Here is a 113,186-nt window from a genome sequence, read left to right as displayed (position 1 = left end):
GCGCGACGCAGCCGGCGGAGTGCGGCTTTGGCCGAGCGGAAGTAGGCGAGGTCGCCATGCGGCTTGGCCAGGTGCAGCGCGACGCCGTCGACGAAGCCACGCACCAGCGCGCGACGTCCGGCCCAGAGCAGTTCGGGGCCGACATTGAGGCCCTTTGCAAGTGTGAGCGCATGCTTCTCGCGCGCGAACAGATGGCGCGCCAATAGGAACGACCACCACGGGACCTCATCCAGCCGGCGCAGCACCGCGCCGACCTCGCCGGTCTCGGCAAGGAAGCGGCCGCGCTCGACGGTCGAGAACACGTCCCGCTTGAGCAACACGCCCTCGGTCCAGCGCGCCGAGAGCTCAGCAGCGTCGTCTTTCGGGAGATTCATCGATATCTCACGCGGCTGCGGCTATGCGCAAATGATCGGCGATCCAGCGATCGAGATCGGCAAGCGCCAATGCGCTCATCGCCTGCTTCTTGGCCACTGTCTTCTCGTTGCCGCGCAGGCGCGTGCCGTCTGGCTTCTTCGTCGGTGGGCTTGCAAGCGGCGGGAATAGGCCGAAATTGATGTTCATCGGCTGGAACGAGCGGGGGCCCGTCTCGATGGTCTCGATATGGCCACCGGTGATGTGGCCGAGCAAGGATCCGAGCGCGGTGGTGGCCGGCGGGCTCGCAAGACGTTCGCCGCGCGCATCGGCCGCGGCATAAAGGCCGGCGATCAGGCCGACGCTGGCGGATTCCACATAACCTTCGCAGCCCGTCATCTGACCGGCAAAGCGCAGCCGCGGCTGCGCGCGCAGGCGCAGCTGGCTGTCGAGCAGTTTTGGCGAATTGAGGAAGGTGTTGCGATGCAGTCCGCCGAGACGAGCGAACTCGGCTTTCTCGAGTCCGGGAATGGTGCGGAAGATGCGCTGTTGCTCGCCGTATTTCAGCTTCGTCTGGAAGCCGACGATGTTATAGAGCGTGCCGAGCTTGTTGTCCTGACGCAGCTGCACGATCGCGTAGGCCTTCGTGGTGGGATCGTGCGGATTAGTGAGGCCGACCGGCTTCATCGGGCCGTGGCGCAGCGTCTCGGGGCCACGCTCCGCCATCACTTCGATCGGCAGGCAGCCGTCGAAATAGGGCGTGTTGGTTTCCCACTCCTTGAACTCGGTCTTCTCGCCCGCGATCAGCGCGGCGACGAAGCTGTCATACTGCTCCTTGGTCATGGGGCAGTTGATGTAGTCGGCGCCATTGCCGCCCGGGCCTACTTTGTCGTAGCGCGACTGGAACCAGGCCACCGACATGTCGATTGACTCGCGGTGCACGATCGGCGCGATCGCGTCGAAGAAGGCGAGCGCGGTCTCGTCGGTGAGCTCGCGGATAGCATCGGCCAGCGGGGCGGAGGTGAGGGGGCCGGTCGCAACGATCACGTTGCTCCAGTCAGCCGGCGGCAGGCCTGCGATCTCGCCGCGAGCGATCTCAATGAGGGGATGGTCGTTCAGCGCCTTGGTAACTGCCGCAGAGAAGCCGTCGCGGTCGACCGCGAGCGCGCCGCCGGCGGGCACCTGGTTGGCATCGGCGGCGCGCATGATCAGCGAGTCGAGCCGCCGCATCTCGGCATGCAGCAGGCCGACCGCATTGTTGGCGGCGTCGTCCGAGCGGAACGAGTTGGAGCAGACCAACTCGGCAAGCCCGTCGGTTCGGTGCGCCTCGGTCATGCGGTCCGGCCGCATCTCGTGCAGCACTACTGGCACGCCAGTCTTGGCCACCTGCCAGGCGGCTTCGGAACCGGCAAGGCCGGCACCAATGACGTGCACGGTGTTGGATGAGGATCCTGTCATGGGGCGGACAGGTAGCGCTTTTCAGCCGTGAGTGGAATCGCCGAGATCGAGTTTTCGCCAGCAGAAACGACAACGCCCGCACGAGGCGGGCGCTATCGGTTCGTCCGGTGAGGGCTGAACGATATCAGCCCTGATACTGACCGGCGGCAACGCGCGGGATGTCCGAGCGATCGAGGCCGATGTCGGCCAGTTCGCGATCGCTGAGCTGGGACAGCTCGGCGACATTGCGCTGATAGTCCCGGAAAGCTTGGATCATGCGGATGAGCGAAAGCAGCATTGGTAGTCTCCTGTAGTTTGATTCAGCCCTTGCCCGGGCCTCATCGTTGAAATGAATATAGGTGAGAGTGGTGCAGTGCGAAAGTTCCGATGTTGCGATGCAGCTAAGCGGTGAGTGCATAGCGACGATAAGAGACGATTAACCGGTTAGCGACCCGGCTCAACAATCAGGCACGAGGAACTGCCATGTACGCAAATATCCGTGAAATCACGGATTTGTTGAGCTTTTTGCGAGCCGAACATCTCGGAAATAAATTGCATTTTGGGAGGCATAAATCGTCCGTGAGCCAGTTTGTAGCTCAAGCTGCGGCATGCATGATTCGCATGCACTGCTTCTCTTAGTAATGAATTTTGATTCATTCTGCTGGGAATGAATGCTGGAGATCTGGGGGCGAGAGAAGGGAACAAAGGGGGACTGGCAAGCCTCTAAGACATCCCGGACGCCGGGGACCGGTTGCCTCTCAACCGATTGAGGGGCTGTCACATGATGCGCTGCGCACACGCTGGGCGTGCATCTCGTGATTACAAAGTTGTAATGAAAAACAGAAATTTCGCATGCCGCTCTGCGTAGTGCGCAACATCACGCAATTCTCGCGGGGAATTCATTGCGGCATGTTGCCGCGTCGACGGCAAAGTCGTGTTGCGGATTCCGGCAATGTCGCCGGGTCTGGCCCAAGAACAAAAGAAGGAAAGTAACATCATGACGAAGTTACTCGGGGTTATCGCTATTGCTGTCATCGCGTTGGCCGTCACACCGGCTCAGGCCGCCAAACACGCCATGGGTGGCTGCAGCGCGGGCAATCTGGAGAAGACCGAGACCGCGATCGAGGCGATGCCAGACGGCGACGGCAAGGTGGTTGCCCAGAAGGAAATCGCCTCCGCTCAGGATTCGCTGCTCAACGGCAAAATGGGTGCGTGCGGCATGCACCTCAACAAGGCGATGAACGCCACCATGGGCAAGTAAAAGGGTAGGTCAACGCAATCCGGGAGAGGGCCGGTCGCCAGGCGATCGGCCCTACGCGTTCGATCTCTGCGCGTGTCTTAAGGGGCGTGTGCGAGCTGGGTGGCGAAATAAGCCACCGTCTTGGAATAGACCTCGCTCTTGTTCCATTGCTGGAGCACCGCGAAGTTCGGGCTGCCCGGCTGCCAGTCCTTGCCCTTCTGCCAGCCATAGCCGGCGAGAAAATTGGCGGTGGAAGCGAGCACGTCAGGGACGCTGTGCAGCAGGTCGCGCTTGCCGTTACCGTCGAAATCAACGGCGTATTTCATCCAGGATGACGGCATGAACTGGGTCTGGCCGAGCTCGCCCGCCCAGGCGCCTTTCATCTCGGCGGGCGTAAGATCGCCGCGCTGGACGATGCGCAGCGCATCCATCAGCTCACCGCGAAACTGCTCGGCACGCCGGCAATCATAGGCCAGCGTCGCAAGCGAGCGGATCGTCGCAAACTTGCCGGTGTTGACGCCGAAATCGGTTTCGAGCCCCCAGATCGCAACCAGGATCTCGCCCGGCACCCCGTAAGCCTGCTCGATGCGCGATAGCACCGATCCGTATTGCTTCATCATGTTGGAGCCGCGCGTCATCCGCGGCGGCACCATGCGGCCGGAAAATTCTGCAAAGGTCTGGCTGAAGACCTTTTGCGATTTGTCGCGGTTGAGCACGCTCTGGTCCAAGGTGACGCCGGCAAGCCCGGAGGTAATGGCCTGTTGCGAGATGCCCTTGGCCGCGGCCTCGGTTTTGAAGTCAGCGAGCCATGCATCGAAATTGCCCGAGCCGCAGGCGACCGCAGCCAATGCGGGCTCGACGGACAGGATTGAGGCTGAGAGGACGAGGGCTGCGAGAGCGAGACGAGAAATCGTCGGGGTCATCAGAGGTAATTGATTCCGTGAATGACATGACCGGCGGCGGAATGTCTGATGGAACAGCGGCCAAAGCAAGGCGTACGACGGTGGCCAATCCCGCCCGAGTCCGGACGGGATTGGCTATAACGAGATCGTCAGGTCGGCGCTCTATTCCCTATTCCGCCACGGGAACAGATTGGCGGGGAAATCCGCCGCCGGCTTGCGTGGACGATGGGGCGGAGGCGGCACCGGCCGCGCGCCGGGCTCCGAGACGATGGCCTTGCGATACAGGTGCCACGTGGCGTGGCCGAGCAGGGGAATCACGACCGCGAGCCCGAGGAACGCGGGAATGGTGCCGAGCGCCAGCAGCGCCGCGACGATCAGGCCCCAGGCAGCCATCGGCACCGGGTTTTTCGCGACCACGCGGAGCGAGGTGACCATCGCCTCCAGCGCGCCAGCATGGCGGTCGAGCATCAGCGGGAACGATACGGCGCTGATGCAGAGCGCGGCGAGCGCGAACAGAAAGCCCGTGCCGCAGCCGACCACGATCAGCCACCAGCCCTGCGATGTCGTCAGCACACGCGTGACGAAATCCGAGATTCCGGTCACGCCTTCGTACCCGAATGCCGCCACATAGATCGCCTGCGCCGTTGCGACCCAGGTCACGAACAACGCGAGCAACAACACGCCGAGACCGAGCATGGCTCCAAAAGAGGGCGAGCGCAGCACGTCCATGGCATCCCAGGCGCTGGCCTCTTCATGACGCTCCCGACGGCTCGAGAGCTCATAGAGGCCGAGGGCTGCGAACGGGCCGATCAGGGCGAAGCCCGCGGCGAGCGGAAACAGCAGCGGGAGGACCGAATAGCCCATCACCACACGGGCGAGCACGAGGCCCAGCACCGGATAGATCACGCAGAGAATGATGGCGTGGCTTGGAACTGCCTTGAAATCTTCCCAGCCGCGCCTGAGCGCGTCGCTCAGATCGGAGAGTTGGATGGTTCGGATTACCGGTCCAGCCGCGTCTGCGGTCTGGCCCATCGTGGGGACATTGCCCTGATATAAGGTGGCCATGGTCGGCTTGCTCCCTTGCCATGCGGCCGAACTGGGCGCCGACAACGGCGCAAGCGGCCGCTTTTTCTGAGTTTCGCGAGTCCAACCAGACGCGAATTCCGGATGGCATCGCGAGCTGAAACCAAAGCGTACGCCTATTTCCGAGTCCTGTCCCTCACGCTTGGGTGAGATTCAATGCCGCAGTGCAACCTCGATGACGTCATCCGGTCGTCATTTCGCCGCAGATAAGCTCATGCTGCTTGTGGGGCGCGCGCACAGTGCGGGCGCAATGCAGAAACTTCGTCTATAAGGGCCTACTCAGGCCTTCCAACTGGGATCCTTTTCGGGGAGCAGACATGAGTATTTTCGGGAAAATCATGGGCGCGATCTTCGGCAGCCATCCGGCTTCCGCTGCGTCCGCTGGCAGCGCGCCCGCCGGGGCCCCGCCGAGCGGGTCGACGCCAGCGTCTGCACCTGCCGCCGCGCCAGCGGCTACAGTGGACGTCGCCGCAATCGTCGACAAGGCGGCGGCCGCGCACAAGGGCGAGAAGCTGGAATGGCGCACCTCCATCGTCGACCTCATGAAGGCGCTTGACGTCGATTCGAGTCTCGCTGCGCGCAAGGATCTGGCCAAGGAGCTCGGCTACACCGGCGACATGAACGATTCTGCCAGCATGAATGTCTGGCTGCACAAGCAGGTGATGTCCAAGCTCGCTGCCAATGGCGGCAAGCTGCCGCCGGAAATCAAGCACTGATTCACAACCCGATGCCAGGGCCCGCGATGTCGCGGGCCCTTTGCATTCAGGCACGGAGATCAGCATCCTCCGGATGCCTGTCGAGATAGTCGACGACGAAACCGCAGCCCGCGATCACCTTCTTGCCGTCGCGGCGGATGATCTCGAGCGCGCCCTTGATGAGCTCGGACGCAATGCCGCGGCCGCGCAGCGCTCGCGGCGTCTCGGTGTGGGTGATGATGACGGCCGACGGCGTCAGCCGATAATTGGCGAAGGCGAGCTCGCTGCCGACATCGAGCTCGAAGCGGCTCTTGTCCTTGTTGTCGCGTACCAATGCCGCCATGCCAGATCCTTCCGAAGTCATGCTTGTTTCCTGATCTAGGTGACTGAACCCCCGCTTGCCAAGCCGCGACCAAGGGAGGCTGCCGCAGGGGAGATATCTGCAAAATGCGTGTTCTGGTTGGCCTGATCGCTTTCCTTACCCTGTTCGCTGTGGCAGCGCCGTCTCCGGCAGCTGCTGCGGGCGGTCCGGCCTGGGAAGCCTGCGTCGGGTTGACCAGCGCGCCGGATGAGCGGGTGAAGGCCTGCACGACCGTGATCGACACCAAGAGCGAGACTGGCCGCAGGCTGGCCGGCGCCTATTGCAACCGTGGGCACGGCCTAACTGAGCGGCGCGAGCTCGATGCCGCGCTGTCGGATCTCGACGAGGCGGTCAAGCTCGATCCGACCTACGCCTGTGCCTACAATAATCGCGGACGCGTCTACAGCTTCAAACGCGACTATGATCGTGCCATTGCCGAGTACGACCAGGCCATCAAGCTCGATCCGTCGCTGGCGATGGCCTACAGCAACCGCGGCGAGTCCCGTTACAACAAGGGCGATCTCGACGGCGCCATCGCCGATTTCGACGGGGCGATCAAGCGCAACCCCAGCTATGCCACCGCCTATGCCAATCGCGGTTACGTCTACGCCCGCAAGCACGATACGGCGCATGCCCTGGCGGACTTCAGCGTGCGGATCAAGCTCACGCCCGATCTGCTCGCCTATATCGACCGTGGCAACGTCTATCGCGACAGCGAGCAGCTCGACCGCGCTGCGGCCGATTACGGTGAGGCGATCCGCATCGCGCCGACGGATGCGCGTGGCTGGCGCAACCGCGGCATGATCCGGCTCTATCAGGGCGACAACAGCGGCGGCCTCGCCGACTACGACAAGGCGCTGCAATACGATCCCTCGGACGTGTTCTCATGGAATAACCGCGGACAGGCCAAGCTGCGGCTTGGCGACAAGCAGGGTGCGATCGCCGATTTCAGGAAAGCGCTAGAGTTGCAGCCCGGCCTTGCAACGGCGCGCCAGGCGCTCCAAAAGCTGGGCGCGCTGTAGCGCCGTGGAAGCCTCGCGTCCTGCGGTAAATCCAAATAATCCTCGAGGCCCCCTTGCAAGTTCCAAGGTGGTTCCCACGTCCTTCACAAGGACATACGCCCGAATGCGGCCGGCAGGGTCGCTGTACATTCGGTGTTATGATCGCCAGCCGCAGACGTATGCCTCTTTTTGAGGAGGATACGATGTCGGACTTTGGTTTCTTGAATACTCATCGCGCATGGGAAGACTGGTGCGGGATGCTGCTCGGCGCGCTGATCGTCGTGTCGCCGTGGTTTCCTCTCCGCGAGCAATCCATCGTCGGAAATGAGACGACGATCCTGAATGCGGTCGCAGTCGGCTTGGTCGTCTTCGGCATCAGCCAGCTCGAATATGTCGCACTGCAACGCTGGCAAGAGTTCGCGACGATCCTGGCCGGACTTTGGCTCATCGCCTCGCCTTATGCCCTCGGCTACTCCGATGCAGGCTTTCTCCGTATCTACCACACAAGTCTCGGCGGAGTGGTCGTGCTGCTTGGGATCCTCCAGCTGTGGCAGGACTGGGACATGAGTGACCAGGATCTGCTCAGACACGGGCAATAGCGGCAGATCGGCAGGCCCGCCGGGCGAAGCTCGGCGGGCCTGCGCCTTCACGATTTCACCAGATCCGCATAGTCCGGGTGCTTCTCGATCCAAGCCTTAACGAACGGACATTGCGGAATCAGCTTCCATCCGGCCGCGCGGACCTGGTCGAGCGCGCCTTGCACCAGCCTTGAGCCGATGCCTTTGCCGCCGAGCTCCTTCGGCACGTCGGTATGCTCGAATGTGATGACATCGCCGTCGAGCTTGTAATGCTCGGTCGCGAGGTGACCCTCCACCTCCAGTTCGTAGCGGTGATGGGCTCTGTTGTTGAACACGTCGCTCATGATGTCTCCGGTCAACTTTTCAGCGAGTCCGTCAGCATCTTGCGGATCGACCAAGCTTCTCCGTCGGAGGAGCCCTTGATGTCATCGATTTTCCAGCTGCCGGCCTCGCGCACGAAGTCGTAACGCAAGATCTGGTCGGCGGGTTTGCGGTCGTTGCGATGGCCTGTGATGGTCACCGCGAGCGTGGCCTTGTCGGCCTCCGTCTTCTCCGCGTCAATCTTGAACGACTTCACGTCGGGTTCCTGCGAGTTGGTGACGGGATCGAAGTCAACAGGTCCGACATCGCCCTTCGGCGTATGCGCATCCGCCCTGGCCCAGAGCCCGACCAGCGCCTTGGAGAGATATTTTGCTTTTGCGGCCTTGGTCTCGGTGACGAAGGCAGCGCCGCCATCACCTTTGCCTTTGGCTGCGCGCGTATAGATCGCGGTCAGGATGGTGGCGGGATCGGCCGGCGCGGGGCTCTGGGCGAGGGCAGGCGAGGCGGCTACGAGGAGAGAGCCGGCAATGAGGCTGCGGCGGGTAAGCATGGATTGTCCCCGGGATGATGGCACGCGATGAGGGCCGGAACGATCGATCAGCGCGGCATCTCAGTAGACCGGTGTAACGGCCATACGGTTCAATCGGTCGCCTTGGCGAGCCGCGAATCTTCCGGCTGTTGTTTCGGGCGGAGGCAGCCCTGGCAGATGACCAGCGAGCGATTGACCTTGGCGTCCTGCTCGGCCTCGATGCCGTCCTGGACCTGCCACCATTCCTTCGAATAGGGTTGGAGGCCGGCTTGGGCCCGGGCACGCTCGGATGCGGCGATGCGCGTCGCCGGCAACGGCTGGGCAGTGGCACGAGGCTGATTGGGGTCCTCGCCAGCGCCATCCCACGCGTAACGCGCAGGCTTGAATGCGGAGCCCGAGGTGAGGTCCGCTTGCGGAGCCGCGGCACATCCGGCGAGCGCCAGCGACAACAGGAAGACGGCAGACGCTTTGACCATGATGCGGCACTCTGTACGCGAGAACTGATGAAGGTTGCGCCGATCATGTTTAAATTTCCCTGAACGGTTGGGCCGGCGCCGGCGACAAACGCGCATGCGTTATCTCATCGTCCTGCTCGTTTTGTTCCCCATCGCCGCCGCGCGCGCGGACGATGCGAATCCGTTCAATCCCGCCGACTATCCGCCAGGCGTGCAGAAGGCGCTGCGCTACGTCAAAGAGGAGTGCGGGAGTCAGGGCGGCGGCGAGGTTGCGTTCGCGCCGGATACCGTGCGCAGGATCGACCTCACAGGCGACGGGCGTGATGACTACATCGTCGATTTCCGCGACACCAAATGCAGCGGGCGCGAGGGCACCTATTGCGGAACCGGCGGTTGCGTCATGAATATTCTGGTGACGCTGCCGGATGGCCGCGCGCGCCAGGTGTTTGACGGCTATGTCCGCAACTACACTGTCCTGGCGCCGCCGATGAAAGGCGGCGCAGCCCGCACCATCCGCTTCGATCTGCACGGCAGCTTCTGCGGTGGCTTTGGCGCGCAGGCTTGCGTCAAGCGGAAGGCGATCACGGCGAAGCCGTTCGAGTTCAGGACACCGTAGGGCAGGGGTGCGGATCGCGGCCTTGCAGGGGCGCGTCCGATGGCGATAAATGGGCTGCAATGAGCGGGCGGCTTGCGTGCCGTCCACCGCCGAAGAGGAAGCCCGATGCAGCCGCTCCGCATGTCCCGCCGCGTCATGAATCTCGCTTACATGCTGACCCAGAATGCGCGGAGGCATGGAGCGCGCGCCGGTTTCGTCTGGGGTGACAGATCCTGGACCTGGCGCGAGATCGATGCGCAGGTTTCGGCGCTCGCCGCTGCCCTCGCCGCACGCGGCGTGGTCAAGGGCGACCGTATCCTCGTCCATTCCAAAAATGGCGACGAGATGTTTTTCTCGATGTTTGCTGCATTCCGGCTCGGCGCGGTCTGGGTGCCCACCAATTTCCGGCTGATGCCGGACGAAGTAGCCTATCTCGCGCAGGCTTCGGGCGCGAAGGCGTTTCTCTGCCACGTCGATTTCCCTGAACACGCGGCGGCCGTGAACGGCGGCGCCCTGGAGTTCACCTGGAGCATCGACGGCAAGGGCACGTTCGGCGAGCGCTCGGTGGCCGAAGCGATCGCCTCGCAGGCGGGGCAGGTGGTCCAGAACATCGCCGTCGAGCACGATGATCCCTGCTGGTTCTTCTTCACCTCCGGCACTACGGGCCGTTCCAAAGCCGCAGTGCTGACGCATGGCCAGATGGGCTTTGTCGTCACCAACCATCTCGCCGATCTCACGCCCGGCGTGACGGAAGCCGATTCCTCGCTGGTGGTGGCGCCGCTGTCGCATGGTGCCGGCGTGCATCAGCTGGTGCAGACTGCGCGGGGCGTCTGCACGGTGCTGCTGCCGACCGAGAGATTCGACATCGACGAGGCGTTTCGGCTGATCGAAAAGCATCGCGTCGGCAATCTCTTCACCGTGCCGACGATCCTGAAGATGATGGTCGAGCATCCCGCGGTCGACAAATACGATCATTCCTCGCTGCGTCACGTCATCTATGCGGGTGCGCCGATGTATCGTGAGGACCAGAAGGCCGCATTGAGGAAGCTCGGCAAAGTCATCGTGCAGTATTTCGGTCTCGGCGAGGTCACCGGCAACATCACGGTGCTGCCGGCCGCGTTGCATGATCCCGAAGACGGGCCGCATGCGCGGATCGGCACTTGCGGCTTCGAGCGCACCGGCATGCAGGTCTCGATCCAGGACGACGAGGGCCGCGAGCTCGGCGCCAATCAGAGCGGCGAGATCTGCGTGATCGGGCCTGCGGTGCTTGCCGGCTACTACGACAATGCTGAAGCCAATGCGAAGGCGTTCCGTAACGGCTGGTTCCGCACCGGCGATCTCGGCCACATGGACGAGGAGGGCTTTGTCTACATCACCGGACGCGCCTCCGACATGTACATCTCCGGCGGCTCCAACATCTATCCGCGCGAGATCGAGGAGAAGATCCTGACGCATCCGTCGGTCGGCGAGGTCGCCGTGCTCGGCGTGCCCGATGCGACCTGGGGGGAGGTTGGCGTCGCGGTCTGCGTTGCACGAGAGGGTGCCAAGCCGGTCAGCGAAGCGGAGATGGCGGCATTCCTGTCGCCGAAAGTGCCGCGCTACAAGATGCCGAAGCGGTTCTACTTCTGGGAGGCGCTGCCGAAATCCGGATACGGCAAGGTACCCAAGCGCATGGTGCGTGACGAGCTCGAGGCGCGCGGGCTGCTCGAGCTCGACAGGAAGCAGGCGGGCTGAGCGCGGGGCATGCGGACCATCAAGCAGCCGGGGGCTCCCGCCACTGAACGGATCCAATGGGTGGAGGCAAGGGGGCGCGCGTTTTCGTTCACGCTTGACGCCGGCCTGCCGCTGCTCGAAGCCGCGCGTCGCGGTTTTGCGGCGGAAGGGTTTGCCGGCGGCGTGCTGAATTTCGGCCACGGCGCGCTCGGGCCGTTCGGCTATGTCATGCCGGCGCTGTCCAAGACCGGCGAGAATGCGGCGTTCTATAGCGAGACGTATCGTCCCGCAGGCGTGACGCGCACGAGGCTCGGCAGCATGACGTTGGGATCGCGCGACGGTGCGCCGTTCTTTCATTGCCACGGGCTGTGGACCGAGGCGGATGGCAAAGCGAGCGGTGGCCACATGCTGCCGGACGAGACTGTTATCGCCGAACCATTCGAGGTTCAGGCCTTCGGAATCGATGGCGCGATGTTCACGGCGGAGCCCGATCCCGAGACCAATTTCAAGCTGTTCGGGCCGGTGCCAGCGGCGCGCAACGGCGCACGCGCGACCAGCCGCGCCTTTGCGCTGCGGCTGCGGCCCAACCAGGACTTTGCCTTGTGTCTCGAAGCCTCCTGCCGCACGCATGGCATTGCGCGTGCCAAAATCCACGGCGGCGTCGGCTCGACGATCGGCGCGCGCTTCACCCATGGCGGCGTGACCGAGCCGTTTGCGACGGAGCTTGCGATCACTGCCGGGACGATCGCGCCTGCCACGTCCGGGGCGCTGGAAGCCGCGCTCGATGTCGCCCTGATCGATTACACCGGCGGGATCGCCGAGGGGCGTCTGATCCGCGGCGACAATCCCGTGCTGATGACCATGGAGCTGGTGCTGGAGGTCGTGGAGTAGCCTCGCTGGCGCTGGGGACCGCAAGATACCTCTTTGCAATGAGTCCGTCCCTGCTAGCGGCGCCCGAGATCGGTCTTGAATGGCGAGCATGAGTTCTCGTCCTCGCGGCACATCGCGCCCGAGCTCTGCGACAATGTTTGCCCACGAGAGTGCCGAGGGCGCAGGGAAGGCCGGGTGCCGACTGGCACCCACGGTCCACTGTGCGATGAGTTGCGCTACAAGAGGCTGCACAGCGGCATACAGGTGAAGCCAAACATCCGGCCTTCCCTGCGCAGTGGGTTGACGGCTTATGTCGCGCTCTCCCCGGGGAGCGATGCACTATTGCCCCCGTCGCCTTGCAGATGATTGATTGCGAAAACCCGGTCGGGCCACACGCATCCCCGCAAGACTTGGCGCACAGCCTTTCGGGCGCCAGGACCACACGATTTTGCCGTACGCGGATCGCACCGGTCGTTCGCGCGAGGCTCTCGCTCACGGTTGCCCGCCCTGCAAGACCCTTCGCGCCAATGCGGCCCGCGTCCACCACGTCCCATCCCGCGTGTCGTGACGATCGCGATAGCGCCCCTCGGCTTGGGCTGGGATGGTCGCAATATGCGATAATTCCGAATTCCAGTAAAGCGAACTATTTTCGCGCTGATACGTTGACCTTGCTCTGGCGTGTTTTGCCTGTCGGGCAACGCAAGGAATGGTGTGCACGACCAGCTATGACACCACATCAAACGCCCGCACGACCTCGTCGATGTGCTCAAATACAAAGTCCGGTCTCAGCGTCCGCAACGCCGCTGGCGCTGCATAGCCCCAGCACACCGCGCCGCAGGCAATTCCCACGGCGCGCGCCGCTTCGATGTCGCGCACCTCGTCACCGATCGAGATGACCCTATGCGGTTCGACGCCTGCGCGCCGGATGACGCGACGGAATCTTGCGGGCTTGCCGAACACCGAAGCCGCGCAGTCGAAGTGCGAGAACAGCGCGGCTGATGTCCCAAGCTTTTGTCGCGCATTGGCCTCACTGTCTGACGTCACCAGCGCGAGCTGTATGCCCTTGCCGGCCAGGGTCCGCAGCATCGCGTCAGCGCCCGCAAACAGCGAAATCTCCGCCGCCGCTTCGCCCTTCAACCGCCGCGCATGCCGCGCGATTGCCGGCAGCTTCCACACAGGCACTTCGAGGCGGCTGAGGATCTCCCGCGTCGAGGCATGTCGCAGCTCCTCGACATCCTCATCGGCGACGCGCCGAAAGCCGAAACGGTCGGCGACATCGTTGATGGTGCGCAGGAACCAGGGAAAGCTGTCGACGAGGGTGCCGTCGAGGTCGAAGATGGCAAGGGAGTAGGGCGCAGAAGAGCGGTCCTCGGACGCAGCTCGGTTCTTCACCACGTCTAGTCTTTCCACACGGTCTCCTCGGTCCAGCCAAGCTCCGCGAACTCGTCCGCTCGAAGCGGCGCTTCCCCTTCTGCGAAGAACTCATCGAGTTGCGGTGGCGCGACCGCGGTCTCGGCCAACATCGCGTGAGCCTGCCCGCGATGATGAATCTGATGCTGGAAGAGATGCATGAGGAGCCGGTCGCGACGCTCGGTCTGGACCCGCGTATGGCGATTGATCCGGACCGTACCGTCGAGAAGCTCAGGCGTGAGCGCATCGCAGATGGCGAGCAGACGCCGGTCCATGGCGGCCTGGGCAGGTTTCAGCTCGGATAACGATGGATTGGGTACCTCGTTTTCCCAGGCGCGTGGTCCGAGCCAGCCACCCTCGAGGGCATCGACGTAAAAGAGATCGATGACGTAGATGTGGTTCAGCGTGCGCTGCAGGCTTGGGAAGAACCCGGCTCGCCGCGCTTCGAAATCGGCCTGGCTCAGGCCGGCGCACGCGGTGAGCAGGCGATGGTTCGCCCAGGCATTGTTGTGGGCGAAGGCGCGATAGGTTTGCACAAGTCCAGCGGACATATCGGCACCAGTCTCACGAGATGAGCAGTGGCGGATCACGCTTTGCTAATCCGCCCGCGGCATCGGTCTACTCCGCCGCCTCGCTCGTGCTCCGTCGCTTCGGCTTGCGGGCCTTCTTCAGCACCGGCTCCAGGAACTTGCCGGTATAGCTCCGCTGCGCCTTGACGATGTCTTCCGGGGGGCCCCAGGCGACGATCTCGCCGCCGCCGTCGCCGCCTTCGGGACCGAGATCGATGACCCAGTCGGCGGTCTTGATGACTTCGAGATTGTGCTCGATCACGACGACCGTGTTGCCCTGCGCGACCAGCTCGTGCAGCACTTCCAGGAGCTTCTTGACGTCGTGGAAGTGCAGGCCGGTGGTCGGTTCGTCCAGGATGTAGAGCGTGCGACCGGTGGCTCGCTTGGACAGCTCTTTGGCGAGCTTGACGCGTTGGGCTTCGCCGCCCGACAAGGTCGTCGCCTGCTGGCCGACATGGATATAGTCGAGGCCGACGCGGTGAAGGGTCTGGAAGGTCTCGCGCACGCGCGGCACTGCCTTGAAGAACTCGGCCGCCTCCTCGACGGTCATGTCGAGCACGTCGGCGATGCTCTTGCCCTTGAACAGGACTTCCAGCGTCTCGCGATTGTAGCGCTTGCCCTTGCAGACGTCGCAGGTGACGTAGACGTCGGGCAGGAAGTGCATCTCGATCTTGATGACGCCGTCGCCCTGGCAGGCCTCGCAGCGGCCGCCCTTGACGTTGAAGGAGAAGCGGCCGGGCTCATAGCCGCGCGCCTTGGCTTCGGGCAGTCCGGCGAACCACTCACGGATCGGCGTGAAGGCGCCGGTGTAGGTCGCGGGATTGGAGCGCGGGGTGCGGCCGATCGGGGACTGGTCGATGTCGATGATCTTGTCGATATGCTCGAGGCCCTCGATGCGATCGTGCGGGGCGGCACCTTCGCTGGCATTGTTCAGCTTGCGGGCGATGGCCTTGTAGAGCGTGTCGATCAAGAGCGTCGACTTGCCGCCGCCCGAGACGCCGGTGACGCAGGTGAACAGGCCGAGCGGAATCTCCGCCGTGACGTTCTTGAGGTTATTGCCGCGCGCGTTAACCACCTTGATGGTGCGGCGATGGTTCGGTGGGCGCCGCTCCGGCACCTCGACCTCGAGCTCCCCGGTCAGGTACTTGCCGGTGAGCGATTTCGGGTTGCGCATGATCTCGGCGGGCGTGCCTTCGGCGACGATGTTGCCGCCATGCATGCCGGCGCCGGGGCCGATGTCGAGCACGTAATCGGCGAGGCGAATGGCGTCCTCGTCGTGCTCGACCACGACCACGGTGTTGCCGAGGTCGCGCAGCCGCTTGAGCGTGTCGAGCAGGCGTGCGTTGTCGCGCTGGTGCAGGCCGATCGAGGGCTCGTCCAGCACGTAGAGCACGCCCGTCAGGCCCGAGCCGATCTGCGAGGCCAAGCGGATGCGCTGGCTCTCGCCGCCGGACAGCGTGCCGGAGGAGCGGGAGAGGGTGAGATAGTTGAGGCCGACATCGAGCAGGAAGGTGAGGCGCTCACGGATCTCTTTCAGGATGCGCCCCGCGATCTCGTTCTGCTGCGCGTTCAGCGTTTCAGGCACGGTCTCGAACCACGCGCCGGCGCCCTTCACGGAGAGCTCGGAGATCTCGCCGATATGCTTTCCGCCGACCTTGACGCAGAGCGCCTCGGGCTTCAGCCGGAAACCGTTGCAGGCACCGCAGGGCACGTCGTGGAAATATTTTGCGAGTTCTTCGCGGGCCCACTCGCTCTCGGTCTCGCGATAGCGGCGGTTGATGTTGGTGATGACGCCTTCGAACGGCTTCTTGGTGTCGTAGGAGCGGACGCCGTCCTCATAGGAGAACTTGATCTCATCCTCGCCGGAGCCAAACAGGATCGCATTCTGCGTTTTCTTCGGCAGATCCTTCCACTTCGTGGTCAGCGTAAACTTGTAGTGCTTGCCGAGCGCGGTCAGCGTCTGCGTGTAATAGGGCGACGACGACTTTGCCCAGGGGGCGATCGCACCCTTGCCGATGGCGAGCTCCTTGTCGGGGATGACGAGGTCCTCGTCGACATGCTGCTCGACGCCGAGGCCGCCGCAGGCCGGGCACGCGCCGTAGGGGTTGTTGAACGAGAACAGGCGCGGCTCGATCTCGGGGATGGTGAAGCCGGAGACCGGACAGGCAAACTTCTCGGAGAACAGGATGCGCTCGGGCCCGCTCTTGTCGTGGATCTTTGCGGTCTTCTTTTTCTCCTCGACCGGCGCGGCCGCCGGTGCGTCGGCGAACTCGACCACCGCGAGACCCTCGGCGAGCTTCAGCGCGGTTTCGAAGCTTTCGGCGAGACGCTGACCGATGTCGGCGCGCACCACGATGCGGTCGACGACGACGTCGATGTCATGCGGGAATTTCTTGTCGAGCGTCGGCGCTTCCGCGAGCTCGTAGAAGGTGCCGTCGATCTTGACGCGCTGGAAGCCCTTCTTGAGCCATTCGGCGAGCTCCTTGCGGTACTCGCCCTTGCGGCCGCGCACGACGGGCGCGAGGAGATAGAGGCGGGTGCCCTCGGGCAGCGCAAGCACGCGGTCGACCATCTGCGAGACGGTCTGGCTTTCGATCGGAAGCCCGGTGGCCGGCGAATAGGGCACGCCGACGCGCGCCCAGAGCAGGCGCATGTAGTCGTAGATCTCGGTCACCGTGCCGACGGTGGAGCGCGGGTTCTTCGACGTCGTCTTCTGCTCGATCGAGATCGCCGGCGACAGGCCATCGATCTGGTCGACGTCGGGCTTCTGCATCATCTCCAGGAACTGGCGGGCATAGGCCGACAGCGATTCGACGTAGCGTCGCTGGCCCTCGGCGTAGATGGTGTCGAAAGCGAGCGAGGATTTGCCCGAGCCTGAGAGGCCGGTGAAGACCACGAGCTTGTCGCGGGGAATCTCGACGTCGATGTTCTTGAGGTTGTGCTCGCGCGCGCCGCGGATCGTAATTGCGCGCAGGCTGGAGGCCGCATTCTGTTGTTGGCGCTTCGCCTTGATCACTTCATCCATCCGCGTTGCCCTCAAGGAATCCCAAAGCTACGCGATCGCGCCAATGGACAGGCGCGCTTCGCCCGGAACCGGGACCGGCGCCAATGGGTATGTGAGCGAACGTAGGAAGAACGGAGACGGATTTCCAGTGGGACTTGCGAATCGTCAACGGATTGTTGTTGCGCTGGCGGGACTTGGCAGCAGGAGCGCGGAACTTGCGCGAGCGTGGCCCAAACAAAAAGGCCGGCGCGAAGCCGGCCTTTCGTGACGATGTCACGTCGGTAGCGACGATCAGTACTGAACTCAGTACTTGAGCTCAGTACTTGAGCTCAGTACTTGGCGACCACGGGGGCGCCGAAGTGATAGTTCACGCCGACCTGCACGGTGTGGAAGTTGAGCGTGCCGGACGCAGCGGGAGCGCCGATGTTACCGAAGTAGGTCTCGCTGCCGAGGCTGCGATAGAGGTATTCGCCCTTGACCGACCACTGCGGCGCGAAGAACGCTTCGACGCCAGCGCCGACGGTCCAGCCCGAGTGGAACTTGCTGTCGGACACGGTCACGCCGAGCGCGCTGCCGCTGATCTTGTTGTCGATCCAGGCGTAACCGCCGGTGCCGTAGAACAGCACGTTGTTGACGGCCCAGCCGATACGGCCGCGCACAGTGCCCATCGCGTCGGTCTTCGAGCTCGCGCTCACGAGACCAAAGCCGGGAACGCCCGCTGCGACGGAGGCGCTGACGTCAGCCCAAGCGGCGTCGGCCTCGAGGCCGAACACGACGTTGCCGGTCTGCCAGTTGTAGCCGGCGGTGCCGCCGACGAAGCCGCCCTTCATCTTCGGATCGGAATCGGCCTGCCAGGCGCCGCCACCGACGAGACCGAGATAGAAGCCGGTCCAGTTGTAGACCGAAGCCATGGCGACCGGGGCCTTCGTGTACGGGCGAGCCGCCAGGTCGGCAGCCGAAGCGGCGCCGGTCAGAGCGATCAGAGCGGCCGAAGCCAACAGAATCTTCTTCATATTGAACAAATCCCAGTCCCAGTTTCTATTTTGGGCTTCCGTGCGTCGGAAGCAGTATCGGACACCGTGGTCCAACTAACGCCGTGCTTACACCACTGAAGCTGCAAGTTGTGTCTCCCAAATGCCACAATGGTTGCAAAATGTCGCCGTCCTTGACCCCTTGTTCCGTCCGAGAATCCCGCCAGCAAAAAAGGCCGGCGCAAAGGCCGGCCTTCCTGCGAAGTCTGGAAGATCAAGTGCTACAGCATCAGTACTTGGCGATCACCGGGCCGCCCCAGCGGTAGTTCAAGCGCACGAGGCCCATATCGACATCCTGGCCAATGCGGTCGCTGCCGAAGGCGGCTCCGGCCGGCGTGGTCAGGCCGATCGTGCGGTGACCGAGGAACATGTGGTCATACTCGACGCCTACCGACCAGTTCGGCGCGAAGCCGAATTCGAGACCTGCACCAACGGCGCCACCCCAACGAGTCTCGCGGGCTGACGCCAGCAGGGTACCAGCACCCGGCGTACCTGAAGCCGCGAAGACGTCGTACTTGTCCCCGACGACAGCGCCGCCACCCTTCACGTAGAGCAGCACGCTATTCCAAGCGTAACCGACCTGCCCCGTGATCAGGCCAAAGGAGTCGATGCGCGAGCGGTTGCGGTCGCCGGTAATGAGTGCCGTGCCCGGGAAGGCGAGGCTGACGTTATCGCCCTGGAAATCAGCCCAGTTGCCCTGACCCTCGAGGCCGAACACCCAATTGGCCGATTGCCAGCGGTAGCCAATCTGTCCGCCGATCGTGCCGCCGGTGGCATTGTGGCAGCCTTCGGGAACGAGAGTGCCCGTGACCGGCGTCACGAAGTCCCAGCACTTGTGGGCCGATCCGCCGCCACCGTTGATGCCGATGTAGAAGCCGCTCCAGTCGTAGATGGCCGCGACCATCGGCGCCGGCGCCTTGGTGTAGGGACGCGCCGCAAGATCCGCTGCACTCGCGGGTGCAGACAAGCTCAACGCAACAATACCGATGGTGCCGAACAGAATTTTCTTCATTGCAGTCTCCCCAGTGTCGTCCGCTTCAGAGATCCCCGAGCGGTCAATCAGGCGCGACGCCCATATGAACTAATTCCAAGGCGAACCTAGCCCAATCGCAGGGTAGAGTCCGTCTCTCGAATGCAACACTCGTCGGGTAATCGAATTGGCGTAAGTTGATGAATGTTAAGTGCTTTCTCTGCTGGCTCGGTTCCAATTCATGGCGGCGTGCATAGCGGCCCGGGCACCTGCCTGCGGGTTTCGCCTCCTCCATTCTTTGAATGGAACAAATCTGGAACAAATGTCCGCGCGGTGCTATATGTGGGGATAACCGAGGGTGTGGCGGGCCGATCGGCACCTGTAAGCGTATAGGGTCGGCCCAACGGGCGGGAGCGCGGGCGCGCCCTTTCGAAATTCAGCGGCATTTGGAGCGGAGAGCGGCGATGGCGGGAAGCGTCAACAAAGTCATTCTGGTTGGAAATCTCGGCAAGGATCCCGAAATCCGCCGTACCCAGGACGGGCGGCCGATTGCGAATCTGAGCATTGCCACCTCCGAGACCTGGCGCGACAAGAACAGCGGCGAGCGCAAGGAGAAGACGGAGTGGCATCGCGTCGTGATCTTCAACGAAGGACTCTGCAAGGTCGCCGAGCAGTACCTGAAGAAGGGCGCGAAGGTTTACATCGAGGGCGCACTCCAGACCCGCAAATGGACCGACCAGAGCGGCGTGGAGAAGTACTCCACCGAGGTCGTGCTGCAGGGCTTCAACTCGACTCTGACGATGCTGGACGGCCGGGGCGGTGGCGGAGGCGGCAGCTTCGGCGACGAGCCGGGCGGCGATTTCGGCTCGTCCGGCCCGGTCAGCAGCGCACCGCGCCGTGCCGTGGCCGCTGGCGGCGGTGGCCGCAACAACGACATGGACGACGACATTCCGTTCTGAACTTCGCTCCGAGACTCGGCCTGCTCATGTAAAGCGGGAGAGTTTTTTGCCAACTGACGGGCTGGCCCGGTTTTTCCGGGTTGGCCCATGTGTCGTTTCGGGCCTTTGACGGCTGGCCGCACCGGCGATCCCGCTGCATGCCTTCGCGGCGATGGCGGCATTGTGCTCGGCCTCGTCCAGTTCGCTGCGCACAAGCGCACGCTACCCCACCTGACGGTCGGCTGGATCTGGGTGGTGCTGATGGCCGTGGTGGCGGCGTCGTCATTCTGCATCCACCGGATCCGCATGGTTGGGCCGTTTAGCCCGATCCACCTGCTGTCGATCCCCACGCTGGTGCTGCTGCCGCTCGCGGTCTGGCGCGCGCATACGCATCGTGTGGCCAATCACCGGCGGATCATGATCCTGCTGTTCACTGGTCTGGTGATCGCAGGGCTGCTCACGCTGGTGCCCGGACGCCTCATGCACCGGGTGATTTTTGCGGCGTAAAGGGCGGTTTCGCCCGGCTTGCTCGGGTCCTGCTCCGGACGGTAGCGGGGAGGGCGTAAGTCTCTGGAAAAACAGTCGGAAAAAGCGCTTTCCAGACCCCTGCAAGGGTGGTTATCAGGGCGTCGATGCGCTATATGATTCCCAGATAAAATTTCACCGGATTCCCCCTTGGCTGACGACGACAACAAGCCCGGCGACCAGCCGGCGCAACCCTCGGACATTCGCCCCGTCTCGATCTATGAGGAGATGAAGAAGTCCTATCTCGATTACGCCATGAGCGTGATCGTGTCGCGCGCGCTGCCCGATGCGCGCGATGGGTTGAAGCCGGTGCATCGCCGCATCCTCTACGCGATGAACAATCGCGGCGACACGCCGGACAAGAAGCACAAGAAGTCCGCCGGCGCCGTCGGTGAGGTCATGGGTAAGTACCATCCCCATGGCGACCAGGCGATCTACGATGCGTTGGTGCGCATGGCGCAGGACTTCTCGATGCGCGCGCCCCTGATCGACGGACAGGGCAATTTCGGATCGGTCGACGGCGATCCGCCTGCAGCGATGCGCTACACCGAGTCGCGCCTGACCAAGATCGCGCTCAAGCTGCTCGAGGACATCGACGACGACACGGTCGATTTCCAGGACAACTATGACGGTTCCGAGCGCGAGCCGGTGGTTCTACCGGCGCGGTTCCCGAACCTGCTGGTCAACGGCGCCGGCGGCATCGCCGTTGGCATGGCCACCAATATCCCGCCGCACAATCTCGGCGAGGTCATCGACGCCTGCGTGGCGTTGATCGACAATCCCTCGCTGACCATCGACGAGCTCAACAGCATCATTCCGGGTCCGGATTTCCCGACCGGCGGCATCATCCTCGGACGCCAGGGCATCCGCAGCGCCTATCATCTCGGCCGCGGCTCCATTGTGATGCGCGGCAAGGTCACTTTCGAGACCATCCGCAAGGAGCGTGAGGCGATCGTCATCACCGAGATCCCGTATCAGGTGAACAAGGCGACGATGGTCGAGCGCATCGCCGAGCTCTACAAGGAAAAGAAGATCGAGGGCATCTCGGATCTGCGCGACGAATCCGATCGCGACGGCTACCGTGTCGTCGTCGAGCTCAAGCGCGATGCCGTGCCCGACGTGGTGCTCAACCAGCTCTACAAGTTCACCCCGCTTCAGACGAGCTTCGGCGTCAACGCCGTCGCGCTCGACTCGGGTCGTCCGCAGACGATGAACCTGAAGGACATGCTGACGATCTTCGTCGGCTTCCGCGAGCAGGTCGTCACCCGCCGCACCAAGTACAAGCTGCGCAAGGCGCGCGAACGCGCGCACGAGCAGGTCGGCCTTGCCATTGCAGTCGCCAATATCGACGAGATCATCAAGGTCATCCGGCATTCGCCGACGCCGGCGGCCGCGCGCGAGACCCTGATGACGCGCGACTGGCCGGCCCGCGACGTCGAGGACATCATCACGCTGATCGACGATCCTCGCCATCGCATCAATGAGGATGGTACGATCCGTCTGTCGCTGGAGCAGGCGAGGGCGATCCTCGAGCTGCGCCTGGCACGCCTCACCGCGCTCGGCCGTGACGAGATCGGCGAGGAGCTGGCGAAGCTCGCCGGCGAGATCGAGGATTATCTGGCGATCCTTCGCTCGCGCGCCCGCATCCTCGACATCATCAAGACCGAGCTTGCCGAAGTGAAGGCCGAGTTCGCCACGCCGCGCAAGACCGTGATCATGGAGCAGGAAGGCGAGGTCGAGGACGAGGACCTGATCCAGCGCGAGGACATGGTCGTCACCGTCTCGCACGCCGGTTACGTCAAGCGCGTGCCGCTGTCGGCCTATCGCGCCCAGCGCCGCGGCGGCAAGGGCCGCTCCGGCATGCAGACCCGCGACGAGGATTTCGTCAGCCGCCTGTTCGTGGCCTCCACGCACACGCCGGTGCTGTTCTTCTCCTCACGTGGCCAGGTCTACAAGGAAAAGGTCTGGCGCCTGCCGATGGCCGCGCCAAACGCGCGCGGCAAGGCGATGATCAACATCCTGCCGTTGGAGCAGGGTGAGCGCATCACCACCATCATGCCCCTGCCCGAGGATGAATCGACCTGGGCGCAGTTAGATGTGATGTTCGCCACCACAGGTGGCAACGTCCGCCGCAACAAGCTGTCCGACTTCGTCGATGTCCGCCGCTCCGGCATCATCGCCATGAAGCTCGACGACGGCGAGGCGATCGTCGACGTGCAGATCTGTACCGAGCGCGACGACGTGCTGCTGACCGCCGCCGGCGGCCAGTGCATTCGCTTCCCGGTTCCCGACGTGCGCGTCTTCACCGGGCGCACGTCGATGGGCGTGCGCGGCATTGCGCTTGGCGAGGGCGACAAGGTGATCTCGCTGGCGATCCTGCGCCACGTCGAGACCACGTCCGATGAGCGTTCGGCGTACCTGAAGATGCGTCGGGCGGTCGCCGGCGAAGCCGCGGCCGAGGACGCCCCGGCGGACGCCGAGGCCGAGGAGACCTCTGGCAGCTTCCAGCTGCCGCAGGAGCGCTATGTCGAGATGTCGGCACAGGAGCAGGTCGTGCTGACCGTCTCCGTCAACGGCTATGGCAAGCGGACCTCGTCCTATGAGTATCGCACCACGGGCCGCGGCGGCAAAGGCATCGTCGCCATGAGCGTCAACAACCGCAACGGCAATTTGGTCGCATCCTTCCCGGTCGAGGACGCGGATCAAATCATGCTGGTGACCGACAAGGGCCAGCTGATCCGCTGCCCGGTCGAAGGCATCCGCATTGCCGGCCGCTCGACCCAGGGCGTGATCGTGTTCGACACTGCCGAGGACGAGCATGTCGTCTCGGTCGAGCACATCACGGAAGAGGCCGAGAACGGCAACGGCGCCAATGGCGAATAGCGAGAGGGCGGTCAGCGCCGTTGGCTGGCTGCCTCGGGCGTTGCCTTGGGCACAATGACGCTCAGATTGGTGACGGGCGTGAATTTCAACTCTGCTCCGGATTTAATCGCTAACCTGCTCATTCCCTGGCAAGGCAAAGTTACTTCGAGCTTTGCTGCTGCGCAGCTGCGCACCGCATCAAGGCAACGCGACAGAACCCCTCACGACAGCCGACGTCCCAACGAGCATATGGCGAAGCAATAGGCAGTGCGACCAGCTGCCAGCTTCTGGATTGCATTATCGTTCATGCATATCCTATAGTTGAGTTGCGTCGGAAAAGATGCGTGCATGCGCATCAATTCCAGGCGAGCTGACGCCTGAGCTCGCCGCTAGCACAGAATCTTCAGGATCGAAATCCGATGCTTGTCAGTATGACTGAAGAGGGGAACATCACCCTCGATATTAGATATGCGAGCAGCAATAACATCCTTGGGCGGCCGATATACAAACGTTCGGTAGCCTTGCTCGTGCCGGAAGCCCACCGACAGCTTTTGATCGCTGCCGAACGAGCCAAGGCGCTCGGTCTTGGCGTTACAGTGTACGACGCTTTCAGGCCACTCGAAGCCCAATGGATTTTCTGGGACGCGCTGGAGGACAAGACCTTCGTCGGCGATCCGCGACTCGGAGGCACACATCCTCGGGGTATTGCCGTCGATCTTACGCTTTCCGACTTGGTATCGGGGAAAGAGCTTGAGATGGGGACCGCTTTTGACGCGCTGACGTCGCTGTCCGGCCATCATGCCCTCGAAGGCTTGCCAGCCGATGCGATCCGCAATCGCGCAATTTTGCTCGGTATCATGACGGCGACTGGTTGGGCGCATTATGGCCCTGAATGGTGGCACTACAACCTTCCGAATATTCACGACTATGAACCGTTAGCTGCGGCGGACGTGCCCCAAGGCCCGATGTGAGTCGTAATCAACGTGCAATGCGCGAACCCCGAGCCGCTGCAGCGTGGACAAGTCGCTGAAGATCAACAATGAATCCTTCAACTCCTCGAACCTTCGTTCTTGTGCATGGCGCGGGACATGGCGGTTGGTCCTGGAAGCGTGTTCGACGACTGCTCGCTGCCAAGGGGCATGAGGTGTTCACGCCAACCCTTACAGGCGTCGGTGAACGTTCCCATCTATTGGATCGAGGCATCACCCTTCACACTCACGTTGACGATGTTGTGAATCTTTTCAAATGGGAAGACATTCGTGACGCCGTGTTGGTCGGACACTCCTATGCTGGTTGGGTCATCACGGGAGCAACGGAGCACATCGGCGAGCGTCTCGCCGGGATCGTCTACATCGACGCTTTCCTGCCGGAAGACGGCCAGCGACCCTATGACGTTTTGCCGGAGCCTCAACAGACCGCGATCGCGGCTGCAATGGATCGGGGTGACCTAGGGAGACCCGGCGCGACCAGCACGCTGCTGAGGATTCAAAAAGCTGAAGATGCTGCGTGGGTGGACCAAAAGATGACGCCGCATCCTCTAGCCGTCACGATGGATAGGTTAAAATTGACCGGAGCCGTAGAACGAGTTGGGAAGAAGCTGTTCGTTCGCACGCCGCAGTTTGCGAGCCCGGCATACGACGCCGCACTTGAACGATGCAAAAACACCGAGGGCTGGCGAACAATGGTCCTTCACAATTGTGGTCACGACCCACAAATCGACTGCCCCGAAGTGGTGAGTGACTTGCTGGAAGAGATGCTTTGAGAACCGGCCCACGCTCGGCAACGTCCTTTAGACGAAGTCTGCTCAGGGTCAATCGGGCGCTTCTGCTTTGATCCCAGAGATCTCGGCTCATGAAACGGACTCGGCAGGTCAGCCATTCAAAACATCATAGAAAGCTGCATATGGATATGTCCGAGTTTTCGTTCAGACGCGCTGATCGGAAGGATGCAAAGGCGGTCTTTGAGCTGACTAAATCATCAATCAACGGCCTTGCCGCCGCATCTTATTCTCCGGCCCAAATCCGGAATTGGATGGGTGACCGCACGCCGGAATTTTACGAGAAGCTGATCGAAAACGGACGAATGACAGTATGCCTGCGTGGTGGCGCCGTCGTCGCTTTTGTCGATAGCGAGCCGGGCGAGGTAACCCGCCTGTTCGTTTTGCCGGAGGTCGCCGGCTTCGGACTAGGTAGACGCCTGCTGGAGATCGGCGTCGCAGAAGCTCGGGCGGGTCACACCGGAGCGATTAGGCTTGAAGCGACGCTCAATGCCGAAGGATTTTACAAGAAATTTGGCTTTCGGACCGTAGGCCGAGGCCACTTCTCTCACGGGTTGGGCGGCGATCTTATCGAGATTATACACATGGAGCTATAAGCACGTGACCGGCCACCCACATTCGATCGGCCCAGCAAAGCGCGGAAGGCGCTACGACAAAGTGCCTGCCCACGATCTCGCCTTCGCCCGACTTGCAGCAATCGGGCCGAAGCTGTGCGGTCATGAGTCTGCGTCCTAAATCTCCAGCTCGGTGCCGAACTCCACGACCTGCTTGGTCGGCACGCCGAAGAATGCGGCGGAGCGTTCGGCGTTGCGCTGGAGGAAGGCGAACAGGCCTTCGCGCCAGACCCACATGCCCGGAATGTCCTCGCGCGGGATGATGGTCTCGCGGCCGACATAATAGGTGACGTCGGCGAGCTCGATGCCGGGCAGCTTGCCCTGGCGGCAGACGAGCCCCAATCCCTCGTAGATCGTGGGGTTCTGCATGAAGCCGTAGTGCAGGATGACGCGGGTGATGCCGGGGATGATCTCGATCACCTCGGCGCGCTCCTCGTCCGGGATGTGAGGGGACTCCTCGATCAGCACCGTCACCAGCAGCACGCGCTCGTGCAGCACGTGGTTGTGCTTGACGAACTGGGTCAACGCGAGCGGCACGCCCCGTGGCGCAGACGCCAGGAACGCGGCGGCCCCGGGCAGCCTGGCGCGACACTTGTTGACGGCGGTCTCGATCAGGTCCTCCTCGGGCTGGCGCAACTTGGCGCGCGCAGCTTCGACCAGCTTCACGCCGGCACGCCAGGTCAGCATCAGGAAGGCGACGAGGCCGGCGAGCAGCAGCGGAAACCAGCCGCCCTCGAACAGCTTGATCGAGTTCGCCGCGAAGAAGATCAGATCGATCACGAAGAAGAAGCCGTTCACGGCCACCACCAGCCAGGGCGAAAAGCCCCACTGGATCGCGACCAGCGCGGCCAGGAGCGTGGTGATCGCCATCAGCAGTGACACCGCAATGCCATAGGCGCCGGCGAGAGCGTCGGAGGAGCCGAAGCTCAGGACCGCCCCTAGCGTTGCGGCTGCGAGGAGCCAGTTCACCAGCGGCACGTAGATCTGGCCGATCGCATCGCTGGTGGTGTGGCGGATCTGCATGCGCGGCAGGAAGCCGAGCTGGATCGATTGCTGGGTCAGAGAGAACACGCCGGAGATGATCGCCTGCGAGGCGATCACGGTCGCCACGGCCGAGAACGCGACCAGCAGATAGTGCAGGGCGTCGGGGCAGAGCTGGAAGAAGGGGTTCTCGATCATCGTGGGATCGGTGATGAGCAGCGCGGCCTGGCCGAAATAATTCAGCACCAGTGCGGGCAGGCAGATCGCAAACCAGGCGAGCCGGATCGGCAGGCGGCCGAAATGGCCCATGTCGGCATACATCGCCTCGCCACCGGTCACCGCGAGGAAGGCGGCGCCGAGGATCGCGAAGGAGACGTGGAAATCCTGATGAATCAGGAAGTCGAAAGCATAGAGCGGGCTGAGCGCGGCCAGCACCGCCGGAGCCTTGATGATGCCGTGGATGCCGAGCGCAGCCAGCACGACGAACCAGGCCAGCATCACAGGTCCGAAGATGCGGCCGATGAAGCCGGTGCCCTGCTTCTGCATCATGAACAGGCCGACCAGGATGGCGATGGTGATGGGCACCACCACGGGCGAGAGCGAGGGCGCGTCGACCTTGAGGCCTTCGATGGCTGACAGCACCGAGATCGCCGGCGTGATCGCTCCGTCTCCGTAGAGCAGGGCGGCGCCGATGAGGCCGACCACAAGCAGATGCGCGCGCCAGGTGCCCGGCTGGGCGTGGCGGGCATGCAGCAGTGCCAGCAGCGCGACGATACCGCCTTCGCCGCGGTTGTCCGCGCGCAGGATCAGCAGCGCGTATTTCAGTGAGATGATCAGCAGCAGGGCCCAGAGAATCAGCGAAGCAACGCCCAGGACAGCCTCGGGCGTTACGGTGCCGCCGTGAGCGGCCGCCTTGGCGGCTTCCTTCAAGGCGTAGAGCGGGCTGGTGCCGATATCGCCGTAGACCACCCCGAGGGCGCCCATGGTCATGGCAAGCGGTAGTGGATCGGGATGATGATGGCCGGAAGCAACTGCAGGCGTACTGGACAAAGGCAACCCCTCAATGGGATCGCGCCCGTCGGTCCATTCCGACGGGCGCGAGCAATTCCATACTCTGCGACGAGACGCCGCAAATATCCATGGGGTTTATAGTCGGCTACCTGACGCGAAGCTGACAGACCGCTTACGGAGTGCGATTGGCGGTCACCAGGCGAGCCTCGCGGACGTTGGCCTTAGTGCCGGCACGACGCAGGCAAGATGCCTCGAAGTTCGGCCAGGCCTGCTGCGAGCAGTCCCTGCCAATGGACTTGATGTCGAGCCGGTCGCCTTTGGCAAGCGGCTGCGGCACGCTGGCTTCGACGGTGGGAGCAAAACCCGGCAGGAGGGTGAGGGTAGCAGCAACGCACGCGGCGACAGCGATCGCTGAAAGAGCCTTGATCATTGACAGTCCCCTGTGATGCGGCCGCTACGCCCAGTTTGCGGCCCGTCATTCGTTGGGCGGATTGGATAACCATGACCAGTTTCCGGATGTCTTCACCGACGCCGGAAATGGTTTCGTTGGCATGCCGTTTTGTTTCGTGGCCGGCACGGGGACGAAACAAATCGGCCTGATCGGACGCGGTTTGGCGGAAAGCCGGCAGGAAACTGCCCTGGAACCGGCCCGGCTTGCCCGGCCGGGCCGGGCGGGGTAGGAGGAAGGCCATGCCGCGCATCGCCTTTTACCCGGGTTCCTTCGACCCCATCACCAACGGCCATCTGGACGTGATCCGGCATGCCGTTCCGCTCTGCGACCGGCTGGTTGTCGCCATCGGGGTCCACCCCGGCAAGAAGCCGCTGTTCTCTGCCGAGGAGCGGTTGAAAATGCTCCACGACGTCTGCGGGCCGATTGCGGCCCAGGCCGGCTGCGCGCTGGAGGCCACCACCTTCGACGACCTCTCGGTGACGGCCGCCCGCAAACACGGCGCGACCATCATGATTCGCGGCCTTCGTGACGGCACCGACCTCGACTACGAAATGCGGCTCGCCGGCATGAACGAGGCGATGGCGCCGGAGGTGCACACGGTCTTTCTGCCGGCGTCCCCGATGGTCCGCCCGATCGCCGCCACACTGGTGCGTCAGATCGCAGGCATGGGCGGCGATGTTTCGTCCTTCGTGCCGCCGCTCGTTGCATCCCTGCTCAAGGCCAAATTCGCCTGAAACGGCGCGCGTCTTCACCTCATCTGATCCGGAGTTTTCATGAACCGTCGTTTCGCAATTCTTGCCACGATGTTCGTCGCACTCGTGGCCGTCCCCTTGGGCGCGGTCCCGGCGGCGATGGCGCAGCAGCTGCCGACCAATCTCGACAAGGCCAATGCACTCGTCATCGACACCACCAAGGGCCGCATCGTCATCAAGCTCAGGACCGACCTGGCGCCGCAGCATGCCGAGCGCCTGAAGCAGCTCGCGCGCGAAGGGTTCTACAACAACGTGCCGTTCCACCGCGTGATGGACGGCTTCATGGCCCAAACCGGCGACGGCCAGAACGGTAACGGCACCGGCGGCTCGAAATATCCGAATCTGAAGCAGGAGTTTTCGAAGGTTCACTTCGCGCGCGGCGTTGTCGGCATGGCTCGTCGCGGCGACAGCGTCGATACCGCCAACTCGCAGTTCTTCATCATGTTCGCCGACGGCGGCAGCCTCGACGGCCAGTACACTGTGGTCGGTGAGGTCGTGCAGGGCATGGACGTGGTTGATAAGCTGAAGAAGGCACCAGCCGGCTCGCCGAGCGGCACCGTCACCGATCCCGACAAGATGGTGAAGGTGCAGGTCGCTTCGGACATCAAGTAGCGAGACGATGGCGCGCCGCGGCGACAGGCTCCTGTTCGCTGCAGCGGTGCTGCTGCTTGGCGTTAACAGTGCGGCCGCAGAGGACGCACCAGTCAACACGATCCAGGACCTCTTCCAGCATTTAAGGGCCTGCTGGAAGCCCCCGCCATCCAGCAAGGCTCGCCCACTCGACATCACCGTCGTCGTGAGCTTTAACCGGTCCGGAAACATTCTGGGCCATCCGAGGATTACCTATGAATCCGCGGAGGCCTCCGACAATGACCGGCTGCAATACCGGATCGCGGTCATGGAGGCGTTGCAACGCTGCACGCCGATGCCATTTACCGATGCAATGGCCGGCGCCGCCGCGGGACGTCCATTCGCGATCCAGTTCCGTAATCGGAAGACTTCACCCCCAACGCAAGAGAGACGAGCATGAGCGTCACCGAAAACACATTGATCCTCGAGACCACGCAGGGCCCCGTTACCATCGAGATGCGTCCGGACCTCGCGCCCGGCCACGTCGCGCGCATCAAGGAGCTGGTCCGCGAGGGCTTCTACGACGGTATCGTGTTCCATCGCGTGATCGACGGCTTCATGGCGCAGACCGGTTGCCCGCACGGCACTGGCACCGGCGGCTCGGGCAAAAAGCTGAAGGCCGAGTTCAACAAGGAGCCGCACGTGCGCGGCACCGCTTCGATGGCCCGCGCCGCGAGCCCCGATTCCGGCGACAGCCAGTTCTTCATCTGCTTCGACGACGCCCGCTTCCTCGACAACCAGTACACGGTATGGGGCAAGGTCACCGAGGGCATGGAGAACGTCGACAAGATCAAGCGCGGCGAGCCGGTGCAGAACCCCGACAAGATCGTCAAGGCGCGGATGGCGGCCGACAAGGAGTGACCGCTTAGCGGTCATTCCCGAGCGCGCGTAGCGCGAATCCGGAATCTCGAGATTCCGGGTTCGATGCTGCGCCTCGCCCCGGAATGACGGTGGTAGTGAGGCATGCGCACCGACCTCTTCGATTTCGACCTGCCGCCCGAGCGCATCGCGTTGCGCCCGGCGAACCCGCGCGATTCCGCCAAGATGCTGGTCGTCGAGGATGGCGCGCTCCGCGACCAGACGATCGCCGATTTGCCGCAATGGCTGAAGGCCGGCGACCAGCTTGTCGTCAACGACACCAAGGTGATCGCGGCGCAGCTTAGAGGACGCCGCATTGGCCGCGAGACCGAGCCGAAGATCGAGGCGACGCTGATCAAGCGGCTCGACGGCTCGCGCTGGCAGGCCCTGGTGAAGCCTGCAAAGAAGCTCGTCGCCGGCGACCGCATCCGCTTCGGCAATGAGGGCAAGGTCTGCCTGCTCGGCCATCTCGATGCCGAGGTCGAGGCCAAGGGCGGTGAAGGCGAGGTGACACTGTCATTCTCGTTCCACGGTCCTGCGCTCGATCAGGCGATCGCCGATCTCGGCAGCCCGCCGCTGCCGCCCTACATCGCCTCCAAGCGTACGGCCGACGATCAGGATCTCGCCGACTACCAGACCATGTTCGCGACGAACGAAGGCGCTGTCGCGGCGCCCACCGCGGGTCTGCATTTCACGCCTGCGCTCGAGCAGGCGCTGGAAGCGCGCGGCGTCGGCATCGTCAGAGTCACGCTGCATGTCGGGGCAGGGACCTTCCTGCCGGTCAAGGTCGATGACACCGATGCTCACAAGATGCATGCCGAGTGGGGCACAATCTCTGCCGAGACGGCGGACGCATTGAATGCCGCACGAAAGAACGGTGGTCGTATTGTTGCGGTCGGCACCACGTCGTTGCGGTTGCTGGAGAGCGCAGCGACGGAAGACGGCAGGATCCAGTCCTTCGCGGCGGAGACGTCGATCTTCATCACGCCGGGTTATCGCTTTCGTGCGGTCGACGTTTTGATGACGAACTTCCACTTGCCGAAGTCGACATTGTTCATGCTGGTGTCGGCGTTTGCGCGCCTCGACACGATGAAGCAGGCGTATGAGCACGCGATTGCGAACGGGTACCGGTTCTATTCGTATGGCGATGCGTGCTTGTTGTTTCGGGCAGAAGCGTAGGGTGGGTAGCCGCAAGGCGTAACCCACCACTTCTCCATCCCAGTGGACAGGGAGGTGGATTACGCCTTCGGCTAATCCACCCTACGCACTTTCCGCTACGCCATCACCCGCTGCGGCAACAGCTCCGCGATCTGCACAGCGTTGAGAGCCGCGCCCTTGAGCAGCTGATCGGCCGCCACGAACATCGAGATCGAATGGCCAGAGGGATCGCTGAGGTCCTTGCGGATGCGGCCGACAAGAACGTCGTCCTGACCCGAGGCGTCGATCGGCATCGGGAAGTGGTTCTTGACGCGATCGTCGACCACCTTCACGCCGGGCGCCTGCGCCATGATGGCGCGGACCTGATCCTCGGTGATCGGCTTCTCGCATTCGAAGGTGATGGCCTCGCAATGGGCGCGTAGCACCGGCACGCGCACGCAGGTGACGCCGATCGCGATCTTCTCGTCCTCGAAGATCTTGCCGGTTTCCTTGATGACCTTGGTCTCTTCGTCGTTGTAGCCGGTCTCGGGATCAACAGCCGTGTTATGGCTGAAGAGATTGAAGGCGTAGGGGTGCGGCATCACCTTGGGCGTATAGACCTGCCCGTTGAGATTGGCGCGGGTGGATTCGACAAGCTCGTCCATCGCAGCAGCGCCGGCGCCGGATGCCGCCTGGTAGGTCGAGATGATGACGCGCTTGATGCGGTTCTTCTGGTGGATCGGCCACAGCGGCACCAGCGCGGTGATCGCGGCGCAGTTCGGATTGGCGATGATGCCCTTGTGGTCGCGGATGCGATTGCCGTTCACCTCGGGGATCACGAGCGGCACATTCGGGTCCATGCGGAACGCGGAGGAGTTGTCGACGACGACGGCCCCGGCCTTGACCGCAAGTGGCGCGAACTTCTTGGAGATGCCGCTGCCCGCGGAGAACAGAGCGATGTCGACGCCGTCGAACGAACGCTCGGTCAACTCCTCGATGACAATGTTCTGGCCGCGGAACGACACCGTCTTGCCCGCCGAGCGGGCGCTGGCGAGCGCCTTCAGCTTGCTGACGCGAAAGCCGCGCTTGTCCATGGTGGCGATGAATTCGGCGCCCACTGCACCGGTGACGCCGACAATCGCGACGACGGGATCGTTACTCACTTTGTCCTCCATTGCATTTCGGTTGAGCTGGGATTTAGGCAACAAAAAAGCCCCGGACCATCGAGGGCGGGGCTTCGGTAGAGCTGATGCGTTTAAGTCGACGACTACGCGCGCACGCCTCCCCGGGCCCCTGGGGCCGTGGTGGTTTTGGTCATGCGTTTGGTGGTCGTGAACATGGCGGCGACTTATGCGGGAGAGTCCTGCGATCGTCAATGGCTTTCGGAGGGGCCGGCGCTATTTCCCCCGCACGCCCGGCGGCTCGAGAATGACCTCCTTGAGATCGTCGCCACTGATGACGACAATCGCGAAATTGAGCCGGCCGCGATCGCGCACCAGCCCGCCGCTGATGGCCTTGCCGGATGCCGCCTTCTCGGCGACGCGCACGGCATCGGCGAGGCGGTGCTTTATGGTGCCGAGCGCCGCGAGATTGCTGCGATCCTCAAGATCGAGCTCGGCCAGGGGCAGGGCGGCTTCGCCGCCCATGACTTCGCCAGTCGCCGCGTTGATGACGTTGCGCCAGATCCGGTCGTTGTGCAGGGTCTTGACCCGGTACACCGGTACGCCCGAGCCGCCGTCGAAGCTGACATCCGCGGTCGTCGCGCCGGCATGACGGGCCTCAGCAATGGCCATGGCCTGGCTGATCGAGATCGAGGAGCTGCGGAAGCGCTCGATCTCGCGGCTGACGGCCTGGCGGTCCGCCGTGGCGTCCCCATCTGTCTCATCGTGGAGCGCGGTGGGCGTTGAGCCCGCCGAGACGATGGCGCGGGCCGGCGCGGCGGCGAGCAGCCCCGACAGGGCAATCGCCAGCAAGCCTGCCACCCGTCGTTTTGTCGATCTCATGGTCCGAACCTCGACCAGTCAGTCTGCCGGATGTTCGTAAAGAATTCGCGGCCGACCTTGGGCACCGGCCGGCCGCGGAGCGTCGTGACGGACTGTACCCGTCGCGGCGATCTAAGCGGTCCGGTCCTCTTTTGGGGCTGGTGAAAAAAGTGGCCCGCACCGCTCTATAAACAAAACCATACCGTATCGTTTTATTTCGGTCAACGCAGCGGCCGTCGTCCCCACGGGACAAATCACGGGTCTCACGGAAATGTCAGCGGGAGGGGCGGCGCCGGGGAGCGGATTTGGGGATGATTTGGACGCGGTCGGCAGGTCCGATCGCGCCGGCCAGGAACAGCTTGATCGCCGCGCGCATCCGCTTCTCGGCGGCTTTCAGTTCCATCGGCGTGCCGAATGTCGCCATGCGGTGAGTGTGTCCGACGACGACATCGAGGAACACTTCTGCTGCGATCGTGGTGTCGTCGACGTCGAGCGCGCCTTGCGCCGCCAGATGGTCGAAGAAGCGCGCGGTGGTCGCGACGGCCTTCAGCCAGCCTTCTTCCTTGCCGAGCTTCGCGATGTCCGGAAAGTTGATGGCCTGCGACGTCATCATCCGGCTGAAAGCCATAGCGTCGGGCCCGCAGGTGAAATTGAGCATTTCGCGCCCGATCTCAACCAGTCGCTGCTCGACCGAAATGTCGGATGAGCTGCCGAGCTGCGTCTCGGCTGCGGCCGACAGTGGCGCGAGCCAGCGCGCGATCTCGCGCCTCAGCACGGCCGTGAACAGCCCGCGCTTGTCGCCGTATCGGGAATAGACCGTAGGCTTGCTGACGCGCGCCGCTTCCGCCACCGCGTCAAGCGAGGTCGCATCAAATCCGCGGTCGAGAAACAGGCGGGTGGCGACCTCGATCAGCCGCTGATCGCGCTCGATCGCAGCTGACTTCGTCGGCCGGCCGCCGCGCGATTTCGATACCTCGCGCCGAGGTGCTGCCGTTCTTGCCTTGGTCGCAGCCAATCCCATGCCCAATGTGCCCAATGATTCTTGCGCGACGGTGCCAGTGTTCATTGCTGTATAACGCGCAGCAAGCGGGGCGTCATCGCGAATCTGGCCGAATTGGCCGTATCGTCAACGGACTTGCACCACCGTCCGTTCCTGAGCGCGGATCTCAGGGCATCCGCGAGGTCCAGGCTTGGCCGGCGGCCGCTTTCTCGTATCCGTATTGGTAGAGCGCCCGCATATAGGCGGTGTCGAATCCCTCGGAAGGAGGCGCTGGATAATCGCGTTCGATATACGAGAGATGGAATCCGAGATGGTTACGCTGGGCGAAATCATAGGTCGAGAAGATGATCGAGCGTGTTTGCGACTGCGTGATCGAGGAGAGGCTGCGTGAGGCGACGTCGATCGTGCTGTTGGCGACGAGCTCGAAATTGCGTTCGATCTTCTTGTTGACGAGGATGTAGATGTCCATCTTCGCGTTGCCGGGCAGGCGCCCCTGAAGCAGCAGAGCTTCGGGCAAGGTCAGCACCGGGGCCGTCACGCCGCCATCGACATGCATCTCCTGAAACCTGCGCCCCCCGCCTTCGGCCTCGATCAGGATCGGCGGAAACACCAGGGGAATGCTGGCGGAGGCCGCCATCACGTCGCGAAACAGCTTGAGCGCTTCAGGCGTGCCGACCGCGGCGATCTTGCCCATGTCCCAGATCGCGGTGCGCTGGGTATCGAGATCCGTGGTGACGACCAATAACCGCCGGCCCCTGGCATTCTCACGGGCGACCTGCGCCATGATCTCGGGTCCGACATAACGGGCGACGAGCTCGCGCAACCGCGTATTGCCGAACAGGCCGGAGCCGAACAGCACGCGCATGATGCTGGGATCGTTCAGCAAGCTTTCGGCAATGCCGCTGGTGTAGAGCTCCCGCAGCGTGTCGTCATATTGTGGTCCAAGGAATGCAAAGGGCGCGATCAGGCCGCCGGTGCTGACACCCGAAACGACGGAGAAGGTCGGGCGATTATGCGCCACAGTCCAGCCGTTCAGCACGCCGACGCCATAGGCGCCATCGGCGCCGCCCCCTGACAGCGCCAGGTACGTTCTGCTCCCGGTCGCCTTGTCCTGTTCGAAGCCAAACCTGGTGACGGGTTCGTCGGCGTAGCGCCGCAGTCCGTCGATATCCAGCACGCGCGAACTGCCTGCGTCAGCTGCCGTATAGGGCGTGCGGGGGAGTGAGGTGCAGGCGGCGAGCGCCAGGCTGCACGCCAGCATCAGCCACCTGATCGGGCAGGCGACTGTCCGCCTTGTCCGGCCATCAGGGAGGGCCGACATTTCGGTCGAACTTGTGGGGAGGGGCATCGGTCGCTGGCTGACGATCACGCATCTACGGCCGCCGGCAATCTGCCGCGGCATCTCGTCCAGCCCCGGCTATTAAACTATACTGTATCGTTTTGTTTATCAAGTCGCGGAGCCGATCACGTCCATGTCAACGCTGTCCCAGTCTGGGGCATGGTGCGGGTTGATTGGCCCCGCCCGACACGCAATAAGCACGCCATGAATCTTCCCAATCATTTCGAGCTGCTCGCCACCGATGGTGCCGCGCGCACCGGCCGCCTGACCACGCCGCATGGCGTGGTGCGGACACCCGCCTTCATGCCGGTTGGCACTGCCGGCGCCATGAAGGGCATGCACTGGCGCGAGGTCCGCGAGGCGGGCGCCGACATCGTGCTCGGTAACACCTATCACCTGATGTTGCGCCCCGGCGCGGAGCGCATCAACGCCCTCGGCGGCCTGCAGCGCTTCACCGGCTGGAACGGGCCGATGCTGACGGATTCCGGCGGCTTCCAGGTCATGTCGCTGTCGGACCTGCGCAAGATCAGCGAGCACGCCGTCACCTTCCGCTCGCATATCGATGGCGCCAAGATCGAGCTGTCCCCGGAACGCTCGATCGAGGTCCAGCGCCTGCTGGGTTCCGACATTGCGATGCAGATGGACGAATGCGTGCGGCTGCCGGCGGAGCGCGACGATATCGACCGCGCGATGCGCCTGTCGCTGCGCTGGGCCGAGCGAAGCAAGCGCGCTTTCGAGAGCGCGCCTGACGGCTACATGCTGTTCGGCATCGTGCAGGGCGGCGACGTCCCGCCGCTGCGCCATGCCAGCGCGCAAGGCCTGGTCGAGATCGGCTTCCACGGCTATGCGATCGGCGGCCTGGCCGTCGGCGAGCCGCAGACGGTGATGTTGGCGATGATCGACGAGACCGCGCCGGCGCTGCCGACGGATCGGCCACGTTACCTCATGGGCGTCGGCACGCCCGACGACATTCTCGAGGCGGTGAAGCGCGGTGTCGACATGTTCGATTGCGTGATGCCGACGCGCAATGGCCGCCACGGCGTTGCCTTCACGCGCTTTGGCCAGGTGAACCTGCGCAATGCGCGTCACGCCGACGATCCGCGCCCGCTTGACGAGGAAAGTTCATGGCCGTCGGCCCGTAGTTGCGCGCGCGCCTATCTGCACCATCTCGTCAAGGCCGGCGAGACCCTCGGGGCCATGCTGCTGTCCGAAATCAATATCGCCTACTACCAGTCGCTGATGCAGGGCATCAGGGACGCGATCGCACACGGAACGTTCGACGATTTCTATCAGCGTACGCGCGAGGGCTGGGCGAGGGGCGACATCGCCCCGCGATAGAGCATGATCCGGAAAAGTGTGAAGCGGTTTTCCGTCAAGACCATGCTCAAACAAGCAACGCTAATTGCAGACGAGCCGCTGCTTGACGGCATGCTTGGTGACAAAGCCATAGCCGCAGTTGTCGCAGGTCCAGAGATAGCTGATCACGTGGTCTGAGATGTAGGCGGAAGCTTCGGCGGCGACCATGGAGTCGGCGCAGACGGGACAGGTGGGCAACTCGCTGCAACGCGGATCGCGTCTTGGCGCGACGGTCGACAACACTTCAGCAACTGCTGACATCGTGGTGACCTCCCTGGCTCGAGACCTAAGTCTAACATAAGCAGAATCAGTTGACGAGGTCGCAACACAAATGCGTTGGTTTTCTGATAATTATTGCACACGCGATTTTGCGATGCAGCGTATTTAACATGTGCCGCATTGTCGCTTGCGTGTCGTCACAAGCTGTCCGTAACTGCGCAAGCGCTCCGCTGGAAGCGCAAATTGTTGCCAAAGGGAGTTCATCATGGACGCATCGTCCACCACGGGTGCAGCGCACCAGCCCGGCCGCGGCCGGGTCTACTCTTCGATCGTCGAGGCTTTTGGCGACACGCCGATCGTACGCTTGCGCCGGCTGCCGGGCATGCACGGCGTCGACGCGACCATTCTGGCCAAGCTTGAATATTTCAATCCGGCCGCGAGCGTGAAGGACCGCATCGGCGCGGCCATGATCATCGCCATGGAGAAGGCGGGCATCATCAAGCCCGATACCGTGCTGATCGAGCCGACATCAGGCAATACCGGCATTGCGCTCGCTTTCGTCGCAGCGTCACGCGGTTACCGGTTGAAGCTGGTGATGCCGGAATCCATGTCGATCGAGCGGCGCAAGATGCTCGCCTTCCTCGGCGCCGAACTGGTGCTGACGCCGGCCGCGCAGGGGATGAAAGGCGCAATCGCAGCCGCCGAAGAGCTTCTGAAGACGACACCGAACTCGGTGATGCCGCAGCAGTTCAAGAACCTCGCCAATCCCGAGGTGCATCGCCGCACCACGGCGGAAGAGATATGGAATGACACATCGGGCAATATCGACTTCTTCGTCGCCGGTGTCGGTACCGGCGGCACCATCACGGGTGTCGGTCAGGTCCTGAAGCCGCGCAAGGCATCCTTGCGGGTGGTCGCGGTCGAGCCGGAGGAAAGCCCGGTGTTGTCAGGCGGCCAGCACACGCCGCACAAGATCCAGGGCATTGGCGCGGGCTTCGTGCCTGACATTCTCGATCGCTCCGTGATCGACGAGATCGTCAAGATCAATTCGACCACGGCGATCGACACGTCGCGGGCGCTGGCTCGGCATGAGGGCATTCCGGGTGGCATCTCCTCAGGCGCTGCGATCGCGGCCGCGCTCCAGATCGGCAAGCGGCCGGAAGCTGCAGGAAAAACCATCCTGGCGATCGTGCCGTCCTTCTCCGAGCGATATCTTTCGACCGCTCTGTTTGAAGGGATCTAGCATATGGCGGATCAACCGAGGCGGCCGCGGACGCTTGGCGACGCGAGGACCGAGGCCGAGGCAGCGTTCAAGAAGGTGACCGCCAAGGTCGCCGCGGCGCCGCCGAAGTCAAACGCGGTGCCTGGGATCAAGGAGCAGGTCACGCTGCGCATCGATCAGGACGTGCTCGAGTTCTTCCAGGAGGGCGGTCCTGGCTGGCAGGACCGCATCAATGAGGCGCTGCGCAAGGCGGCAGGGAAGTAACCTACTTCGTCGTAGCAACGAAAAAGCCCGGCGCGAGCCGGGCTTTTGTGTTTTGCGATCTGGTCTCGGCTCAGTGGCGGAACATGCCGCCCATCATGCCGCCGACCACGCCGCCCACGAAGGCCGCGCCGGCGGCATCACCTGCGCTGTTGCGGTGTTGAACCGGCGCGCTCTGGGTCGGGGCCGGCGCGGCGCGCCGTGCCGGCTTCGGGCTGTCCTCGCTCGCGGTCGTGGTGGACGCCACGATCTCGGAGAGCAGCGCCTTGTGCTGCAGCTTGTTGAGGAAGCCCGTGGACGGATAGCCGCGGGCAGCCTGCCAGCGCTTCAGCACTGAGCGGGTCTCGTCGTTGAACACGCCAGTCACCTTGGTATCGAAGCCGAGCCCGTTGAGGCGGCGCTGCACGTCGCGGCGCTGACCCTTGTCCAGGCCGATCTGGTCCTCGGTGAGCTGGCTGGCGTCCTCGGTGAAGGTGGCCGGATCGACGCCGGCATTGAGGTTACGGGTCGTGGTCGAGGGACCGTTCTGGATCGCGGCGAGCCGTGCCAGCGCCAGCGGCTTGAACTGGCCGTTGGGATAGGCGGAGAGGTAGGCGTTCAGCTCTTCGGCCTTGTTGGATTCTTTCACCGAGCGCCAGAACTCGACTTCAGTCTCGGAGCCGCCGGTCGCTGCGGCTGGCGCGGCGGTTGCCGTGGGTGTGGCGTTGGCCACCTGGGTCGCCGGCCCCTGGTTGAGGTAGACTGCGCCGATCAGGTTGGTGTGCCCCCAGGGCAGTTGGCCCTTGTGGGTCTCTTCATTGACCTGGGCACGCACAGAGGTCATCGCCTGCTGGATCTCGACGCCGGGCTTGGTGATGTTATCGATCAGCGCGCGGGTGAACGGGCTGTTGTTACCCTCCTGGCCGTCGAGCGCAGTCTGGCCTGGGCCGGTGGCGAAGGCAATCAGCGTGCCTTCGCCGGACTTCATCTCGGCGAGACCGCTACCCACGTTGACGCTGCGGGTCGCCGAGTTCGACTTGATCTTGGCGGCGAAGGGATTGTCGCGGCAGGCGTCGAGAAACACCAGCTTGACCTTGGCATCGCCCATGGTCTGGTCGAGCGTCAGGTCGATGTTGATGGCGGCCCCGAGCTTGACGTCCATCTCCGACTTGATGTCGGCATCGACGGGCAGGAGATAGTTGGTGCCGCCGACGGCGATGCCATGGCCGGCATAATAGAACACCGCGATGTCGGAGCCCTGCGCCTTGCGGCCGAAATCCAGCAGCTTCTCCGTCATCTGGTCGCGCGTGAGGTTGGATCCTTCGATCACCTCGAAGCCGACGTTGCGCAGCGTCGATGCCATCGCCTTGGCGTCAATCGGCGGGTTCGGCAATTGCGCGACGTTCTTGTAGGCGCCGTTGCCGACGACGAAAGCTACGCGGCGGTCGGCTTTCGCGACGCTGACCGACAGCGCCAGGCACATCAGCGAAACGATGATGGTGAGAGAGCGCATCTGAAATCCCCAGAATCGAATTGCAGGCAGCAACAAATTGGCGGCGAAGCTACACGAACTGCCCGACTTTACGCCACCCAAACGACACGGCGTTTGGTTCAACCCATTGCTGTGTGGCCGAACGCGCACGTGGAATGCCTGCTCCAACGTGATCCAAATCACGCTCGACTACTTTGTTGTGTCGCGCGAGGCCGCGTCCGGGTTCACTGCGCGCGGGCGGGAACCGGCGCGACGGGCTTTAGATTCAGGAGATTGCCAAACAGGATCAGGGCCGCGCCCAGCACGGTCCAGGCGTCGAGCCGCTCGGAATAGAGCAGCCAGCCGGCGGTCGCGGTGAGGGGAACTCGCAGGAAGTCCATGGGGACCACGATGGTTGCATCCGCGTACCGCAGCGCGCTGGCGAGGCAATAGTGCGAAAAAGTGCCGCAGACCCCGATCACGAAGAGCCAGCCCCAGAGCGTGGCTGAGGGCCAGGTCCAGACATGGAGCGTCGGCAGCAGGCCCATGACCATCTGCACCACGATCATCCAGAACAGGATCGACAATGCGCTCTCGGTGCGCGTCAACGACTTCGCCAAAGCCATGGAGATGCTGAAGCCGATCGCGGCCCCGAGCGCGATCAACTGGCCCGGATTGATCTCGCCGGTAGCGGGCCGCACGATCATGACGACGCCGACAATGCCGAGCACGACGGCGGCGATCTTCCAGCTGGTCATGCGCTCGGACAGGAACGTTGCGGCGAGCAGCGCGGTCCAGATCGGCATCGTGAACTCGATCGCGACGACCTGGCCGATACCGATCAGCGTCAACGCATAGAACCAGCCGAGCTGCGCGAAATAATGCACTCCGTTGCGGGCGATATGCTGGGGCAGGCGTTTGGTTTTGACCGCCTTGAAGCCGCCGGCCCGATAGATGATCGGCAACAGCAACGTGAAGCCGATCAGCGAGCGCACCTCCATGATTTGAAAGACGCTCAAGTCGCGCGTGGTCTCGCGCCCCGCGACCGCCATGACCAGCATCAGGGACAGCCATCCGGCCATCCACAGGGCGGCCATGGTTTTGGACGGTGTTGCGCTCATCGGTGCGGGATGGGAGATCGAATCTGAGGGGAGGCCGGTATCGGCGACATCGCCGGCCTTTGCAACGGCCAAATCTGCGGATGCAGCGATGCACAGCGGTCTGACAGGAGACGGTCGGGCGCAACTTCCCGCTGTCGACACTACTCTCTATCGGCGATTGGAAGCCTCGTCGACCTCAGGGGCCAAGGTTGAGGTCAAGGTCACGGCATTCGCGCCTGGCGCAAAAAACAACCCGGCGAGGTCGCCGGGTTGATGTCTCGAGCGCGGCTCTTTCAGCGCGTCATTGAGATGTTGGCGCCGCGGAACTGGCTGTCCGCGCGCATCGTGACGGTCTGCTTGTTGCCGCTCGTCCTCAGCGCGATGTTGGCGTTGAAGCCGGCGGCAGAAACGACCACTTCAAAGTTCCCGCCAGCGCCGCGGCCCTCGAGCGAGCCGGAGATGTTGCGGCTGGACTCGGACCAGCTCCCGGTAATCGCATTACCCGCCGACTGAACGTTGGCGGAAAGGATGAACTTGTAGGCGTCGCTGGCGCAAGTCAGCGTCATTTCCATGGTCGGCCCGATGGGAGCGTATTTGGCTCGGCAACGGATGCGTTCCGTCGATCCGTCCTCGAGGCTGACGGTGCCGCCACCGCTCCAGCTGCCCGCCATCGGGGCGAACGGGCCCGACTGGGCCTTGCTTTCGGAGGCGGCGAGTCCTGCCGTAAACAAAACGGCGGCCGCGATCAGCAGCCGCCGGTTCCAGGCGCGAGCCTCGGTTGATTTATTGGCGCGATGCTTCCCACCGCCCGCTGCATGGTATGCCTGCAGATGCTCCATTCCACTTCCCCGATCCGGCGTTGCCGCTGAGTTGACCGTTAGCATATGCACCATTGATCGAAACTTTCACAAGACCCCCGCTGCCGATGGTGCCGGAAACGTTAGCGCCGGGCGCGGTGATCTTGCCGTCGGCAACCGTCAGCATGGAGCTTGCGGTCGGCTCGCAGGAGCCGGTCTTGGTCACGATCGTGACCTGCCAATTGCCGTCATAGGGGGTCTGAGCTATCGCGGGAGCAGCGAGGGTACCGGCAAAAACTGAAGCGGCACAGAACGCCGCGATGCGAGCAAAACGCATGAATTCCGTCCTTGAATCTGTCTGATATGCTGACACTTATTCGGGCGAAATGTGACGGAAATTTGGTGCAATGCAAAGTCGAAAATTGTTCCTGTGGAAACAATGGTTTATTTGCATTTCCGGCTCCCCATTTTGGAAGCGAAATCAAAGCCCCTCGCGTTAATCGTTAACGTCGGGAGCCACTCGGAAGAGGCCGGTTAGGACAGGCTCGGCGCGGAGGTCGCGAACTGCTCGTCCTGGGGCTTGGCCGGGAGAGCTTTGTGCACCTTGGCATAATCGATCACGTCGGCCAGCAGCTTGAGGCCGAGCGGCGCCAGCGCGCGCTCCCAGAGCTCGCGCGCGGTCTCGCCCTTCTTCACGAAGCACCAGTCCTGGGCGGCGATGGCGCCGGCGTCCATACGGTCGGCGAGGTGATAGATCGTGCCGCCGGCGATCGGATCGCTTTCCTTGATGGTCCACTCCACAGCGGCCTTGCCGCGGTGGCGCGGCAGCAGCGAGGGGTGATAGCCGATGCCGCCGAGCTTCGCTGCCGCCAGCGCGTCCTTGCCGATCCGCGCATGGCTGTGGGCGGTGATGATCAGATCGGTGTCGGGAGCGATCTCGGAGGCCACCACCAGCTTGGGGTTGGCCTGCACCACCACCTCGATGCCGGCGGCTTTCGCGGCTGCAGCCAAGCGGTCATCGGCGTCAGCCACCACGACCCGCACGATGCCAACGCCGTGCTCGCGGAGCATGTTCAGGGTCATCACGCCGAAATGGCGGGAGCCGACGAGGGTAATGCGCATGGGTGTCCGATCCGTCTCGCAGCTGCGTCATCCCTCCGATAACACGTCAGGCTGTCGTGTCACCACCCGCGCCGCATTTGCGCCGGTTATCAACAATGCGAAGGGTACGGGAGGAATGAACGTGGCCGGCCTAATTTCATTCCGGACCTGTTTTCGAACCCGGCTTTGCCCGCTGGCCTGATCGGCGGCGGCTTTTTTGTTCTTGCCATCGCGAAATCATCAAACGGTAACGCGTTCTCAACTTCGCCGTCGTATCGACGAATCCGTCGCGGATTTGTATTGCGTACCGCGACACCAAAAATGTCCCGCCGGCGTGGGTGCGCCGCGCGGGCATTTTTGCCGGGACCGATTTCATGTCGAATGCAATTGCGCAGATCGTGGACGCCTATGTGCGGCTGAAGAACCGTCGTGGCCTCGACGAGCTGATGATGCACAGGCAGCGGCTCGCCGTCGATTTGAAGAGCAGGTCGGGCAGCTACGATTTCAGCCTGCCGATCAGCAAGATCGACGAGGAGATCGCGATCATCGAGGAAGGTCTCCGCCGGCTGAAGGCCGAATCCTCTGATACCGATACGGTCCGTGGGATCTGACGCGCTCAGTCGCGTCGGCCGCCATCGATCACGGTGAAGAGCGGCCGCGCCGGAGTCGGCTCGACCAGCAACTCCTCCACCAGCGCCGTTGCTGCATCGACATATTTGCGCGTCGGCTTGTCGAGCTCACGTTGCGCCTCGTCGTCGAGCGCCACCTTGGCGGCCTCGACCAGCTTGCGCATCCGCGCGGCGTGATCGTCACCCGCCGTCAGCGTCGCGCGCGCCAGCGAGCGCAGCACGAACAGCTCGCCTTCAAGGCGGAGCAGGCGGTCGTTGAGCCTGGTGAGGACGGCGTTGAGGTCGGCCATTGCTGCCGTTCGTTGCGGAAGAATCCTGTCTGATCTAGCGACGATCGGTGAACGGACTCCAAACGTGATCGGCGCAATTGGGCCGATCTCCCATCAGGCCTTGTTCCGGGCCAGATAGTCGCGTGCGAAGGCCAGATACCAGTCGAGGCAGGCCGGATTGGCCATCGCCTCCTTGTTGATGACCTTCTCGACGGGTTGGCCGAGCAGGAGCTTCTTTATCGGCAGTTCCTGTTTCTTGCCCGATAGCGTGCGCGGGATCTCGGCTACGGCGAAGATCTCGTTCGGCAGGAATCTACGGGAGAGACCGGCCTCGATCGCCTTGTTGATCTTGGCCCGCATCGCATCGTCGAAAGCAACGCCGTCGCGCAACACCACGAATAGCGGCATGTAGCTGTCGCGGCCGAGATATTCGAGGTCGACGACGAGGCTGTCGAGCACCTCGGGCAGCGCCTCGATGGCGGAATAGAGCTCGCTCGTGCCCATGCGCAGCCCGTGCCGGTTGATCGTCGCGTCGCTGCGGCCATAGATGACGCAGGAGCCGTCCGGGTTGACCTTGAGCCAGTCGCCGTGCCGCCACACCGGCCCGCGGCCGCTCCCGTCGAAATTGTCAGGATAGGTCTCGAAATAGCTGGCCCGATAGCGCGCACCGTCCTTGTCGTTCCAGAAGTAGAGCGGCATTGACGGCATCGGTTCGGTGCAGACGAGTTCGCCGACCTCGCCGATCACGGCACGGCCTTGCTCGCTGAAAGCTTCGACCGCAGCTCCCAGGAGACGGCACTGCATCGCGCCCGGTGTCTGCGGCAATTCCCTGTTACCTCCGATGAAGGCGCCGGCGAAATCGGTGCCGCCGGAGATGTTCGCCCACCAGATGTCCGCCTGCGCCGTGTTGCCGTTTGTTTTCGACAGTGCAGCGAAGCGCGCGTTGAACCAGGCTTGCGTGTCGGCGCTGAGCGGCGAGCCGGTCGAGCCGAGGCAGCGCAGCCGCGAGAGGTCGCCGGCGGCGGCAAGATCGATCTCGGCCTTGGCGCAGCTCGCGAAGAACGCCGCGCCCGCGCCGAAGAAGGTCGCTTTGGACTGCGCCACGAAGCGCCACAACGTGGACCAGTCCGGCTTGTCCTTGGTGCCGCCGGGGCTGCCGTCGAAAATGCAGCAAGTGGTACCGCTGAGCAGTCCGCCGACCTGGCTATTCCACATGATCCAGCCGGTCGAAGAGTACCAGTGATAGCGCTCGCCGAACGAATTCTCGTGATAGGAGCAGCCGAGGTCGTTGTGCAGGCCGAGCAGCGCCAGCACGACGATGATGATGCCGCCGTGGCCGTGCACGATCGGTTTCGGCAGGCCCGTGGTGCCGCTGGAATAGACGATCCAGAGCGGATGATCGAATGGCAGCCACATTGGCTCGAATGCGTCGATCGCGGCGCCCGTCCTTGCGGTGATGTCGGAGAGCAGCGCGTCCGGGGCTTCGGGTGCGGCGGCTTCGCTGTGCAGGATGACATGCTCGACTGATGGCAGCGATCGTCGCAGCTCGGCGACCACCTCATTGCGATCATGGCGGCGTCCGGCATAGGTGACGGCGTCGCAGGCAATCAGCACCTTTGGCTCGATCTGCTTGAAGCGGTCGATCACAGCGGGCGCCGCCATGTCGGGCGCGCAGACGCTCCAGACCGCACCGATGCTGGCGCTAGCGAGAAACGCGACGATGGTTTCGGGGATGTTGGGCAGATAGGCCGCGACGCGGTCGCCCGGCTGGATACCCCAGTCCTTCAGGTGCAGCGCGAGCGCGGCGGCTTTGCGCCGCAGCTCCGGCCAACTCGTCTCGACAAGCCGGCCGTCTTCGCCGCTGCTGACGATCGCGGGCAGGCCGGCGGCGTGCGCGGCGTCCACATGCCGGAACACCTGCCGCGCGTAGTTGACCTGCGCGCCGGGAAACCAGACTGCGCCGGGCATCTTGCGCTCGGCGATGACGGCCGCAAACGGCGTCGGCGATTGCAGATCGTAATAGTCCCAGATGCTGCGCCAGAACGCATCGAGATCGCGCACCGACCATTGCCGCATCTCCTCGTAGTTCGAGAATGTGAGACCCCGCTGCTCGGCGAGCCAGTTGCGATAGAGGGCGATCTGCGGGACGAAAGGAGAGGTCATTGCGTGCCGGCTTCGGTTGCGGGGGGAATCCAGCCCGCACCGTAGCCTAGCAGAAGCCGCTCGCGCAGCTGCCTAATACTGCACGCCGGCCCAGCGCCTGCCGAACACCGGCGGCTTGGTCTTCACCGCTTGCCAGTCGAAGAAATGATGCTTGCCGGACCAGCTGTGCACCACGCCGCTGCAGATCCTGCATTTGAAGCTGCCGGCATGCGGCTCGGCGTGCTCCTCCCGGGTTGCGGTGTAGCTCATGCTGCAACCCGAGCAGGTGAATTCTTCGGTCGTCCAGATACTGTTGGCCATTGCACTTCGGTGTTCTTGGATGCGCTGAAGGAAGCGTAGGTGCGAGCCTTTGCATCGGCGTAAACCGGTCAGAGGAAATCCGGTTAATCGCTGTTAGGAAAACTGGCGCGCGGCGCCAATCCTGGCGTATTTTCTGGATCCAGGAGGGCTGCCGGGCCGGACGGGACAGCGGCGCCCGGACCCGCTCGTCTTGACGGCCGGCGCGGGGCTGGCAATAACGCATGCCCGCGCAAGCGCCGGGAACCCGCGTTGATGCCGCAAGGAAAGCCCTGCCTGTGAAAAGTCTGCGTCAGCTCCTGACGGGCGAGGATGTCATTCAGCTGGTGATCCGGCTTGGCCTGCTGGCGCTGCTGATCATCTGGACCTTCCTGATCATCCGGCCGTTCGTGCCGATCCTGGCCTGGAGCTTCGTGCTCGCGGTGGCGTTCTATCCAGCGTTCAGCTGGGTTGCCAAAATACTGGGCGGGCGGCCCAAGACCGCGGCTGCGATCCTGACCCTGATCACGCTCGCCATCGTCCTCGGCCCGGCCACTTGGCTCGGCCTCAGTGCCGTGGATGGGGTGAGGGAGCTTGCGCACCAACTCGGCACCGGTGATCTCGCGCTCCAGTCGGCGCCGGAGCAGATCAAATCGTGGCCCCTGATCGGGCCGACCCTCTACGAGCTCTGGGACCAGGCCTACAACAACATCCGCGCCGTGCTCCGCGAGGTCGCGCCGTATCTCCAGCCGCTGGCGGGACCGCTCCTGGTGCTCGCCGGCGATGCCAGCCTCGGCACGCTGCAGTTCCTGGTCTCGGTGTTCGTGGCCGGTTTCCTGTTTCCCCACGGACCCCGTCTGGTTGCCGCCGGACGCGGCTTCCTGTCGCGTATCGTGCCCGAGCAGAGCGAGCATTTCCTCGAGCTCGGCGGCGCCACCATCCGCGCCGTGGCGCAGGGCGTGATCGGCGTCGCCATTGTGCAGGCACTGCTCGCCGGTGTCGGCTTCAAGCTCGCGGCGGTGCCGAGCGCCGGCCTGCTCGCCTTCATCGTGTTGCTGCTGTCCATCGTGCAGATCGGCGCCTTCCTCGTGCTGCTGCCTGTCATCATCTGGATCTGGACCGCCAAGGACGTGACCACGGCGCTGGTGCTCACCGTATTCTTCGTCGTCGTCGGCTTCATCGACACCATGCTGAAGCCGCTGGTGATGGGACGCGGTCTCAATACGCCGACGATCGTGATCTTCGTCGGCGTGATTGGCGGTACGCTCGCCCACGGTATTGTCGGCTTGTTCATCGGGCCGATCATCCTGTCGGTGGCCTGGGAGATGGCGGCTGCATGGATCGGGACGGCGTCGAAGCGGGCCGCCGAGCCGCCCATCGCCGACGAGACCTGATCGCGCGTCACGCGCATTTCGCAAGATGTGGACAATTGCCGGGGGTGGCATTGGCCTGAACAGCCAGCGAACTTGTCTAACGAAATAGACAAGTTACGATGGCATCCAGATTCTTTTGTTGGTTTGCGACAGGAATGGCGAAGTCTTCCAAGCTGGTTGCCGCCAGGCGCGGCAAGGTTCTGTTGGTCCGGCGACGGTCGGACGGGCTGTGGATGTTCCCCGGCGGCCGCAAGCGTGCGCGCGAAACCGAGAAGGCCTGCCTGCGGCGCGAAATCAAGGAAGAACTGCCGAAGTTGAAGCTCGGCCGGATCAGCCTCTGGAAAGAGGTGAAGGCGAAGAACAAGCGTTCGGGCCGCAGGATGAGCGACGCGATCTTCATCGCCAAGAGCGCCAAGGGACGTCTGGCGATCGGCGACAAGAAGGAGATCGACCGCGCCGCCTGGCAGAAGCCGCGCGGGATCCGCCTGACCGCGACCTCGCGCTACATCCGCGATCGGCTGTTTCCGCGGAAGTCGCGGCGGCGGTAGCGTCCGGGGTGACAAATAGTCCGGTCACCCTCGGGATGTGTGAACCAGTTCACAAGCTGCCGCCGGGTTCGCTGCTATAGCGACGTCATTGCCTTTCCAATTCATTTTTTTGAAACGCCCCGGCGCCCGCCAGCGCTGGGGTTTTTCGCGTTGGGGACAACCCGGTTAGGGCTGCCGCATCCGCTCTCTTTTTTGCAAGTGGTCTCGAAAACAACGCAATCGTAGGTTGTTGTCGCGCAGCGACCTTCAATGATCCGTTCGTTTTGACGATGTCCGGGGCGCGGAAATGATGAAGTCACTCTCCTGGCTGTTTGCACTGGTCTGCCTGTCCGTTTGGTCCCCTGTTCGAGCGGCCGTCGACGCACCGCTACCTTCGGACACGTTACCTCGGCATCCGTTTCTGGGTGTCACAGCGGAGCCGGCGCCTGGCCGTCACGTGCGAGTTGCAAGCCTTTATCCCGATAGCAGCGCTGCACGCTCAGAATTGAAGCCGGGTGATGTTCTGGTCTCGGTCAACGGCGCACCGATCGACTCCGTCAGCACGTTCGTCACCAGGATTCGATCCTTCAAGCTGGGAGACCGCATTATCTGCCACGTCCAGCGTGGCATCAAAGAGATGGATATCGAGATGACTCTGGGCGAGGCTCCCCGAGAGCAGCCTAGCGACGTCAAGGTCACGTATGACACGGTGCGGGCGGGCGAAGCGACCTTGCGAAGCCTGACTACGATGCCGGCGGATGCAAGGAGCAAGCGGCCTGCGGTTCTCTTCGTGCAGGGAATCGGCTGCTACTCGATCGAAGGGCCCCAGACAACGCCGAATCTTAGCCGGGACTTCGCTTACCGGCTGACCCGTTCAGGGTTTGTCGTCATGCGCACCGAAAAGAGCGGCGTTGGGGACAGCATCGGGAAGCCGTGCCGCGACGTTGGCTTTCGCGAAGAGGTCGCTATGTTCACGAGCGCCTTGCGAAAGCTAAGGTCTTACGACTTCGTCGATAAGGACAATGTGTTCATCTTCGGCCACAGCGCAGGCGGTTGGCTCGGCCCGCTGGTCGCGCTGCAAGAGCCGGTCAAAGGCATTGCGGTTTATGGCACGGTTGTAAGGCCGTTCATGGAATATCTGATCGAAAACAGACGACGAAACGTATGGCTCAGATCCCATCCCGACCTTGCGAAGCTCGAAGACGAGCAACGCCAATACGCCAGCCTTCTCCACTACGTATTGATAGAGAAGCTCTCGGCTCCGGAGGCTATCGCCAAACATCCCGAACTCACGCCGGTGGCAAAGAAGGTATTTCCCCAAGACTTTGATCACCTCGCCGATGATCGGTCACTGCAATACTTTCGGGAGCTGAACGACGAGAACGTCGCGCGGAACTGGGCCTCTCTAAACGTTCCAGTGTTAGCGATGATTGGAGAATTTGATATCCGAACAACTCAATTCGACCACGAGTATCTCGCGGCGATCGTCAATGCGCAGCATCCAGGCAGGGCAAGTTGGCAGGTGGTTGCAAAACTGGACCACGGATTTGTTGCGCACCAGTCGTTCGATGATGGCGTCGCGAACGAGTTTGTCGGTCCATTCGGCGAGCAGGTTGTTGAGCGGACGGCGAAGTGGATGGAAGCTCAGAGCACCGCGGAAAAGGCTTCATCCTCCTCGATGGTTGACCAGTAAAAGGTCCGCGTTTTGGCCGCTATTGGTGATCAACCGGACGTCAATCGGCCGGTCGTTGGTCAGTGGACAACCGAACAGGACGCACTGTTGTTCAGCCCTGCCGCCGCAGAAAACCGGTGATCGTCACTTTGTCCCAGATGCCGGCTGCGGCGAACGGATCGGCACGGTTGAAGGCTTCGATCTCGGTTCGGCCGGGTGCTTCGATCAGGAACAGACTGCGATCATCGTGGCGCCGTCGACTGCGACCAGTGGTCCCGACATCACGATCTTCACGCCGAACCGCGAGGTGTCGCTGAGGAAGGCCTTGTGGGCATCGTAATTGGCAAGCCGCGTCGGCAGGGCGCCGGCGCGGTCGATGGCATGGATGGCGAACAGCATGGTGTCATAATCTCGGCTTCCGCCGCGCCGCTGCCAAGCTCGATGCCCGGACGCACCTCGGAATTCGCCCGTTCTCCACCAGCACGTCGCCATCCCTGACGTCGCCGATGCGATCGTCCATGGTGATGATGGTGGCTGACTGGATGAGAGTGCGTTTCATCTCGATCAGGCCACCGCTGTGGTTGCGACAGGCGGTTCGCCGGCCCAGGCGCGCGCGATGAGGTCCCGGATGGCGCCCCGCTCGAGCGGGCGCGGATTCCAATATGCGTTGGTGACGGCGAGGTCAGCCGCCTTGTCGATGCCGCTTTCGGGCATGCCGATGTCGCGCAGCGCGAGCTTGGCGCCCAGTTGCTTGGCCAGATCGAACAGCCCCTGCGACGCATCGGTCGCACCGATCGCGCGCGCGATCCGCATCATCGCCTCGGGGACCGCGGGCGCGTTATAGGCCAGCGCATGCGGCAACACGATCGTGTGCGTCTCCGCATGCGGCAGATCGAACGTGCCGCCGAGGGTGTGGCAGAGCTTGTGATGCAACGCCGTGCCGACAGTGCCAAGACACACGCCGCACAGCCAGGCGCCGTAGAGGGCATCGCTGCGGGCGGTGCGATCGTCAGGCTTGACAGCAATGGCGGGCAGGGCATGCGCCAACGCGCGAATGCCTTCCTCGGCCATGAGCGACGTGACAGGGTTGGTGTCGCGCGCATAAAGCGCTTCGACGGCATGCGCGATGGCGTTGATCCCTGACGTCGCGGTGAGGCCGACCGGCAGCGTCATCGTCAGGTCGACGTCGTAGATCACCGTCTCCGGCAGCACGGCCACATCGCGCACGGTGGTCTTCAGCCCGTTCTCGGTCTGGCCGAGGATCGGGGTCATCTCCGAGCCGGCATAGGTGGTGGGAATGCAGAGCTGGTTGATTCCGGTGCGCAAGGCCAGCGCCTTGCCCAATCCGGTCGTCGAGCCGCCACCGAGCGCGACCACGCAATCGGCTTCGCAGGCCTTCATCGCCGTGATCGCGCGCTCGGTCACGTCGACCGGCGTGTGCATGGTGGCGCCGGCGAAGAGGCCGGCATAGAGCGGGCCGAGCGCGGTGCCCAGCGCTCTGCCTTGCGCTTCCTGCTGCGGAGTCGTCAGCACCAGTGCGCGCTTGCCGCCGAGCCGTTCGACCTCCGCTTTGGCCGCCGCAAGCGTCCCGCTGCCAAACACGACGCGGCACGGCAGATTTTCAAAGGTGAATGAACCGATCATGCGCCGGTCTCTTTGACGGGATAATCGACCTGGAAACGTCCGATCCGCAAGTCGCCGAGCTCCTCCCTGCCATCGATCCGGCCTTTCAGGCCCTCCAACAGGGTCTTGACCTTGGTCCTGGCCGCGGAGCGCTCCGCGGCTGTCTCTCCGCGTAGCCGCCACATCACGATGTGCTTGATCGGACTCGACATTTTCCGGATTTCCTCGCCTGCATCTTGTTGTTTGAACCATTTTGCCTTGCAGAAATCGGAAATAAAGGTGAAAAATCGTAAGTCTCTTTTGCAAAACCGCCGAGCTCGGCAGCCTTTCCAAGGCCGCCGAAACCTTGCGGATGTATTTTCCGATTTCCATCCGCGCGCAGTCCGACGCTGGAATCTGGACGAGGCGACCTGAGAGGCGCAGCGCTACTCGGTTCGGCCCTGGACTCGCGCCCGACTAATCGACGACCGTGACCTCGGCGCAGCACGCTCTTCCTGCGGAGCAGCAAGCCTGGCCGCCTCAAGCTCGCGCAGCTCTTTCCGGACTTGCCGCGCGCTTCGCATCGCGCGCTTGATGAACGGATGCTGCGCGTCGTCTGCGAAGAACAGCACCACCTCGCAACAGGGGCATTGCCTCGAATAGCCGTCCTGCAACCGTCCCGCGCGATCGCGAAAGATCGTCTTGCAGCGCGTGCACTGGATCTGGACGGAGTTCATCGCGCCAACAAATGATCATGACCGGAAATCGGCTGCCACGGTGGGCCCAATGTCTGAAGAAAGCCTGAAGGTCGGCTGCGAGCCGGACCGCACGCTTCTCGGCAACGAGACGCAGACTGCTATTGTTTCGCTGCAATCGCATCCAGGCAGTGATTGAGAAAGTCGGTCCGGTCTCGCGGCAACACCTTCGCCAGATCCGCCCTGAGCGCGCATTCGCGCTGACGGATCTGCTCGGCGCGCCGCTTCTCCGCAGCCTCGCGGTATTCGGGTGCAACCTTGCTGGGATCGACGAGAGCCTGGGATCGTGCAGCCGCGGTTGCGAGCAGCGCGATGGCTGCAATGAAAATGACCTGCTTCAAATGAGCCTCCGTGAAAAGGCTCATCCTAGCGTCCGATTGCTGGTGGCTCAACGTGCGTGCGATGGGGGAGGTGCGGCGTCAGGCGGCCTGCTCCTCGAAGGAGGTGTAGACCCGGCCATTGGGATCGACGATCTGAACGTCCCGGCATCCGTCCTGGATCAGCTCCCTGGCCTTCTTGAGGGCGGCGGCGAGCGACTCCCGCTTGAGGTTGACGACGCCTGCCGTGTCGAAACCGGTGATTTCAAACATGCCGTTCCTCCTGTTTGGGCGAATCCTACACCTTTCTCGCGGGCTGTCTCGTGGCTTTTTCGCACAGCCGTCGTGGAACAGGGGACAGATGCACGGCCGTGCCTCGGGGCGTCATCGTTCGGCCCCGTAATCGGCCGGAGTGACCGGATAGTTCGGGCGCGCACGTCGCTAACGTGGAATTAATCCGAAATGCTCACAATTTTAGGCAGTTGTGTAAGTGAGTGCTGCGTAAAGGAGGCGTCGCAAGGACGTTCCGGCGACGGCCTCCTTTTGCTCGCTCATGAGGTCAATGCAGATGACCACGACGTCCGACACGCTTTGCTTTGCCGAGCACCTCGATGCCGCAGCACTTGCGGCTGCAGCATCCGAGCCCCAGTGCGAGCCCGAAGCCGCGGAAGCTCGAACACCCGGCAGGCAGTCCAGCAGAAAATCGATCCTGGTATTTTCGGTATGTGCCTTGGCCATCAACGGCGCGGCGGCCATCTACACGTCGCCGTTTGACCTTCCATCGCCCAACATCGGCAGTCTGGCTGCGCTGCTTCCGCGCCAGGAAGAGTCCGCACCCAAACCGGATCCGATCATCGCAGCCCTGAAAGAACTCCAGTCGGCCCAGCAGCAGCAGGTCGCCGCGCTGCAAGAGATCAATACCTCGTTGCAGCAAAACACGGCTCTGCGGCAGCAGGATTCAAACGTCCTCATATCCCTTCGACAGAGCATCACGGACGAACGGGTCGACGTGAAGAAGATATCGCCGCAGCTTTCGACGCTGATCGCCAAGATCGATACGCTCCAAAGTACAATGATGTCGGACGTCACGTCCTCCATCCGGAAAGCCCATGCGCGTTACGGATTGCCCGCAGCGTTGCGTAAGCGGATGATGGATCGGCAGTCGAAAGCGATCGGGCCCGTTTCCGTTGGAGGGGCGCCACTGAGCGAGTCGGCGACGGTGCCAACCCCGGAAAGCTGAGGGCTCGTCGAGCGGATCACTGCGGCCAGCCGTCTGGCGATGGTCTTCCCGCTGCCGAATCCCGATAGGCCCCGGTATTTGACCGGAGGTGTGCCCTCCACACGCCAATCCTATGTTGCCGCGCGCGTGAGTGTGCGAGAGTATGAAGAGCGGCAGCACCAAGGATAATCCACCGGTCCTCATCTGCTCCGAATGCAGACGCCCGATGGACTATCTTGCGACACTGCCAGAAATTGCAAACCTGCCGGCGGTGTACGCCTACAGATGCCTGCCGTGTCGCAGGGTTGATACGATTGTCCTGAAGTGACGCATGGCTTTGGTGAGCGCGCTGGGGCTCGAACCCAGGACCCCGTGATTAAAAGTCAAAAAATCGCTGTTTGATCGTGTCGCTTCTTGGCTGAAAGCGCTGAAGAATCAACGCCGATTGCCTGATCCTGACTGCATCTGTTCGGCTCTGTCGGCCGTATTTGTTACCCCCGCGTTACCCCAAAGACCTTGAACCCGAGAAAGATCATGTGCTCTAAGAGGTGGTAGAGCCCGTGATTATTCGATAGGGGGAGGGGTACTTTGAGCCGAAAAATCACCGCCGAATATCTGGAAACGGTCACTGCCCCAAAGGGGCAACGTCTCGAAATGATGGACCCGTCCTGCAAGGGCCTTCAGATTCGGATCAGCGAGGGCGCAAAGACGTTCGCCTTCGTGCATCGCCCGAAAGGCGGCAAGCCCGTGCGCACGACGCTGGGGCACTTCCCCGACATGAAGCTGGCAGCCGCCCGGAAACGGGCAGACGAGCTGCGGGGAGCCGCCGCCAATGGCCGGGACGTACATGGCGAGCATAGGGCCACGCGGGCCGCTACGGCGCTCGCGCAGGCGACCTTTGGCGAGCTGGTCGACGCCTTCGTGGAGCAATGGTCAAAGGCCCGGAAGCGGAGCTGGGAGGCCGACGAGCGATACCTAGGCCGGTTCAAGGATGGGTGGCCCAACAAGGCTGGGGTGAAGCGTCTGACGGCCTGGGGCCGGAGGTCCGCCAGTACGCTCAGTCGCTCAGAGATCGCGGACGCCCTGAACACCATTGCGGCTGATGCGCCCGTATCCTCAAACCGCGCCCATGCGAGCCTACACAAATTCTTCCGTTGGTGCGTCTCGGAAGGGAAGCTTGCAGCCAACCCCATGGCCGGGCTGGCGAAGCGCCATGATGAATCGAACAGCGAGCGCAAGCGGGCGCTGTCGGCCCCCGAGCTGAAGGCCGTTTGGGCTGAGCTTCTGAACGGGGAGAGCGAGATCGGCGCAACAACCCGCGCGGCGCTCCGGTTCATGTTGTTGACTGCCCAGCGACCCGGCGAAGTAGCGGGGATGCTTGTAACCGAAACCAACTTGGCGACCAAAAGTGAAGAGACGTGGACTATCCCGGGCGCCCGGACGAAGAACAAGACGACCCACATCGTCCCGCTCACCCGGTCTGCGCTTCAAATTATCAGGGGCGAGCTGACCGGCCGCAGCGAGCCCGTTGCTGTGTTCAGATCGCGGACGTTCGGTGACCGGCCGATGAGCCGCCACACGTTAAGCCACGCCTGCGCGGACATTGCGACGAAGCTGAAGCTCGAATCCTTCACAGCGCATGATCTAAGACGAACGGCAGCAAATCTGCTCAAGGCGAACGGGGTTGCCCCGTTCGTTGTGGAAGAGGTGCTGAACCATCTTCCGCCCAAGCTGCAACGTATCTACCAGGGCGATCAGGCGCGGCCCGAACGCCGGGCTGCGCTCGAAACGTTGGCACGGGTGATTGAGGAAGCCGTTAGGTAGTAGGTCCCTTCTGAGTCTTACGAAACATTAACCGGACGCCTGTCTGCCACCCGCTGATCTAGGGCGTTGAAGGAATGTGCTCGGGCGTGGCGACGTAGGGCCGTGTTTGCCGGTTTTTGTATGTCCCTTAAGTTGATGAATTCACGGCCAACAAATATATTGAGATCAAGCCTCACGTAACGCGGAATGTGCGTGCGGCCAGACCAGAGAGGCTTTCGGCGCGTCTCTGGTGTCAGACGGAAGCGACACGTCGCCCCGGTCGGGTTCTTCTCCCGGTCGAGTCAGGGTCAAGACCTGGCTGATAAGGGTTCCCGCTCAGCGGGCTTTGCCGAAATATAGCACCGGGTTGCGGCTCGGCTCCGATGATCAACAGCTCCCAAGCGGGAGCAATTCGGAGTCAATTTCTATGCTCACCGGTGACTGCATGACGATGCTTGATCTTCGCCAGCACTATTCGAGCGGCGGCAAGCCCGCGTCACGATCCTTTATTTATGCCCTCGAAGCGCAAGGCGAGCTTCCGCCGTCCGTTTTGCTTGGCGGCAAGCGGGTTTGGTCACGCCACGCGGTTCTCGAACGCGACGCTGCACGCTTCCGCAAAGCTGAAGAGCGCGCCGTGTCGAGCGGCAAGGCCGCCTGATCTTCCCGCCGCACCGCTCGATACCGAGGGCTCACCTTGAAACATATTCCGCCCGACGCGTTGACGCGCGTCGAAGACGCTCGACCTTCGTTCCGCGAAGAGTTGATCAAGCGTCTTCCCACGCTTCGCCGACACGCCCGCACGCTGGGCGATGCCGAATTCGCCGACGATCTTGTGCAGGCAACACTCACGCGCGCCCTCGAATATGAGGACGCATACACGGCGCAAGGGGCGATGACCGCTTGGTTGCGGCAAATCGTAAAGAACATCGCGCGCGATCAGCACAAGAGCAGCCAGCGCTATAAGCTCTTTAGCGATCTCGACGCCAACACAACGGACGACAATTCCGATGCCGAAACGGAAGATTTCGCGTCGACCGTCCCGGATGAAACCACTTTCGGCGAACGTGAGAGGCAGCTCGACGCGAAAGGTCTCATTGAGCTTGCTGCAAAAATCATCGTCCCGGAAATGTGGAGGTGCCTTGAGCTGACGGGGGCAGGCTTCACGTCGGAAGAAATCGCGGCCGAGCTTGGCATCAGCGCCGCAGCCGTACGTAAGAACATCGAGCGCGGACGAAAAGCGCTGCAAGCTCTGCGCGCGAGCAGCGATGACACCGAACATAACGTCTCTAAGTCTATCAGAAAGCCGTCACGATGAAACTCAATCGAGAACAGCGCCGCCGCTTGGGTGCGCTCGCGCGTATGGCGCAGGCGTTCCCGCAGGCGGGCGCTGACTCCCTAACGCAGCCTGGAATCATCCACGCCGTCTATAGTCACGACTCAGGGTGCCAAACATTGCGCACGGGTCGGGGTAGCGACTGCAACTGTAATCCGTCACTCACATTCCACCGAGAGCCGGGCGCCTGATGCAGACCGTAAAGGCTAAGCGAGTGCCCGACCTGGCAAACGAGATGCGCGAACAAGGGCGCATCGATTACGCGCGGGCGCATAATAAGCGCGTCGCCCTTGATCTTGCCGCCGCTGGCATCCCCGTGTTCGTTGCGAACCCGGAGAACAAGGCGTCATTGGTAAAAGCGTTCACAAGGTTGGACGCGGACATACCGAAAGATGAGGCCGAGTCGCTCCGCCGTGAATTCTACGACAAGCACGGCTTCGCACCGCTCCACATTGGGGCGACGACTGAAAAGTCAGCTATTCGCCGCATGTTTCGCGAGAAGCCGGATGCGCTGCCTGCGATCAGTTGCGGCCCGGCCGGTTTGCTTGTGGTCGACAACGACGTCAAAGAGCGCAACGGGGCCGAACGTAACGGCGTCGAGCTTTTCGATGCGTTCTGCGAAGCGAATGGCGGGCTGCCGGATGGTGTTATCGCCGTGCAGTCGCAAGGCAGAGGCCGCCACCTATACTTTAGCAACGAAGGCAACTTGGGTTGCAGTGCGGGGAGTCTCAAAGCTGCCTGCGAGTCCGATGTTAAGGCGGCGGGCGGTTTCGTCATTGCGCCTTCTGCTATCCGCATTCACGACGGGCGGCGCTACGGCGAACGCTCTAGCCTCGATGCACTGATCAAGGCGCGCAAGGGCGGCACTCTAGTTCCCATTCCTGAATTCATCCGGCAGGCAATCGGAAGCAGAGCGGAAAGCAGCTCCGTCACCGAAAAGAGCATTCAAGCTCTCGTCGACGAGCTGCGGCAGACTGAGTTGCCCGATGGGGCAGCTCTGCTTGATCCCGCGTTGGATGGTGTGGAATGGCAAACGCTTGTCGATAGGTACGACAGCTTGCGCAAGGCGATTGACGAAGGCGATAGGTCAAACGTCAGGTTTAATCTTGCTCGCGCGCTGAAAGCGGAGCGCCCCGAAACCACACCGGCCGACTTCGCCGCGATCTTGATCGAACGGCCTGATGAATGCGGCGTCTTCGTTGAGGACGAGAAGCCTGCTCAAGGCGAATTTGGCTGGAGAAATATTGTCAAGGATTTCGAGCGCGCGAAAGCTGTGCCCGGCTCGAACGGCGAACAGTTCGATGCGGTAGACGACGATGAAGACGGCGAACCGGCATCCGAACAAGGCAAGGCAAAAGTCGATAAGTTTGCGGAGATCGATGCTGGCTTCGCGTGGTCAGTCGATATGCATGCGTCGTTTACGCCCGCAGAGGATTTGATAGAGGACTTGCTGCCCGCCGTTGGCGTCGTCGTGCTGCGCGGCGACAGCAACACGGGCAAGACCTTCGCCACGACTGAGATGCTAGACTGTGTGCTGCGCGGCGCGAAGTTCTTGGGGCGCAACGTCGTGCAGGGTGGGGCAATGCTGATCGCAGGCGAGGGACAAGAGGGCCTGAAGAAGCGAATGGCCGCGCTGCACACTGTGCGGCCGTACGGCGGAGCGGGTATCGCTGTGCGTTTCGACCTTCCGAACTTCGAGACTGCGCAAAAAGCGGCGGCTAAGAAGCTCAGCAAAACCATTGAACGCTACAAGGAGATTCAAGGGCACGACTTGAAGCTTCTAGTGCTCGATAACCTTATTCGCATGATCAACGGCGGGGACCTTCATCTGTCTGCCGCCGTGACGCCCATGCTCCGCGCGTTGTCCGATCTAGCGTATGAGCACCGCCTTTGCATCGTCATCATACATCACGAAAACAAGAGCGGCGGGATAGCGGGGACTTTCGCCATTCGCGCCAACGCTGACGTTGTCCTGCAACTGAGCGAAAAGAACGGGGTTCGGACCATCGCGATAGATAAGAGCCGAGACGGCGACAAGAGCGCGAAGCTGCACTTCAGTCTCCGGTTCGTTCCGCTCGGGAAGAACATGTGGGGCAATGAGGTCGGTAGCTGTGTGGTCGAGCCGTACAGCAAGGCGTCCGACAACCTTGCAGTAGACGATGACGAAGAGCTTCCGACCTTGAAGACATCGGACAGGCGAGAAGATCGCATCGCGGCCATCCTTGACGTCTTCGAGGGGGAAGCGAAACGTCAAAAGGCAGACGATGAGAACGTCTCGTCTATCAGGCGCCAGCTCGAATTGCAGTCCGGCGAAATCGTCGATGCGGTCAACGCGCGGCGGAAGTCGGATGGCTTGGAAATGCTGAGCCGGTCGACCATCCGGGATCACATCGGAGTAGCCGTCCAGGCGGGCAGCTTGGAGCCGTGCGGGACAAAGGGAAAGCCGCTCTATCGCCTTGCCTGACGCGTCTGAGCAACTGGCGGAAAGTGGCGGATTGCATCCCGTCCGCCAGTTTCCGCCACCCCAATCCGCCACTTCGTCCGCCAGCTTTCCGCCACTTGGTCCGCCACTTTAGCGATTGAAGTTACAAGCAAAATCGGAAAGTGGCGGAAGCTGGCGGAAACTGGCGGATAGATCAAACACCAATTGGCGGATGCGCCCACACACCTATGGTGTGGGCCTAGCCGGTTGTCCGCCACTTTGAGTGAAGCGCCGCATATCAAAAGGCGAAGGTTGCAAAACCGTAATGTCTGAACTTGTCACAGACCGCATCGCTCGGCCGTTTACGTAGATAGGAGCGCCCGACATGGCGCGCGCCTTCAATCTCCCCGGCCGAGGCGGGCAACGGCCACCCAAAACAACAGCACCCGCGCGTCCCATCGTCTGGGGCGTAGAGCATCCCGTCAGGGATGCAGCCACCGCCCCCCATCGCATGGGGAGCACGCCTCTGGTGAGTCACGCCCCGTTTGGCGTGAAACGGATGCCACCAGGGTAAGCGACCGGCGACGGTCGGCCAGCACGGCGCCTTGCGCTGTCGCGGACTAGACGATTGCAACGAGATTGAAGGTCGCTCGCAGAAGCGCTCCAACCAATTCGAGTTCGGGAAGGTCGCAAAGGCTGAGCGGGAGCCTGACCTCCACCCGGAAGCGCCGCGCTCGGGGCCGAAACGAACCTCGGGGCTTTGAGTGCGGCGCACACCGCTAGTCCATCCAAATTAGTTGGCCGCAATCGCGGCACCGGTAGAGGTACGAAACTGTGCCTTTGCGCTGGTCCGGAAGCCGCAAGTAGAGGCGCGGAACACCGTCACACTTTGGACAGTGGCTCGGAACCTCATGTGCTGGATCGTTCTTTCGATCTGCCATAGCGCCGTTGCTCGATGGTCGACCTAGTAAGTTCGTCCCGCCACCCCCGTTCCTTCCGCTTGAGCAAGCGGGTCTGCAAATTCTGCAACACTGAGAGAGCGCTGAATGACCAAACAACCTGAGACCATCGGTCTGACCGAACTGCTGGCGCTGTCCGAGGACGCGCGCCTAGGACGCGCCGCCGACGCGCTCGAAAAGATCGCAGCCGCCGCGCCGCAGATCGAACGCATCGCCGACGCGATGGAAACGTTCGTTGCGCTCTTCGCGTCGGTAATCGGCCAAGCCTACGCGTGGTGCCCCGGCGAAGCCGAAGCGTCACCCGTCGTGAACTACATCCGATCCGGCACCGGCGAGAGCTTTAAGTGCGACAAGACGGATGCAAACGATGACGAATGATCAAAATCAGCTCCCGCGGCACTTGAACGAACTGGCGGACGTCCTCAACGAAGCCGCCGCGAAGCTCGACGAACTCGCCCGCAGCGCTGTGGCCCACGGGATTGTCCCTCGCATGGCGCCCGGGTCTCCTGTCTCGCGCTTAGTCGAGCAGTGCGAACAGTTCACCAAGTGTATAGCGGAGCATAGCAAGCCCACGACCTGGGAGCCTGAGGGATGGACCTCAACGTCAAATTAGATGGATCGGCTCTGGAAAAGTGGGCGGAAGTGCTTTCATCTCGCGGCATCGTTAATGCGATCCGCCGTGCAGTTGACAAATCAGCGACAGCCGCGCGCAAAGTTGCGCTAAAGAAGATCGCGGCGGACATTGGCGTCAGTGAGAGCTACATCAAAGACGCTGTCGGCAAGATCAAGCGCAGCACGCAAGGTTCCCTTTCCGCGAGCTTTACGACCGTCAAAAAGCGCATCGGCATCATGCGTGTTAGCGGCGCATCAATCGGAGCTGATGGACTCAAGGCGTCAACGCACCGCTTGGGCGGTGGTGGGTCGACCTCTCTCAACGTACGCCACGCTTTCCTTGTGAAGAATGCGAAGGGCGGCTCTTTCGTCGCCTATCGAACGAGCCGCTCCCATTTGCCGATCAAAGGAGTCTATGCCGAGCATCCCGCGACCGCGATGGGACAAGCGGGGCCGGTACAGGAAGCTTGGCGAAAGGAAGCTAACGCGCAACTAGCGCAGCGGTTACCGCAAGAAATCCAGAAGCAGTTGCTGGCGGAAGGCTTGCCGTATTCGGCGCCGCCCGACACTGACTAGCAATCCGGCGCTGATACGAGTCGATACGCTCGCGCCGATTAGCGCGCCGCGTCCGGCAGAGGGTGAGACGATACTCTGTCGGGCGTGGCGCGCGTCCATCGCTGGGCCGTACGCCAGCGTTGCGGCCAACGCTTCAAGCTGGTCGAGTTATGCAGATGCGGGATGGCTATCGCCTTCGTTAGCGGCATCCAAGCGCCGATGGGTCCCCCTGGGGCGCTGCGGTTGACCACTGCGGGCCGCTGCCGCATTTCTCTCGCTTGAAATCATTGAATTTTCATAGCCGACTAACCTACGCGGGTCGCAACGCAGCGGCCGGACGGTTGCGGCTTGATATGCAAATGCGCAGGAGTGAATTACATGGGCAGGCCCGAAGGCCCGATTGCCCGCGCGGCAGAGGCGCTTGGCATCGATCCGCGATCCGTCCGCCGCGCTGTCGAGCAAGCCGGGCATGATGCGAAGGCAGTCAGCTTTGAGGCCGCGCATCAGCTCGCAGCGGCCATCGTCGACAAGTCGAAGTCTCTGGACCATGCAGCGAACGGTCGTGGGGAGGGCGCGCACGAAGCGCGGTCCGATCTGGCCGCAGCAAAAGCACGGCTTGCAGAAGCAGCAGCGCGGAAGGCGGCCATTCAAGCGGCACAGCTCGCGGGCGAGCTTGTCGACCGCGCCGCTGTCCGTGACGTGGGAATTCGCATCATTGCAGAAGCGCGCGGAGCGCTCCTCGCATCGTCGCACCGCATCGCCGACTTGGTGGCGGGGCTGACGGACAGGGCAAAAATCGCCGATATCGTTGAAGTCGAAATCCGTACTGCGCTCGGTGTCTGCGCTGACGAAGAACGATTTTGGGATGCGCTGGAGCGAGATGCGTTGAGCTAAGGAGAACACATGCCGCACGACATTGCGCGCGAGTGGCTGCGCGCTTGGTCGCCGCCGCAGATAGTCAAACCGAGCACATTCGCTGAAGCTGAAATCTATCTCCCCGCCAGCGCGAACGCACAACCGGGGCCGCTGCGTCTCACTAGCTACCAGCGCGAGATAGTCGACAGCATAGCGGACCCGGAAGTCGAGTTCATCATTCTGCAATTGGCGTCGCAGGTGGGTAAATCGGCGAGTGTCAATGCGATGCTAAGTTGGATCGTGGACTGCAACCCCGCGCCCGTACTGCACGTCTCGCCGACCAATGACCGCGCTGAAGAGTTCGTTCGCGAGCGCTGGCAGCCGCTCGTTGACGGGTCACCCGCCCTGCGGGACTTGATCGGCCGGGGACAACACACCCGCAAGGGAAGTGGAGGCGGGGCGAATTCGCTCAGCTTGCAGAGTTTCCCGGGCGGACAGATCGCGTTCGTATCGTCGCATCGCCCCGACCAGCTCGCCGCTCGTGCCGTTAAATACGTGTTTGCTGATGAGGTGGACCGCTTCGCCATCAGTGCAGGGACCGAAGGCGATCCTTTGGCGCTCGCTGTGAAGCGAACCAAGACATACGAAGGCCGAGGCCGAAAGCTGATCTTTGTCAGCACGCCAACGTCACGGTCAAGCCGCATTAATGCGTGGTACGAACGGGGCGATAAGCGACGCTTTCATGTCACATGCCGCGAGTGCAATCACGCCGCCCCGCTTGAGTTCGAAAGCCTGCGATGGGATGCGGGCGTGCCTTCGACCGCGTATCACGCCTGCGCAGCCTGCGGGGCGGTCCAGGATGAACACACGCGACGCCAAATGATCAGGGAGGGCTTTTGGAAGCCGACCGCAAAAGGTGAGCCGGGAATTCGCAGCTATCACCTTGATGAGCTGTCCTCGCTGTTCAGCACGATGGCAAGCGTGGTGCAATCCTTCGAAGAGGCCACGACGCCGGAAGCCAAAACGGCTTGGTACAACACGACCCTTGCTCGGATGTACGAGGCGAACGTCGAGTTCAACGTCAACCCGGATGATCTCAGAGCGCAGGCTGTGAGTGTTAAGCCGCCATACGCTGCCGACATCACCCATGTAACGATGGGATGCGACGTGCAGACAGATCGCGTTGAGCTGACCTATCTCGCGGCACATGCGGACGAGACCTACACCGTGCTCAATCATTTGCGCCTGCCGGGCTCAACGTCTGACCTCGAAGTCTGGCAGAAACTCGACGCAGCGGCCGGTGCCACGTTCCAACTCATCGATGGCAGAACGCTGCCGGTATCGGTGCAAGCGGTCGACGCCGGTTTCAATACCGACAAAGTCGCGGAGTACGTGCGGTCACAACAGCGCAAATCTAGGAGCGCGTTCGCCCTGGTCGGGCGCGGCGGCTTCGAGCGAGCGCTTATAGCAAAGGGCAATCGACTTCGAGGATCAGGACTCCCGGTCATGATCGTGGGCTCTGACACCGCGAAGTTGATCGTTGGTCAGTCCCTTGTGTCCGGACAGATCAGAGTCCCTGATCACCTGGACCTCGATTACTACGAAGGCCTTGCCAGCGAAGAACTTCGCTCAAAACAGGTGGGCGGCGCTATCCGAAAGTATTTCGAGCGCGTCGTTCGCCGAAACGAGCCGCTTGACGGGCTCTGCTATGCCCTAGCGGCATCCCGAGTTGTTTCGCAACGGCAAGCCGCCGTGCGGTCGCAAGCACAACCCACTAAGCCCACCCAAACCTTCGCAGACAGCATCAAGAAGCTGGCTGCACTATCAGGAGCAAACCAACAATGACGAAACCTAGTAAAGCCGTTGCGCCTAGCGAAAATGCGGCTATCGCCGCGGAGCGCTTGCGCGTCGCCGCAATTCTTGAAAGCGCAGAAGGCAAGCGCAACCCGGCCATGGCGCAGAAGCTTGCGCTGTATAGCGTGCTGGACGCTGAAACGGCTATCGGGATTCTTGCCGACGCTCCCTCAGCTAACCCCTACCTCGAAGCCATGTCGAAGGAAGGCCCGATTGGTTTGGGCGGCGCAGCCGTCGAAGTGTCGAATGACCCGAAGGCCGCGCGACTGCGGGAGCTGGGGCAGAGCGTCGCGGCGTTCAACGCCGAAAAGGGTTGGACGAAGCCCACCAAGTAAGGAGCCATTCAATGGCAATCGCAGACAAGTTTCGCGCCTTCTTCGGCGCGAGCGCCAAATCGCTGGCGATAATTCCGCCCCTTGAAGGCGTGACTGCTCCCTCAGCGGGCATCCTCGACGGCACGGACGGGAAACCCTCGACTATTTGGGCACGTTACAGCAATGGCCTGAGGCCGATGACTTCCGGGTATCTCAACGGCTGGCAGCCCTTTTACGGTACGCCCGGGAGTGAGATCAGTCGAGAGCGCGGGATTGTCTCTCAGCTGAACCTCGATTTGCTCTTCAGCAACCCGGTTGTCAGCACTCTCGTTGAGAACTACGTCACTTACGCCGTTGGGAACGGGCTTACCCTTTCGTCACGCCCTTGCGCGGAAATGCTCGGCATTAGCCCGGAAGAGGCGCGTAGCCTCGCGCATCAAATCGAAACCGCGTGGACTCAATGGTGTAACAGCGCGACCGAAGCAGACGCGTCGGGCAGACATTCCCTGCATCAGCTTGCGGCGGCTGGCTTTCGCAGCTACCTGCTGACGGGTGAAACGCTCTTCACGCTGGATTGGGTCGCGGCGCGTGGTGCGAGGACCCAGACCAAAGTGTGCCTTCTCGATAGCCGCCAGCTCGACCAGAGCATTACGCGCGTCGCAGAGGGCAACGGGAACGCCTCGATTATGCAAGGCGTGCAGTTCGATCAGAACGGCCGCCTCCAAGGATATCATATTCGAAAGTTCATCCTGGGGAGCTTCGCCTCAGCGCCGCAAGCCCAATACGTGGCTGCGACTACGTCTTGGGGGCGCCCACGGGTTGGGCATCTGTTCGACCTGCTAGTGCCCGGGCAAGTGCGCGGTATGAGCCCACTCGCTGCGGCACTAACCCCTGCTCACAGCAAGGCCACGCTGCGCGAGTTCTCGCTGGCGAGCGCATTGGTGCAGAGCATGTTGGCCGTCAGCATCGAATCTGATTTGCCGCGCGAGCAGGCCCTAGGCTCGCTCAACGCGGAAGACCCGCTTGCGGGGATTGTAGCACCGAAGGGCGTTTCCCCGGAAGATTGGGCGAAAGCGAAAATCGACTTCTACAATAACGTGAAGGTCGATCTGAACCCCGGCGTAATCAACCACCTGCTTCGCGGCGACAAGATGCACGTTCATCGGCCGCAGGCTCCGAGCAGCACATACGCGGACTTCGATGCGTCGCTCGCGCGTGAAGCCGCTAAGGCGAGCGGCGGCAGTGCTGAGGACGTGAGCGGCGACTACTCGAAGACCAGCTTCTCCGCTTCGAGGCTTGCCCTTGAGTTGCCCTGGCGGATCAATCTGCGCCGAAGACAGAACATTCTGGAGCGCATTTACCAAAGCACGTTCACCGCGTGGCTTGAAGAAGCATGTGAGACTGGCCGCATCAAGCTTCCAAAAGGAGCGCCCGCATTCTGGCAGTGCCCGGAGGCGTACACCGCGGCGGCGTGGCGCGGTAGCGCTAAGCCCGTTGCCGATCAGATGAAAGCTGCTGAGGCGGATGCGCTGGAGATTAGCAGCGGTCTCAGCACACTCGAAGAGAAGCTGGGCGAACGTGGTCTCGACCTCGAAACCGTTATCGCGCAGCGCAAGGCCGAGCGCGACATGCTTGTGGAAGCGGGCCTGAATGGTCCCGCAGCGGTAGGCACTACACGGAGCGGGGCGGCAAGGCCCGGCGATCTGGAGGACCAAACGAAATGAGTAATTGCAACGGAAGCGGCAGCCCTGTGGCCGCCGTAACGGACCCTTGCGCTTTGCTGCCTCAGCTTCGCGCCGCGTTCTACCAGCTTGCGGCGGGACAGGTGAAAGCCGTCGTGCGCAACGGCGACCAGTGGCTGGAATTCCAGAAGGGTGACGCCAAGACGCTCCAGCATGAGGTGCGGAGGCTTGAGGCGATCTGCGGCGCAAGCCGTGTCGGCGCTGTGCGAGTGAGATAAGAGAGAGACATGAGCAAAAAGAAAACGGCATTGCCGTTGGATGATACGCCGTCCGTCGTCCTGTTGGGCAATGGCGAGCGCATGAAACGAGACCGGGCTGAGGCGCTCGGTTACACGATTGTGGGCGAAACTCCGAAAGGTTCGGCGCCGAACACCGCACTCGACGCGTTCAATAGGTGGAAGTCGCAGGTTTCGTGCCTTCCCGAGGCGCAGGAGCGCCCGGCTGCGCTTGCCGAGCTTCTATCCACACACAACCAAACCACCCTTGATGTTGGCAAGGCCCGGGCGTTTCTGCGCGGACTGCCTGTCGAAGAAGTAGAAACCACGGAAGATAACATGACGACCAAGGACGACCCTCGCGCCGCACGGCGCGCTGAAATCGCAGGCAGCATGCAGGCGTTCAACCACTCGCGCGGCTGGACGAAGCCGCAGACCGTGGCGTTAAAACCGACTCCCGCCGTATCGACTGTCGAGCCTGACAAGTTGAAGCGGCTTGCTGAGATCAGGTTCAATGCCCTTCAGATGAACGGCCACGGGCATACACAGGAAGCCAAGAAACTGAAATGCGCTCTGGACGCCCACGCCACGACCGGAGCACCGCTGAGCAGATTGCTAGCACAGCTCGAAGTCGATACGTCGAAAGTCGTCCACACAACTTAGCTTGCAGGTAGGCAGCACAACATGACTGAAACATTTAAACTGACCTCACCGCTGAAGACCCATGACGGCGTCGTCACAGAACTCAAGCTCAAATCGCCAAAGGCCCGACTGATGATCAAGCACGGCGACCCGTTCACGATCCGGCCGGTCAAGAACGCGAAGGGCGAGACCGAGAGCTACGAATACATCTACAACAATTCAGCAATGGTGCAGTTCGCGGCCGACATGACAGGAGTGGACGAGCTGATATTGGAGGATCTGTCTGTGACGGACTTCACGCGGTTGCGCGGCGCCATCACGAACGTAATCCTAGGGCTGGTGCCAGACAAAAACCCTTCCGAACAGCCCGGTATCTGATCGCCTCATTGATCAGTGCCAATCGTCTCGACGTGCGCACCGTCGAGGCGATGCGGCTGCACAAGTTAATGCGATACGCCGATCTATTCGCGGACTTTGACAAGTTCCTCCGCGACCAAACTAAGGGGATGGGGAAGTGAGCAATCCTTCCGTTACAGCAACAATTTCAGCGAACGATCTCGCGAGCCCGAAGGTGCGCGAGCTAATCGCGACGTTGAAGCAAGCTGAGAAGGCCGCCAAGGAATTGGACGGCGGCAATCTTGGCGGCAAGTATGCCAACAGCTTCAATCAGGCAAACGCGGCAGCGCAGAAGCATCTTGGAATCCTGCATCAGGTTCACGCAGCGCATAAAGCCATTGCAGCCACCGTCGCGGGCTACGCCGCGATGAAGATGGTGCACGGCGGCGTTGATGCCATCAAGCACGCGCTGCCCTACCTGCGGGAAGACACGTCCATCAGGGCGCGGACCGGATACAGCGAGTCCGATATGGCCGCGCTGCGGAAGCAGCAAAACGAGCTTGCTTCACTTTATGGCGCTACGGTCGAGGCGACCCAAAAGGCCCATGAGACCTTCGGCCGCTTGAAGTACAACGCGGCGACCAATCTTGCGATCACGCGTCCCACAGCTATCGGCGCGAAAGCGATGGGCGTTACGCCCGAACAGAACGCTGAGCTGATGGAGTCGATGATCTCTCAGTATGGCGTTCATTTCGACAGCCCGGCCGACGCTCAGCGGAAAGCGACACACCTTAACGACCTTGCGGCCGTGGCGACGAAGAAATCGAACATGACGTTCGAGGACGTGAAGGAGTTCACAAAATACAGTGCGGCGGCTGCGAACGCGGCCGGTGTTTCGCACGAGGTCAACCTTGCAATGGGTATGGCTTTGCGTCGTGGCGGCATCGTGGGCTCTGAGGCCGGGGTATTCGCACGCCAGCTCTACGCCAGAGAGATGGCCCCCACGCGGAAGGGACGGGAGGTCCTGGCACAGAACGGAATCAATATCGACGACTTCGCCTCGCACGGCCTTGTGAGCGGCGAGGGCCTCAGCGACAAGATGGCCCGGACGTTCGGGAAGCGACTTAGCAAGGAAGCGATTGCGCAGATCAATAGCGAGCTTGAAGAGCATGGCGACGAGATTCTGTCTGATCGCGGCAAGTACGCCGAGATGGTGGCGAAGGCCGCTGAGAAGAGCGGAGACAAGCTCTCGAAGACCGATCAGCGCAACCTAACTCGGGCGGCTAACGAGTACTTCGACTTTACGAAGCAGGGCTTCAAGGGCGAGGCGCTGCTTAATCGCATCATTGAGTCCGGCAATCCGATGCTGATGCAGGCGTTCCTTGGCGACAAGCAAGGGGCGCGCGGCGTCGCGCTGTTGCAGGAGCGGGACAAGTTCGCTGAAGCGAAGGGCGACCTGGGGCACGCGGATGGCTACGCTCAGAAAGTGGCCGATGAGATGAACCGAGGCTTGGCGGCTGCGGTCGATAGGCTCAGTGCTTCGGCTGAGGCGATGTCCAATACAATGGTGAAGGCGAACGAAGGCTGGTTGACCGGCCTCACCAATGCAGCCACGACCGCCACGACCGCGCTTACCAATTTGAGCCCTGAGGCCCAAAAGGCCGCTGGCATCTTTGCGGGCATCGCGACCGTGGCTGCTGGCGGCGGGCTCGCCTACAGCATGGTGACGTTCATTGGGAGCGTCAATTCCGCGTCGGCTGCACTTCAGGTTCTCGCAGGGCGGGCGGCCGTATCGGGCGCTGCGCCGCCCGTCACTGCGCTTCCAGTGGCAGGAACGGCCTTGGGGCTGGGCGCCTTGGCGACAGCGGGAGCAGTAGGCGCGGCCGGGCTGTACATGCGGCAAAAGCAAATCGACAGCATGTCTGACGACCAGCTCGACGACGTGATTGCCGACTGGACCAACCCGGATGTTGCGGTCTACGCGGCGGGCCGAAAGAAGCGAAGCATATGGGATGATCTGCCCGTTCCGCAGCCGGGCCGGTTCGACAGGTTTCAGCCGACGATGCTGGACAGCCCCTCAAGCCGATACCTTCGGGAGGGCGGTGATGGCGGCATGATGTCGGGCGGTTGGCAGGACTCCATTCGTTCGCTTGGGCAGTCGAGCGGCTTCAAGGATGTCAGTGTATCGGGCACGGTCACTGGATCAGCCGAGCTGCATCAGAACCTGCAACTCGAAGTCCGGCCGACTTCGTACTTCGAGTCTTTGATCAAGCGCGCGGAGAACGTCTCGACGATCTCGCTCAACGGGCGGCTTGGAACAAGTATGCAAGGTCCCGGCGACAACGCCACAAAACCGAGCCAAGGCGCGGCATTGGGCGGACAATAGGAAGAGAGATGTTATTTCCAGATTCGAACAACTGGCGCGCTGCCATGCAGGAGGTCAGCGCCGCGATAGATGACAGCATGGGTGAGTTGGTAGAAGTTACCCCTTACGCTGGCACGCCAGTACCAAACTTCCCCGCTGTGCCCGATCCGTCGAAGGCGGTGACGGTCACGGCGGTTTTCACCAATAGGGCGGAGCAGGTAATCATGGGCGAGAACAGTGGCCGGATTGCTTCCGGCCATTCAATCAGTCCGATTGTCAGCACGTCGAAGCCCGTCTTTTCGTTTGGCTACGGCGTGCTGCCGTTTCCGCTCAGTCAGGGTTATCGCATCATGCGACTTTGCGACCGCTCGCTGTACGAAATCAAAGACGTGCAAGATGATGGCGTTTCCCGCATCGCTGCTCCGGTCGTGATGCTCGGCAGGGCAAGGGAGGCTCGATAGTGGTGGAGCGCATCCAATACGCGCCGCGCCAAGGCGCAACGTATGAGCCTTCTCTAGATATCTTGGTCCCAGCGCTCGCGCGGCTGCGCGAGTGTGAGACCTCGCTTGACGCCCTTGTGCTGATCGACTCGTTGCCGGACATGATCTTGCCCGGCTTGGCCTATGTGGCGTCGCGCCGACAGTACATTCCGCACGCCGCGGTTCAGGCGGTCGTCTGCTATTGTGGCGATAGATTCTTGGAAAGATGCCTCGGGCGAAGGCGGTCGCAAGAGTTGTTGAAGCGCTACCCGAAACGCGTAGCGCTCTCGGGCCTTGTTCGATACGACGGCTGAAGCTGTGAGATTCGTAACCTACATCTAATACCAAACGCCATTGCCTTCGAAATAAATGCTTTGACGGCAATCGGCGTCTTTGCAACAGACGAGACGCATCATTGTTTGGGGCAAGAGGGCAATGCAACTAATCGCTACAAGGCACTACCACGATTGTAATCCAGTCACGCTTGAAGAGTTCGAGCTACAGGACCGCATGTACCGTAAGTCTGACGTTGACTTCGTCCTGAGAGTGGCTGGCGAGTTGCCGGGCGACCCGCCAGTCGAACAGTCTTACAGTCTTGAAGAAGTATTCGCGTGGCTACAGGATTGTTCATGGCAGATCAAACGGACAGTAATCGAGAAGACCTAGCTCGGCTCATGGAGCTGGTAGTCACGCGTCACATATGGGGGCGGGGCTTAACTGCGGAGCAGATGCAAGACACCCTTGCGTCTGCTCTCGACGAAGGCCGCCGTCATCTCGTTCGCGTCCGTAAGGGTCAAGACGGCCAGATAGAAATTCAGTTTAAGGCTGAGCTAGGTGACGTGGGGCACGCTTTCGTCGATGCATCAAAGCGTGCTCCGAGCAATCGGCCTAGCTGAGTGTTATGGGACGCGCTGCCACTCGGCGATGTCCTCCGGGATGCCCATCTCAGAGGGGTCGCCAGCGGATGGCCAGAAGGATGTTCCGTTAGCCAAATCTTCTGCTGCCGCAGCGGGCGAGGCGTAGTTTCCTAACGCTTCACCATCGAACATAAGAGCGAAGCCTTTTGGGGCCGGAATAATCTGAGCCTGATCGGCGCGAGTTCTATAGACCCATTTCACCATTTGTGCGTTCCGCCCTTCCAGCGTAGATGCTCAGAGATACAACCCGATTTCGTTCTGGAATGTTGCATCAGACCGAGCATAACGCGAGCTGATCTTGCCATCGTCATGGACAAAGAACGAATACACGCCGTATTCGTCCGTTTTCTTTAGGTGGATGCCGTAGCGAACATCAGCATAGGACGGAAGATGAAACACGCCTATTTGCTGATCTTCGTAATCGTGCATTTGGGAATCTGACTGTTCGGCCACTCTACGCGCCAGATAGTATTTGTCGACGGCGTCATTGAGCGAGGCCCTGAACGTCTGGTCCTTCAATTCTTGCATGCAGCGTCGAAAGCTCTTCTCGTCGTCTTCCGGGAAAACAGGTCTGTACGAACGCCCGTCTTGTATTCTCCCGAGGATCAAAAATTTCGAGATGTCGAGATAGGCGTCGGAAAGCTCGCCCTCTTCGCCCCAAAGCGGCTCGCCGCTGTACGGGACAAAATGCTTCGTGCCGATTTTGTCGAAGTCTTCATATACAGGGTACTTGTGCGTGAGGGCGGCCAGCTCAGCTTGGACGCGCGCCTTGTCAGCCTTCAGCATCTCGCGCTCTTGTGCTTGCGCTTTTCGGTAGAGCGCAATCATCCTGTCCGGATTATCGCGGGCGATGATGTTCGCCAACTCCCGTTGCAGCACCTCAAGGTATCGGTCGTTTGCCTCATCGGCTGCTGAGGCCTTTCGGTCGGCTGTGCGGACCAGTGAACCGAGCGCGGCCTTTTGAGATTGGCGGCCAATGTAGATGCCGACAGCCAATGCGGCGGCCGCTATGATGAAGGCTGAAAAATCCATTTTCCATCCGAAGGCGCAGAAATTTATCGCTGCTTGTAGGGCTCGACGTACGGGTATTCCTTCCGAAGCATGTCTATGATTTTGCCATACTGAAAGCTGAAATCCCGGCTTAGCATTTCCTCCTCAAAGGCTTGGCGCTGATCGCGGCCGAAGAGAATGCTACGGTTGCGGATTGCCGCGAGAACGAAGGCGCTGCCGTCGCGCTCAAATGATGTCCGCATCTCTTTTACGGTTAGCTTGCTGTTTCCGTAGTAGGCAGCTCGCATCGCAACGTCATTTGATTTCGACGCGGCCCGCATCTCATTGTCCTTCAACGCCGTTCCGTAGAGTGAGGCGATGACACAGCGGAATTCGTCCGTCATCGAAACGTTCTCAGCAAACAACCCCGTCCTTTCTTCATCACTTCTGTCCCTGATGTCGAGTGACACCCATCGCTGCAAAATATCTTGCAGTCGCTCAGTCCGGGCAACGTGCAAGGGGTTCAGATTGTTGAGAAGATCAAAGAGAACCGTTCTCCAGAGTGGGCTTACTGGCGCGGTTTCGACAAGCTGTAGGATCGCATTATGAATGCGGAAGTGCCCCAAGTCGGGACTGTAATCGTCGTCATCGTTGGTGTTTAGGCGTTCGTTCTCGCGCGAACAATGGACCAGCGTCGCGAGGCGTTGATCCGGCACGCTCGCGAATGCTCCTTCTCGCTTGTATAGCTGCTCCAACAGTTTGTCGGACACCGCAGGATTTCGAACGAGAGTTTCCGCCAGACCGTATTCGCTCTCTCCTAATATATGCTCGAATTCGTCGTCGCCGATCAGCTCGCGAGGGAAGTCAAAAATCAAGTGCGCCTTCTGTATCGTCGCATTGGAAAGGCAGCCGAGCAAAAGACCACGGCGATATATTTCGTCAGCTTTGTCCGCTGGGGCTCCGCGACCGTGATTATACAGCGCGACAAAGACGCTCTTGTCGGTGCAGTAGCAGGCGAGACCCAGATTGATCAGCGGCTGACCACGTTCGATCAACAGCGGTTCAATGCCGTCTGATCCCGACATGAGCAGGCTTGTACGTATCTCTTTGGAGATGTCCCTCAATTCCGAGAAGACCTGATCGGGACTTGCCGACAAGAGCCTTGCATCGCGCGTAAGTTTGAGTTGGTGGTCATCCCACGACATTCGGCCGCCCCCTTGTTCGTTTTGTTTTTTTTATTGTTGATCCGGGAGGCTATCGGCGGCCGGTTCGAGTTCTAAACTGAGCTGAGCCTTTTCAGGCGGCAAGGGTAAATCAGACAAGCTGATGACCTTGATCTTCGCGAGCGCCCCAAGCGTGGCAACGTCTCCATCGTCGGAATAAATTTCGGTCGCGCCGTGAACCCTCGCGATGGCGACAATCTGACGGTCAACTTTCACCTTCTGCCATGGCGCTTTGCTGTTGCCGCGCTTGTTTCCGTTTGCAAGCGCTGCGCGCAGCATCGCTGCGGCTTCCAGAGCAGCGCGGGTATCAAATGGCTCGATTGCGAACACAGCGTATTTCTGCAAGTCCTCTACGATTTTCTGAGAGGCTTCCGGCCCGGCCGTGACTAGGGCCTCGCTAAGCGCGGGCGTCGGTATGATGATTTTCGATTTGTCCTGACTCAGCCGGTGCACCAAGTACTGGATTCTATCCCGAGGGCGGACGATGGGGGCACCGTCCGCGCCATTGGGAACGCGGGTACCAGGGCGCAGTAGCAGTAAGAGATTAGTGGAATCAATGACCACCATTCTTGCTGCCTCCCGGTCCCTTTCGCATATCGATCAGCTCCTGATACGCGTCGTCTCCCCATTCCGTGGGGATGTCGCGTAGGGCGGCGAGCGCGTCGGTAAGCTGTGTCTCGCGGAGAGCCTCAAAGCTTTCCACCCGGAAGTTCTCAAGTGTCCAAGTGCCATCCGCATCGCGAGTCCACTTGCCCTTGCCGAACAGTCGCACAGGCTCAAAGAGCTTGGCTCCGAGCTGTTTTGCTATCGCGCGCGTAGTTTCGCAGCCGCTTATTTGTTGAGTTTCGGATTGCAGCGTTATGTGGATGGAGCTGTCTTTGCCGCGAATGCCGGTGACAATGCCATCAATCGAGCCTTGCTGTTTAACGGTGAACTTTTCCTCGGCTACGTCGCGGCCGGGAAAGCGGACAACAACCCCCCGGGGCGCGGCGTCACGCAGCACGCCGACCGCATTGTCAGCCCTAAGAAGCTTGTTCAGGTTGTTGAACGCCCGCTGAGTATCACCGCTAGCATCCCCCGCGCGTACGGCTACCACGCGTGCGCGGACCTTAGGCATTGCCTCCCGGTCCACACGCGCATTTAGGATTGTGCTGCCCTTCGTGAGGCCCCGAAAGTGCACCGCGTCCCGCTCGCCGAGCAAGGTCGCTAATTCGGCCATGTACTGAGCTAGCCGTCCCATTGGCATGGTGGCCGGGCTATAGGCGTCAATCCTGAACTGATATTCGCTACCCTGCGGACGGGGCGCTTTGTTCGGGGGCTTTGCCATTGGCGTCAACTCTTTATGGGTTGCGCATCAGTAAAGCAGAGCAGCTTTGATAATACTACCAGTGCGGGCGCAAACTTTCGTCCGGCCGGTGAAGGTCGTGCCCTGGGGCTGAGCGCTTCCCCGGCTCCGCCTAGCTGAACTTCAACGCGATTAGACCCAAGACGACGCCTGCCACGGCAAGCGCCAGCGCGACTATCTTGTTTTCGGCTAGCCACTGCACGACGCCGTGTAGCTTCCCGCCATGCATCTCCCACCAGGTCGTGTTGGTTTTAAGCTGTCGATCCGCCGTTCTGCCAAAGAGGTTGCTGACAACGTCCACCTTGCTCAGCGTGGATTGGTGCAGGCCAACATAATTTCGGTTCTCAAAAGCTTCCGCTTCCTGCTTGCCGCTCAGAAAATTGAGAGGTGAGATATGATTCTGCTCTAGGAGCGTCTCCAATCTGGGGTGCCCGGTATAGCCCGGGCCATAGATGTCTATGAGCAACCGGGCGAGGTCGAATTTCCGGTCGTCATCGATGATTTTGGGTTCGCCTTTCAGGACGCGGTAGCGGTGCTCAATGGCCGCAAAACCATAGTTGATGTCCCGCATGTTCCAGTGGATGTATTTCATCCCCTTGTGGCTGCCCACATGCTCAAAGAAGGCGTCGAGCATCATGCGTTCGAGCTTGTCATAGCTCGCCTCAATCTCGGCAAAGGGGATGCCCTCTCGCTCCGCCACCTGATGAATCGAGAATGACAACGTCTGGCCGGTGTCCAATTTGCGGACGGCAACAGAGGTGATGCGAGGCGATGCCCCGTTGGGTCGGTCGTAGAAGCTTTCGCAGGAATAATGGATCACCGACACGTTTTCCGCGTCGGACGCTAAATCATCAATTGCTGCCCACGCAGCCCGTTGCCTCTTAGGATTTGGTGCGGTCATTCAGTTTGCCCGTCCGTTCCGGTCAGCTCGACGCGGCGACTCAGATAGCCCCGACGCCGCCTGTTTCTGCCTGAACATGCGCAAAGTTGTACATCTTTGTTCGGGAAGTTTGTTACCCCTGCGTTACCCGAAGGTCACGAAAGGTCTAGGCACCGTGATTTAATTTTCGATATACTATAAGTATTTTCAGGGGCTTACTTGGTGAGCGCGCTGGGGCTCGAACCCAGGACCCCGTGATTAAAAGTCACGTGCTCTACCGGCTGAGCTACGCGCTCCCATGGCCGCTGATGGCTTTACGGTCGATCGCCATCGTCTTCGGACATTCGAGAAGCATGTCTTGCCGCTTCGGCTCGCGTCGCGGGGAAAACCGGCTGTTTCCGGATCATGCTTTCGGCCCGCGCTGTGTAGGGGGATGGGGCGCTGAGGTCAATAGCAGGGATGGCTGCCAAAACACACGGCAGTGGAGCGGATTTTATTGTCACTTCCGAAGCTTAGGGCGGAGTTTTGAACTTGTTTGGCGGACTGTCATCCACGTCCAAAGACCTCGTGACTTTGATCACGAGGCCTAACCGCGTGAAATCCATCCCGTCAGTTCGCCTCCCGCCGCACCTCGCTCGGCACCGGCTGCGCATTGCCTGATGTCGGCAGGGCGACGGGGCGCAGGCCGATCAGCTCGGCGGTGCGGATCGCGCTGTCGCGCCAGAACTGGAACGAGTTGATGCGGCTGAGCTCGAGGATGGCGATGGCGACGGCGGCCAGGAACGGCAGGCTTTGCAGCACCAGGACGCCTGCGAAGATATAGATCTCGGTGATCTGCCGGGAGCTGTTGGAGGCGATCAGCACGCCGGCGCCGACCAGGAGCAGGGTGCCGATAACGGCCTCCCAGAACGCCTGGAACTCGATCGACATCCTCGACAGGCCACCCTTGGACGTGCGGGCGAACGCGATGTGCTCGGTGATCAGGCCCTGCGCGACCGCACGCGAGACCGTCCATTGCACGCTCATCGCCGCGACCATTGCACCCAGCATCTGGCCCGGTTTGATCGCGACGCGCGCGCGGTACATCGACAGGAAGTGCACCAGCGAGACGATGAAGGCGCCGATGATCGGCAGCGTCAAAATCTTGTCGGGGATCGCGATGTCGGCGAACGCGACGATCGGCACCCAGACGAGATTGAGGAGCGCGACGACGACGCCGAGGCTCTCGGCCCCGAGCCAGTTCAGCCAGCCCAGGCCGTATTCGCGCTTTTGGTCTGATGTCAGCCGGCTCCTTCCGGGCAGGAATTGCCGCCAGTGCTTCTTCACGATCTGGAGGCCGCCATAGGCCCAGCGGTGGCGCTGCTTCTTGAAAGCCTCGTAGGTGTCGGGGAGCAGCCCCTTACCGTAGCGGTGATTGGTGTAATGCGTGGTCCAGCCGAGCTCCTGGATCGCAAGGCCGAGATCCGAGTCTTCGCAGATCGTGTCGGAGGACCAGCCGCCGGCCATGTCCATCGCGGCGCGGCGGATCAGGCACATCGTGCCGTGCACGATGACGGCGTTGAGCTCGTTGCGCTGGACCATGCCGATGTCGAAGAAGCCGGCATATTCGCCGTTCATGATGTAGTGCATGATCGACAGGTCGCCGTCGCGGTGCTCCTGGGGCGCCTGAACGAGGCCAACGCGCGGATCGGCGAAAGCAGGCACGAGGTCCTTCAACCAGTCCGGCTCGACGACATAGTCGGCATCGAGGATGCCAATGATCTCGGCATCGACGGCGGTACGGTCCATCGCGATGCGCAGCGCGCCGGCCTTGAAGCCCTGCACCTTTTCGGCGTTGATGAACTTGAAACGTTCACCGAGCGCGCGGCAATGGTCCTGGATCGGCTGCCAGAACGCAGGATCCGGCGTGTTGTTGATGATGACGACGCATTCGTAGTTCGGATAGTCGAGCCGCGACAGCGCATCGAGCGTCTGCTTGAGCATCTCGACCGGCTCGAAATAGGCGGGGATATGGATCGAGACCTTGGGATAGTAGTTCTCGGGCACGTTCTCGACCGTTTTGCCCTTCGAAAGCAGACGCTGCGGCGGCCGGCCGAAGGCGACGGCTGCGATCTCGTCGACGCGGGCCATCGCGATGAGGACAAGGGGAACAAGGAGGATCATGCCGAGCGTCAGCGCGAAGGCCGAACCGAACAGGAAATAGTGGCCGTTCCAATAGGCGAACACGGTCGCAGCCCAGGCGCCGACGCCGTTGGCGGTGACCGCGAGCAGGAATGCCTGCGCGGCGGTCGGCTGCGGCAGCCGCATGATCGGCAATGACAGCAGGATGCCGACCAGCAGCGCGATCGTCATCAGCTTCCAATAGTCGGAATTCTCGACCGGACCCGTCCAGGCGAATTTCGGCTCGCGATTGGCGTTGAGGATCCCCCAGTAGGGGCCGACGCCGCCTTCGAAGAATTTCCAGGGCTGATCGATCGCCTCGACGATATTGTATTCCATGCCGAGAGCTTCCGCGCGGCTGACGAAGTTACGCAGGGTCAGCGCCTGCTGGAACTGGCCGGGATCTGCATTGCGCAAATTGTAGCCGGCACTCGGCCAGCCGAACTCGGCGATCACGATGCGCTTGCCGGGAAAGAGATTGCGCAGGAGGTTGTAGCGGTCCACGGCCTGGTCGACCGCCTGGTCCGATCGGAAGTTTTCCCAATAGGGCAGCACGTGAGCGGCGATGAAATCGACGCTGGAGGCAAGGTCCGGAAAATCGCGCCAGATGTTCCAGATCTCGCCCGTCGTGACGGGAACGCGGACCGCGCTCTTGACCTTCTTGATCTTGTCGATGAGGTCCTCGACCTTCTGCTCGCCGCGGAAGATCACCTCGTTGCCAACCACGATGCCGTTGACGTTGCTGTTCTTGCGGGCGAGCTCGATGGCAGCCTTGATCTCCCGCTCGTTGCGATCCTCGTCCTTGTCGATCCAGGCGCCGACCGTGACTTTGAGGCCGAACTCGGCGGCGATCGGCGGCACCAGCTCGTTGCCTTCCGTCGCGGAGTAGGACCGGATCGCTCGCGTGAGGGTCGAGAGCTTCTTCATGTCCGCGCGAATCTTGTCGGGGTCGACGTTGATGTCGACGACGTGTCCCGGTTCGAATGGCGTATAGGACAGACTCGGCAACAGCCCCTTGAAATCGGGCGCGGGTTCCTTGTCGCGCAGGACCCCCCAGACGCCGGCGTGGAGCACGGACACGAGCAACAGAACGGCGGCGACAACGCGCATCGCGGCTAAACCAAAAGGGGCTGAGGGGGCAGGGAAGCGGATCCGACCCCGAGATCCGACCAAGTCCGCGGCAAATGGAGCATACCTCTGCCGCACCGTTTCACAACTGTCATGGCCTCATGTCCTTATGAGGGCATGGCATTTTGGAAGCTGGCAGTGCCAACCGCCTCTATTGCCGATCGTTCCTGAACGGCAGCTGAAACGATCGCGACTATTTCTGGGGCGCGGGCGACGGGCTTGCCGCAGGCGCGGGACTTGCGGCGGGCTGGGGCTGCGCGTTGCCTGACGTGGGGGCCGGCGGCGCCGAGGCCGCAGCGGCTGCCTGCTGCGGCTGGGCAGCAGGATTGATCCAGCAAGCATGCACACGGCTGTCCAGGGTCTCGGCGACCTTGGGATCGATCTGCGCGCCAAAGCGGGTCAGGCAGCGGAACGCAGCCTGGATATGGCCGCCGGGGCAGCCGAACCGGTCATAGAGGTCGAGATGGCGGAACGCGGTATCGAGGTCGTCCCGCCACATCAGCCGCACCACGCGACGGCCGAGCCAGACGCATTCGGGGTTGCCGGCCGGGCCGTTGATGGCCTGGGCGGCTTCGGCGAACTCGTCAGTGCGGCGCTGGTTCTGGGCGGTCGCTTCCTTGGCGGCATCAGCGGGTTGGGCCGCAGTCTTGCCCTGATCGGGAGCCGGGGTGCCGCTCTGGGCGGAGGCACCGCCGAGGGTGGCCAGGAGCACAAGGGAGGAGACGGCCAAAGTGGCGGCGAACTGCCGCAGGACCGCATTTCGTGACTCGAACACCCGTCGCCGCATGAATTCCCCAATTTCTCAATGACCGCCCGCGGAAAGGGACCTCGCGGACGCGATGGTGATGGCGTCCAAATGGGTCTCCAATGCGGCGGAAAAGCCCTGCGGAATGCCATGGCCTGTATTTGGATTTTTGTCCAGCAAAGTCACGATCCTGCCTCGATGTCGAAGGGCCGCAGGTTAATTCGCCCGGCAGATGGTGGGACGGGCGCGGCGCCCCCTTGGCAGATGGCGTGCGAGCAGGTAATCGACGGCTCCTTCGCGGAGGACGGAACCAATTTCTCTTCGTACGCCCCTGGCGCTCCTGCTCGTCTCCCTGGGTGCAATTGCTGCCGTGTGGTGGTGGCTGGCCACGCCAATCACGCTTGCACGCGCGCCCATCGATCCCAATGACAAGGTTCAATGCGTCTCCTATGCGCCGTTCCGCGGCGAGCAGACGCCGCTGAACGCATGGACCCACATCGAGGCCGACCAGATCGAGCAGGACCTGCGCCAGCTCAAAGAGATCACCGACTGCGTGCGCACGTACTCCATTGAAAATGGCCTCGACCAGGTGCCGGCGGTCGCGACCAAGGTCGGAGGGCTGAAGGTGATCCAGGGCATCTGGCTCGGCAGCAACCGCGCCAAGAATTTTGCCCAGGTGGCGACCGCTATCCGCCTGACCAAGGAATTCCCCGACACCATCTCCGCGCTCGTGGTCGGCAACGAGGTGCTGCTGCGCGGAGAGATGACGACGCAGGATCTCATCGCGATCATTCGCTCGGTGAAGGCGCAGGTCACCGTGCCCGTGACCTATGCCGATGTCTGGGAGTATTGGCTGAAGAACCGCGAGGTCTATGACGCCGTCGACTTCATCACGATTCACATCCTGCCTTATTGGGAGGATATGCCGGTCAAGGCGAAATTCGCCTCTGCCCATGTCGAAGCGATCCGCGAGCGGATGGCGGTGGCGTTTCCCGGCAAGGAGATCCTGATCGGTGAGACCGGCTGGCCGAGTGAAGGCCGCATGCGCGAAGGTGCGCTGCCGTCCCGCACCAACCAGGCGCGCATCGTCTCGGAGATCCTGGCGCTGGCGAAGGCGCAGAAGTTTCGGGTCAACCTGATCGAGGCCTATGACCAGCCGTGGAAGCGGCGGCTCGAAGGTACGGTCGGAGGCTATTGGGGCCTGCTCGATTCGGTGCGGCGGCATCTGAAATATCCGCCGGGCGAGCCGATCAGCAACTTCCCCTTCTGGAAATGGTACATGGGGGCAGGCATGGGCCTCAGCGTACTGGTGTTCGCGGTTGCAGGCCTCACGCTGCGGCGCCGTCCCTGGACGCCGCGCTTCTCGGCCTGGCTCGGCGTCGGCATCTCGGCGACATCAGCGGGCATCCTGCTCGGAATCGCCGCCGACAAGATGTATTACGAGAGCTACGGCTGGGGCGGCTGGCTGCAATGGGGCGCGCTGCTGCTCGCCGGCATCCTTTCGCCGATCTTCTGTGCGCAGGCGCTCGTCATCGGCCGCAGCCTGCCGACTTTCCTCGACCTGCTCGGTCCGCGCGAGGGCCGGAAATGGTCGAAGCTCTCGGCCGTGCTCTGCCTGACCCTGGCGGTGACGTCGGTGATCGCGGCCGAGACCGCGCTCGGTTTCGTGTTCGATCCGCGCTACCGCGACTTCCCCTATGCCTCGCTGACGATGGCCGTTGTGCCGTTCGCACTGCTGATGCTGAATCGTCCTCAGATCGGCCTTCGCCCGATCGCGGAAGCGGTGTTCGCAGGGCTGCTGGCGCTGTCGGCGGCCTATGTGCTTCTGAACGAAGGCCGCGACAATTGGCAGGCGATGTGGACCTGCGCGATCTATCTCTTGTTCGCGCTCACGCTGTGGCGGGCGCGGGCCGAGCAAAGCCAAGGATGAGCAGGCCGATCGCAAGGCCCGACAGCACGATGTTGTAGAGCACGATGCCGAGCCCGGCTGCGACCACGCCGAGCGTGAGCAGCACGATCGAGGGGCGCATCAGGTTCAGCGTCGCGATCACCAGCGCGACGATGCCGAACACCGAATTCTTGAACAGGGACGTCGACACGGAGCGCGCCTTGCAGATCATGGTCTGCAGGCCGGCATCGCAGGCCAATGCCACCTGCGAGAACTCGATCGCGAGATAGCGCACATAGAGGGCCCAGCCGACGGTGACGAAACCGACGACGAGGAGAAACTGCACCTGATAGGGCGTAAGGCGGAACGGCTTTTTTGTCATGCGGGCAATATGGTCGCGAAGGGGAGAGGGAGCAACCGGCAAAGTCGATTTTCTGGTCCAACCCGCCGTCACAGGGCCGCTGGCGGTCAGCGCTATCGCCTGAAGAACGACGATATCGTCGAACTCGCCGACGAGGTCTCGGGCTTGGGGGCGACCGCCGCGGGCGGTGCCGCAGGTGGCGGCGCGGGCTCCTCGCGCTTCGACGCGCGCTTGGAAGAGTAGCCGCGGTGTCGCTGCGGCTTCTCGGGCTTTGCGCTCGGCGAGGGCACTGGCGCGGTTTCAGTTTTGGGGGCCACGTCCTCATTCTTCTCCGCGTTCTTCTCCTGAACACGGTCCTGAGACTTCTCTTGCCCCTTCTCCGATCCGCCGCGCATCGACAGGCGCTGGCCGTCGAACACCGTGGTCTCGCAATGGCGATCGTTCTCGGCGAGACCCGCGCAGAGTTTTGCCGCGGCGGCAGCGTTGATGAGGGGACCCGCGCCAAGGCGAAGCTGCATGCCGAGACCGGTGTTGCCTTCCTTGATCATGATGATCGGCCGGAGCGCCGCGATCTCCGGATTGGATTTGGAGAGGCCACGCCAGAGCGCGCGCAGGCCGTCGATCGAATTAGCGGCGCCAAGGTCGATGGCAAAGCGCGTCTGCTGGACGGAAATAGTAGGCGATTGGGCTTCAGCGGCGTCCGCCGGCTTGGCCGGCACCGCAGCGACTTCGGTCGGGGCGGGCGGCAGCTCGGGCTTCTTCTCGGTAGCCGTGTCGGTCTGATCTGGCTGAATTAGCTTCGATGCGGCGGGATCGGGCGGCGCCATGATCGATTTCGATGGCACCAGCGGAAGAATCGGCAGCGCCGACGTCGTCACTGGCGACTGCGGAACGAGCGAGGCCGCAGCAGCGGTCTGCGGCGGCGGACTCGGCTGAGCCTTGGCAGCCTCTTTCGAACTGTCCTTCGCATTTTCCTTGGTCTCCTTGCCGGCGCCTGTACGCGGCCTGTCGACGAGCGAGGCTGCGGTCGAGGCGACCGGTGCGACTTCAGGCACCGGAGCCGAGGGCGGCGTGGCGGCGACGGGCGTGTCCTGCGGTTTCGACTCGGACGCCGGTGGCGATGTTGCGGTCTGCTTCGCGATCGCACCAGTGACGGAATCGAGCCCTTGCTCGAGCACTGTGACGCGCGCATAGAGCCGGTCGCGATCGGCGTTCAGCGTCTCGATGGCAGAGGTGAGCCGGCGCGCTTCGAGCTGGCTTTCCCTGGTCATTGCCTGGAGCCGGTCGGCCTGGCGGGCGAGATCGGCGGAGGCGACCTGGTCGCGTCGCCAGTCGAACTGGGCCTGGTTGGCCATCACGGCGACCACGACAGCGCCGACCGCGGCCACACCCCACGAGCCCAGCCGCCACAGCAAGCGTCGATCGAACGAGCCTTCTTCGGCCAAAAGTCCGGAGAACAGTCCGCCGGTCTCCTTGTCGCCGAAGGCATCCGCCAGTGGGTCGGAATCCTTTGCCATGAACCTTGAGTGCCCAGCCCTGTCTGGCTTCCCCGAATCAATCAGGGAACATTAACAGGAAAACCCACGCGCACTTGAATTCCGGGCGTTTGCGGGGGTAGCAAGGCGACAGGTCGGGCGATACCGGCCCGCCCGCCGGTGTGACGATCGATTCGGCCTTATTTGACAGGATTGCGATGACTGCCCGCTCAAGTCTCACGATCGTTCTCGCCGCCGGCGAGGGCACGCGCATGCGATCGAACGTGCCGAAAGTGCTGCATCAGGTAGCTTCCCAGACCTTACTTGCCCATGTGCTCGGCGCCGCGCCGCAGGGAACCGGGACCGCGCTCGCGGTCGTGATCGGTCCGGATCACCAGGCTGTCGCGGATGAAGCGAAGCGGATCCGGCCCGATGCCCTTACCTTCGTGCAAAGCGAGAGGCTCGGGACCGCGCATGCGGTCCTGGCGGCGCGCGAGGCGATCGCGCGCGGCGTGGATGATCTCCTGATCGCGTTCGGCGACACCCCGCTGATCTCGGCCGAGACCTTTGCGCGGCTTCGCGCGCCGCTCGCCAAGGGCGCTGCGATCGCCGCGCTCGGCTTCCGTGCGGCGGATCCGACCGGCTATGGCCGCTTCATCGTCGAGGGCGACCGCCTGGTCGCGATCCGTGAGCAGGCCGATGCCAGCGCGGATGAGCGCAAGATCAATCTGTGCAATGCTGGCGTCATGGCGATCGACGGACGCCGCGCGCTCGCGATCCTGGACAAGATCGGCAATGCGAACTCGAAGGGCGAATATTATTTGACGGACGCCGTCGGCATCGTCCGTGAACAGGGATGGGAGTCCGTGGTGATCGAGACCAGCGAGGACGAGGTGCGCGGCATCAACACCAAGGCGCAGCTTGCGGAAGCGGAAAGCGTGATGCAGGCGCGATTGCGCAACGCCGCGATGGAGGCCGGTGTCACGCTGATCGCGCCCGAGACCGTCTATCTCGCCGCCGACACCGTGTTCGGCAAGGACGTCACCATCGAGCCGTTCGTGGTGATCGGCCCGGGCGTGTCGATTGCCGACGGCACCGTGATCCACTCGTTCTCGCACATCGTGCAGACGACGCTCGGCAAGAACGTCTCGATCGGTCCCTATGCGCGGCTTCGTCCCGGCACCTCGCTTGGCGACGGTGCGCGCATCGGCAATTTCGTCGAGACCAAGGCTGCGACGCTGGAGGCCGGCGTCAAGGTCAATCATCTCTCCTACATCGGGGACGCCACCGTCGGCGCCAATTCCAACATCGGCGCCGGCACCATCACCTGCAACTATGATGGGTTCAAGAAGCACAAGACGGTGATCGGGCAGGGCGCCTTTGTCGGCACCAATTCCTCGCTGGTCGCGCCGGTCAAGATCGGCAACGGCGCCTATATCGGCTCCGGCTCGGTCATCACGCGCGATGTGCCCGATGACGCGATGGCGCTGGAACGCAATCAGCAGACCATCAGGGAAGGCGGCGCGGCGCGCTATCGCGAGATGAAGACGGGCGGCAAGAAGCCGGCGAAGTAACCGGCGGAATCAGCAGCGCTATTCGTCGTCGGCGAATTCGGAGAAGATGGCGCGCGTCAGGCGCCAGCCGCGCGGCTTGGCGCGCTTCGCAGGCTCACCTTCCGGATGCTTGATGAAGACGGGCTTGTTTTCCTTGCCGCGCTGAGGCGGCGGCCAATGAGCCAGATGCGTGCCCTCGGTCTCGCTGGCGCGCAGATAGAGCGATGACAGACCTTTTCGGTCGGGCGTGGCTTTCATGGCCTTGATCTCCTGGCGGCGAATCGTTGGTCAAATTTGTTGACAACGGGTTAATGTGCGCGGTTAAAGGCCGGCCACATCGACGCAGGCCAGGGATTGCAGTCACGAGACGCTGTCGCAATCCGTTATAATTATTGAGTTTCTGGTTCCTTGGGAACTTCGCTAAAAACTGAACGCGTCGTCTAGGTGATTTTTCGACGATTTGGGGGATATTGATCCGCATGTGCGGGATTGTTGGCATTCTCGGGCGCGAGCCGGTTGCAGTGCAATTGGTGGATTCGCTCAAACGTCTCGAGTATCGGGGTTACGATTCCGCAGGCGTCGCCACGCTTGAAGGCAAGCATCTCGAGCGCCGCCGCGCCGAGGGCAAGCTGAAGAATCTGGAGAGGCGGCTGGAAGCCGAACCGCTGAAGGGCACCACCGGCATCGGTCACACCCGCTGGGCCACCCACGGCAAGCCGACCGTCAACAACGCCCATCCGCATGCGACCGAGCGCGTCGCCGTGGTCCATAACGGCATTATCGAGAATTTCCGCGAACTGCGCGAGGAGCTCGAGAAGAAGGGCACGGTGTTCCACACCGAAACCGATACCGAGATCGTGCTGCACCTCGTCGACGATCTGCTCTCGCGCGGCAGCAAACCGGTGGAAGCCGTGAAGCTGACGCTGGCGCGCTTGCGCGGCGCCTTCGCACTCGGCTTCATCTTCGCCGGCGACGGCGATCTCATGATCGGCGCCCGCAACGGCCCGCCGCTTGCGATCGGCTATGGCGACGGCGAGATGTATCTCGGCTCGGACGCGATCGCGCTCGGCCCGTTCACCGACACGATCAGCTATCTCGAAGATGGCGACTGGGTCGTGCTGACCCGCAAGAGCGCAACGATCTTCGACAAGGATGGCCAGGCCGTCGAGCGCGACAAGATCAAGCACGCCGCCTCGACCTCGCTGGTCGACAAGGCCAATTACCGCCACTTCATGGCGAAGGAGATCCACGAGCAGCCCGAAGTGGTCGGGCATACGCTCGCACGCTATGTCGACATGGCGACGGAACGCGTCTTGCTGCCCGTCGAGCTGCCGTTCGACTTCAAGGACATCCAGCGCATCAACATCACCGCCTGCGGCACCGCGAGCTATGCCGGCATCGTCGCAAAATACTGGTTCGAGCGCTTTGCGCGCCTGCCGGTCGAGGTCGATGTCGCCTCCGAATTCCGCTACCGCGAAGCCCCCCTGCGCAAGGGCGATCTCGCCATCTTCATCTCGCAATCCGGCGAGACCGCGGACACGCTGGCTGCATTGCGCTACGCCAAGGCCGAAGGCGCGCACACCATTGCCGTCGTCAACGTGCCGACCTCGACGATCGCGCGCGAGAGCGAGACCGTGCTGCCAACGCTGGCCGGTCCCGAGATCGGCGTCGCCTCGACCAAGGCGTTCACTTGCCAGCTCATGGTGCTGGCCAACCTCGCGATTGCCGCTGGCAAGGCGCGCGGCGAATTGTCCACTGACGACGAGACCAAGCTCATCCACGGCCTCGTCGAGGTCCCGCGCCTGATGTCGGATGCGCTCACCACCGAGCCACAGATCGAGAAGCTCGCGCACCGGATCTCGAAATCCCGCGACGTGCTTTATCTCGGCCGGGGCACCAGCTTCCCGCTGGCGCTCGAAGGCGCGCTGAAGCTGAAGGAAATTTCCTACATCCATGCCGAGGGGTACGCCGCCGGCGAGCTCAAGCACGGTCCGATCGCGCTGATCGACGAGACCATGCCTGTCGTGGTGATCGCGCCGCACGACCGCGTGTTCGAGAAGACCGTCTCGAATATGCAGGAGGTCGCCGCGCGCGGCGGCAACATTATCCTGATGACCGATGCCAAGGGTGCGGCGGAGGCGACGGTGGATTCGCTCGTCACCATCGTCATGCCCGACATGGCCGCGGCCTTCACGCCAATGGTCTATGCCATTCCCGTGCAGCTGCTCGCCTATCATACGGCTGTCGTGATGGGGACCGACGTCGACCAGCCGCGCAATCTCGCCAAGTCCGTGACCGTGGAATAGGCAAGGGGGGCAGGCCGGGCCGCTTCGTGATCTTCCAAAACCTGCTAGAAGACCCTAGCTTGGACGAAGCGACCGACCTGGAACCCGAATGACCGCCCGCGACGACGCGCCTGCGCCTCTTGATCCCGCCCCGGAACCGCATACCGGCCTGATGGGCCGTTTCCGCAATTATTTCCTGACCGGGCTCGTCGTCACCGGTCCGATCGCGATCACGCTGTATCTGGTCTGGTGGTTCGTCACTTGGGTCGACGGCGTGGTGCGGCCATTCGTCCCGCTGGCCTACCGGCCGGAAACCTATCTGCCCTATGGCGTTCCCGGCTGGGGATTGATTGTCGCATTCTTCACGCTGACGCTGGTCGGCTTTCTCGCAGCCAACCTGATCGGCCGTACGCTGGTGGATGTCGGCGAGACTTTCCTCGGCCGGATTCCGGCCGTGCGCGCGATCTATCGCGGCCTGAAGCAAGTGTTCGAGACACTGTTCTCGGGCAAGGGCTCGAGCTTCCGCAAAGTGGGTCTCGTCGAGTTTCCATCACCCGGCATGTGGTCGATCGTGCTGATCTCGCAATCGCCGAATGAGGACATCGCCCGCAACCTGCCGGGTCAGGAGGAGCATGTCTCGGTGTTTCTGCCGTGCTCGCCGAACCCGACCACCGGCTTCTTCTTCTACGTGCCCAAGAGCAAGATCATCGAGGTGGATCTCAGTGCCGAGGATGCCGCAACGCTGATCATGTCGGCCGGCGTGGTGCAGCCCGGCTCGGCGCCAGACCCGAAGAAAGCCGCCGCGCTCGCGGGCATGGCCAACGCTGCGCGCATTGCCAACGCCTCCACGCTCAGGCCCGAGCCTGCAAAGGCAGAGTAGAGCTATTCCGCAGCGAGATGGCCTGAGGTCACGCAGGCATTCGCGTCCTCTGCTATTCTTCCGGTCGAACTGAGCGTAGCGCTTGGAATTCGAAACTGGAGTGTCCCGATGTCCAAGACCATTGCGATTCTCGCCCCTGGTGCCATGGGCAGCGCGGTGGCCCGCCGCCTCAGCGAGAACGGTGCGCGCGTACTGACCTCGCTGAAGGGACGCAGCGAGGCGACATTGAAGCGCGCGGCGGACGCCGGCATGATCGGCGCCGAGGACGATGTGATAGCTGACGCCGACATCATTCTGTCGATCGTGCCGCCGGGCGAGGCGGTGGCGCTGGCCGAGCGGCTGGCCGCTTTGATCGTCAAGCGCGCGAAGAAGCCGGTCGTCATCGATTGCAATGCCGTCAACGTCGACACGGTGCGCCGGATCGAGGAGATCATCGGCTCGGCGCAAGCGCCGTTCGTCGATGGCGGCATCATCGGCTTTCCGCCGCAGCCCGGCGGCAAGAGCCCGGCTTTCTACGTGTCGGGCGAGCACGCCAAGAGCGTCGCGGTGTTGAAGGATTTCGGCCTCGACGTCCGGATCGTCGACGGCCCTGTCGGCGCGGCGTCCGCGCTGAAAATGTCTTATGCGGGCATCGTCAAGGGTCTCGCCGGGATCGGCTCGGCCATGGTGGTCGCGGCGACGAAGGCGGGGGCAGCAGACGCTTTGCGCAACGAGCTCGCGCTGAGCCAGCCTGCCATCCTGGCGCGGCTCGAGGTTGCGCTGCCGGACATGCTTCCTAAGGCCTATCGCTGGGTCGCTGAGATGCGGGAGATCTCCGGCTTCCTTGGGCCGGATCATCCGGCCAGCCAGATCTACGAGGGCTTTGCCCGCTGGTTCGAGCACCTCGCCGAGGATGTGAAGGGCGAGGCGACGGATTCCGAACTGCTGAAGGCGTTTGCCGAGAAGAGCAAGAAGGGCTAACCCGCCCCAATCAGCGGGATCGCCTCGTCGCGTTCGTAGAGGTACAGAAGGCACCGCAGCGCTTCGCCGCGCTCGCCCCTCAGCTTCGGATCGTCCTTCATGATCCGCAGGGCTTCGTCGCGGGCCTGCGTGATGAGCTGGCCGTGGACTTCGGAGCGCGCGATGCGGTAGCCGGGCAGGCCGCTCTGGCGGACGCCGAGTACGTCGCCTTCGCCGCGCAGCTTCAGGTCTTCCTCGGCGATGCGAAAGCCGTCGGTGGTCTCGCGGATCACCTTCAGGCGTGCTTTCGACATTTCGCCGAGCGGCTCGCTGTAGAGCAAAATACAGGTCGAGGCCTCCGAGCCGCGCCCGATGCGGCCGCGGAGCTGGTGCAACTGGGCAAGACCGAAGCGCTCGGCGTTCTCGATCACCATGATGGTGGCGGCCGGCACGTCAACGCCGACCTCGACCACCGTGGTTGCGACCAGAAGGCCGATCTCGTGGGCGGCGAACTGGCCCATGACGCGGTCCTTCTCAGTGCCCTTCATCTGCCCGTGCACGAGGCCCACGCGCTCGCCGAAACGCTTTTGCAGGCTCTCGAACCGTTTGGTCGCGTTGGTAAGATGCTCGGTGCCCTCGGCCTCGGACTCTTCGACCAGCGGGCAGATCCAGTAGACGAGTTTTCCGGACTCCAACGCGCGACCGACACCGTCGATGACTTCGCCGAGCCGGCTCATGGCCACAGCGCGGGTGTCGATCGGCTGGCGGCCGGCCGGCTTTTCGCGCAGCTCGGAAATGTCCATGTCGCCAAAGTAGGTCAGCACCAGCGTGCGCGGGATTGGTGTCGCGCTGAGCACCAGCACGTCCACGGCTTCGCCCTTCGACGTCAGCGCCAACCGCTCACGCACGCCAAAGCGGTGCTGCTCGTCGACGATGGCAAGCGCGAGGTCGTGGAAGATGACGTCATCCTGGATCAGCGCGTGGGTGCCGACGAGCAGGTCGATCTCGCCGGCTTCGAGTTGCGCGAGCAGCTCGCGCCGCTCCTTGCCCTTTTCGCAGCCGGTGAGGATCGCGACCCGCATGCCGGCACGCTCGGCGAGCGGGGCGATGGTCTTGATGTGCTGGCGCGCCAGGATCTCCGTCGGGGCCATCAGCGCGGCCTGCTTGCCGACCTCGGCCGCGGCGGCGGCCGCGAGCAGGGCCACCACGGTCTTGCCGGAGCCGACGTCGCCCTGGAGCAGGCGCAGCATCCGCACCGGCTGTTGCAGATCCCCAGCGATGGCGGCCGCTGCGCTGCGCTGAGAGGGCGTGAGAGCATATGGCAGGGCGTCGATGATCTTGTTGCGCAAATGGCCGTCGCCGGCATTGCGCACCCCAGCGGGCCGCCGCAATTGTGCACGGATCAGAGCAAGCGCGAGCTGGCCGGCAAGCAGCTCGTCGAAGGCGAGGCGGGACCAGTAACGCTGGTCGGGCAGGATGTCGGTGAGCTCGACGGGCTGGTGCACGCGATTGAGCGCTTCGGTAACGGACGGGAAATCGCACCGGCGCAGCACCTCCGGGCTGATCCATTCCGGCAGTGCGGGTAGCTTCAGCAGCGCCTGCGCGATTGCGCGGCGCAGCGACCCGAGCGCCAGCCCCTCGGTCAAGGGATAGACCGGATCGATCCCTGAGAGTTTTGAGATCGCCTCCTCGTCCAGCACGCGGTCGGGATGCACGATCTGCGGAATGCCGTCATACATCTGGAGCGTGCCGGACACGTAGCGCTTCGCACCGACAGGTAGCAGCTTTTCGACATAGCCCGGCTTGGCGCGGAAGAAGGTCAGCACGACATCGCCGGTGTCATCGCTGGCGTAGACCAGATAGGGCGCACGGGAATTCCGCGGCGGCGGCGGGCGATGGCGATCGACGGTGACCTCCAAAGTCACCATGGTTCCCTGGACAGCATCGCGGATCTTCGGCCGCGCGCGGCGGTCGATGACCTGGCTCGGCAGGTGCAGCAGCAGGTCCACGAGCCGCGGCGTCTCGCTGCGGCTGAGCAGATATTGCAGCAGCTTGTCCTGCTTCGGACCGACGCCAGGCAGGCTGGTCACGGGAGCAAACAGCGAATTGAGCAGGCTGGGGCGCATTCTCGCAACACTCGTCATGCGCGGGCTTGCCGTCTTCGCTAAGGCTTCGCCGCCCCGAGATCGAAAGCCCGGCGAAGCCTTTGGCGGAGCAGGGACCCGCGCATCCATCTTTTCAATGACGATGGATTGCCGGGTCAAGCCCGGCAATGACGGTTCCCCAATTGCAATAACAAAGGGCTGACACAGCCAGTTCCAGTGGCTATATCACCCCGGCCCGGCACGTCCGGGCTTTCGGCGTTTGACTGGATGTGAGACATGACGGGAACGACACGATCGAGCGATGGCTTGGACGATCGCCGCAAGCGGCTTCTGTTCCGCTGCTGGCACCGCGGCACGCGCGAGATGGATTTGATCCTCGGCCGCTTCGCGGACGCTGAAATCGGTAACCTGTCCGAGGCCGAGCTGACGCAGCTCGAGACCCTACTCGAAGTCAACGATCCCGACCTCTATGCCGCCATCACTGGTGACAAGCTGCTGCCAGCCGATGTCGCCGGTGCGTTGTTCGCCCGCATCAAGGCGTTTCCGGTTGCGGACAGCAACGTATGAAGCAGGGCATGAAATCTCCGGCCGAGCTGCTCACGCCCGGCCGCGCGCTGACGCTCGCCAACGTTGCCGAGGGCGCCGAAGGCCTCGTCGTCTCCGATCTCGCGCGTGCCATTGCCGCGCGACCAAAGAAGCCGGCGGTCAGCCTCGCAGTGGTCTGCCGCGACGGCGGGCGCATGCAGCAGCTCGAGCGTGCGCTGCAGTTCTTCGCGCCCGATCTGCCGGTGCTGACCTTTCCGGCCTGGGACTGCCAGCCTTACGACCGCGTCTCGCCGCATGGCGGCATCCTGGCGCAGCGTCTGACAACGCTGGCGCGGCTTGCCGCGCTCACCGGCAGCGACAAGCCGCTGATCGTGCTGACCACAGTGAACGCCGTGGTGCAGCGCGTGCCCGCGCGCGAGCTCGTCGCGGCACAGGCGCTTTCCGTAGCGCCCGGCAACGTCGTGCCGATGGACACCATCGTCGCCTGGCTCGAGCACAATGGTTACAACCGCTCGTCGACCGTGCGCGAGCCGGGCGAATATGCCGTGCGCGGCGGCATCCTCGATCTGTTTCCGGCGGGCCTGGAGCAGCCCGTGCGCTTCGACTTCTTCGGCGACAGCCTGGAGTCGATCCGCTCGTTCGATGCCGAGACCCAGCGCACGCTGCTCGACATGCGCTCACTCGATCTGGTGCCGATCTCGGAATTCCAGCTCGTCACCGATACGATCCGTCGATTCCGCATGGGCTATGTCGCCGAGTTCGGCGCGCCCGAGCGCGACGATGCGCTCTACGAGGCCGTCAGCGAAGGCCGCCGCCATCCCGGCATGGAGCACTGGCTACCGTTGTTCCAGGACCGGATGGACACGCTGTTCGACTATCTGCAAGGGGCGGCCGTGGCGATCGAGCCGCAGGCCGAGGACGCCGTCCGCGAGCGCTTCAAGCAGATCCAGGACTATTACGAGGCGAGGCGCGAGGCGATGGAGCATCCGGGCGGCGGCGCCATCTACAAGCCGCTGCCGCCGGACAGGCTCTATCTGACAGATGAGGAGTGGACCAAGCGCGAACGCGATATGCCGCTGATCCGGCTGACGCCGTTCTCGGTGCCGACCGACGGCACAAGTGTCATCGATGCCGGCGCGCGCAAGGGCCGCGACTTCGCGCCGGAACGTAACGACACCACCGTCAACGTGTTCGAATCCGTCGTCAGCCATGTCATGGCGCTGCAGGCCCAACGCAAGAAGGTCGTGATCGCGCTCTGGAGCGAAGGCTCGCGCGACCGCATGACCTCGATGTTGCGCGACCACAAGCTGGCTCACACCACCAGCGTCAACGCCTGGCGCACGGTGCAGGCGACCCCGCGCAACGAGACCATGCTCGCCGTGCTTGGGCTGGAGAGCGGCTTCGAGACCGACGAGATCGCCGTCATCAGCGAGCAGGATATTCTGGGCGACCGCCTGGTGCGGCCGCGGAAGGCGAGCCGCAAGCTCGACAATTTCATCTCGGAGGTGACGAGCCTCACCGCCGGCGACATCGTCGTTCACGTCGACCACGGTATCGGCCGTTTCATTGGCTTGCAGACTCTCGATGTCGCCGGCGCGCCGCATGATTGCCTCGAGCTGCATTATGCCGCCGAAACAAAACTGTTCCTGCCGGTCGAGAACATCGAGTTGTTGTCGCGCTACGGCTCGGATCAGACCACGGTCGAGCTGGATCGTCTCGGCGGAAGCGGCTGGCAGACGCGCAAGGCGAAGCTCAAGAACCGTATCCGCGAGATCGCGGGCGAGCTGATCAAGATCGCGGCCGCGCGCCACTTGCACGAGGCCCCCAAGCTGCCGGTGCAGCAGGGCCTCTACGACGAGTTCTGCGCGCGCTTCCCCTATGACGAGACGGAGGACCAGCTCGGCGCGATCGAATCCACTCTCAAAGACCTCGAGCTTGGCCGTCCCATGGACCGGCTGATCTGCGGCGACGTCGGCTTCGGCAAGACCGAGGTTGCGCTGCGCGCGGCCTTTGCCGTCGCGCTCGAAGGCAAGCAGGTTGCGGTCGTGGTGCCGACCACGCTCTTGGCACGCCAGCACGCCAAGACGTTCACGGAGCGCTTCAAGGGCTTTCCGGTGAACGTGGCGCAGGCCTCGCGCCTGATCGCGACCAAGGAGCTGAACCAGGTCAAGAAGGGCATCGCCGACGGTTCGGTCGATATCGTCGTCGGCACCCACGCGCTGCTCGGCAAGGCCATCAAATTCCGCGATCTCGGCCTCGTCATCGTCGACGAGGAGCAGCACTTTGGCGTCACCCACAAGGAGCGGCTGAAGGCGCTGCGTTCCGAGGTGCATGTGTTGACGCTGTCGGCAACGCCGATCCCGCGCACGCTGCAGCTCGCGCTGACCGGCGTTCGCGAGCTCTCGATCATCGCCTCGCCGCCGGTCGACCGCTTGGCGGTGCGCACCTTCGTCGCCCCGCACGATCCCCTGATGATCCGCGAGGCGCTGCTGCGCGAGCGCTATCGCGGCGGCCAGGCGTTCTATGTGGTGCCGCGCATCGACGATCTCGCCGAGGTCAAGGACTTCCTCGACAAGAACGTGCCGGAGATGAAGGTCGCGGTCGCGCACGGCCAGATGCCGCCTGCCGTGATCGAGGACATCATGACCGCGTTCTACGACGGCAAGTTCGACATCCTGCTGTCGACCACGATCGTGGAATCCGGTCTCGACATTCCCAATGCCAACACGCTGATCGTGCACCGCGCCGACATGTTCGGTCTCGCCCAGCTCTATCAGCTCCGCGGCCGCGTCGGTCGTTCCAAGCTGCGGGCTTATGCGCTGTTCACGCTGCCGGCGCAGCAGAAGATCACCGCGCAGGCCGAGCGCCGGCTCACCGTGCTGCAATCGCTGGAGACGCTGGGCGCCGGCTTCCAGCTCGCCTCCCATGACCTCGACATCAGAGGCGCCGGCAATCTGCTCGGCGAGGAGCAGTCCGGCCACATCAAGGAGGTCGGATTCGAGCTCTACCAATCGATGCTGGAAGAGGCGATCGTCAACCTCAAGGCCGGCGTCGCCGAGCCCGCCGCCGATCGCTGGTCGCCGACCATTACCATCGGCATGCCCGTGCTCATTCCGGAGGATTATGTCGGCGATCTCTCCGTGCGGCTGTCGCTCTACCGGCGTCTGGCTGACCTCGATAGTGAGGAGGAGATCGAGAATTTTGGCGCCGAGATGCGCGACCGCTTCGGTGTGCTGCCCGACGAGGTGCGCTATCTGTTCAAGGTCGCCGCGATCAAGGCGTTCTGCCGCCAGGCTAACGTCGAGAAGATCGATGCCGGCCCGAAGGGTGCCGTCATCACCTTCCGCGACAATTCCTTCGCCTATCCCGACCGTCTGGTGTCGTTCATCAAGAGCCACGGCCAGGCCGCCAAGGTGCGGCCCGACATGAAGGTGGTCTTCCTCCAGGATTGGGAGACGCCGGAAGAGCGTCTCGCCGGCACCACCGAGATCATGCGGCAGCTGGCCCAGCTCGCGCAGAAAAAGAAGGCGGCGTGAGGGGTGCCGTAGGGTGGATTAGCCGAAGGCGTAATCCACCTCTTCTGTTTCTGCGGATGTGAACAGTGGTGGGTTACGCCTTCGGCTAACCCACCCTAGGAAAGCTGCTACGACGCCGCCCTCGAAGCGTCCGCCGACAGCCGCGCCAACAGCGACCGTGCCGTATCCGACGGCGACAGCGAATCCACCGATACGACGGGATCGCTGCGCATCTCGTGCTTGCCGTTAGACGTGTGCTTCATCACCGCCGACAGGCGGCGGGCGATCATGTGCGCCGTGCGGAAGTCAGTTTCGGCGAACACCACGATGACAGAGCCGTCCTTCTGCGCAACGCCAAAATCCATCTGCCGCATCAGGCGGCTGAGAATACGCGCGGCATCCAGTTGGGCGCGGGGATTGCCGGGGTCGAAGGCGAAGCGCGCCACCGACAGGCCGCCGCCGCGGGCGAGCGTCTCTTCCACCGCCTTGGCGAAATCACGGGCGAAGGCTTCGACCGTGAGCAGGCCGCTGCGCGGATCGAGCCAGCCACGGGCGTCGATCGAGCGCAACGTGCGGCTCAGTTGTGCCTCCATGGCGCGCTGGCGAATGAGCGGCAGCGCGTTGGCTGCGACCTTTGCGGGCTCGCCTGCGATCAGCTCGAGATTGGGCAGGTCGTAGCTCTGGGTGAGCTCGTGCGCCGTGACGACCACGGGCAGGTTGCGGAAGCGGGTGTCCTCCGCCAGCACCGTGAGGAAGGCGTCGGTAACGCGCGGCGTGAATCCGTCGGAGAGCACGACGCCGTCGATGTCGCGGGTGTTGAGATGCTTTGCTGCGGCCTCGATCGAGAGCGCGCCGACGACGCCGGTACGTTCGCCGAGCGCAACTGACAGCGCAGGGTACGCGGCGCCGCGGCCGATCAAGAGCACGATGGCGTCACGCGTCGGATCGCTCTCCGGCAGCGCGACCTTCGCCTCCGGCAGGCGGCGCAGCACCGTGGCGTGCAGCGTGCGGACGCGGAGCGCGGCGCGCAGGCGTGCGATCAGGCGCTCGGCAGCGTTGCCGCGCGTGGCGAAGGGCAGGGCGTTGTGAGGCAGCGACGCTTGCGCATCCAGCGCGACCAGCGGGAGATAGAGCGGCCGATCGGCAATCTTCTTGGCGAGCAAAGCGATGTGCGGCTCGTGGCCGCCGGACATGGCAGCGAGGACGGCGGCCGGCTGCACCTGCTCGACCGCGCGCACGGCGCTCGCCCAATCGCTGTCGATGACCGGAAACAGACGGGCTTCGTCCAGCGCCGCGATGAAGGCGGGGCGCTCGGTATTGGACACAAAAAGGATCGGGCCCGCCTGGGACATCAGGAAACTCTGATCACGCAATCGATGCTGCGCAATCTAGTCCGGCCGCCTTAATACGGCGTCAATGTTCCCTGCGAATGTGCGCCTAGACCGGACCGGAGCGGTCGCGAAAAGCCTCGACCATCAAGGGGTTAAGCCCGAGTTCGCTGAGCGCCTCGCGCGCCCTTGTATTGTCCTGGGCCCGGCCCGCGAGCCGGTGGCCGGAGAGGCGGTCGGGCAGGGCCGTCAGCAGCGCACCCTGGCCGAGCCGGCGTGCCCATTCCTGGAGGTCGTTGGACAGGAAGCGATAGCCGCCGACGGCCATGATGCCCGCTGGCGGCGCCGTGATGCAGATCGCGCCGGTTGCCCGGTCGATCCGCGCAGCATAGCCGGTATCGACATAGTCGCGCGGCGGCTGCGCCGTCAGCGTCTCACCGACCGGCTGAGGCGGCGCGTAGGCCGCGATCGGCACCATCGGGCCGCGCAGCCCGAGCGTGCCCTTCTGCGTCAGCAGGATCTCGCCGGCGATGGAGGAGCCGGACTGCTCGCGCGGGGCGCCGTGCGGCCCGGGCATCACCGCCACGGGCATGCCGTCCTCGCCGCGGCGAACGCCGAACAGCCCGGCCTCGCCGAACAGATAGACGTCCGTGAGCGGCGCATGCGGCGCGATCCAGGCCTCGCTGGCTGCCACCTGCTCGGGCGCGCGCCAGAGCCCGATGACGTTGCGCAAGGTCGGCATGCGTGCGGCAAGGCCGGAATCGCCGAGGCGCAGAGCGAGCTGGGCCGGCGCGATCAGCACGTCGCATTCATGCTCGTTGACTTGCTGCTCCAGCACCTCGCTCTCGAAGGGATGATGCAGCGCCAGCGTGCCGCCGCAGAGCAGCCACACCGCAAGCGAGGAGGCGAGGCCCGCGAACGACATCGGCGTGAACGCCGCCATCACCGTCGCGCCCTGCCGGATGTCGGCTTCCAGCGACATCGCGAGCCCCCCCGCGATCAGGCTGAAATGTGGTCGCGGCACCGGGCGGAAACCTTCGGCCGTGACGTCGAAGGAGATCATCGCCGCCTTGCGCCCGTCCTGGATCACGGCGCGCGTCGTGCCGGGCGGACGCGCCAGCACCTCGTCGAGCGGGGCCATTCCTTCGGGCAGATCAGAACCGAAGCCGAAGACGTGGCGGATCGAGAACGCCTCGGCGGCGGCGTGCATCGCAAGGTCGGAATAGCTGACGCCGTCGATCTTGCTCATGGTGACGATGGCGCGCGCCGCGGTGCGGTTGAGCGCGGCCGCCAGTTCCGCCTGTCGCCACAGCAGCGGCAGCACTGCGACCACGAGGCCGGCGCGGTGGGCAGCTAGCACCGTCAGCACGAACTCGACCGTCGCGGGCAACTGGATCGCGATCACCGAATTGGCCGGCAGGCCCGATTCGACGAAATGCGCCGACAGCGCCTCGATGGCGGTATCGGCTTCGGCGTAGGTGAGCCGTCGCGGCTGGTGGCCGGTGATCCGCGACTTGTTGAGGGGGTCGAGCAGGGCAGGCGCGTGCGGCTGCCGCATCAGCGTCCGCTGGAACAGCGTGTCGAGCGTCGGCGATACGGCTGGCTGGTTCACGGCGTCACTTCGCTGGACTGGCTTGAGGCTGACCCTTCGCCCACCAAGTCTCCGGCAGATAGCCCGAGAGCGCGGTGGCCTGTGGTCGTTCTATCCGATTCCAGCGCGCGATCCATTGCTCGGATACGTTAAACAGGGGGATTGTGTAGAAGCCCGCCATCAAGGCGCGGTCGAGCGCCCGTACTGCGTCGACGAACTCCGTATGATCACGGGCCTCCAGCAGGGCCTTGATCATCGCATCGACCGCGGGATCCTTGGCGCCCATGTAGTTGCGGGTGCCCGGATTGTCGGCGGCCGCGCTGCCACAATAGAAATACTGCTCGTTGCCGGGCGACAGTGACTGGTCCCAGCGGTTCTGGATCATGTCGAACTCGTAGGCCAGCCGGCGCTGGTCGAACTGCACGGGATCGACCGCGCGCACGCTCGCGTCGATGCCGGCGCGCTTGAGGTCGCGCTGGAAGGCGAGCGCGATGCGCTCCTGGTCGCGGGTCGTCACCAGCATCTCGAAGGTGAAGGGCGCCTTGGTCGCGCGGTTGCGCAGCACGGTGCCGTCCAGATTGTAGCCGGCGTCGGACAGGAGTTTCAGCGCCGCGCGCAGCGTGTTGCGGTCGCGTCCCGAGCCGTCGGTCACCGGCAGGCGGTAGCTGCCATCCATGATGTCTACGGGAATCCGCGCGCCAAAGGGTTTGAGCAGCTCTCGCTCGCGCGGATCCGCAGGCCGCGCATAGGCCGACAGTTCGGAGCCCGCGAAATAGCCGCCGGCTCGCGAATACAGCGAGAAGAAATAGTTGCGGTTGACCAGCTCGAAATCGAACAGCAGCGTCAGCGCCTGGCGCACCCGGATGTCGGCGAACACAGGACGCCTGGTGTTGAACACCAGGAATTCCGAGGGCCACGGCGTGCCGGGCTTGAAGGTGTCGCGGATCACCTCGCCGCTTTTGGCAGCTGGAAAATCGTAGCCATCATGCCAGCGCAACGGCTCGTTCTCGACGCGGAAATCATAGAGGCCGCGCTTGAAAGCTTCGAACTGGCCATTGGCCTCGCGATAATAGTCGAGCCGGATCTCGTCGAAATTGAACAGCCCGCGATTGACAGGGAGATCGCGGCCCCAATAATCGGGATTGCGCGTCAGCGTCACGCTGGCGCCGGGCTTCACCGCGGTGACGCGGTAGGGACCCGAGGCGATCGGCCCGGTCAGCGTCGTCTCCTCGAAGGTCGCGACATCGACGGCATGCTTCGGCAGGATCGGCATCAGGCCGAGGATCAACGGCAGCTCGCGGTCGTTGGCGCCGGCGAGGTCGAAGCGGATCGTGAGGCGATCCGGTGCCTCGGCCTTGGCGACCTTGGCGTAGTACTGGCGAAGGTTGGGACGGCCATGATCGCGCAGGAGCTGCCAGGAGAACAGCACGTCCTCGGCCGTGACCTGTTTTCCATCGGAGAAGCGGGCGCGGGGATCGAGATGGAACGTGACGTAACTGCGTTCGTCGTCAGTTTCGATGGTCTTGGCGAGCAGGCCGTAGAGCGTGAACGGCTCGTCCTGGCCGCGCGCCAGCAGGCTCTCGACCACGTAGGCGCGGATCGGCTGTACGGCCAATCCCTTCACGATGAACGGATTGAGGCTGTCGAAGGTGCCGAGAATGCCCCAGGTCAGCCGGCCGCCCTTGGGAGCGTCGGGATTGGCATAGGGCATGTGGGTGAAATCAGCCGGCAAGGCCGGCTTGCCATGCATGGCGATCGCATGCGCCTCTTCGGCCCGCCCGCCGCTGACCGACAGCCCCAAGGCGAGGACCATGATCGCGGGGACCAAAGCGAGACGGCAGAGGGGGAAAACGGGGCCCTCGAGCAGGCGCTGGAACATGAACATTCGGACACGTTGATTCGAGGACCGGGGCGTCCGAATCTTATCACAGGGATTTCACTGCGAGCCTGCCGGGAGAGAGCCAAAGACGCTTGTCGGCATTGATCTTTTCGTCGACCACGTTAAGAAGGCACGCAATCGCGCGGAGAGCGCCGAGCCCGTCACGTATCCGCCTCAATTGACGGGGAGAGAGCCGCGCCCAAGGCGGTTTGGTTCGGCGCTTCGGAGCGGTTCGGGCACTTCCCGTTCAGAAAGGGTTTTCTGCAATGAATTTCCGTTATTTGGCCGCGTGCGTCCGGCCGCGCGGGCGCCTTCTGGCCCTGTTGACAGCGACGGCGTTGGTCGTCCCGTTTGCTGCTGAGGCCCAGGGTCAAACCCCGGCCGCGCCAGCACCCAAGGCGGCCCCGAAAGCGGCTCCGAAAGCTGCTCCCAAGGCTCCCGCCCCCGCGCCGGCTCCCCAGGCCCAGCAGGCGCCAGCCCAGCAGGGCGCTCCGGCAGCGCAGGGCGGCCAGCCCGCCGATCAGCAGATCCAGCTGATCTACGCGCCCTGGACCAAGTTCTGCCTCAAGGGCCAGGACGCCAATGCCAAGCAGGTCTGCTTCACCGGCAAGGACGGCCGTATCGAATCGGGTCAGCCGGTCATCGCGGCCGTGATCATCGAGCCCGAAGGCGAGCCCAAGAAGATCCTGCGCGTGACGCTGCCGCTCGGCATGCAGCTCGTGCACGGCACCCGCATCATCGTCGATAACAATCCACCGCTGCAGAGCCCCTATGTGATCTGCTTCCAGAACGGTTGTATGTCGGATTACGAGGCGACGCCCGATCTCATCAACAACATGAAGAAGGGCCAGAACCTCGTGGTGCAGGCGATCAACGCCAACGGTGCGCCGTTGACCCTGCCGCTGCCGCTCGCCGGCGAATTCCAGAAGGCCTATGACGGTCCGCCGACCGATCCGAAGGTGTTCGAGGAAACCCAGAAGAAGCTGCAGGAAGAGCTTCAGAAGAAGGCTGAGGAGCAGCGCAAGAAGCTCGAGCAGCAGGGTGGCGCCCCCGGCGCACCGCCGACCGCTCAGAAGTAATCGGGCTGGATCCCGGACATGAAAAAGGCGCTCACCTCGAGCGCCTTTTTTGCTGGCTGCTTCTCGGCAGCGAAACTCAGTTCAGCGATGGATTGCGCGGGCGGTAGCCGCCATCCTTGTTCTTGATGAAGATCTCGGCGACCTGGGAATGCCGGATCGGCTCGCCGGAGTCATCGGGCAATAGGTTCTGCTCGGAGACGTAGGCGACGTACTCCGACTCCGCGTTCTCCGCGAGCAGATGGTAGAACGGCTGGTCCTTGTGAGGCCGCACCTCCTCCGGGATCGACAGCCACCACTCCTCGGTGTTGTTGAATTCCGGATCGATGTCGAAGATCACCCCCCGGAACGAGAAGATCCGGTGGCGCACGACCTGGCCGATTTGGAACTTGGCTGTCCGCGCTTTGATCATGCCCCGTCGATAGACCAGGATTGTGGCCGATGCTAGTGGCCTTATGGGGAATTAACCCGCGGCCGCGGGACAGATAGCCGCCAGATCTTCAGAAAACACTTCATCAATGGTCGACATCCTCAATCTGGCGTTACCTTATTTCGGCTTGATTTTCGTCGGCTTCGCCTGCGGCAAGGTCAAGTCCCTGCCGGAATCAGGCCTCGCCTGGATGAACTTCTTCCTGCTCTACGTGTCGCTACCGGCCCTCTTGTTCGCGATCATGTCGAAGACGCCGTTTTCGGAATTGAACAATCCACCGTTCCTGGTCGCGACCACTCTGTCGACGGTTGCCGCGTTCACGATCGCGCTTCTCGTCGGGAAGGTTCTTGGCAAGCTGACGCTGCGCGAGGCGACGCTCGCGGGCCTCTCCGGTGGCTACGGCAACATCGGTTATATGGGGCCGGGGCTGGCGCTCGCGGTGCTGGGATCGAAGGCGGCCGCGCCGACGGCGCTGATCTTCTGCTGCGACAGCATCTTCCTGTTCACGATCGTGCCGCTGCTGGTCGAACTCTCCGACCGCGACCATCCCTCGCTCGTGCATGCCTTCGGCGTCGTCCTGAAGCAGATCGTGCTCAACCCGCTGATCATGTCGGCGTGCTTTGGCGCAGCCGTGGCCGCACTCCACATCGAACTGCCGGTCGCGCTCGACCGCACCATCACCTTCCTTCAGAACGCGGCCGCCCCGACCGCCCTGTTCGTGCTCGGTGTGACGGTGGCGTTACGGCCGTTCGATCGCGTGCCCTGGGAGGTGCCCGGTGTGATCGCGGTCAAGCTGCTGATCCATCCGCTCGCGGCCTTTGGCCTGATGCTGGCATTCGGCCCGTTCGCGCAGCCATGGGCCGCGACTGCCATCCTGATGGCCTCGCTGCCGCCGGCGCTGAATGTTTTCGTGATCGCAAGGCAAAACGATGCCTGGATCGAATCCGCCTCGGTCGCCGTGCTGCTCGGCACGTTTGCATCCGTGGTCACGCTGACCAGCGTGATGTGGGCGCTTCAGAGCGGGCGGTTGGCGTTTCCGTAAGGACTGTTTTCGCCAAACTACCGGCGCCAGGTCGGCGTCAGGCCTTCACGCATGGCAAAGCGCCGGAGCGGGCCGATGGCACCTAGCAGGTGCATGCCGGCGGCGCGGACCGGCTGGAGCGGCAGGAAGTCGTTGAGCAGCGAGCGGTTGGCGATATCGATCGCAAAGGTCCGGCTCAAAATATCGGGACGCCGCGCGCGGTCGTAACGTTTCAGCACCTCGTCTGCGCCGGGATCCTGGCCCGCCGCGATGGCCTCGCCGGCGAGCCGGGCAATGTCGGCGGCATCCCGCAGACCGAGATTGAGACCTTGGGCGCCGATCGGGGGAACCACATGGGCGGCTTCGCCGACCAGCGCGATGCGCTCGCGCGCGAACGACTGCGGACGCTCGATCGCCAGCGGGAACAGGTTGCGGCCGGGCTCGACCGTCATGCGGCCGAGGATCGAATGCGACTGCTTCTCGATCGCGACGGAAAGCTCCTCGTCGCTCAGGCCACGAAGCCGTTCCGCCTCGGCGGGGGCTGAAACCCAGACGATACTGGAACGATTGCCGGGCAGGGGCACGAACACGCAGGGCCCATGCGGCGTGTGGAACTCGGTCGAGACGTTGCGGTGCGGCCTGCTATGGCTGACGTTGAAGGTCAGCGCCGTCTGCGTGAGGTCGCGCCGCGTCACCGCAATGCCGGCGGCCTCACGGCACAGCGAATGCCGGCCGTCGGCGCCGACCACGAGCCGCGCGGTCAAGAATTGTCCGGACGCCGTGCGGATCGCGACATCATCGGCTTCGATCACGACACTTTCGGCTTCGCCGTCGAAACGGACGAGATTGGACAGCTCCGCCGCGCGCGCCTCGAGCGCCAGCATCAGCGCGCGATTGTCGATGTTGTAGCCGAAGGCATCGAGCCCGATCTCGTGACAGGAAAACCGGACCTCCGGCGCACGGAATAGCCGGCCGGTATCGTCGACAAGCCGCATCACCTCGAGGCCAGCCGCCTTGTCCTTGCAGCGCGGCCAGACGTCGAGGCTTTCCAAGAGATCAACGGAAGCGCCCAACAGCGCAGTCGTCCTGTTGTCGGCATAGGGCAGGCGCCGCGCCACCAGCGCGGTGCGCGCCCCTCGCTGCGCCAATGCAATCGCCGCCGCAAGGCCCGCCGGTCCGCCGCCGATAACGCTTGCGTCAAAGAGTGTCGATGCGTCTGTCATGGAACGACATTTGACACGCCCTGCGGTAAATTCAAGCCACCTATTTTGCCTGATTTTTATGACTGATAGCGCGGCGCAATGCCGCGTCGGCGGATGTGCAAACCGGTCCCTTTCTGGTAGCAGAAGCCGATGGATACACAGATGGATAGCCAAGAGGATTCCCTCAAGCCGAGGCCCGTGATCCGTGCCGCGGCGTTTTCCGTGCACATCTTCACCGCCTTTGGCGCGGCGATCGCGCTGCTGGCGATGCTGGAGGCGGTGCGCGAGCACTGGGCCGCGATGTTCGGCTGGCTGGGTGTCGCCCTGATCATCGATGCGATCGACGGGCCGATCGCACGCCTGCTCGACGTCAAGAACGTGCAGCCCAACTGGTCGGGCGACGTGCTCGACCTCGTGGTCGATTTCGTCACCTATGTGTTCGTACCGGCCTATGCGATCGTGGCGAGCGGCATGTTGCTGCCGGTCGCCGCACCGGTGCTCGGCATCGCCATCATCGTCACCAGCGCATTATACTTTGCTGATCTGCGCATGAAGGCGGACGACAATCATTTTCGCGGCTTTCCGGCGCTGTGGAATGCGGCAGCGTTCTATTTGTTTCTGCTGCACTGGCCGCCGCTGTCGTCGACGCTGCTGGTCGCCGGGCTGGTGGTGCTGACCTTCGTGCCGTTCCACGTGCTGCATCCGGTTCGCGTCGTGCGGCTGCGCTGGCTGACGATGGCGCTGATCGTGCTGTGGGGATTGCTCGCCTTCTACGCGCTGGAGATGGATTTTCACGTCGGCACCGGCGTGACGGTCGCGCTATGCGCAATCGCGCTGTGGATCGCCTTCAGCGACGCAATGATCCGCCTGGCGAGATCTTTCGCATGATGCATCTTCTGACCAGCCCCGAGGCCTGGGCCGCGCTGCTCACCTTGACCTCGCTCGAGATCGTGCTCGGCATCGACAACGTCATCTTCCTGTCGGTGATCGTCTCGCGCATTCCGGAGAAGCAGGCCCATCGCGCCCGCCAGATCGGGCTCGCGCTGGCCCTGGTCTTCCGGATCATCCTGCTCAGCGTGCTGGTCTGGCTGATCGGCCTGACAGCGCCGGTATTTTCGCTTGCAGGCTACGATTTCTCCTGGCGTGACCTGATCCTGATCGGCGGCGGCCTGTTCCTGATTTCAAAGGCGACACACGAGATCCATGCCGAGGTCGAGGCAGATGACGGCGAGGGGAAGAAGGAGGGCGTCGGCAGCGCGTTCTTCTGGGTCATCGTCCAGATCGTCGTCATCGACATCGTGTTCTCGCTGGACTCCATCATCACCGCGATCGGCATGGCGCAGGACCTCGAGATCATGATCGCGGCCGTCGTGATCGCCTGCCTGATCATGTACATTTCGTCGGGACCGGTGGCGCGATTCGTTGCCGAGCATCCCACCACCAAGATGCTGGCGCTGGCGTTCCTGGTGTTGATCGGCGTCGCGCTGGTCGCGGACGGATTCAAATTCCACATCCCGCGCGGCTACATCTATTTTGCAATTGCGTTCTCTGCGGCGGTCGAGTTCTTCAACGTGCTGGCCAAGCGTAACCGCAGGAAAGCCGGCAACTCCCCGATGTAGAGGCTCTTGCTGGCGTCGAGTTGACAAGGCAGTCGCGATTGTCTTCGCTCAGCCTTGAAGAAGAGGAGGTCAGGTGATGACCAAAGCCGTCCGTGTCCACAAGGTCGGAGGCCCCGATGCCCTGGTCTATGAGAGCGTCGAGGTCCCGGCGCCCGGCCCCGGCGAGGTGCGCGTCCGCCAGCATGCGGTCGGCCTGAACTTCATCGACGTCTACTATCGCACCGGTCTCTACAAGGCGCCGGGGCTGCCTTTCATTGCCGGCAACGAGGCCTCGGGCGAGGTCGTTGCCGTCGGGCCGGGCGTGACGCATTTCCACCCCGGCGACCGCGTTGCCTATTACCAAAATCTCGGCGCCTACACCGGCGAGCGCAACATCCCCTGGGAGAAGCTGGTCAAGCTGCCCGACCACATCACGTACGAGCAGGGTGCCGTGCTGATGCTCAAGGGCCTGACCGTCTGGTATCTCCTGCACAAGACCTTCAAGGTCGAGCCGCATCATCGCGTGCTGATCCATGCCGCCGCCGGCGGTATCGGCCTGCTCGCCTGCCAATGGGCGAGGGCGTTAGGGGCGCATGTGATCGGCACGGTCGGCTCGCGCGAGAAGGCCGAGCTTGCCGAAGCCAATGGCTGCGATCACGTCATCCTCTACAACGAGGAGGACTTCGTCGCGCGCGTGAAGCAGATCAGCCGCAACGAGGGGTGCGACGTGGTCTATGACGGCGTCGGCAAGGCCACTTTCCCCGGTTCGCTGTCATGCCTGAAGCCGCGCGGCATGTTCGTGTCGTTCGGCAATGCCTCGGGCCCGGTGCCGCCGTTCTCGATCGCCGAGCTGAACAATCACGGCTCGCTGTTTGCGACGCGGCCGAAGCTCAACGACTACATCGGCACGCGCAAGGAGTTGCTGGAAGGCGCCGACACGCTGTTCTCGGCCGTCATCAACGGCAAGCTGCACGTTCCGATCAACCACGCTTATGCGCTGAAGGATGCCGCGAAAGCGCATATCGATCTCGAGAGCCGCAAGACGACGGGTGCGTCGATCTTGAAGCCGTAGGTCGTCCGTCATCGTCCGCTCTCGTGTCCCGGACAAGCTGCAACGCGCTAGTTGCAGTGCAAAGCCGGGACCCAGCGGCGACGATGATTGTGAGAGATGGGCCCGGCTCTGCAGCGCACCGCCGAAGGGGCGCTGCGCTGCGTCCGGGGCACGGCACCGCTTAAGCCACGCGCCGTGCCGCGCCGGCCTTGGCCAAAATCCCATCCAGGCAGTCGATCATCTCCGAGATCTCTGCCTTCGCGACGTTCAGCGCGGGCATGAAGCGCAGGGCGTCGAGCTGCGGTGCGTTCAGCAGCACGCCGGACTCGAACGCCTGCGCGACGATGGCGGGCGCGATCGGCAGCTTGAGATCGAGAGCCAGCAGCAGCCCGCGTCCGCGCACGCCGCCGAGCCCGTGCCGCGCCGAGACCTTCTGCAACTCGCTTTCGAGCAGCAGGCCGGTCTCGATGACCTGCTTCAGGAATGCGGGCTTGCTGACCTCCTCGAGCACCGCAAGCCCTGCCGCGCACATGACCGGATTGCCGTTGAACGTGCCGCCCTGGTCGCCGTGCTCGAAGCAGGAGGCGCGTTCGGTCGCGAGCAGAGCCGCGAGCGGCACGCCGCCGCCGATGCCCTTGCCGAGCGTCATGATATCAGGGGCGATGCCGGCGTGCTCATAGTGGAAGAGTTTTCCGGTCCGGCCCATGCCGGTCTGGATCTCGTCGAAGATGAGCAGCAGGCCGTGCGCCTCCGTGAGCGCGCGCAACTGCTGCAGGAACGTATCGCTAGCCGGCCACACGCCTGACTCACCCTGGATCGGCTCGAGCATGACAGCGACAGTGTTGTCGTTGATCAGCTTTTCGACCGAGGCGATGTCGTTGAGCTTGGCCTTCTTGAAGCCGGATACTTTCGGCTCGAACAGCGGCTCGAACGCCTTCTTGCCCGAGGCCGACATCGTCGCCAGCGTCCTGCCGTGGAAGCCGCCTTCGAACGTAATGATCTCGAACGCGCCGCCTTTGTGCAGGCTGCCATATTTGCGCGCGAGCTTGATCGCGCCCTCATTGGCTTCGGCACCCGAATTGGCAAAGAACACCTGGTCGAAGGCGCTGTTCTCGACCAGCGCCTTCGCGAGCTTGAGGCTCGGCTCGTTGTAGAAGGCCGGGCTCGGCGTCAGCAGCCGCTTGGCCTGCGAAGCGAGTGCGTCCGCCACCGCTGGCGGCGAATGGCCGAGGCAGTTGACGGCCCAGCCCTGCACGAAGTCGAGATAGCGCTTGCGGTTGTCGTCCCAGAGGTAGGAGCCGGCGCCGCGGACGAACACGGTCTTGGGCCGTGCGGTGATGTCCATCAGCGCGTCATACGGATGCGTCGTCATGTCGAACTCCTCTGGAGACGGGTGAAAAAGGGGCGCAAAAAGCAGAAAGGCCGCACCTTGCGGGTGCGGCCTTCTCGAGAACTTCAGCTGAATTCAGTGGTTCAGCGGCGTCGTCGGACATGGCGCACCCTCTCATCGTCGCGGCAGCGACGACGGAGCATTGCGGTGCGCAGGTTGGTCCGGGCGTTGATCATGGGGCGCGTCCGTACAGCCGAAGGGCGGGGCTTGTCAAGCGGGTGTTTTGGGCAACACCCGCCGAGCGTGCATTGCTCAGGCGGAATGAGCCGCTTCTTCTGCGTCCTCAAGTCATTTGTTTGCTGCGCAGAAACCAACACGCCTCTAGCGCGTTTGTGATCGGTGGACGTGAATTGGTTCGAACCGGAGGCCAGCAGGGGCAGACCAAAAGGGGCGGGACCATCAAGATAGTTTTCAGCCTTGTCCGACACGCCATACCCGATCGACCTCGACAGCATCCGCGGCGCGTTTCCGCCGGGCATCGAGGCGCCGCCTTTGCTGCTGGATTTCGCCGGCTGGCTGAACGGACGCCCCTGGGGCAGCGTCGGCTGCTTCTCGCTGCAGGGCCAGTTTTCAGACCAGGCCCCGATCTTCGACGGGGGTCCCTTGCGCGACCGCTTCGCGCTGTTCATGCGCCTGCCTGATGGTTCGGCCATCGGCGGCTGGTACCGCGCCGGTCTCGACCGCGACGATCCGCCGATCGTGGGGTTGGGCTCGGAGGGTGATTATGAGCTGCTTGCGCCGTCCCTCGACGCGCTGCTGGCAAAACTGACTTCACAGCAATTCGACGAGGCCTGGCACGATCTGCGACCGCACGAGGAGGTCGAGCCCCAGACGGGCGAGCTCGCGCAGTGGCTTGCGCGGCGGCCGATCGGGGAGGCTGCTGCCTGCGAGGACGGTACATCCGAGCTGCCCGATTTCCGCGGCTTCGTCGAAAAGTGGAGCCGGGACCGCGAGGAATACTGGGCCAATCATCGCCTGATGGCCGAGCTCGGCTGGCGGCTCGCCGCGCATCTGCCGAAGGGCAAGCAGCCCTGGGACAAGACGCATTTCGAGGTCGCGATATCAGGCAAGCAATACGAAGCGCGCGTGCTGTCGGACGGCCCGCGGCCGTTCGAGGAAGCCGCCTCGATCGAATCCCTGCTGCGCGACCTGCGCGAGGAGATGCGCCGCGCGCAGCCCGAACTGGGTCTTTGGTACGTCATGAAGTTCGGCCTCTACGCCGATGGCCGCGTCATGCCGAATTTCGAATACGACGTGCGCCCGACCATCGACGGCGCGCCCGCGCTGCTCTCCGAAGCCAAGGCCGATCTCGCCCGCGCGCCTCGCCCGGAGCGCTGGGTGCCAAAATGGCTGGTGTGACTCCATCCACAGCGTCATTGCGAGCGTAGCGAAGCAATCCAGTCTGTCTCCGCGGAGGGACTCTGGATTGCTTCGCTACGCTCGCAATGACGGAGAACCTCAAAAACCCGCGACGCTACCGTGCAGATCGTATTGATCCGCGCGGTCGATCTTGGCGGTGACGATCTCGCCGACGCGCAAGGGACGGCGGCTCGTCAGATACACCGCGCCGTCGATCTCCGGCGCATCCGCCTTGGAGCGGCCCTTGGCCACCGTCGGCCCGATCTCGTCGATGATGATCTGCTGGCGGGTGCCGACCTTGCGCTTCAGCCGGCGCGCCGAGATCTTCTGCTGGCGCGCCATCAGCGCGTTGTAGCGCTCCTGCTTGATCTCTTCGGGCACGGGATTGCCGATTGCATTCGACGTCGCGCCCGCAACCGGTTCGTATTTGAAGCAGCCGAGGCGATCGATCTCGGCTTCATCGAGCCAGTCGAGCAGATAAGCGAAGTCGGAATCGGTCTCGCCGGGGAATCCGACGATGAAGGTCGAGCGCAGCGCAAGATCAGGACATTCCTCGCGCCAGCGCTTGATGCGCGCCAGCGTCTTGTCCTGGGCGGCCGGGCGCTTCATTGCCTTCAGCACCTCGGGGCTCGCATGCTGGAACGGGATGTCGAGATAGGGCAGCACCTTGCCTTCGTTCATCAGCGCGATGACCTCGTCGACATGCGGGTAGGGGTAGACATATTGCAGCCGCACCCAGGCGCCGAGCTCGCCGAGTTCGCGCGCGAGATCCAAAAACTTCGCGCGGACCTGACGGTCCTTCCACGGGCTCTCGGCATATTTGAGATCGACGCCGTAGGCCGAAGTGTCCTGCGAAATGACAAGCAACTCCTTGACGCCGGCGCCGACCAGCCGCTCGGCCTCGCGCAGCACGTCATTGGCCGGACGCGAGACCAGGTCGCCGCGCAGCTTCGGGATGATGCAGAAGGTGCAGCGGTTGTTGCAGCCTTCGGAGATCTTCAAGTAAGCGTAGTGCCGCGGCGTCAGCTTGATGCCCTGCGGGGGCACCAGGTCGAGATGCGGATTATGCGCCGGCGGCAGCGCGCGATGCACGGCATCGAGCACGCTTTCATATTGCTGCGGGCCCGTAATCGAGAGCACGCCGGGATAGGCCTGCTCGATCTGCTCGGGTTCCGCGCCCATGCAGCCCGTCACGATCACCTTGCCGTTCTCGGCCATGGCATCGCCGATCGCCGAGAGCGACTCCTGCTTGGCGCTGTCGAGGAAGCCGCAGGTGTTGACGATGACGATGTCGGCCCCGTCATGCTTGCGGGCGAGTTCATACCCCTCAGCACGCAGACGCGTGATGATGCGCTCGGAATCCACCAATGCCTTGGGACACCCGAGTGACACGAAGCTGACCTTGGGCGCAGCCGTCTGATCCATATCCAAATCTGCCTGATTGACCGGCCTCAGCTAGTCCCAATTGCCCATAATTACAACCCTTTGCAGGGCGTTCCGGCGTGCTATGGATGAATCACCTGCCGCGAGTGAGCCATGAGCGCCGACCAGTCGCCCAAAATTGTGATTGTCGATGAAAGCCCTGTGAGGGCTGCGATCCTCGAAGAGGGGTTGCGGGAGGCTGGATTCACCGAGGTCGTTCATATCCGCGAGATGCAGAGCCTTTTGGCCCGTATTTATGCGGTGGATCCCGATATCATCCTGATCGATCTGGAAAACCCGAGCCGCGACGTGCTGGAGGCGATGTTCCAGGTCAGCCGCGCCGTGAAGCGGCCGATTGCCATGTTCGTCGATCAGAGCGATTCAGCCTCGATCCAGGCCTCGGTCGAGGCGGGCGTGTCTGCCTACATCGTCGACGGGCTGAAGAAGGAGCGCATCAAGCCGATCCTCGACCTCTGCGTGTCGCGCTTCAACGCCTTCGCCAAATTGCAGGAGGAACTGGAGCGGACCAAGTCGCAGCTCGAGGATCGCAAGATCATCGAGAAGGCCAAGGGCATCCTGATGAAGGTCAAGGGTCTCACCGAGGACGAGGCCTATGTGCTGCTGCGCTCCACCGCCATGCGCGAGAAGAAGAAAATCGGCGAGATCGCCCAATCGATCATCACCGCGTCGGAGATGCTGAAATGACCGGTCCCCTCCGCATCGGATTCATTCCGCTGGTCGATGCCGCCGCCTTGATCGTCGCCGTCGACAAGGGCTTTGCCGCGGCCGAAGGGCTCGAAGTCGAGCTGGTACGCGAGGTCTCCTGGTCCAACGTTCGCGACAAGCTCAATATCGGCTTGTTCGACGCTGCCCATCTGCTAGCGCCGGTGGCGATCGCGTCCTCACTCGGCCTCGGCCACGTCAAGGTGCCGATCGCAGCGCCCTTCAATCTCGGCATCAATGGCAATGCGATCACGGTCTCGCCGGCGCTCCACGCGGCGCTGATGGAAGAGATCGATGGCGACCGCTTCGATCCGCTTGCCACGGCAAGAGCGCTGGCGAAGGTCGTTGCCAGCAGGCGCAAGCTAGGTGCCGAACCACTGACCTTTGGCATGACGTTTCCGTTCTCGACCCACAATTACCAGTTGCGGTTCTGGATGGCTGCGGCCGGCGTCGATCCCGACGAGGACGTCCGTCTGGTGGTGCTGCCGCCCCCCTACATGGTGGACAGCCTCAGAAGCGGCCATGTCGATGCCTTCTGCGTCGGCGCTCCCTGGAACTCGATTGCGGTCGATCTCGGCGTCGGCCACATCCTGCATTTCGTTTCCGACATCCTGGCGCGCGCGGCCGAGAAGGTGCTGGCGGTCCGCCAGGTCTGGGCCGACAAGAATCCGGACGTGGTCGCTGCGCTGGTCCGCGCGGCGGTCAAGGCGGCCGAGTTTATCGAGAGCCCGGAGAACCTGAGCGAGGCGGCGCAGATCCTGGCGCAGCCCGAGCGGCTTGGTGTCGATGCCGAGGTGATCCAACGCTCGCTCACCGGGCGACTGAAGATCTCACCCGAGGGCACGGTGCGCGAGAGCGGCCGCTATCTCTTGGTCGGACGCGAAGGAGCGGGGCGCCCGGACCCGGTCCAGGCCGCCTGGCTTTGCGCGCAGATGGTGCGCTGGGGACAGACAGCGCTGAGCACAGAGGCCCTCAAGACCGCGATGGCCGTGTTCCGGCCGGACCTCTACGACGCTGCCCTCGGACATAGCGGAGAGGGGCAGGCCAGTGCCCCAGTCGGTGCCTTTGCCGGACCGGCTTTTGATCCCCAGGACATCGCTGGCTATCTGACCTCATTCGCGGTCAGCCGGCGGGCTCCCTAGACCTGCCTAAAGATTGATCAGATCGATTCGCGGCTTAATTTTTAAGCCATTGCTGCCCGAAGCAGCATGAACTTTGATCCATTTCATGCAGCGCACAAAGACATAAATCACTGATTTTACTTGATTTTGCGGTTTATGCTGCGTTGGCACACTCCTTGAATAGAGAGATCCATGCCGCCCGGCGTGGGCGCCGGCGGCTCCAAGTCCATGGTGGATTTCCGCAGCAACGAGGCTGATCGGATCGCTCCGGGCTCCGGCGAGGTGCTTATGCGC

Annotated in this window: 111 protein-coding genes, 1 tRNA gene and 2 pseudogenes (2 of these 114 running past the window's edge); 58 read left to right on the top strand and 56 right to left on the bottom strand. The window is 62.9% G+C overall.

Translation table 11 applies throughout. From position 1 onward, the window contains the following. The 3 genes from BM374_RS07480 to BM374_RS07470 form a co-directional block, all read right to left on the bottom strand. Positions 1-374: the 5' end (the start) of a serine/threonine protein kinase gene (locus tag BM374_RS07480; protein WP_092290590.1), read on the bottom strand. Its footprint begins 721 nt before the window's first position; the window shows 374 of its 1,095 coding nt (coding positions 1-374); its start codon is at positions 372-374; its stop codon lies beyond the left edge, outside the window. A gap of 7 nt (positions 375-381) precedes the next feature. Further along, a complete protein-coding gene (gene trmFO, locus BM374_RS07475; RefSeq protein ID WP_092290588.1) occupies positions 382-1,809 on the bottom strand; it encodes a methylenetetrahydrofolate--tRNA-(uracil(54)-C(5))-methyltransferase (FADH(2)-oxidizing) TrmFO in 1,428 nt (475 codons plus the stop codon). 124 nt (positions 1,810-1,933) lie between these two features. Further along, positions 1,934-2,086: a DUF1127 domain-containing protein gene (locus BM374_RS07470; RefSeq protein WP_007590701.1), complete on the bottom strand. Its 153-nt coding sequence runs from the start codon at positions 2,084-2,086 to the stop codon at positions 1,934-1,936. A gap of 636 nt (positions 2,087-2,722) precedes the next feature. On the opposite strand from BM374_RS07470, the gene BM374_RS07465 reads away from it, so the two are divergent. Then, positions 2,723-3,049 (top strand): hypothetical protein, encoded by a 327-nt coding sequence (locus BM374_RS07465; protein WP_092290586.1) that lies wholly within the window; start codon positions 2,723-2,725, stop codon positions 3,047-3,049. 77 nt (positions 3,050-3,126) lie between these two features. Here the strand turns inward: BM374_RS07465 and BM374_RS07460 are convergent, their stop codons facing one another. Together BM374_RS07460 and BM374_RS07455 are read right to left on the bottom strand one after the other, a co-directional pair. Further along, positions 3,127-3,951 (bottom strand): lytic murein transglycosylase, encoded by an 825-nt coding sequence (locus tag BM374_RS07460; RefSeq protein WP_092290584.1) that lies wholly within the window; start codon positions 3,949-3,951, stop codon positions 3,127-3,129. A gap of 141 nt (positions 3,952-4,092) precedes the next feature. Next, a complete protein-coding gene (locus BM374_RS07455; protein WP_092290582.1) occupies positions 4,093-4,995 on the bottom strand; it encodes a DUF2189 domain-containing protein in 903 nt (300 codons plus the stop codon). 335 nt (positions 4,996-5,330) lie between these two features. Here BM374_RS07455 and BM374_RS07450 point away from each other — a divergent pair, with 335 nt between their 5' ends. Continuing rightward, the gene (locus BM374_RS07450; RefSeq protein WP_092290580.1) at positions 5,331-5,729 is read left to right on the top strand and encodes a DUF3597 domain-containing protein; all 399 of its coding nucleotides are present in this window, start codon (positions 5,331-5,333) and stop codon (positions 5,727-5,729) included. A 46-nt stretch (positions 5,730-5,775) separates the two neighbouring features. Here the strand turns inward: BM374_RS07450 and BM374_RS07445 are convergent, their stop codons facing one another. After that, positions 5,776-6,051: a GNAT family N-acetyltransferase gene (locus tag BM374_RS07445; RefSeq protein ID WP_092290578.1), complete on the bottom strand. Its 276-nt coding sequence runs from the start codon at positions 6,049-6,051 to the stop codon at positions 5,776-5,778. Between the two features lie 104 nt (positions 6,052-6,155). Between BM374_RS07445 and BM374_RS07440 the strand changes: the two genes are divergently transcribed. After that, complete coding sequence (locus BM374_RS07440) at positions 6,156-7,091, top strand: tetratricopeptide repeat protein (RefSeq protein WP_092290576.1); 936 nt, start codon at positions 6,156-6,158, stop codon at positions 7,089-7,091. Between the two features lie 182 nt (positions 7,092-7,273). After that, the gene (locus BM374_RS07435; protein WP_092291828.1) at positions 7,274-7,669 is read left to right on the top strand and encodes an SPW repeat protein; all 396 of its coding nucleotides are present in this window, start codon (positions 7,274-7,276) and stop codon (positions 7,667-7,669) included. A gap of 47 nt (positions 7,670-7,716) precedes the next feature. Here BM374_RS07435 and BM374_RS07430 read toward each other — a convergent pair whose 3' ends face one another. From BM374_RS07430 to BM374_RS07420, 3 genes are all read right to left on the bottom strand, one after another. Beyond that, the gene (locus BM374_RS07430; protein WP_092291826.1) at positions 7,717-7,992 is read right to left on the bottom strand and encodes a GNAT family N-acetyltransferase; all 276 of its coding nucleotides are present in this window, start codon (positions 7,990-7,992) and stop codon (positions 7,717-7,719) included. Between the two features lie 11 nt (positions 7,993-8,003). Next, the gene (locus BM374_RS07425) at positions 8,004-8,519 is read right to left on the bottom strand and encodes a DUF3828 domain-containing protein (protein WP_092290574.1); all 516 of its coding nucleotides are present in this window, start codon (positions 8,517-8,519) and stop codon (positions 8,004-8,006) included. A gap of 89 nt (positions 8,520-8,608) precedes the next feature. Then, positions 8,609-8,974: a hypothetical protein gene (locus BM374_RS07420; RefSeq protein WP_092290572.1), complete on the bottom strand. Its 366-nt coding sequence runs from the start codon at positions 8,972-8,974 to the stop codon at positions 8,609-8,611. A 94-nt stretch (positions 8,975-9,068) separates the two neighbouring features. Between BM374_RS07420 and BM374_RS07415 the strand changes: the two genes are divergently transcribed. From BM374_RS07415 to BM374_RS07405, 3 genes are all read left to right on the top strand, one after another. Continuing rightward, positions 9,069-9,569, top strand: a complete 501-nt coding sequence (locus BM374_RS07415) for a hypothetical protein (protein WP_092290570.1) — start codon at positions 9,069-9,071, stop codon at positions 9,567-9,569. Positions 9,570-9,674: 105 nt separating this feature from the next. Then, positions 9,675-11,282 carry an acyl-CoA synthetase gene (locus tag BM374_RS07410; RefSeq protein ID WP_092290568.1) on the top strand — a complete coding sequence of 536 codons (1,608 nt, stop codon included), beginning with the start codon at positions 9,675-9,677 and terminating at the stop codon, positions 11,280-11,282. A 9-nt stretch (positions 11,283-11,291) separates the two neighbouring features. Then, complete coding sequence (locus BM374_RS07405; RefSeq protein WP_092290566.1) at positions 11,292-12,152, top strand: PCC domain-containing protein; 861 nt, start codon at positions 11,292-11,294, stop codon at positions 12,150-12,152. Positions 12,153-12,854: 702 nt separating this feature from the next. Here BM374_RS07405 and BM374_RS07395 read toward each other — a convergent pair. The 5 genes from BM374_RS07395 to BM374_RS07375 all read right to left on the bottom strand — a co-directional run bounded on the left by BM374_RS07395 (position 12,855) and on the right by BM374_RS07375 (position 19,157). Next, positions 12,855-13,541: an HAD-IA family hydrolase gene (locus tag BM374_RS07395; RefSeq protein ID WP_092290564.1), complete on the bottom strand. Its 687-nt coding sequence runs from the start codon at positions 13,539-13,541 to the stop codon at positions 12,855-12,857. Further along, on the bottom strand, positions 13,529-14,092 hold the full coding sequence (locus BM374_RS07390) for a DinB family protein (RefSeq protein WP_092290562.1): 564 nt from the start codon (positions 14,090-14,092) through the stop codon (positions 13,529-13,531). The genes BM374_RS07395 and BM374_RS07390 overlap by 13 nt, the downstream gene beginning before the upstream one ends. Positions 14,093-14,159: 67 nt before the next feature. Continuing rightward, positions 14,160-17,135, bottom strand: coding sequence for an excinuclease ABC subunit UvrA (uvrA, locus tag BM374_RS07385; protein WP_092290560.1), 2,976 nt, complete (start codon positions 17,133-17,135; stop codon positions 14,160-14,162). Between the two features lie 308 nt (positions 17,136-17,443). Continuing rightward, entirely contained in the window at positions 17,444-18,127 is a 684-nt protein-coding gene (locus BM374_RS07380) for an outer membrane protein (protein ID WP_092290558.1), read from the bottom strand. 247 nt (positions 18,128-18,374) lie between these two features. Then, a complete protein-coding gene (locus tag BM374_RS07375; RefSeq protein WP_092290556.1) occupies positions 18,375-19,157 on the bottom strand; it encodes an outer membrane protein in 783 nt (260 codons plus the stop codon). A 422-nt stretch (positions 19,158-19,579) separates the two neighbouring features. On the opposite strand from BM374_RS07375, the gene BM374_RS07370 reads away from it, so the two are divergent. The 6 genes and pseudogenes from BM374_RS07370 to BM374_RS07345 all read left to right on the top strand — a co-directional run bounded on the left by BM374_RS07370 (position 19,580) and on the right by BM374_RS07345 (position 25,813). Beyond that, complete coding sequence (locus BM374_RS07370; RefSeq protein WP_092290554.1) at positions 19,580-20,074, top strand: single-stranded DNA-binding protein; 495 nt, start codon at positions 19,580-19,582, stop codon at positions 20,072-20,074. Between the two features lie 151 nt (positions 20,075-20,225). Then, positions 20,226-20,560 (top strand): annotated as a pseudogene (locus tag BM374_RS07365) (DUF2306 domain-containing protein). A 168-nt stretch (positions 20,561-20,728) separates the two neighbouring features. Continuing rightward, positions 20,729-23,461 (top strand): DNA gyrase subunit A, encoded by a 2,733-nt coding sequence (gyrA, locus tag BM374_RS07360; RefSeq protein WP_092290552.1) that lies wholly within the window; start codon positions 20,729-20,731, stop codon positions 23,459-23,461. Between the two features lie 398 nt (positions 23,462-23,859). Next, the gene (gene ddpX, locus BM374_RS07355) at positions 23,860-24,411 is read left to right on the top strand and encodes a D-alanyl-D-alanine dipeptidase (protein WP_092290550.1); all 552 of its coding nucleotides are present in this window, start codon (positions 23,860-23,862) and stop codon (positions 24,409-24,411) included. A gap of 68 nt (positions 24,412-24,479) precedes the next feature. Continuing rightward, positions 24,480-25,202 carry an alpha/beta fold hydrolase gene (locus BM374_RS07350; protein ID WP_092290548.1) on the top strand — a complete coding sequence of 241 codons (723 nt, stop codon included), beginning with the start codon at positions 24,480-24,482 and terminating at the stop codon, positions 25,200-25,202. A 140-nt stretch (positions 25,203-25,342) separates the two neighbouring features. After that, on the top strand, positions 25,343-25,813 hold the full coding sequence (locus BM374_RS07345; protein ID WP_092290546.1) for a GNAT family N-acetyltransferase: 471 nt from the start codon (positions 25,343-25,345) through the stop codon (positions 25,811-25,813). Between the two features lie 135 nt (positions 25,814-25,948). Here BM374_RS07345 and BM374_RS07340 read toward each other — a convergent pair whose 3' ends face one another. Both BM374_RS07340 and BM374_RS07335 read right to left on the bottom strand, forming a co-directional pair. Next, positions 25,949-27,802, bottom strand: a complete 1,854-nt coding sequence (locus tag BM374_RS07340) for a potassium transporter Kup (RefSeq protein WP_092290544.1) — start codon at positions 27,800-27,802, stop codon at positions 25,949-25,951. A 193-nt stretch (positions 27,803-27,995) separates the two neighbouring features. Beyond that, entirely contained in the window at positions 27,996-28,253 is a 258-nt protein-coding gene (locus tag BM374_RS07335) for a hypothetical protein (RefSeq protein WP_092290542.1), read from the bottom strand. Positions 28,254-28,314: 61 nt separating this feature from the next. Here BM374_RS07335 and BM374_RS07330 point away from each other — a divergent pair, with 61 nt between their 5' ends. The 6 genes from BM374_RS07330 (at position 28,315) to queA (ending at position 31,693) form a co-directional block, all read left to right on the top strand. Further along, positions 28,315-28,503: a hypothetical protein gene (locus BM374_RS07330; protein ID WP_143270161.1), complete on the top strand. Its 189-nt coding sequence runs from the start codon at positions 28,315-28,317 to the stop codon at positions 28,501-28,503. 10 nt (positions 28,504-28,513) lie between these two features. After that, complete coding sequence (gene coaD, locus BM374_RS07325; protein WP_092290538.1) at positions 28,514-29,008, top strand: pantetheine-phosphate adenylyltransferase; 495 nt, start codon at positions 28,514-28,516, stop codon at positions 29,006-29,008. Positions 29,009-29,047: 39 nt separating this feature from the next. After that, a complete protein-coding gene (locus tag BM374_RS07320) occupies positions 29,048-29,638 on the top strand; it encodes a peptidylprolyl isomerase (RefSeq protein ID WP_092290536.1) in 591 nt (196 codons plus the stop codon). Positions 29,639-29,645: 7 nt separating this feature from the next. Continuing rightward, a complete protein-coding gene (locus BM374_RS07315) occupies positions 29,646-30,056 on the top strand; it encodes a UCP034077 family protein (protein WP_092290534.1) in 411 nt (136 codons plus the stop codon). Further along, complete coding sequence (locus BM374_RS07310) at positions 30,053-30,517, top strand: peptidylprolyl isomerase (protein WP_092290532.1); 465 nt, start codon at positions 30,053-30,055, stop codon at positions 30,515-30,517. The genes BM374_RS07315 and BM374_RS07310 overlap by 4 nt, the downstream gene beginning before the upstream one ends. A gap of 102 nt (positions 30,518-30,619) precedes the next feature. Beyond that, positions 30,620-31,693, top strand: a complete 1,074-nt coding sequence (gene queA, locus BM374_RS07305; RefSeq protein ID WP_092290530.1) for a tRNA preQ1(34) S-adenosylmethionine ribosyltransferase-isomerase QueA — start codon at positions 30,620-30,622, stop codon at positions 31,691-31,693. A gap of 95 nt (positions 31,694-31,788) precedes the next feature. On the opposite strand, the gene BM374_RS07300 is transcribed toward queA, so the two are convergent. From BM374_RS07300 to BM374_RS07285, 4 genes are all read right to left on the bottom strand, one after another. Continuing rightward, positions 31,789-32,826 (bottom strand): aspartate-semialdehyde dehydrogenase, encoded by a 1,038-nt coding sequence (locus BM374_RS07300; protein WP_092290528.1) that lies wholly within the window; start codon positions 32,824-32,826, stop codon positions 31,789-31,791. Positions 32,827-33,048: 222 nt separating this feature from the next. Further along, on the bottom strand, positions 33,049-33,654 hold the full coding sequence (locus BM374_RS07295) for a PepSY domain-containing protein (RefSeq protein ID WP_092290526.1): 606 nt from the start codon (positions 33,652-33,654) through the stop codon (positions 33,049-33,051). Between the two features lie 253 nt (positions 33,655-33,907). Continuing rightward, on the bottom strand, positions 33,908-34,654 hold the full coding sequence (locus BM374_RS07290) for a TetR/AcrR family transcriptional regulator (protein ID WP_092290524.1): 747 nt from the start codon (positions 34,652-34,654) through the stop codon (positions 33,908-33,910). A gap of 145 nt (positions 34,655-34,799) precedes the next feature. Then, the gene (locus BM374_RS07285) at positions 34,800-35,894 is read right to left on the bottom strand and encodes a patatin-like phospholipase family protein (RefSeq protein ID WP_244552540.1); all 1,095 of its coding nucleotides are present in this window, start codon (positions 35,892-35,894) and stop codon (positions 34,800-34,802) included. A gap of 282 nt (positions 35,895-36,176) precedes the next feature. Between BM374_RS07285 and tgt the strand changes: the two genes are divergently transcribed. Beyond that, positions 36,177-37,310, top strand: a complete 1,134-nt coding sequence (gene tgt, locus BM374_RS07280; protein WP_092290521.1) for a tRNA guanosine(34) transglycosylase Tgt — start codon at positions 36,177-36,179, stop codon at positions 37,308-37,310. Positions 37,311-37,370: 60 nt separating this feature from the next. Here the strand turns inward: tgt and BM374_RS07275 are convergent, their stop codons facing one another. Next, the gene (locus BM374_RS07275) at positions 37,371-37,589 is read right to left on the bottom strand and encodes a hypothetical protein (protein WP_092290519.1); all 219 of its coding nucleotides are present in this window, start codon (positions 37,587-37,589) and stop codon (positions 37,371-37,373) included. A 223-nt stretch (positions 37,590-37,812) separates the two neighbouring features. Here BM374_RS07275 and cysK point away from each other — a divergent pair, with 223 nt between their 5' ends. Next, entirely contained in the window at positions 37,813-38,790 is a 978-nt protein-coding gene (gene cysK, locus BM374_RS07270; protein ID WP_092290517.1) for a cysteine synthase A, read from the top strand. A gap of 3 nt (positions 38,791-38,793) precedes the next feature. Next, complete coding sequence (locus BM374_RS07265; protein WP_092290515.1) at positions 38,794-39,033, top strand: BrnA antitoxin family protein; 240 nt, start codon at positions 38,794-38,796, stop codon at positions 39,031-39,033. A gap of 70 nt (positions 39,034-39,103) precedes the next feature. On the opposite strand, the gene BM374_RS07260 is transcribed toward BM374_RS07265, so the two are convergent. From BM374_RS07260 to BM374_RS07240, 5 genes are all read right to left on the bottom strand, one after another. Next, complete coding sequence (locus BM374_RS07260) at positions 39,104-40,522, bottom strand: caspase family protein (protein WP_177248163.1); 1,419 nt, start codon at positions 40,520-40,522, stop codon at positions 39,104-39,106. Positions 40,523-40,725: 203 nt separating this feature from the next. After that, positions 40,726-41,601 carry a DMT family transporter gene (locus tag BM374_RS07255; protein WP_092291822.1) on the bottom strand — a complete coding sequence of 292 codons (876 nt, stop codon included), beginning with the start codon at positions 41,599-41,601 and terminating at the stop codon, positions 40,726-40,728. Between the two features lie 272 nt (positions 41,602-41,873). Continuing rightward, positions 41,874-42,419, bottom strand: coding sequence for a hypothetical protein (locus BM374_RS07250; RefSeq protein WP_177248162.1), 546 nt, complete (start codon positions 42,417-42,419; stop codon positions 41,874-41,876). Next, positions 42,364-42,714, bottom strand: a complete 351-nt coding sequence (locus tag BM374_RS39310; RefSeq protein ID WP_092290509.1) for a hypothetical protein — start codon at positions 42,712-42,714, stop codon at positions 42,364-42,366. Before BM374_RS39310 ends, BM374_RS07250 begins: the two co-directional genes overlap by 56 nt. A 197-nt stretch (positions 42,715-42,911) precedes the next feature. Next, entirely contained in the window at positions 42,912-43,499 is a 588-nt protein-coding gene (locus BM374_RS07240; protein ID WP_092290507.1) for a formyltransferase family protein, read from the bottom strand. A 353-nt stretch (positions 43,500-43,852) separates the two neighbouring features. On the opposite strand from BM374_RS07240, the gene BM374_RS07235 reads away from it, so the two are divergent. Then, the gene (locus BM374_RS07235) at positions 43,853-44,089 is read left to right on the top strand and encodes a hypothetical protein (protein ID WP_092291820.1); all 237 of its coding nucleotides are present in this window, start codon (positions 43,853-43,855) and stop codon (positions 44,087-44,089) included. 5 nt (positions 44,090-44,094) lie between these two features. On the opposite strand, the gene BM374_RS07230 is transcribed toward BM374_RS07235, so the two are convergent. The 3 genes from BM374_RS07230 to BM374_RS07220 form a co-directional block, all read right to left on the bottom strand. Then, positions 44,095-44,397 carry a hypothetical protein gene (locus BM374_RS07230; RefSeq protein ID WP_038932985.1) on the bottom strand — a complete coding sequence of 101 codons (303 nt, stop codon included), beginning with the start codon at positions 44,395-44,397 and terminating at the stop codon, positions 44,095-44,097. Positions 44,398-44,490: 93 nt separating this feature from the next. Further along, positions 44,491-46,539, bottom strand: a complete 2,049-nt coding sequence (locus BM374_RS07225; protein WP_092290505.1) for an acetoacetate--CoA ligase — start codon at positions 46,537-46,539, stop codon at positions 44,491-44,493. A gap of 72 nt (positions 46,540-46,611) precedes the next feature. Further along, complete coding sequence (locus BM374_RS07220; protein ID WP_092290503.1) at positions 46,612-46,839, bottom strand: hypothetical protein; 228 nt, start codon at positions 46,837-46,839, stop codon at positions 46,612-46,614. Positions 46,840-47,114: 275 nt separating this feature from the next. Between BM374_RS07220 and BM374_RS07215 the strand changes: the two genes are divergently transcribed. From BM374_RS07215 to BM374_RS07205, 3 genes are all read left to right on the top strand, one after another. Continuing rightward, complete coding sequence (locus BM374_RS07215; RefSeq protein WP_244552539.1) at positions 47,115-48,209, top strand: AI-2E family transporter; 1,095 nt, start codon at positions 47,115-47,117, stop codon at positions 48,207-48,209. Positions 48,210-48,343: 134 nt separating this feature from the next. Then, entirely contained in the window at positions 48,344-48,736 is a 393-nt protein-coding gene (locus BM374_RS07210) for an NUDIX hydrolase (RefSeq protein ID WP_092290501.1), read from the top strand. A gap of 286 nt (positions 48,737-49,022) precedes the next feature. After that, positions 49,023-50,408 carry an alpha/beta fold hydrolase gene (locus BM374_RS07205; protein ID WP_244552538.1) on the top strand — a complete coding sequence of 462 codons (1,386 nt, stop codon included), beginning with the start codon at positions 49,023-49,025 and terminating at the stop codon, positions 50,406-50,408. A 91-nt stretch (positions 50,409-50,499) separates the two neighbouring features. Here BM374_RS07205 and BM374_RS07200 read toward each other — a convergent pair. From BM374_RS07200 to BM374_RS07190, 4 genes and pseudogenes are all read right to left on the bottom strand, one after another. Then, positions 50,500-50,786 (bottom strand): annotated as a pseudogene (locus BM374_RS07200) (YciI family protein). Positions 50,787-50,790: 4 nt separating this feature from the next. After that, positions 50,791-50,946, bottom strand: coding sequence for a hypothetical protein (locus BM374_RS37795; RefSeq protein WP_244552537.1), 156 nt, complete (start codon positions 50,944-50,946; stop codon positions 50,791-50,793). Positions 50,947-50,951: 5 nt separating this feature from the next. Next, the gene (locus BM374_RS07195) at positions 50,952-52,031 is read right to left on the bottom strand and encodes a maleylacetate reductase (protein ID WP_092290499.1); all 1,080 of its coding nucleotides are present in this window, start codon (positions 52,029-52,031) and stop codon (positions 50,952-50,954) included. Next, positions 52,028-52,222 (bottom strand): antibiotic biosynthesis monooxygenase family protein, encoded by a 195-nt coding sequence (locus BM374_RS07190; protein ID WP_092290497.1) that lies wholly within the window; start codon positions 52,220-52,222, stop codon positions 52,028-52,030. Before BM374_RS07190 ends, BM374_RS07195 begins: the two co-directional genes overlap by 4 nt. 369 nt (positions 52,223-52,591) lie before the next feature. Between BM374_RS07190 and BM374_RS38460 the strand changes: the two genes are divergently transcribed. Beyond that, positions 52,592-52,741 carry a hypothetical protein gene (locus BM374_RS38460; protein ID WP_177248161.1) on the top strand — a complete coding sequence of 50 codons (150 nt, stop codon included), beginning with the start codon at positions 52,592-52,594 and terminating at the stop codon, positions 52,739-52,741. Positions 52,742-52,845: 104 nt separating this feature from the next. Here BM374_RS38460 and BM374_RS07180 read toward each other — a convergent pair whose 3' ends face one another. Together BM374_RS07180 and BM374_RS38455 are read right to left on the bottom strand one after the other, a co-directional pair. Then, positions 52,846-53,085: a hypothetical protein gene (locus BM374_RS07180; protein WP_092291814.1), complete on the bottom strand. Its 240-nt coding sequence runs from the start codon at positions 53,083-53,085 to the stop codon at positions 52,846-52,848. A gap of 78 nt (positions 53,086-53,163) precedes the next feature. Beyond that, the gene (locus tag BM374_RS38455; protein ID WP_164933852.1) at positions 53,164-53,334 is read right to left on the bottom strand and encodes a hypothetical protein; all 171 of its coding nucleotides are present in this window, start codon (positions 53,332-53,334) and stop codon (positions 53,164-53,166) included. A gap of 289 nt (positions 53,335-53,623) precedes the next feature. Here BM374_RS38455 and BM374_RS07175 point away from each other — a divergent pair, with 289 nt between their 5' ends. The 16 genes from BM374_RS07175 to BM374_RS07100 all read left to right on the top strand — a co-directional run bounded on the left by BM374_RS07175 (position 53,624) and on the right by BM374_RS07100 (position 70,748). Further along, entirely contained in the window at positions 53,624-54,301 is a 678-nt protein-coding gene (locus tag BM374_RS07175) for a hypothetical protein (RefSeq protein ID WP_092290494.1), read from the top strand. Positions 54,302-54,868: 567 nt separating this feature from the next. Continuing rightward, positions 54,869-56,104: a tyrosine-type recombinase/integrase gene (locus tag BM374_RS07170; protein WP_143270160.1), complete on the top strand. Its 1,236-nt coding sequence runs from the start codon at positions 54,869-54,871 to the stop codon at positions 56,102-56,104. Between the two features lie 406 nt (positions 56,105-56,510). After that, a complete protein-coding gene (locus BM374_RS07165) occupies positions 56,511-56,741 on the top strand; it encodes a helix-turn-helix transcriptional regulator (protein ID WP_092290491.1) in 231 nt (76 codons plus the stop codon). Between the two features lie 36 nt (positions 56,742-56,777). After that, positions 56,778-57,398 carry an RNA polymerase sigma factor gene (locus BM374_RS07160; RefSeq protein WP_092290489.1) on the top strand — a complete coding sequence of 207 codons (621 nt, stop codon included), beginning with the start codon at positions 56,778-56,780 and terminating at the stop codon, positions 57,396-57,398. Positions 57,399-57,630: 232 nt separating this feature from the next. Then, complete coding sequence (locus tag BM374_RS07155; RefSeq protein WP_177248160.1) at positions 57,631-59,880, top strand: AAA family ATPase; 2,250 nt, start codon at positions 57,631-57,633, stop codon at positions 59,878-59,880. Between the two features lie 1,004 nt (positions 59,881-60,884). Next, positions 60,885-61,175, top strand: a complete 291-nt coding sequence (locus BM374_RS07150) for a hypothetical protein (protein WP_092290485.1) — start codon at positions 60,885-60,887, stop codon at positions 61,173-61,175. A gap of 213 nt (positions 61,176-61,388) precedes the next feature. After that, positions 61,389-61,985: a phage tail protein gene (locus BM374_RS07145; protein ID WP_177248159.1), complete on the top strand. Its 597-nt coding sequence runs from the start codon at positions 61,389-61,391 to the stop codon at positions 61,983-61,985. A 357-nt stretch (positions 61,986-62,342) separates the two neighbouring features. After that, positions 62,343-62,858, top strand: coding sequence for a hypothetical protein (locus BM374_RS07140; RefSeq protein WP_092290483.1), 516 nt, complete (start codon positions 62,343-62,345; stop codon positions 62,856-62,858). 9 nt (positions 62,859-62,867) lie between these two features. After that, positions 62,868-64,664, top strand: a complete 1,797-nt coding sequence (locus BM374_RS07135) for a terminase gpA endonuclease subunit (protein WP_092290481.1) — start codon at positions 62,868-62,870, stop codon at positions 64,662-64,664. Then, a complete protein-coding gene (locus BM374_RS07130) occupies positions 64,661-65,008 on the top strand; it encodes a hypothetical protein (RefSeq protein ID WP_143270159.1) in 348 nt (115 codons plus the stop codon). Before BM374_RS07135 ends, BM374_RS07130 begins: the two co-directional genes overlap by 4 nt. A gap of 11 nt (positions 65,009-65,019) precedes the next feature. Next, positions 65,020-66,711 carry a phage portal protein gene (locus tag BM374_RS07125; RefSeq protein WP_092290477.1) on the top strand — a complete coding sequence of 564 codons (1,692 nt, stop codon included), beginning with the start codon at positions 65,020-65,022 and terminating at the stop codon, positions 66,709-66,711. A 53-nt stretch (positions 66,712-66,764) separates the two neighbouring features. Continuing rightward, on the top strand, positions 66,765-66,947 hold the full coding sequence (locus tag BM374_RS07120) for a gpW family head-tail joining protein (RefSeq protein WP_177248158.1): 183 nt from the start codon (positions 66,765-66,767) through the stop codon (positions 66,945-66,947). 9 nt (positions 66,948-66,956) lie between these two features. After that, positions 66,957-67,607 carry a hypothetical protein gene (locus tag BM374_RS07115; protein WP_143270158.1) on the top strand — a complete coding sequence of 217 codons (651 nt, stop codon included), beginning with the start codon at positions 66,957-66,959 and terminating at the stop codon, positions 67,605-67,607. Positions 67,608-67,628: 21 nt separating this feature from the next. Continuing rightward, on the top strand, positions 67,629-67,964 hold the full coding sequence (locus BM374_RS07110; RefSeq protein ID WP_092290471.1) for a phage tail assembly protein: 336 nt from the start codon (positions 67,629-67,631) through the stop codon (positions 67,962-67,964). 136 nt (positions 67,965-68,100) lie between these two features. Then, entirely contained in the window at positions 68,101-70,308 is a 2,208-nt protein-coding gene (locus BM374_RS07105; protein WP_143270157.1) for a phage tail tape measure protein, read from the top strand. Positions 70,309-70,316: 8 nt separating this feature from the next. Further along, positions 70,317-70,748: a hypothetical protein gene (locus tag BM374_RS07100; RefSeq protein ID WP_143270156.1), complete on the top strand. Its 432-nt coding sequence runs from the start codon at positions 70,317-70,319 to the stop codon at positions 70,746-70,748. Positions 70,749-71,665: 917 nt separating this feature from the next. Here the strand turns inward: BM374_RS07100 and BM374_RS07080 are convergent. From BM374_RS07080 to BM374_RS07040, 9 genes are all read right to left on the bottom strand, one after another. After that, the gene (locus BM374_RS07080) at positions 71,666-71,887 is read right to left on the bottom strand and encodes a hypothetical protein (RefSeq protein ID WP_092290460.1); all 222 of its coding nucleotides are present in this window, start codon (positions 71,885-71,887) and stop codon (positions 71,666-71,668) included. Positions 71,888-71,917: 30 nt separating this feature from the next. Further along, the gene (locus BM374_RS07075) at positions 71,918-72,715 is read right to left on the bottom strand and encodes a hypothetical protein (protein WP_092290458.1); all 798 of its coding nucleotides are present in this window, start codon (positions 72,713-72,715) and stop codon (positions 71,918-71,920) included. A 23-nt stretch (positions 72,716-72,738) separates the two neighbouring features. Next, a complete protein-coding gene (locus tag BM374_RS07070; RefSeq protein WP_092290456.1) occupies positions 72,739-73,878 on the bottom strand; it encodes a hypothetical protein in 1,140 nt (379 codons plus the stop codon). Between the two features lie 30 nt (positions 73,879-73,908). Then, entirely contained in the window at positions 73,909-74,463 is a 555-nt protein-coding gene (locus BM374_RS07065) for a PIN domain-containing protein (RefSeq protein ID WP_092290454.1), read from the bottom strand. Next, a complete protein-coding gene (locus BM374_RS07060) occupies positions 74,450-75,223 on the bottom strand; it encodes a hypothetical protein (RefSeq protein WP_092290453.1) in 774 nt (257 codons plus the stop codon). The genes BM374_RS07065 and BM374_RS07060 overlap by 14 nt, the downstream gene beginning before the upstream one ends. Before the next feature lie 130 nt (positions 75,224-75,353). Further along, positions 75,354-76,142, bottom strand: a complete 789-nt coding sequence (locus BM374_RS07055) for a hypothetical protein (protein WP_092290451.1) — start codon at positions 76,140-76,142, stop codon at positions 75,354-75,356. 199 nt (positions 76,143-76,341) lie between these two features. Then, positions 76,342-76,417 (bottom strand) — tRNA-Lys (locus BM374_RS07050). A 313-nt stretch (positions 76,418-76,730) separates the two neighbouring features. Beyond that, entirely contained in the window at positions 76,731-79,391 is a 2,661-nt protein-coding gene (locus tag BM374_RS07045; RefSeq protein ID WP_092290449.1) for a glycosyltransferase, read from the bottom strand. Between the two features lie 211 nt (positions 79,392-79,602). Further along, positions 79,603-80,196: a beta-1-3, beta-1-6-glucan biosynthesis protein gene (locus BM374_RS07040; RefSeq protein ID WP_092290447.1), complete on the bottom strand. Its 594-nt coding sequence runs from the start codon at positions 80,194-80,196 to the stop codon at positions 79,603-79,605. Positions 80,197-80,524: 328 nt separating this feature from the next. On the opposite strand from BM374_RS07040, the gene BM374_RS07035 reads away from it, so the two are divergent. Then, the gene (locus BM374_RS07035) at positions 80,525-82,084 is read left to right on the top strand and encodes a glycoside hydrolase family 17 protein (protein ID WP_092290445.1); all 1,560 of its coding nucleotides are present in this window, start codon (positions 80,525-80,527) and stop codon (positions 82,082-82,084) included. On the opposite strand, the gene BM374_RS07030 is transcribed toward BM374_RS07035, so the two are convergent. Continuing rightward, entirely contained in the window at positions 82,044-82,424 is a 381-nt protein-coding gene (locus tag BM374_RS07030) for a hypothetical protein (protein ID WP_092290443.1), read from the bottom strand. The two genes, BM374_RS07035 and BM374_RS07030, sit on opposite strands and share 41 nt — an antisense overlap. A gap of 92 nt (positions 82,425-82,516) precedes the next feature. Next, positions 82,517-83,920: a hypothetical protein gene (locus BM374_RS07025; RefSeq protein ID WP_092290441.1), complete on the bottom strand. Its 1,404-nt coding sequence runs from the start codon at positions 83,918-83,920 to the stop codon at positions 82,517-82,519. Positions 83,921-84,096: 176 nt separating this feature from the next. Between BM374_RS07025 and glmU the strand changes: the two genes are divergently transcribed. Beyond that, complete coding sequence (gene glmU, locus BM374_RS07020) at positions 84,097-85,452, top strand: bifunctional UDP-N-acetylglucosamine diphosphorylase/glucosamine-1-phosphate N-acetyltransferase GlmU (protein ID WP_092290439.1); 1,356 nt, start codon at positions 84,097-84,099, stop codon at positions 85,450-85,452. A gap of 18 nt (positions 85,453-85,470) precedes the next feature. Here the strand turns inward: glmU and BM374_RS07015 are convergent, their stop codons facing one another. Continuing rightward, a complete protein-coding gene (locus BM374_RS07015; protein WP_092290437.1) occupies positions 85,471-85,689 on the bottom strand; it encodes a hypothetical protein in 219 nt (72 codons plus the stop codon). Between the two features lie 221 nt (positions 85,690-85,910). On the opposite strand from BM374_RS07015, the gene glmS reads away from it, so the two are divergent. The 3 genes from glmS (at position 85,911) to BM374_RS07000 (ending at position 89,556) form a co-directional block, all read left to right on the top strand. Then, positions 85,911-87,737: a glutamine--fructose-6-phosphate transaminase (isomerizing) gene (gene glmS, locus BM374_RS07010; protein WP_092290435.1), complete on the top strand. Its 1,827-nt coding sequence runs from the start codon at positions 85,911-85,913 to the stop codon at positions 87,735-87,737. Positions 87,738-87,825: 88 nt separating this feature from the next. After that, positions 87,826-88,596, top strand: coding sequence for a DUF502 domain-containing protein (locus tag BM374_RS07005; protein ID WP_092290433.1), 771 nt, complete (start codon positions 87,826-87,828; stop codon positions 88,594-88,596). Positions 88,597-88,704: 108 nt separating this feature from the next. Continuing rightward, positions 88,705-89,556, top strand: coding sequence for an NAD(P)-dependent oxidoreductase (locus tag BM374_RS07000; protein ID WP_092290431.1), 852 nt, complete (start codon positions 88,705-88,707; stop codon positions 89,554-89,556). On the opposite strand, the gene recG is transcribed toward BM374_RS07000, so the two are convergent. Then, complete coding sequence (recG, locus tag BM374_RS06995) at positions 89,553-91,661, bottom strand: ATP-dependent DNA helicase RecG (RefSeq protein WP_092290429.1); 2,109 nt, start codon at positions 91,659-91,661, stop codon at positions 89,553-89,555. The two genes, BM374_RS07000 and recG, sit on opposite strands and share 4 nt — an antisense overlap. Positions 91,662-91,916: 255 nt before the next feature. On the opposite strand from recG, the gene BM374_RS06990 reads away from it, so the two are divergent. Together BM374_RS06990 and mfd are read left to right on the top strand one after the other, a co-directional pair. After that, a complete protein-coding gene (locus BM374_RS06990; protein ID WP_092290427.1) occupies positions 91,917-92,207 on the top strand; it encodes an FAD assembly factor SdhE in 291 nt (96 codons plus the stop codon). Then, positions 92,204-95,722 (top strand): transcription-repair coupling factor, encoded by a 3,519-nt coding sequence (gene mfd / locus BM374_RS06985; RefSeq protein ID WP_092290425.1) that lies wholly within the window; start codon positions 92,204-92,206, stop codon positions 95,720-95,722. Before BM374_RS06990 ends, mfd begins: the two co-directional genes overlap by 4 nt. A 107-nt stretch (positions 95,723-95,829) precedes the next feature. On the opposite strand, the gene BM374_RS06980 is transcribed toward mfd, so the two are convergent. From BM374_RS06980 to BM374_RS06970, 3 genes are all read right to left on the bottom strand, one after another. After that, positions 95,830-97,053: a hypothetical protein gene (locus BM374_RS06980; protein WP_092290423.1), complete on the bottom strand. Its 1,224-nt coding sequence runs from the start codon at positions 97,051-97,053 to the stop codon at positions 95,830-95,832. An 85-nt stretch (positions 97,054-97,138) separates the two neighbouring features. Continuing rightward, positions 97,139-98,641, bottom strand: a complete 1,503-nt coding sequence (locus BM374_RS06975; RefSeq protein WP_092290421.1) for a class I adenylate-forming enzyme family protein — start codon at positions 98,639-98,641, stop codon at positions 97,139-97,141. A 4-nt stretch (positions 98,642-98,645) separates the two neighbouring features. Next, entirely contained in the window at positions 98,646-100,505 is a 1,860-nt protein-coding gene (locus tag BM374_RS06970; protein WP_092290419.1) for an extracellular solute-binding protein, read from the bottom strand. A 260-nt stretch (positions 100,506-100,765) separates the two neighbouring features. On the opposite strand from BM374_RS06970, the gene BM374_RS06965 reads away from it, so the two are divergent. Then, on the top strand, positions 100,766-101,578 hold the full coding sequence (locus BM374_RS06965) for an invasion associated locus B family protein (RefSeq protein ID WP_092290417.1): 813 nt from the start codon (positions 100,766-100,768) through the stop codon (positions 101,576-101,578). Positions 101,579-101,654: 76 nt separating this feature from the next. Here the strand turns inward: BM374_RS06965 and hspQ are convergent, their stop codons facing one another. Further along, entirely contained in the window at positions 101,655-101,987 is a 333-nt protein-coding gene (hspQ, locus tag BM374_RS06960) for a heat shock protein HspQ (RefSeq protein ID WP_092290415.1), read from the bottom strand. A 106-nt stretch (positions 101,988-102,093) separates the two neighbouring features. Between hspQ and BM374_RS06955 the strand changes: the two genes are divergently transcribed. Then, positions 102,094-103,047, top strand: coding sequence for an AEC family transporter (locus BM374_RS06955; RefSeq protein WP_092290413.1), 954 nt, complete (start codon positions 102,094-102,096; stop codon positions 103,045-103,047). Between the two features lie 17 nt (positions 103,048-103,064). On the opposite strand, the gene BM374_RS06950 is transcribed toward BM374_RS06955, so the two are convergent. After that, positions 103,065-104,249, bottom strand: coding sequence for a UbiH/UbiF family hydroxylase (locus tag BM374_RS06950; RefSeq protein WP_092290411.1), 1,185 nt, complete (start codon positions 104,247-104,249; stop codon positions 103,065-103,067). Between the two features lie 141 nt (positions 104,250-104,390). On the opposite strand from BM374_RS06950, the gene pcsA reads away from it, so the two are divergent. The 3 genes from pcsA (at position 104,391) to BM374_RS06935 (ending at position 106,898) form a co-directional block, all read left to right on the top strand. Then, positions 104,391-105,116 carry a phosphatidylcholine synthase gene (gene pcsA / locus BM374_RS06945; RefSeq protein ID WP_092290409.1) on the top strand — a complete coding sequence of 242 codons (726 nt, stop codon included), beginning with the start codon at positions 104,391-104,393 and terminating at the stop codon, positions 105,114-105,116. Next, positions 105,113-105,847, top strand: a complete 735-nt coding sequence (locus BM374_RS06940) for a TerC family protein (protein ID WP_092290407.1) — start codon at positions 105,113-105,115, stop codon at positions 105,845-105,847. The genes pcsA and BM374_RS06940 overlap by 4 nt, the downstream gene beginning before the upstream one ends. 76 nt (positions 105,848-105,923) lie before the next feature. Further along, the gene (locus BM374_RS06935; RefSeq protein WP_092290405.1) at positions 105,924-106,898 is read left to right on the top strand and encodes a quinone oxidoreductase family protein; all 975 of its coding nucleotides are present in this window, start codon (positions 105,924-105,926) and stop codon (positions 106,896-106,898) included. Positions 106,899-107,058: 160 nt separating this feature from the next. Here BM374_RS06935 and BM374_RS06930 read toward each other — a convergent pair whose 3' ends face one another. Then, on the bottom strand, positions 107,059-108,249 hold the full coding sequence (locus BM374_RS06930; RefSeq protein WP_092290403.1) for an acetylornithine transaminase: 1,191 nt from the start codon (positions 108,247-108,249) through the stop codon (positions 107,059-107,061). Between the two features lie 435 nt (positions 108,250-108,684). Between BM374_RS06930 and BM374_RS06925 the strand changes: the two genes are divergently transcribed. Further along, positions 108,685-109,626: a hypothetical protein gene (locus BM374_RS06925; protein ID WP_092290401.1), complete on the top strand. Its 942-nt coding sequence runs from the start codon at positions 108,685-108,687 to the stop codon at positions 109,624-109,626. A 99-nt stretch (positions 109,627-109,725) separates the two neighbouring features. Here the strand turns inward: BM374_RS06925 and rimO are convergent, their stop codons facing one another. After that, positions 109,726-111,051, bottom strand: a complete 1,326-nt coding sequence (rimO, locus tag BM374_RS06920) for a 30S ribosomal protein S12 methylthiotransferase RimO (RefSeq protein ID WP_092290399.1) — start codon at positions 111,049-111,051, stop codon at positions 109,726-109,728. 111 nt (positions 111,052-111,162) lie between these two features. Between rimO and BM374_RS06915 the strand changes: the two genes are divergently transcribed. Together BM374_RS06915 and BM374_RS06910 are read left to right on the top strand one after the other, a co-directional pair. After that, positions 111,163-111,753, top strand: coding sequence for an ANTAR domain-containing response regulator (locus BM374_RS06915; RefSeq protein ID WP_092290397.1), 591 nt, complete (start codon positions 111,163-111,165; stop codon positions 111,751-111,753). Further along, positions 111,750-112,913, top strand: a complete 1,164-nt coding sequence (locus BM374_RS06910; protein WP_092290395.1) for a CmpA/NrtA family ABC transporter substrate-binding protein — start codon at positions 111,750-111,752, stop codon at positions 112,911-112,913. Before BM374_RS06915 ends, BM374_RS06910 begins: the two co-directional genes overlap by 4 nt. Before the next feature lie 6 nt (positions 112,914-112,919). Here BM374_RS06910 and BM374_RS37790 read toward each other — a convergent pair whose 3' ends face one another. Further along, positions 112,920-113,186 carry the 3' portion of a hypothetical protein gene (locus tag BM374_RS37790; RefSeq protein ID WP_143270155.1) on the bottom strand. The gene runs 24 nt beyond the window's last position, so only the last 267 of its 291 coding nucleotides appear in the window; its start codon lies off the right edge, out of view; the stop codon is at positions 112,920-112,922.

The sequence above is a fragment of the Bradyrhizobium sp. Ghvi genome (genome assembly GCF_900115265.1).
GTDB lineage: Bacteria > Pseudomonadota > Alphaproteobacteria > Rhizobiales > Xanthobacteraceae > Bradyrhizobium.
This window is presented reverse-complemented; position numbering and strand designations above follow the sequence as displayed.

Coding starts and splice junctions, on each gene's coding strand:
- BM374_RS07060 (WP_092290453.1), bottom strand. CDS start 75,223: ATGGCAAAGCCCCCGAACAAAGCGCCCCGTCCGCAGGGTAGCGAATAT.
- BM374_RS07140 (WP_092290483.1), top strand. CDS start 62,343: ATGGGCAGGCCCGAAGGCCCGATTGCCCGCGCGGCAGAGGCGCTTGGC.
- BM374_RS07420 (WP_092290572.1), bottom strand. CDS start 8,974: ATGGTCAAAGCGTCTGCCGTCTTCCTGTTGTCGCTGGCGCTCGCCGGA.
- BM374_RS07415 (WP_092290570.1), top strand. CDS start 9,069: ATGCGTTATCTCATCGTCCTGCTCGTTTTGTTCCCCATCGCCGCCGCG.
- BM374_RS07025 (WP_092290441.1), bottom strand. CDS start 83,920: ATGGCAAAGGATTCCGACCCACTGGCGGATGCCTTCGGCGACAAGGAG.
- BM374_RS07000 (WP_092290431.1), top strand. CDS start 88,705: ATGTCCAAGACCATTGCGATTCTCGCCCCTGGTGCCATGGGCAGCGCG.
- BM374_RS07265 (WP_092290515.1), top strand. CDS start 38,794: ATGGCGGATCAACCGAGGCGGCCGCGGACGCTTGGCGACGCGAGGACC.
- BM374_RS07240 (WP_092290507.1), bottom strand. CDS start 43,499: ATGCGCATTACCCTCGTCGGCTCCCGCCATTTCGGCGTGATGACCCTG.
- BM374_RS39310 (WP_092290509.1), bottom strand. CDS start 42,714: ATGCGTTTTGCTCGCATCGCGGCGTTCTGTGCCGCTTCAGTTTTTGCC.
- queA (WP_092290530.1), top strand. CDS start 30,620: ATGCGCACCGACCTCTTCGATTTCGACCTGCCGCCCGAGCGCATCGCG.
- BM374_RS07370 (WP_092290554.1), top strand. CDS start 19,580: ATGGCGGGAAGCGTCAACAAAGTCATTCTGGTTGGAAATCTCGGCAAG.
- BM374_RS06910 (WP_092290395.1), top strand. CDS start 111,750: ATGACCGGTCCCCTCCGCATCGGATTCATTCCGCTGGTCGATGCCGCC.
- BM374_RS06915 (WP_092290397.1), top strand. CDS start 111,163: ATGAGCGCCGACCAGTCGCCCAAAATTGTGATTGTCGATGAAAGCCCT.
- BM374_RS07045 (WP_092290449.1), bottom strand. CDS start 79,391: ATGCGCGTTGTCGCCGCCGTTCTGTTGCTCGTGTCCGTGCTCCACGCC.
- BM374_RS07340 (WP_092290544.1), bottom strand. CDS start 27,802: ATGACCATGGGCGCCCTCGGGGTGGTCTACGGCGATATCGGCACCAGC.
- BM374_RS07125 (WP_092290477.1), top strand. CDS start 65,020: ATGGCAATCGCAGACAAGTTTCGCGCCTTCTTCGGCGCGAGCGCCAAA.
- BM374_RS07285 (WP_244552540.1), bottom strand. CDS start 35,894: ATGCTGGCGTGCAGCCTGGCGCTCGCCGCCTGCACCTCACTCCCCCGC.
- BM374_RS07300 (WP_092290528.1), bottom strand. CDS start 32,826: ATGGAGGACAAAGTGAGTAACGATCCCGTCGTCGCGATTGTCGGCGTC.
- BM374_RS07440 (WP_092290576.1), top strand. CDS start 6,156: ATGCGTGTTCTGGTTGGCCTGATCGCTTTCCTTACCCTGTTCGCTGTG.
- hspQ (WP_092290415.1), bottom strand. CDS start 101,987: ATGATCAAAGCGCGGACAGCCAAGTTCCAAATCGGCCAGGTCGTGCGC.
- uvrA (WP_092290560.1), bottom strand. CDS start 17,135: ATGGATGAAGTGATCAAGGCGAAGCGCCAACAACAGAATGCGGCCTCC.
- BM374_RS07110 (WP_092290471.1), top strand. CDS start 67,629: ATGACTGAAACATTTAAACTGACCTCACCGCTGAAGACCCATGACGGC.
- BM374_RS06965 (WP_092290417.1), top strand. CDS start 100,766: ATGAATTTCCGTTATTTGGCCGCGTGCGTCCGGCCGCGCGGGCGCCTT.
- BM374_RS07295 (WP_092290526.1), bottom strand. CDS start 33,654: ATGAGATCGACAAAACGACGGGTGGCAGGCTTGCTGGCGATTGCCCTG.
- BM374_RS06930 (WP_092290403.1), bottom strand. CDS start 108,249: ATGACGACGCATCCGTATGACGCGCTGATGGACATCACCGCACGGCCC.
- BM374_RS06980 (WP_092290423.1), bottom strand. CDS start 97,053: ATGTCCCAGGCGGGCCCGATCCTTTTTGTGTCCAATACCGAGCGCCCC.
- BM374_RS07320 (WP_092290536.1), top strand. CDS start 29,048: ATGAACCGTCGTTTCGCAATTCTTGCCACGATGTTCGTCGCACTCGTG.
- BM374_RS07345 (WP_092290546.1), top strand. CDS start 25,343: ATGGATATGTCCGAGTTTTCGTTCAGACGCGCTGATCGGAAGGATGCA.
- BM374_RS07070 (WP_092290456.1), bottom strand. CDS start 73,878: ATGTCGTGGGATGACCACCAACTCAAACTTACGCGCGATGCAAGGCTC.
- cysK (WP_092290517.1), top strand. CDS start 37,813: ATGGACGCATCGTCCACCACGGGTGCAGCGCACCAGCCCGGCCGCGGC.
- BM374_RS07405 (WP_092290566.1), top strand. CDS start 11,292: ATGCGGACCATCAAGCAGCCGGGGGCTCCCGCCACTGAACGGATCCAA.
- BM374_RS07190 (WP_092290497.1), bottom strand. CDS start 52,222: ATGTCGAGTCCGATCAAGCACATCGTGATGTGGCGGCTACGCGGAGAG.
- BM374_RS07350 (WP_092290548.1), top strand. CDS start 24,480: ATGAATCCTTCAACTCCTCGAACCTTCGTTCTTGTGCATGGCGCGGGA.
- BM374_RS07455 (WP_092290582.1), bottom strand. CDS start 4,995: ATGGCCACCTTATATCAGGGCAATGTCCCCACGATGGGCCAGACCGCA.
- BM374_RS07135 (WP_092290481.1), top strand. CDS start 62,868: ATGCCGCACGACATTGCGCGCGAGTGGCTGCGCGCTTGGTCGCCGCCG.
- BM374_RS07065 (WP_092290454.1), bottom strand. CDS start 74,463: ATGGTGGTCATTGATTCCACTAATCTCTTACTGCTACTGCGCCCTGGT.
- BM374_RS07055 (WP_092290451.1), bottom strand. CDS start 76,142: ATGACCGCACCAAATCCTAAGAGGCAACGGGCTGCGTGGGCAGCAATT.
- BM374_RS07445 (WP_092290578.1), bottom strand. CDS start 6,051: ATGGCGGCATTGGTACGCGACAACAAGGACAAGAGCCGCTTCGAGCTC.
- BM374_RS07145 (WP_177248159.1), top strand. CDS start 61,389: ATGGACCTCAACGTCAAATTAGATGGATCGGCTCTGGAAAAGTGGGCG.
- BM374_RS06955 (WP_092290413.1), top strand. CDS start 102,094: ATGGTCGACATCCTCAATCTGGCGTTACCTTATTTCGGCTTGATTTTC.
- BM374_RS07075 (WP_092290458.1), bottom strand. CDS start 72,715: ATGGATTTTTCAGCCTTCATCATAGCGGCCGCCGCATTGGCTGTCGGC.
- BM374_RS07410 (WP_092290568.1), top strand. CDS start 9,675: ATGCAGCCGCTCCGCATGTCCCGCCGCGTCATGAATCTCGCTTACATG.
- BM374_RS07195 (WP_092290499.1), bottom strand. CDS start 52,031: ATGATCGGTTCATTCACCTTTGAAAATCTGCCGTGCCGCGTCGTGTTT.
- BM374_RS07290 (WP_092290524.1), bottom strand. CDS start 34,654: ATGGGATTGGCTGCGACCAAGGCAAGAACGGCAGCACCTCGGCGCGAG.
- BM374_RS07040 (WP_092290447.1), bottom strand. CDS start 80,196: ATGCGGCGACGGGTGTTCGAGTCACGAAATGCGGTCCTGCGGCAGTTC.
- BM374_RS07275 (WP_092290519.1), bottom strand. CDS start 37,589: ATGTCAGCAGTTGCTGAAGTGTTGTCGACCGTCGCGCCAAGACGCGAT.
- tgt (WP_092290521.1), top strand. CDS start 36,177: ATGAATCTTCCCAATCATTTCGAGCTGCTCGCCACCGATGGTGCCGCG.
- BM374_RS07250 (WP_177248162.1), bottom strand. CDS start 42,419: ATGGAGCATCTGCAGGCATACCATGCAGCGGGCGGTGGGAAGCATCGC.
- BM374_RS07080 (WP_092290460.1), bottom strand. CDS start 71,887: ATGGTGAAATGGGTCTATAGAACTCGCGCCGATCAGGCTCAGATTATT.
- BM374_RS07210 (WP_092290501.1), top strand. CDS start 48,344: ATGGCGAAGTCTTCCAAGCTGGTTGCCGCCAGGCGCGGCAAGGTTCTG.
- BM374_RS07260 (WP_177248163.1), bottom strand. CDS start 40,522: ATGCGCTCTCTCACCATCATCGTTTCGCTGATGTGCCTGGCGCTGTCG.
- BM374_RS07375 (WP_092290556.1), bottom strand. CDS start 19,157: ATGAAGAAAATTCTGTTCGGCACCATCGGTATTGTTGCGTTGAGCTTG.
- recG (WP_092290429.1), bottom strand. CDS start 91,661: ATGCGCCCCAGCCTGCTCAATTCGCTGTTTGCTCCCGTGACCAGCCTG.
- BM374_RS07220 (WP_092290503.1), bottom strand. CDS start 46,839: ATGGCCAACAGTATCTGGACGACCGAAGAATTCACCTGCTCGGGTTGC.
- BM374_RS07315 (WP_092290534.1), top strand. CDS start 29,646: ATGGCGCGCCGCGGCGACAGGCTCCTGTTCGCTGCAGCGGTGCTGCTG.
- BM374_RS07310 (WP_092290532.1), top strand. CDS start 30,053: ATGAGCGTCACCGAAAACACATTGATCCTCGAGACCACGCAGGGCCCC.
- BM374_RS07030 (WP_092290443.1), bottom strand. CDS start 82,424: ATGACAAAAAAGCCGTTCCGCCTTACGCCCTATCAGGTGCAGTTTCTC.
- coaD (WP_092290538.1), top strand. CDS start 28,514: ATGCCGCGCATCGCCTTTTACCCGGGTTCCTTCGACCCCATCACCAAC.
- BM374_RS38460 (WP_177248161.1), top strand. CDS start 52,592: ATGCTGCGCGTCGTCTGCGAAGAACAGCACCACCTCGCAACAGGGGCA.
- glmU (WP_092290439.1), top strand. CDS start 84,097: ATGACTGCCCGCTCAAGTCTCACGATCGTTCTCGCCGCCGGCGAGGGC.
- pcsA (WP_092290409.1), top strand. CDS start 104,391: ATGGATAGCCAAGAGGATTCCCTCAAGCCGAGGCCCGTGATCCGTGCC.
- mfd (WP_092290425.1), top strand. CDS start 92,204: ATGAAGCAGGGCATGAAATCTCCGGCCGAGCTGCTCACGCCCGGCCGC.
- BM374_RS07450 (WP_092290580.1), top strand. CDS start 5,331: ATGAGTATTTTCGGGAAAATCATGGGCGCGATCTTCGGCAGCCATCCG.
- BM374_RS07115 (WP_143270158.1), top strand. CDS start 66,957: ATGAGCAAAAAGAAAACGGCATTGCCGTTGGATGATACGCCGTCCGTC.
- trmFO (WP_092290588.1), bottom strand. CDS start 1,809: ATGACAGGATCCTCATCCAACACCGTGCACGTCATTGGTGCCGGCCTT.
- BM374_RS07435 (WP_092291828.1), top strand. CDS start 7,274: ATGTCGGACTTTGGTTTCTTGAATACTCATCGCGCATGGGAAGACTGG.
- BM374_RS07175 (WP_092290494.1), top strand. CDS start 53,624: ATGCAGATGACCACGACGTCCGACACGCTTTGCTTTGCCGAGCACCTC.
- BM374_RS38455 (WP_164933852.1), bottom strand. CDS start 53,334: ATGTTTGAAATCACCGGTTTCGACACGGCAGGCGTCGTCAACCTCAAG.
- BM374_RS07225 (WP_092290505.1), bottom strand. CDS start 46,539: ATGACCTCTCCTTTCGTCCCGCAGATCGCCCTCTATCGCAACTGGCTC.
- BM374_RS07460 (WP_092290584.1), bottom strand. CDS start 3,951: ATGACCCCGACGATTTCTCGTCTCGCTCTCGCAGCCCTCGTCCTCTCA.
- BM374_RS37795 (WP_244552537.1), bottom strand. CDS start 50,946: ATGAAACGCACTCTCATCCAGTCAGCCACCATCATCACCATGGACGAT.
- BM374_RS07380 (WP_092290558.1), bottom strand. CDS start 18,127: ATGAAGAAGATTCTGTTGGCTTCGGCCGCTCTGATCGCTCTGACCGGC.
- BM374_RS07205 (WP_244552538.1), top strand. CDS start 49,023: ATGATGAAGTCACTCTCCTGGCTGTTTGCACTGGTCTGCCTGTCCGTT.
- glmS (WP_092290435.1), top strand. CDS start 85,911: ATGTGCGGGATTGTTGGCATTCTCGGGCGCGAGCCGGTTGCAGTGCAA.
- BM374_RS07100 (WP_143270156.1), top strand. CDS start 70,317: ATGTTATTTCCAGATTCGAACAACTGGCGCGCTGCCATGCAGGAGGTC.
- BM374_RS07235 (WP_092291820.1), top strand. CDS start 43,853: ATGTCGAATGCAATTGCGCAGATCGTGGACGCCTATGTGCGGCTGAAG.
- BM374_RS06970 (WP_092290419.1), bottom strand. CDS start 100,505: ATGTTCATGTTCCAGCGCCTGCTCGAGGGCCCCGTTTTCCCCCTCTGC.
- ddpX (WP_092290550.1), top strand. CDS start 23,860: ATGCTTGTCAGTATGACTGAAGAGGGGAACATCACCCTCGATATTAGA.
- BM374_RS06950 (WP_092290411.1), bottom strand. CDS start 104,249: ATGACAGACGCATCGACACTCTTTGACGCAAGCGTTATCGGCGGCGGA.
- BM374_RS07470 (WP_007590701.1), bottom strand. CDS start 2,086: ATGCTGCTTTCGCTCATCCGCATGATCCAAGCTTTCCGGGACTATCAG.
- BM374_RS06940 (WP_092290407.1), top strand. CDS start 105,113: ATGATGCATCTTCTGACCAGCCCCGAGGCCTGGGCCGCGCTGCTCACC.
- BM374_RS07335 (WP_092290542.1), bottom strand. CDS start 28,253: ATGATCAAGGCTCTTTCAGCGATCGCTGTCGCCGCGTGCGTTGCTGCT.
- rimO (WP_092290399.1), bottom strand. CDS start 111,051: ATGGATCAGACGGCTGCGCCCAAGGTCAGCTTCGTGTCACTCGGGTGT.
- BM374_RS07430 (WP_092291826.1), bottom strand. CDS start 7,992: ATGAGCGACGTGTTCAACAACAGAGCCCATCACCGCTACGAACTGGAG.
- BM374_RS06935 (WP_092290405.1), top strand. CDS start 105,924: ATGACCAAAGCCGTCCGTGTCCACAAGGTCGGAGGCCCCGATGCCCTG.
- BM374_RS06990 (WP_092290427.1), top strand. CDS start 91,917: ATGACGGGAACGACACGATCGAGCGATGGCTTGGACGATCGCCGCAAG.
- BM374_RS07005 (WP_092290433.1), top strand. CDS start 87,826: ATGACCGCCCGCGACGACGCGCCTGCGCCTCTTGATCCCGCCCCGGAA.
- BM374_RS07150 (WP_092290485.1), top strand. CDS start 60,885: ATGACCAAACAACCTGAGACCATCGGTCTGACCGAACTGCTGGCGCTG.
- BM374_RS07425 (WP_092290574.1), bottom strand. CDS start 8,519: ATGCTTACCCGCCGCAGCCTCATTGCCGGCTCTCTCCTCGTAGCCGCC.
- BM374_RS07130 (WP_143270159.1), top strand. CDS start 64,661: ATGACGAAACCTAGTAAAGCCGTTGCGCCTAGCGAAAATGCGGCTATC.
- BM374_RS07390 (WP_092290562.1), bottom strand. CDS start 14,092: ATGTCCGCTGGACTTGTGCAAACCTATCGCGCCTTCGCCCACAACAAT.
- BM374_RS07165 (WP_092290491.1), top strand. CDS start 56,511: ATGCTCACCGGTGACTGCATGACGATGCTTGATCTTCGCCAGCACTAT.
- BM374_RS07015 (WP_092290437.1), bottom strand. CDS start 85,689: ATGAAAGCCACGCCCGACCGAAAAGGTCTGTCATCGCTCTATCTGCGC.
- BM374_RS07230 (WP_038932985.1), bottom strand. CDS start 44,397: ATGGCCGACCTCAACGCCGTCCTCACCAGGCTCAACGACCGCCTGCTC.
- BM374_RS07255 (WP_092291822.1), bottom strand. CDS start 41,601: ATGAGCGCAACACCGTCCAAAACCATGGCCGCCCTGTGGATGGCCGGA.